The organism is Thalassospira sp. SM2505 (assembly GCF_054901115.1).
The window spans coordinates 4035410-4150752 of record NZ_CM142731.1 but is presented as its reverse complement, the minus strand read 5'-3'; the positions used below and the strand labels follow the sequence as shown (position 1 = coordinate 4150752).

The window sequence follows — 115343 nt, the reverse complement described above, 5'->3', positions numbered from 1 at the left end:
CAAACCGGATGTGCCGAATAGGTCCAGCCATGACCAATCGGACCCATCTGATCCGATCCCTGTTCCAGAACCTTCCAGACGCGTTCGCCGATGATCACGCCCGAAAGCGGCAGGTAGCCCGACGACACACCCTTGGCAATCGTGATCAGGTCCGGCTTCATGCCGTAATGCTGCGACCCGAAATAGGAACCGGTACGGCCAAACGCGGTGACAACTTCGTCAGCTACCAGAAGCACATCATATTTGTTCAGAACGGTCTGGATGGCATCCCAATAGCCTTCTGGCGGGGTGATGATGCCGCCCGTACCCATGACCGGTTCGCCAATGAAGGCGGCAACGGTTTCCGGACCTTCGCGCAGGATCATTTTTTCAAGATCATCGGCACAACGCTTGGCGAACCCGGCTTCGGTTTCGCCTGCTTCGGCATTCCAGTAATGGTGCGGGCAGGTGGTATGAAGAACGGGCGCGCGCGGAAGATCAAATGCATTGTGGAATGCGGCAAGGCCGGTCAGGCTGCCGGTCATGATGCCCGAACCATGATAGCCACGCCAGCGCGAGATGATCTTTTTCTTCTGCGGCAGACCGCGGATATTGTTGTAGTACCAGATCAGCTTGATATTTGTTTCATTCGCATCCGATCCCGACATTCCGTAATAGACACGCTGCATGCCTTCAGGCGCACTTTTGACGATACGGTCCGAGAGGCGAATGATCGGCTCGTTACTATGACCGACATAGGTGTGGTAATAGGCCAGTTCCTTTGCCTGGGCATAAATCGCATCGGCGACTTCGGTACGGCCATAGCCGATATTTACGCAATAAAGACCGGCAAAGGCATCAAGGGTTTGTTTGCCTTCGGTGTCGTGAATATAGATGCCCTTGCCACCGTTGATGATACGGTTCGGGGTTTCACCTGCGGCGTGCTGGCGCATGTGGGTCGACGGATGCATGAAATGCGCCCGATCCATTTCCTGCAGGTCGGCCGTGGTGTTTTTGATGACATTCATTTTGCTTCTCCCATGTGAATGCGGTGGTCAAAGAAGCGCGCATTACGCGTTGTAAGCGGCGCAGACATATTTGAGTTCAGTAAATTCTTCGAGGCCGTGGCGCGATCCTTCGCGGCCAAGACCGGACTGCTTGACGCCGCCAAACGGAATGGGGGCACCGGTGATCTTCACGCAATTAAGGGCAACCATGCCATATTCCAGAGCGTTGGATACGCGCGCGGCACGGTCGTAGTCCTTGGTCAGCAGATAGGCAGCAAGTCCGTATTCACTGTCATTGGCCTGTGCAATGACGTCGGCTTCGGTATCAAACGCCATGACCGGGGCAACCGGGCCGAATGTTTCTTCGCGATAGATTTGCATGTCGCTGGTGACATCGGCAAGAAGGGTCGGGGCATAAAACAGACCGCCCATCTTCTTGCCGCCAATCAGAACCCGCGCCCCCTTTGCACGCGCATCTTCGACATGTTCAACGCACTTGGCCACAGCACGATCGTGCATCAACGGGCCGATTTCGACATGTTCCTCAATCCCGTTGCCAACCCGAAGGCCTGCGATTGCCTTGGCATATTTATCAAGGAACGCGTCATAGATTCCACGCTGAACAAAAATGCGGTTCGCTGCAAGACAATCCTGACCACTGGTGGCGAACTTTGCATTGAGCGCATGCGAGACGGCTTCGTCGATATCGACATCATCAAACACGATGAAGGGTGCGTGGCCACCAAGTTCCATCGACATTTTCTTGATGGTTTGTGCGCCCTGCGACAGCAATAAACGGCCAACCTCGGTCGAACCGGTGAAGGACAATGCACGTACCAGCGGGTTGCCGCACAGCTCGCCGACGACCGGGTTCGGATCACCCGTGATGACGTTAAACACGCCTGCAGGAATACCTGCGCGTTCGGCCAGCTCGGCAAGGGCGGTGGCCGAGAACGGGGTCTCGGTTGCCGGACGCACAATCATGGTGCAGCCTGCTGCCAATGCGGCGGCGGCCTTGCGCGTGATCATTGCACAGGGGAAATTCCATGGCGTCACGGCGGCGGTAACGCCAATCGGTTCACGCTTGACCGTCATGTTGCGATTGGGCAGGTGCGATGTGATGTTTTCGACATTCACACGCTTTGCTTCTTCGGCATAGAAAGAGACAAAGCTTGCCGCGTAATCGATTTCACCACGGGCTTCATTGATCGGCTTGCCCTGTTCAAGGGTCATCAGCAAAGCCAGGTCTTCCCTGTTTTCGATCAGAAGATCATGCCAACGGCCAAGTGCCTCGGCGCGTTGTTGTGGCAACAAGCCTGCCCATGCCGGAAAGGCTGCGCGTGCAGCAGCAATTGCCTTGCGGGTTTCAAAGACACCCATGTTCGGAACGGTGCCGATAAAGCTTCCGTCGAACGGGTTGGTAACCTCGATAACCTGAAGATTGTCTGCCGAGCACCAGCGACCATCGATATAGGCGTATTCGCGCAGCAGCCGCAGATCGGCAAGCTGGCCTAACGACACGCAACGCTGTTCTTTTGATTGTGCCGTCATGCGGACCTCCTTGAAAACCGGTCGACACATCGGGTCGAGCCTGTTTGTTGAACTACAAGGAAGCTAACAGCAGTTTCTCAGAGGAGGTCTCCGAACTCTGTCTCAATTGATGCGGTTTTTTCCGCATCACATGGTCAAATCAGAATGTTTTTTCTGCGCATATGCGGAAAGGGCTGAAATGTCAGTCTGTTGGGGAATTCAGATATTTCTGCATTTCACGTTTCTGGCGACGCTTTTCCATGATGGTCCGAATAATGATCACGGCAAAAAACAGCACAACGATGCTGGTCGACATCGGAAAGGCAAAGGGAATTCCGACGACAAACAGCAACGCCCCCAGAATGCTGCCGCCAAGAATGGCAATAAACCCGCCAAGCATGACAATTGCGAGAATGGCAGCAAGCAGAATGGAGGCGACTTTATTCATATCAAAATTTTCGGACCCGCATATGACCGTTAATCGTTGTGCCGGCTGGTGAGCTGTCTGGTGGTTTGGTCAAGTCTTTCGGCCAGAACACGGATCAGCTGAACCGCTACCGCCTGATCCTGTCGAACCAGGCCGAGGAACTCGGTTTTATCGAGTTTAAGGACGGTCATGTCGTCGACCGCACGGATGGTTGCAGACCGCGGGGCGTCGACCAGAAGGGCAATTTCACCAATGACTTCCTTGGCGTGAACATCGCGCAATTTCAATGTCTGATGTTCTTCTGTGGTCAGCCAGATTTCACCGCGCCCCGATATGACGATAAAGGCGGCGTCGCCGGGATCGCCCTGTTTGACCAGAACCTCGCCATGTTTGAAGGTCAGGCGCGGGCTGGTAAAGGCCAGAAGTTTGATGACGCTCGGGTCCAGACCGGCAAACAGCGGAATGGTTCGAAGCAGTCTGACCTCCTGATCGATGTTGCCATCCATAAAGATGGCGGCATCATCTTCGGCTTCGGTGGTCTCGCTTGTTCCGTCTTCGCTGTGGCTGCGGCGTTTGACCAGCTTGCCATTCGACATATGCAGGAATGTGTCGAACTTTTCGTTGTCCTGATCATCACCATCGACCCAGATCAGGCTGGTATTGTCATTTTCACCGGTTAGATAATTGATAACACCTTCGCGGGTTTCACGATCAAGGGCAGAAAGTCCTTCGTCCACGACGAGAAGATCCGGGTTTTTTATAAGGGCACGGACGAGAGCGATTTTCTGGCGCAGGGTTTGTGACATGCGACTGCCGCCGACGCCAACCTGACTTTCAAGGCCGAGCGCGACCAGGCCTTCATAAAGGCGGCCTTCATGGGCAATTTCAAACAGTACCTCGCCAACACGTTCTTCCGAATGGGCTCGGCCATAGGCGAAGCGACCAAACAGAAGGTTGTCGATGATGGGGGCGGCGGGGGCATAGCCGTCTGCTTCGAAGAAGTCGATATGTTTGGACAGTTCTTCGGGCAGATTGGCCCGAATTTTCGGTCGGGCCTTAAGGACAAGATCACGGAATTCATCATCTATGACGCGCAAACGGTGACGTGCCGGTGTGATTTGCATGGCAACATCAATCAGGTGCAGACGGTCTTCGTTACGGATGTCATCAACCGCAACACCATCTGTGCGTTTGAGGATGTTTTTGACATCAGGAATCTCATCGGCCGAGACGAAGCTGTAGCGATCGAAAAATTCGTGTCCGGGGGGGAGGCCGGTAAACAGTTCGATCATAAGATCAAGCGTTTCGCGTCCCATATTGACCATCTTGTCATACAAGCCATTCTCGCGAAGGCTTTGCTGAATATAGGGATGGGACAGGAATTCAAAGCGCTTGAAATCGGTGCGTGACGGCGAACCGAACATCAGGTTCACGCCAACAGGGGCGTTGTCGTTGTACTTTTCGATGTCAAAGGGTTCGACAAGATCGGAAAGCTGACGTTCGGCAAGGATTGCCTTAAGGCGCGGGCGGACATCAAGAACCGCTTCAACAAGTTCGGGGCGGTCTTCGGCATTGATCCGGCGTGAAAGACCGATGCGATAAATGTCACGATCCAGTCCGACAACTTCAAGCAGACGCAGAAGTTCACTTTGCAATTCGTCGACGGATTTGTAGCCGGGCCCTACATAGTCAATCCACTCGGCTGACGGATCATAAGGGATGTTCCCCGACATCCTGATCTCGTCATACATTTCACGCGTCAGTTTCCACGGCAGTTCCGTGGGATCAGATAGTTCGACAGCCTCAACAAATTTCGGAAGCGGATATTTGAGGTCTGCATCGGCTTGTTGCGCGCTCTGTTCGAGCCTGGAAACCTCTTTGCCGGTTTTTTTCTTTTCTGCCTTCTGGTCAATGATGACCGGGCGATGTTTGAGGCCATAGAACAGGTTGTCAGCAATGCTGCCGTTAAACAGATAGGCATCAGCCCCGACATAGGCGAGGCGTTGACCAATGATCGAAGACGGGAGTGTCGTGGCGTCTAGGTCGCTGAACTGAATGCGTCCGGTTGTCGGATCAAGAATGCGTGCAAGCAAACGCGCGAGCTGTGACTTGCCGCTGTCTGAAGAACCGGTCAAAAGGGCATTGCCCGGCAATGCCATGTTAAAGGACACGTTTTCTACAACGCGGGTGCCATCATCATCAATCCAGGACAGGGCGCTGACATCCAGCGGGCCGGCAAGTGCCGGTGATTGCTTCACGCTCAGTTGATGTTCCGGGCCGAGATCGGGCAGTTCGAACTGTTCATGCAACTGGTCGTATTTGATGTTGGCATCGGCGAGGCGCTGATAATAGGCCAGAAGTTCTTTCCAGGGGGCGGACATGTCCTTGTAAGCGGCAAGGGCTGCAACCAGCGCACCGAAGCTGAGATCACCGATGATCACCAGATAACCGCCAATGGAATAGAAGAAGAACGGCGTGATCTGGGCAATAAAGTTATTGAGAAACTTGATAAAGAATTTGCGGTAATAGATTTCCTTGCGGATATCGAAAATCCGGCCAAGGCGCTGGGTGAAGTGGGTCAGTTCGAACCCGCGGGTATCGTTGGCGCGGATATCGGTGGCGCCACCTACTGCCTCGCCAATATGTTCCGACATCCGGCGCACATTTTGCACGCGTTGTTTGCCAAGCAGGTTTACCCGGCGTTGCAGTTTGGGAATCAGGTAGCCCTGCAGCGGATAAAAGGCGACCGCGGCAATTCCCATCAACGGGTCCTGAATAAAGATAAAGGCCGAAATCGTAATCAGAATGCCGCCCTGATAAAGCGGTAGAGAAAATGCCTCGCCAAAGAAGCCGCCCAGTGGTTCGGCCTCGGCGGTGATCATCGAAACGATTTCGCCCTGACTGGTTTTGCGAAAATGCGGTAAGGGAAAACGCAGAACCCGATCAAAAAGCTCATAGCGCATCCGGCGCAACATGCGCTCGGCCATGACGCCCTGATAGACATTGATGAAATATTTGAAGCCGCCATTGACGAAAACCAGCGACAGAAAGATCGCCGAAAGCGCAAACAGATATTCGATCTGGTTCAGGGGAGCGCCAAGAATGTCATAAGGTGCACCGGCCCCGCCAATCGCTTCGTTGACGATTTGTTTGGGCAGGTCGAGAGAGTAATACAGGAACGGAAACGAAAGCAGCGTCACCACTGTCAGGATGATCTGCTGAAGGCGACTATGGCGCCAGATATAGGCAAAGACCGATTTTGGCATTCGCACGTCCCGTATGTTGCATTGGAACTTTATCGTCCCTGTCGCTCGTTTTTATTGGGTAGTGTGCAGATTACGCGGAGCCGGTCCGATCAGCCAAGATCGAAACTCTGTCCCGGCTCAATAAATCCGCAAAATCCATCTGCCTTGGCATCCGGTTTGTCATATGCCTGATAATGATAAAGCCACATCTTTGCTTTCACCTCGGCGGGCAATGTGACCAGTTCGTCATAATGGGCATGCACACCGGAATGTCGTGGCCCCAATTCACAATCCTGAAAAATCATATCTGCTTTACGATACAGCGACATATGGGCGTCAGGATTGAAAATCGCATCTGTTGTCAGGAAAAAGGACTTCTTTTCTCCACGCCCGAACAGGGCATAGGAAAACATCGTGGATTCGTTGGTGACAATGTGTGGAACAGGGATGATATCAAAATGCAGCCCCTGCCAGTCAAAGCCGGTTTTGGCAACAAGCGGCAATACGTCGAAATAGGACGATAACTGGCTGTTGCCGTGATCACTGGTCTCAAGACCGCCACGAAGCGAATGTTCCCACAGGGGTTCAAGCAGTTCCTTGACCGCAAGCAGTTTGGCGCGGTGACCGTCAAAAATGAAATAGTTGGCGAGCGCCATCCATTCCAGACCACCGATATGGTCCGAATGCAGATGGCTGATATAGACCGCGTCAAAGTCATTTGGCATGTAGCCGAGATTGCGCAGCGAGTGGCGCGCATCTGAACCACAGTCAATCAAAAGACGATGCGGTTGTTCGTTACCCGACGGGGTCGTTTCCAGAACCATGTTGCTCTGAAAGTTTTCGGCGGCCATGCAAAAGGCCGAGCCTGTCCCCGCAAACGTAAGCTTCATTCCCCGTTCTCCCGATATTTTGTCGAAAGATTAGACGAGGTACGGGGCGTTTAACCACCCCCTTTTATGAGCAAAGTATCAATTTTTATCGATTGGCGGGCTCTGACCGTCTGTCTTTTAGCTGCTTGCAACTCAGTTTCTTGCGGAATCCTGTTGCGGATTTACCGCGTTTTGCGCGGAGGAAAGTTTGCTCATTTCCTGACGTAATGCGCGGAGTTCCTGCATGATTTCTCGATGATCAAGTTCGATCTCGTCACGGGTCTGCTTTTCCTCGACATCGACATGGGATGACATTGCATCAACCACGATGGCGATGAAGAGGTTCAGCACCGCAAAGGTCGTCACCAGAATGAATGGAACGAAAAACAGCCATGCCAGCGGATAAGACTCCATCACCGGGCGGACAATTCCCATCGACCAGCTTTCAAGCGTCATGATCTGGAACAGGGAATAAAGGGATGCACCGATATTGCCAAACCATTCCGGGAAGCCCTGACCAAACAGCTTGGTTGCCATGACCGCCGATACGTAAAAGACCAGTGACAGCAATGTCAGAACCGAAACCATGCCCGGGATGGCGCGCATCAAAGCTTCAACCACCTTGCGCATGGAGGGCACGGTCGAGATCAGGCGGAATGCACGCAGGATACGAAGGGCACGCAAGACCGACAGTCCCTGGCCTGCCGGAAGCAGGGTGATGGCGACGATGGTAAAGTCAAAAACATTCCAGGCCCGTTTGAAAAATGCCAGTCGATAGACGGCAAGCTTCATCAACAGTTCTATGACAAAGATCGCAACGGCAACCTGATCAAGAAAATGCAGGATCGTTCCGGCTTTTTCCATCACGGTCGACGAGGTTTCAAAGCCAAGGATCACCGCATTCAGGGCGATGACGGCTGTGATGAAGTTTTTAAAGCGGTTGGATTCTACGATCCGGCGAAGAATGTCCATCTAGGTCCTAGCCTCCCGACGAGGTCGGAAACAGGGCGCGTGGGCTGCCGGATGTCACCGACGGACACGTTGCGCCGGATAAAAGGAAAAAGGGCGCAGTTGCACCAGTGCACTGCGCCCTGAACAGGAAATCAGTTCAGGCCTTTGCGACCCATTTCAAGGAATTTGTCACGACGACGTGCCTTGAGAAGGCCGCCTTCGACGCCATCCATGCTTTCGAGTGCCTTGATGATTGCGTCACCAACGCGCTTGCACGCTTCCTTGGCGTTGCGCTGGGCGCCACCAAGCGGTTCAGCAACGATGTCATCAATTACACCAAGCTGTTGCAGGTCCTGTGCCGTGAGGCGAAGGGCCTCGGCTGCGGTTTTGGCTTCGTCACCCGAACGCCAAAGAATGGAGGCGCAGCCTTCTGGCGAGATCACCGAATAGATCGAGTTTTCCAGCATCAGAACCGTATTGGCAACGGCAAGGGCAATAGCACCACCCGAACCGCCTTCGCCGATAATGACCGAAATCAGCGGCACCTTGATATCAAGGCAGGCTTCAATCGAACGCGCGATGGCTTCGGACTGGCCACGTGCTTCTGCGTCGGCACCCGGGAAGGCACCAGCGGTGTCGACAAGTGTCACGACCGGAATGTTGAAACGTTCGGCCATGCGCATCAGACGGATCGCCTTGCGGTAGCCTTCCGGACGGGCCGAACCGAAATTGTGCTTTACGCGGGTTTCGGTATCGCGGCCCTTCTCATGACCAATAACCATGACGGTGCGTCCCTGAAGACGACCAAGTCCCCCGATGATTGCAGCGTCTTCGCCAAACTGGCGGTCGCCGGCAAGCGGGGTGAAATCGTCAAACAGGTTTGCGATATAGTCGGTGAAATGCGGACGGTCCGGATGGCGCGCGACTTGCGTCTTCTGCCAGGGCGTCAGCTTTCCGTAGGTGCTTTGCAACAACTTGGTCAGCTTGTCCTGCAAGCGTGAAACCTCGTCTGCGATGTTGACTTCGTCATTGCCCGTCAGGTGACGGAGCTCTTCGATCTTGCCTTCAAGCTCGGCGATCGGTTTTTCAAAATCGAGGAAGTTATGCATCAGGGCATCATATCCGACTGGGAAACAATGGGGCGGAACATAGTTGATCAACCCGCTACGTCAAGCGTTGACCGATAAGCGAACCATATTTTCCGTTTACGTAAGAATTATGGCGTAAGGTTCTCACTTCATGCAGTGATATTTTGCACACGGGTTGCCATGACGTCCAGTATCGAGATCACAGTTCCGCAAGTACCTGAAAACGTTCCGTTTGAACGCCTTGTTGAAATCCTTTTGGCCGCCTTTGCCTTTCAGGATGACATTGTCGACCCGCCAAGTTCTGCAAAATCGGTAACAGTGTCCGAATTACAATGGCGTTTTGCCCGGGACAGCCTGTTTCTGGCAATTGACCCAAGCGGTAAGGTTGTTGGCCAGATTTGGGTCGAGGATATTGGCAAGGATGCCTATCTATATAAATTGTCAGTCGATCCGGCGATCAAGGGCGGCGGAATTGGCAAGGCGCTTGTTGAGACAGCCTGCGATTTTGCTGCAAAGCGCGGCAAGGAAAAGATGCGTCTGCATGTCCGCGTGGAACTGGAAGATAACATCGCGTTCTTCCGGTCGCGCGGATTTGAAATTGCCGGCGAAGGGATCCACGATGGATATGATCGCCCCACATTCTGGAAAATGGCGCGTGATCTTATTGTGGACTAGGCGGTTTCAGCTTCCGGCAAGCGCGGTTTTGACAGGGCAAAATAGGGAACATGGGTTTCGCCCCACGCCTTGAGCGCCAGAATAATATCGCGCAATGTTTCACCCTTGGCTGTCAGGCTGTATTCGACGCGCGGCGGAACTTCGGCATAGACTTCGCGGTGAACAAGTCCGTCTGCTTCCAGTTCGCGCAACTGGCGGGTCAACATGCGTTGTGTAACGCCCGGCATCATGCGGCATAGCTCGTTGAAGCGTTTCTTACCGTCAAGAAGATGGAACAGCACAACACCTTTCCACTTGCCTCCAATGGCGTCAAGTGCGCCTTCAACAGGGCAGCCGGGGCTGCGATTTGGCGGGCAAAGTTCCATATAACTTCTCCATACAGGGTCTTCCGAGCAACGCAAAGGTCGCAAAAGTCCCGGAATTCTGCATTAGTATACAAAATGTCACTATATGCATAAATTGTGCGTACTTATGTTCATGGTCATTATGCGTTAGGTCTTTGACATTCACAAATCAAACCTTTGATGAAAAGGACTGCATAAGATGAAAGCCATTGGCGTTTATAAATCCGCCCCGGTCGAAACAGACGGGTTGTTTACCCAGATCGAAACCGATGCGCCGGTCGCCACGGGGCGCGATATTCTGGTTCGGGTAAAGGGAATTGCGGTCAATCCGGTTGATTTCAAGGTCCGCAAGGGCAAGCAGGATGATGGTGCCTTCAAGATCCTAGGTTGGGATGCCACCGGTATTGTCGAGGCAGTTGGTGAAGACGTGACCCTTTTCCGTCCGGGTGACGAAGTCTGGTATGCCGGTGATGTAACCCGGTCCGGTTCGAATACCCAGTTACAGCTGGTCGACGAGCGTATCGTTGCGCTTAAGCCAAAATCCCTTGGGTTTGCGGCCGCTGCGGCTTTGCCGCTGACGACAATCACCGCATGGGAGGCAATGTTTGATCGTTTGCTGATTGATCGTGCGGCAGTAGACGCCAACGCATCGAAGTCCATTCTGATTATTGGCGGGGCAGGTGGTGTTGGTTCGATCGCCATTCAGCTGGCGAAGCTTGCCGGTCTGAAAGTGATCACAACGGCGTCACGTCCCGAGACCATCGACTGGGTCAAAAAGCTGGGTGCTGACGCGGTTATCAACCATCGCAACCCGCTTGACGAAGAACTGGCGTCTCTGAGCATTGCGAATGTGGATTACATCTTCTGTACGTCGGAAACCGACCAGTATTTCGACGTGATGGCAAAGCTGATTGTACCGCAGGGCCGGATTGTGACCATCACCGAGGCCAAGGAAAATCACAATGTTGATCTTCTGAAGGCCAAGTCCGCCAGCTTCTCCTATGAATTCATGTTTACCCGTTCGATGTTCCAGACGGCAGATATGATTGAACAGCACAAGCTTCTGGCGACTGTGGCCCGGTTGGTCGATGACGGAACCATTACCAATACCGCCAATGAAAGCTTTGGCCCGCTGTCACCGGAAAGCCTGCAGAAAGCACATGCATTGCTCGAAAGTGGCAAGGCAATTGGCAAGATCACCTTTGACGGTATTGCGGACTGATCACCACGCCCGAGAATTTCGGGTGCCGTGAGTTCAAAGGCTTCAGGCCGATCTGCGTGAATGTCGCGGATCGGCCTTTTCCATGTGCAGGAAAGGCTGGTTAACCGGCGGCGGCATCTCCGATCAATGCCGTGATCTGATCCCGGATCCAGCGGTGCAGTGGATGGGTTGTGGTGCGGTCATGCCAGATCAGCGCCATGTCAAAGCCGGTGACGGGTAGTGGGGGATCAAATACCCGGATTTGGCCGGTGCGACCGCGGGCAACCCGCCTGGGCACAAGGGCAATCATATCGCTGCGTGCGACGATTTCGGGGACAACAAGAAACCCCGGTGCAGACAGGGCAACATTGCGTTTTCGTCCCAGTGCGGCAAGGGCATCATCCGCAGGCCCCTTGAAGCCGCCGCCTTCGGGGGAAACGACGACATGGTCAAGTGCGCAAAAGCTGTCAAGATCAAGAGGTTCGCTGATTGCCGGATGATCGCATCTGGCGATTGCGACATATTCCTCGTGATAGATTTTGCGCATACGAAGCGTTTCAGGCGCGGTTTCAGGCGTCGAGAGCGCAAGGCTGACATCACCGCGCGCCATCTGGGTATCAAGCATGGATGTGTTAATCGTGCGCCATGCGACCTTGATCCCGGGGGCGTCACGCCGCAAAACGTCAAGAAGCGGCATCAGGATCGCGTATTGCACATAGTCACTGGCGGCAATGGTGATGGTGGCGGTGATTGTCGATGGATCAAACGGACTGTTTTCAGCAACGACCCTGCGTACCCCTTCCAATGCCTGATGCAGCGGTTCCTGGAGTTCAAGTGCGCGTTCGGTCGGGATCATGCCACGCTGTGCCGGTAGCAATAACGGATCCCCCAGCAAGTCACGCAGGCGCGTCAGTCGTGTCGAAATCGCCGGTTGACTGAGATTCAGGCGCTTTGCTGCATGTGTGACATTGCGTTCGGCCAGCAAGGTGTCGAGCGTGACCAGCAGGTTCAAGTCAAGCTTGCTGATATCTGTCATATTTATACCAGATAAAAAATTATTGAATTTCAAAGATAGCAGAACATCAGGCCATGATCACGCATCGAATGTGACCCCCTTTGGAAGGACGACCCAATGTCGAATGTCTTGATTGTTCATGCCCATCCCGAACCTGCATCCCTGACCAGCGCATTAAAGAATGTCGCGGTTGAAAAGCTCCGCGCTGACGGACATGACGTGAAGGTTTCTGACCTTTATGCCATGGGATGGAAACCCCTTGCAGATGCACATGATTTTATCGAACGTCACGATCCTGATCGGCTGATCTATGTAGCAGAGTCCAAAAATGCGTATGCGTCGGGCTTGCAGACGGCAGACATCGTAGCCGAACAGGATAAGCTTTTATGGGCGGATGCGGTGTTGTTCAGCTTTCCGATGTGGTGGTTCGGAATGCCCGCCATCCTGAAAGGCTGGGTTGATCGTGTGTTCGCCTATGGCTTTGCGTATGGTGTTGGCGAGCATAGCGAGAAGCACTGGGGCGACCGCTATGGCGAGGGCACCCTTGCCGGACGGCGGGCGATGCTGATTGTACCGATTGGCGGACATTTGCCGCATTACAGTGAGCGTGGCGTCAATGGCAGCATCGATGATGTGTTGTGGCCGATCCAGCACGGCGTACTTTTCTATCCCGGTATGGACGTCATGCCGCCATTTCCGGTTTATAGTACCGATCGTATGGATGAGGACGGGTGGGCAGAAATCGAGACCGCGTTCAAGGAACGCCTCGCAGGTTTGTTCACTGATGAGCCAATTCCCTATCGCACACAAAATGGTGGCCATTATGATGGCAAGCAGCGTCTGAAACCGGGGCTGGGTGGCGGATCCGATGGCATCAGCATGCATCTGGTGCGTGAAGGCGATCCTGAAGAAGTTCTGCACGGGCAGGTCAGGCAATCGCGCCGACTGGCATCCTAGATAACACTGAAAAGGGCCGGGGAAAACTCCGGCCCTTTTGATGTGATCTTTATATGGAGCGTTTAACCCGCGTCGCGTGCGGCGATAGCTTCGGCCTGTTTGACCATGACTTCGGCCTGCTTGATCGAGGCAATGTCGATCAGGCGACCATCTAGGGCAACCGCACCAGCACCTTCTGTCTGCGCCTTTGCCATGGCTTCAAGGATGCGCCGGGCCTTGGTGACTTCGGCCTCTGACGGGGAATAGACGTCGTTGGCAAGGCCGATCTGGCTGGGATGTATCGCCCATTTGCCTTCGCAGCCCAGAACCATGGCGCGCGCGCCTTGCGCGCGATAGCCGTCAGGATCGGAAAAATCGCCAAACGGACCATCAATCGGACGCAAGCCGTTGGCGCGTGCGGCAACGACCATGCGTGCAATCGCATAATGCCACATGTCACCCCAGTGATAATCGCGTGGATTGTCGCCATCCTTGTCGGTCAGAACACCGTAATGCGGGTTCGGACCGCCGATGCCGGTCGTCATGGCCTTGGTGGATGCGGCGTAATCGGCGACACCGAAATGAAGGCTTTCATTGCGCGGGGAGGCGGCGGCAATTTCGTGAATGTTTTGCATGCCAAGTGCGGTTTCGATGATCAGCTCAAACCCGATGCGTTTCTTGCGCCCCTTTGCAGCTTCGATCTGGGTTGTCAGCATATCAAGCGCATAGACATCCGACGCTGTGCCGACCTTGGGGATCATGATCAGGTCAAGCCGGTCACCGGCCTGTTCAAGCACATCGACGACGTCACGATACATGTAATGCGTATCCAGACCATTGATGCGGACCGACAAGACCTTGTCACCCCAGTCAATGTCATTGATCGCTTCGATGATATTCTTGCGGGCCTGTTCCTTGTCACTGGGCGCAACCGCGTCTTCCAGATCAAGGAAAATGGCATCGGCCTTGGACCTGGCTGCTTTTTCAAACAGCTCGATCCGGCTTCCGGGAACGGCAAGCTCTGATCGGTTCAGGCGCGCGGGGGCCGGTGTCGGGGTGGTGAAGCTCATGATTACGTTTCTCCAGAACCTGTCATTTCAAGTGGGCATCGCAAGCAAAGCCATGCAATGTCCCTGGCGTATTTTGCGTCCCGTTTTCGGGATCGTACCGTGGCCGCCGTGACAGTTATGTGGCCCGCGATCATTGTGCGTCGCGGTAATCCTGATCCCAATTTATGGTGCATATGCGAATGCTGGCAAGCTTAAAAAGCCTGTGCCTCATTGTGCTTTCGACGCATGGAGGCAAAGTCAGGCGCTTAATTAAGAAAAAGTCGAGATAAGCCTGATAAAGCAATAGCCCCTTAACGGCTCTGCCGTTAGATTACCGCCGATATCCGGGGGCGGCTCCGCATTTGCCCCGATGGTCAAATCAGCAGGTAGAACAAACGACCCATGCGTCGCGCTTATTCCATCATTGTCTCGGCTGGTATGGCACCCGTTCTGATCATGGGGGCCTGTCTGGCTTTGGCGATATCGCCCGGTCTTGTGCCTGGCGAGCTGTCCGGACTTGTCCGGTATGGTCCGTTCTTACTGGCGATGCTTGGCGGTGCAATTGCATGGTGGTTTAACCGTGGGCGTGCGGTTTTTGTCATGTTGCTGTTGCTGATTTGCTATTGGCTTCTGGTGGGAAACGGGGCGGGTTTCTCGCCCGATGGTCTGGCATTTCTTCGCATTGCGACCCTTTATCTGATCCCGATCAATCTTTTGATTCTTGGCTTTACGGCAGAACGCGGGGTTCTGAACCCGCGCGGGATTGCCCGGATGCTGGTTCTGGGATTGCAGATCTTCGTCATGCTGATGCTTGCCGGTCAGCCCGATGTGGGATCGGCGCTTTATCATCTGCTCGATACGCGGTTCTTTGCCAGCACCGGTTTGATGGGCGCAATGCCGCATCCCGCGATGGTGGTTTCTTTCGTCGCCATTGTGTTGCTTTTGATCCGGCACAAGCCGCTGGAAACAAGTTTTGCTGCGGCGATTATTGCCATTGATGTGGCAACCGTGATGGGCACCGGCATTATCCAGTATGGATATCTGGCGGCCACCGGCGTTGTCCTGGCGGGATTGGCGCAAGAAGCATGGCGGATGGCATTTGTCGATGATCTGACCGGATTGCCGGGGCGTCGCGCCCTTGGTCATGCGATGGCGGAACTTGGCAATCAGTATGCAATTGCGATGCTTGACGTCGACCATTTCAAAAAGTTCAACGACACCTATGGGCATGATGTCGGTGACATCGTTCTGAAAAAGGTGGCCCGCGAACTGGCGCGAGTTGGCGGCGGTGGCAAGGCATTCCGGTATGGTGGCGAGGAATTCACCGTGGTCTTTGCCGGACGTGGCATCGAGAAGGCGCAGGGGCCGCTTGAAGCGCTGCGCAAACGCATTGCGGAAAACAAGATCGTCATCCCGGAAAAGAACAAGACCGTTTCCGTCACGATTTCGGTGGGCATTTCCGAACGTGATGAGGACGCAACCGGTCCGTGGGATGTTCTTAAACGTGCCGACCAAAAGCTTTATGAAGCAAAGCAGGCCGGGCGCAACCGGGTTGTTTTGTAATCAGGGAACCGGCACCCCGTTTGGGACACCGGTTCAAAGTTCCCGGATTTCAGAATTCAGAGTTCGTCAAACTTGAACAGCAACCGCATCGAGCCCGCCGTATTGGCAAGGGTTGCAAGGCAGTTGCTTGCGCGTTCGGCCGGGATGGCGACAGCAAAGCGTGTCGTGTAAATCCGGGCATCTTTTTCATCGGTTGCCGATGCCGCCATGCGGACAATATTGGCGTTATATTCGATGAAAATTTCCGAAAGACGCGCGATCAGTCCGGGCTGGTCAATGCCGGAACATTCGATCAGGTGAGTGGCACCGGGCGCACCGACCAGTTCCGGGGCAGCAGCGATTGCCTCGACCGAGATATTGGCATTTTCAAGTGACAGTTCGGCAAGGCCGGCTGCGCATTCTGACGGTGGGCAATCATCTGGCAATTCACAGCTGGTTTCAAACTTTGCGGTGTTGCCATCCAAACCGAATGATGTCGGGCCAAGATTTGCACCAATATCAAAAAGCAGTCCGGAAATATCAGAAACAAGACCGACGCGGTCGGTGCAAGAAATCGTTATTCTGGTATTGGCTTTCATGTCGGCACTCCTCGTACATCATCGTGGGGCTTGTCTTGGCCTTGGCCTTGGAAAAAGCATATCACCGGCAAGGCACGACGCCCATTTCTTTTAAAGCCGGTGGATATTCTCGCATGTTAGATATTTGAAAAAGCCCGATATTTCAGGCACTCTATCCCTTGGTATCAGATTGCTCCACCATTTGGCGGGGTAACATCTTCATCCCGCAGGATGCCTGGCTGGTCTTGGGGCACAAAGGCCGGGCTGCGGATGACAAGGGGGATCCATGAACAATCTCGCACTAGGCGCAAAGATCGCGTTGTTTTCTGCCATTGTGGTTGCACTGGCCCTGGTCATTGTCATTGCACAATCTTCCAGTCGCGCGTTTGATGCTGCACGTAATAGCGGTATTTCACAGATGCGAAGTGAAATACGGTCTGCAGCAAATGACATGTCGGGCGTGGTGGAAGCCGCACTGATCGCAAGTTCCGGTTTTGCCGATACCGCCGCAGCTGTTGCTGAAAACGGCAAGGCCGCAAGCAACAGCGATGGCCGCGAGGTTCTTAGTCAAACCCTTCGCCAGTCGCTTCTTGATCATCCTGCATGGTTTGGTACATGGACTTTGGCCCGCCCCAATGTTTTGGGCGGATCCGATGCGGACTGGGTCGGCAAATCTGGTGGTGATTCTGCGGGGATTTACACCCCTTACTGGGTGCGAGATGGCGAAAATGTCGTCATGGATACCGGGGCCGATTATGATGCGACCGGGGATTTCGGCGAAGATTTCTTTGCCGTTTCCGAAGCAAGCAAACTGCCTGCGGTTCTTGAACCCTATGTCGAGACCCTGAATGACAATTCCGAGGTGGTGATGACGTCGGCGACGACGCCGGTCATTGTCGATGGCAAGGTTATTGCGGTTTCTGGTGTCGATCTTGAACTCAGTGCCCTTCAGAAACGTGTGGCTGAGGAAAAGCCGTTCGGTGTCGGGCGTCTTTGGCTTGTGACCGATACCGGTTCGGTCGTGGCCCATCCTGATCCGGAGTTGCTGGCAGCGAGGCTCGAAGATACCGGTGTGAGCCCTGATCAGGTTGCTACCGCCCGTTCCGAGGGATTTGTGACCGCCGAGCTTGACGGGGTTGAAAGCTATCTGGTGGCGTTGCCTGTACAGTTCGGCAATGCGCCGCAAATCTGGACGATCATCGGGGCGGTTCCGAGTGATGCTGTTCTTGCCAGTGCCAATGCGGCTGCGCGTGAAGCGATCATTATCGGGTTGATTGTTCTGGCGGCGGCGATTGTTGCAGCCCTGATGGTTGGTAAACTTCAGGCACGCCCGATTTTGAACCTGGCGGCCGTGATGGGCAAAATGGCTGACGGTGACCTGGCAACCGAGATTCCCCATATCGGGCAAAGTAATGAAATGGGCAAGATGGCCGCTGCCCTTGAAAACTTCCGGGACAAATCCTTGCGGGCGAGGGAACTTGAAGAAGAGGCCGAAGCTGCCGAAAAACGCGCCGAGGAAACCCGCAAGCAGGCAATGATCAAGGTTGCCGATGATTTCGAAGCAAGTTCGGGCAAGGCGGTGGCATCGGTCAGTTCGGCTGCTGCGGCACTGGGTGAAATTACCGAACGGATGGGGCGTCTTGTCGAAACGGCGCGTTCCCGCATGTCGCATGCCACTGGTGGTGCGGATCAGGCCAGCGAGAATGTGCAGGTTGTTGCCTCTGCCGCAGAGGAACTTCTGGCCTCGATTGAAGAAATCGGACAGCAGGTCGCCATGGCCGCCGACGTTTCACGCGAAGCGGCACAGGAAGCCAGTGCTGCGACGACCAATATCAGCGATCTGGACGGCAAGGCGCGCCAGATTGGCGAAGTCGTGACGATCATTCAGGATATCGCAGCCCAGACCAATCTTCTGGCGCTGAATGCGACGATTGAGGCCGCCCGTGCCGGGGAGGCAGGCAAGGGCTTTGCGGTTGTTGCCAACGAGGTCAAGGGGCTGGCTAACCAGACATCCAAGGCAACTGATGAAATTTCCGAACAGATCAGCGTCATTCAGGGATCGGTAAGTGCGGCTGTCGAAACCATCGGACGTATTGACGAAGTTGTCGGCCGGGTCGAAGGGATTTCAACGGCAATTGCATCGGCTGTTGAAGAACAAAGTGCTGCAACCCGCGAGATCGCCAATAGCGCGGGCAAGGCTTCAGACGGTGTTCAGACCTTTGCCAGCAGCATCGGTGAACTTGCGCAGTCAATCGAGGAAGTTGGTGGTGTCTCGCAGGATGTGCACGGGGCTGCGGTCAATCTTCAGGATGATAGCAGCTCGCTCGAGGGATCGGTTTCGACCTTCCTTGGCGCAGTGCGCAAGTGATTCGTGAGCCGGGAAGCAAGACACTGCTTCCCGTGACTTTTACCGGAAAAGAACAAAGGCCCGACGGATAACGTCGGGCCTTTGACTGGCGCGCCCGGAAGGATTCGAACCTCCGGCCTTCTGATTCGTAGTCAGATGCTCTATCCAGCTGAGCTACGGGCGCTTTTTCAAGCTTACGTAAATGGTAAAGGCTCGACGCGGTAACGTCGAGCCTTTCAATGGCGCGCCCGGAAGGATTCGAACCTCCGGCCTTCTGATTCGTAGTCAGATGCTCTATCCAGCTGAGCTACGGGCGCTTTGCCTTAATTTCCGGCGGTTTGCTTGGGTGTGCTCCCCGTCGGCGGAGCGGAACTTATGCAAACGAGCAGGGCATTGCAAGCAGTAAATTTCAAAAAAAGGTATTTTTTCGTAAGGCGCGGTTTACGGGACTGCTACGCACTTGTTTTGCCCGGCTTTGTCCGGTTTGTCGGACTTATGGACAAGACTCGGCAAAAAAGGGGCAAATGCGTCTTGTTCCACAAGTGGTCGTGGACTAAGATGCATTCAATCCCGGGGGAACAGGGGCTTGTTTCACCACATAAAAAAGCAGGCCCAGGGAGATTCGCATATTTCTACTTAGGTAATAGATCGAAATGGCCGTTCGTAAAACCTACCTTGCCGTAATCGGCACCGCCCTGATGCTGGGGGGATGTTCTTTTTCTTCTGAGGCCCTTTGGCCAACACTTGCTGGTGAAGAAGATACGACCCAGGAAAACATGGTCGCATCCGAGCCGGTCGGTGCTAATGCCACCACCAGTTACGATGTTGCTGCAAGCACACAGCCGTTGACCGGTGTGTCTCAGACCGGAACCTTTGTCGGTTCCAAAGTCGAGAACATGCAGCAGGAGCTCAACCGTCTCAAGGCGGCTTTGAACCAACACAACAATGAACTGCAACAGCTTCGCGGACAGACTGTCTCGCATTCGCAGGCCTATCACGGCACTGTGGCTGCGATCAGCGCACGTTTGCAGGTTGGCACGACCCCGGGTAACCCGGTTCTTGTGCAGCAGTGGAACACCGCACAGTCCGAGCTGGACCTGGTGAATGACGATATTGCCGCACTGAACTCGCTGGCGAACAAGGTTGCTGCTGACAGCACGCTTTCGACTTTCCTGCTTGAGTCTGTTCGCTCCGCCTATCAGGTTTCCGGTGCTGTTGACGAAGACCATCGTCAGCTTGCCCTGCTTGAAGACGAAACCAACCGCACCACGGTGCTGATTGATCGTCTCCTGAACGAAATCAGCGAAAGCCTGTCGCGTCAGACATCCTATGTCAGCACCGAACGTGCGAACCTGAACGCTTTGGCACTGGCTGTTAAAAACGGTGAAATCTTCGGGGATTCGCTTTCCAAGCGGGTTTTCCAGTCACAGGCCGCTCCCGCGTCGGCTAGCCCGCGCATGGCAGCAGCCGGTGACCGCCCGCTGGTCGTCATCCGTTTCGACACTGCCAGCGTGAAATACGAGCAGGCGCTTTATAACGCGGTGAACCGCGTTCTGGAACGCCGCCCGCAGGCCAGCTTTGACGTTGTCGCGGTAACGCCGAATCGTGGTACCCCGGCGCAAGTCGCGCTGAATTCAAACAAATCCAAGCGTAATGCGCAGGCAGTTCTTCGGTCGCTGACCGATATGGGTATGCCAAGCTCGCGTGTTCATGCATCGGATGCCACCAGCGCATCTGTTTCGTCCAACGAGGTGCATGTTTTCGTGCGCTAAGTCCGGTCGGACATAAGGGATTTTAAGAACGGCTCTGACGGGTGCTTCGGGAAATCGAAGCACCCGTTTGTTTTTGATCGATCATGCATTGTGGTCTTTGCGATCGCGATGCCTTATCCACCCCGGGCAAGAAGAGAGTGATGGGCGATCTCGTCAATCTGCGTCAGGCACGCAAACGCAAGCAGCGCAATGAAAAGGCCAAAAAGGCGGACGAGAACCGGGCGATGCACGGGCGCACGCGGCATGAGCGCACACTTTCGGATGCGGAAAAGCAGGCAGCCCAAAAGCATCTTGATGCGCATCAGCGAACCGGGCCGGTTGGCGATGGTGACAGCACAGGTGATAAAGATGCTGATACGCCGGTGAACCCGCCAGTATCCGACAGTTCTGACAAGCCCAAATCACCGTCGGCTAAGCCGGAGAACGTTGTGTCGATCTTCTCACGCGATAAAAGCAGCAACGATCCGGCCTGACACTCGGCTGAAACGGCCATCAACAGAGAACCTGCATTCACGGGCGGTTTGCCAAACAGGCATCGTTCCGGATGTGACGGGACTCTTCATTTGCAGCACAGATAGACGGTGGCATCCAGGTTGTTTCGGCAGCAGATGGCCCGATGCCACAGACCCGCGAGCACATTATGCTTGCGCGTCAGGTTGGCGTTCCGGCACTGGTCGTGTCCATGAACAAGGTTGACCAGATTGATGACGAAGAGCTCCTTGAGCTCGTCGAACTGAAATCCGTTAATGGTCTTGCGGTTTCAGTGATCGTTGGCGAGCTTTGCCGGTTGCATGTGTTCCTATCCCATGGATGGGCAGATAGCGTGCCTCCAGGCGCTTTGAGAGAGGTCTGGTCGGCTTTGGATGGGGAGAGGGGGCAAGGTATCGCCACCCGTGTCAGAAGCGCAGTGACAAGGGCCTGATGCCAACACTGCAATACACGCGGGCAGAACTGAGCCGTCACATCGGGTATGCACGGCAGAACCGGCTTGTTGCCGGGTATTCAAATCACAGCACCAGGAGATCGTCTTTCATCTGGTGCCGGTCGCAAATCTTCAAATCACTTCACTGTCAAACGGGTCATCAGTTTAACAGTGTTTCGGCTTCACGCTTGCTTTGGTCAAGGGCCTCGTCCCATCCCATCAGCCAGTCTTCATGATCACGGGAATCAGACGGGTAGGGGTTTTCTGTCAGACGATGCGCATCCAGACCCGCCGAGAAACCAGAACCATAGGCCGAATTGGGCAGATGGCGTTCATGCACGACCGGTGCATAGGTCTCGTAGATCTGGTTGCGGAACGCCGGAAGAGAGCACAGCACACCATCATCAATACCAAGCGGATAGGCCATCATCATGGCCGTGCCAAGCGAGGTGATGGAAAGCTCGTCACCGGCCGTGATGCGGATCAGACCAGCCAGTCGCAGATTGGCGATGGCACTGTCGATGCGCCGCTGCAAATCCGGGCCGTCTTCAATGGCAATCTGATTGCCATCATCATCTGTGCAGAAAAGGGAAAGGACACGACGCAACAACATGTTGCGGTCAAGATTGGCCTCGGCACTGCGTAGCACCGTAAGCATCAAAGCGGGATCGCCAGGCGCGAAATCCATAGAACTGGACATTCAGGGGCCTCCGTTCAGATAGAACCGAATTCCCTCCCAAGCAGGCAGCCATTCTTTGTTGTCGGCGTTTGGGCCGAAACCGTGCTGCCTTTTATTATTATAGTTTGCAGATATGTTTCCAACTTGTGAAGACAAGATTGCGCTTTGGTAGAATTTTTTATGCAAAGAAGTGAATTTACGCAGACATCCAGGCTAATAGCTTGAAAATATGTGCTGATCTGAACGTCTGCCACAGGTTCAGTCGCGCTTAAAAAAATAGCGCTTTCAGGTCTTGATGACAGGCATAGGGCGTGGGGCATCTGTTGCGACGCGCATGCTTCTTGTCGAAGGAGCAGATTTAGCCGGATGATTTTGAGGTTGCGGACTTTGACGCCGGGGCCTTGCCATCCGGGTTTCGCCAGACGCGGACCCGGTTGCGTCCGCCTTCCTTGGCGGCATAAAGCGCCTGATCGGCTTTTTCGATGATCTGTTCGACGGTCCGGCTTTTGGTCATGGGAGCGGCACCGATAGAGGCTGTGACCGGCAGGATGGTGGTGTCGGAAATCGTGACAGGTGATGCCTCGATCACCCGGCGCAGACGTTCAAGCACGCGCGCGCATTGCTTCATGTCTGCATTGGGCAGACAGATCAGGAATTCCTCGCCGCCATAGCGATAGACTTTGTCAAACGGGCGGACATGCGATTGCAGGATACCGGCAACCGATTGCAACACAAGGTCACCAGCCTGATGGCCATAAGTGTCGTTAACCGATTTAAAGTGATCAAGGTCGACAAGGGCAATGGCCGTCGGGACACCGGTTCGAATCGACCGTTCGCGTTCGGCATTGAGATCGCCCAGCATCGTCTGACGATTATAGGTGCCGGTAAGCGGATCAACATCGGACCTTGCGGTGCGGAATGCGCGTTCAAGACGTCGTACTTGTGCAAAGAACGATTCGGCACGAAGCGCCATCATATCGAACTCGGCCGAATCGATTTCGCCATCGACCTCGCGCGCGCTCAAAAGCCGTCGTGCCGAATCGTGCAATTGTTGATGGGTTGTGGCCAGCGCATGCATTGCAGGCTGGTCTATCAGCCGATTATGCCGGTTAAGCGCATACCAGGCGCCAAAATCGCAATCATGATCATCCTCTTCATGTTCCGATGGACTCGGAGAATCAGGAAGCATCAGTTTGCGATTCCAGCGCAGAATGAGCGCGATATGTTCGCTCAGGGCCTTTTCGAGTTCGGCCAGAATGTCACGTTCAGCATCAGCCATCCCGCCATCGGCAACGCTTTCGGGCATTTTGTGGCCCGTGTCGTTGCCCCTGCGTATTGCGGGTTTGGGCGGTGCTGGTTGCGACGTATCACTCATTCAGTTGGCCCAGAAAAGACTTCACTAAACGTTTGTTTTAACAGGCGATCGAGCTCATCCATAGAAATATCGACACCAAGGTCGGCAAGGCTGGTGACGCCATGCTCGGAAATGCCGCAGGGCACGATGCCGCCGAAATGTGAAAGATCCGGTGCGACATTGATTGCAATCCCGTGAAAGGTCACCCAGCGGCGCACGCGCACGCCAATGGCGGAAATCTTGTCTTCCCGACCATCTTCACGCACGACCCAGATGCCAACGCGGCCATCGCGTCGTTCACCCTTGATGCCCAGCAAAGCCAGGGTGCGAATCACCCATTCTTCGAGATTATGAACATATGCCCGGACGTCGCGACCCCGATTCTTGAGGTCCAGCATCAGATAAACCGTCCGCTGACCCGGTCCGTGATAGGTATATTGCCCGCCGCGACCCGCGTCATAGACAGGAAAGCGATCCGGATCGACCAAATCTTCCTGATGGGCGCTGGTCCCGGCCGTATAAAGTGGCGGATGTTCAAGAAACCAAACAAGTTCATTGGCTTCGCCTGCATGGATCGCTTCGGCGCGGGCCTCCATTTCAGCAAGGGCTTCGGGGTAGGGAACCAACTCCGGGGTGGTGCGCCACTCGATGATTTGCGCGGTTGGGGCGATGGAATGCATTTTTCCTGACAAATAAATGAAATTAAGTGAAATGAGCCCTTGATCAGGGGTAATCAATTTGCTATCTCCCTTTCCGCGCCAAGGCAAGCCCACTTCTACACCTCACGGGCTTTGCTGCAGACAATATGCGGTCGTGGCGGAATTGGTAGACGCGCAGCGTTGAGGTCGCTGTGGGCTAACCCCCGTGGAAGTTCGAGTCTTCTCGACCGCACCAAAAACGCCTCCTCTTTTCAAGAGGAGGCTTTTTTGTTTCCGGGTTTTCGATTGCGGGTCAGGCAACCGGAGTTTCCCGATAAAAGAGCCCGCCAGAAACGGCGGGTTTTTTCGTTTGTGGACCTTCCCCATATATCCCCTACAATGTTTTTGTCAGCCAGCTCTGGGCGGGGCCGGTCGGGTTAACGCGGTTGCGATACAACTGATTGATTTATTGTGCGGTGCCGCGTTGAAAATTATGCAATGCAGCCCTTTGGCAGAACGTTGCACTGAGTGCTTCAATCACAGGGAAAACTCATTTAGTCTGGGTTTCCCACTAGAACGAATTATCAGGATTTAACCATTTTCTGGTTAATTAATGTAAATACCTGAAATTAAAAGGTATTATGATGGCAAATAGAAATGACAAGCTGCGTGAAGCAGCTTTGGACTATCACCGGTATCCCACCCCGGGGAAATTGTCCGTAACGGCGACGACGACACTTGCCAACCAGCGTGACCTTGCCCTGGCCTATTCGCCGGGTGTTGCGTTTGCATGTGAAGAAATCGTCAAAAACCCCGATACGGCGGCGGAATATACTGCGCGCGCCAATCTGGTCGGTGTGATTTCCAACGGTACGGCTGTTCTTGGTCTTGGCCCGATTGGCCCGCTGGCATCCAAGCCGGTGATGGAGGGCAAGGCAGTTCTGTTCAAGAAGTTCGCCAATATCGACGTGTTCGATCTTGAAGTCGCCGAAACCGACCCGCAAAAATTTATCGATATCGTCGCTGCACTCGAGCCGACTTTCGGGGGTGTTAACCTCGAAGACATTAAAGCGCCTGAATGCTTCATCATCGAGAAAGCATTGCGCGAACGTTGCAACATTCCGATTTTCCATGACGACCAGCACGGAACGGCGATTTGTGTCGCGGCTGCGGTTCTGAATGGATTGCGTGTCACGGGCAAGGATATCAACAAGGTCCGTCTGGTGACATCGGGGGCTGGTGCCGCCGCGCTTGCGTGTCTTAACCTTCTGGTGTCGATGGGACTGCCCAAGGACAACATCACGGTCACCGACCGGTTTGGTGTCGTTTACAAGGGCCGTCAGGAAGAAATGGATCCGTGGAAAGCGGATTATGCCATTGAAACCAATGCCCGCACATTAAGTGACGTGATCGAAGGGGCTGATATCTTCCTTGGTCTGTCTGCGCCCAATGTCATGGGCGAGGACGAACTGCGCAAGATGGGTGAACGCCCGATCATTATGGCGCTTGCCAACCCGACCCCGGAAGTATCGCCTGAACTGGTCAAGGAAATCCGCCCGGATGCCGTTATGGCGACGGGGCGTACCGATTATCCCAACCAGGTGAATAACGTTCTTTGCTTCCCGTTCCTGTTCCGTGGTGCGCTTGATGTCGGTGCGACCGAGATCAACGAGGAAATGAAAATTGCCGCGGTCGAGGCGATTGCCGATCTGGCAACCGCCGAGGTTTCGGACGTTGTTGCGACGGCTTATGGCGGTGAGGAACTTAAATTCGGTCCGGAATACCTTATTCCCAAACCGTTTGATCCGCGTCTGATGCTTGAAATTCCGCCGCGTGTGGCAAAGGCTGCGATGGATAGCGGTGTTGCCAAACGCCCGATCGAGGATTTCGATCATTACCGCCAGCAGCTTGAAGGCTTTGTCTTCCGGTCCGGTCTGGTGATGAAGCCGGTCTTTGACATGGCACGCGCACATAAAAAACGCGTGGTCTATCCCGAAGGCGAATCGCGCCGCGTTCTTCAGGCCTGTCAGGTGCTTGTCGATGACGGCGTCTGCGTTCCGGTGGTGATTGGTCGTCGCGAAGTGATCCTGGAACGCATCACCGAACTTGGCTTGCGTCTGATCCCTGATGAACAGATTGAAATCCATGATCCGGATGACAATCCGCATTTCGAACAGGACTGGCAGGACTTCCACAACATCATGGGACGTCGCGGGATCAACCCGGAATATGCCCGTTCCATCGTGCGTACCCGTCCAACCGTGATCGCAGCCCTTATGCTGCGTCGTGGTGAAGTGGATGCGATGCTGTGTGGCTGTCAGGGCGGTTTCCTGCGTCACCTGCGCTATGTCCGCAATCTTGTGGGCCTGCAGAAAGGCGTGACCGACTTCTCGACGGTCAATATGATGATCATGAAGCAGGGGACCTTCTTCCTGACCGATACCTATGTGTCGGTTGACCCGACCCCTGAGCATGTGGCTGAAACCACGATCATGGCAGCCGATGTGGTCAAGCGGTTTGGCATTACGCCAAAGGCCGCCTTGATTTCGCATTCGAACTTCGGCAGTCACGAAAACAAGTCGGCCTGCAAGATGCGCGACGCGCTTCAGCTGATCCGTACGCAGGCGCCTGACCTTGAGGTCGAAGGTGAAATGCATGCCGATGCGGCAATTTCACAGCCGATCCGTGATCGTATCTTCCCGCATTCGATGCTTAAGGGGGCTGCGAACCTTCTGGTGATGCCGACCCTTGATGCTGCCAACATCTCCTATAATCTGGTCAAGATGCTGGGTGATGGTTTGCCGGTTGGCCCGATTCTGGTCGGTGCTGCGAAATCGGCACATGTGGTCAGCCCGTCGATCACGGTGCGCGGTATCGTCAATATGACTGCAATCGCGGTTGTTGATGCGGTAACGCGTAGTCAGGAAGGCCAATAAAATATCTGTCGTTGCGCCCCTTGACCGGGGCCATGCGATAGCGCAGAAACAGCCGTGTCGGGATTTTGATCATCAACGTCCCGGCGCGGCGTTTTCATAAGACAGTTTCAATCTGGTGCAGGGCGCAAACAGCAGCACGTAACTCAGGGAGGGGCAGATGGCAGGTCAAGTTGATGAACTCGACCGTCCGGCGGATACATCCACCGGCGATGAATATGTCGATCTGACACCTGAATATGCGCGCGAAATCTTTGACGCCCTTGGCGAGGAAGACAGCAACACTGCTTCTGAACTGCTTGGCGAATTGCACTTTGCCGACATTGCAGATTTGCTGGGCTGGGCAAGCTCGAACCAGCGTGCGCAACTTGTCGAACTGATCCGCCCCGACTTTGACCCGGAATTCCTGACCGAACTTGACGATGACCTTCGTGAGGAAGTCATCAACCTGCTCGGCACAGATGTGGTGGCCGAGGCCATCACAGAGCTTGATTCAGATGACGTTGTCGAGGTCATCGAGGATTTTGATGCCGACGAACAGCGCGAACTTCTTGGCGCGCTTTCCGATATCGAACGTGCGCGTGTTGAAGAAGCACTTTCCTATCCGGAATATACCGCCGGTCGTATCATGCAGCGCGAGCTGGTGGCGATCCCGGATTACTGGTCGGTCGGCCAGACCATCGATTTCCTGCGGTCGGCCAAAAATCTGCCGGATGACTTTTACGACATCATCGTCGTTGATCCGCGTTACAGCCCGGTCGGCATTGTGCCTTTGTCGCGTGTGATCCGCACCAACCGTCCGGTGCTGGTGCGTGATGTGATGGGGTCCGATGAAATGCGCACGGTCCTTGTGACCGAGGAACAGGAAAACGTCGCCCATCTGTTCCGTCAGCGTGACCTTATTTCCGCACCGGTTGTGGATGATTCCGGTCGTCTTGTCGGTGTGATCACGGTCGATGACGTCGTTGACGTTATCGACGAGGAATACGAAGAAGACATGATGCGCCTTGCCGGTGTCGGCGAGGAGGATGACCTTTCAAGTGCGATCCTTGATACCACCCGGTCCCGCTTTACCTGGCTTCTGGTCAATCTGGGAACCGCGATCATGGCGTCGGTGGTCATCGGCCTGTTTGAAGGGACGATTGAAAAGCTGGTCGCACTGGCGATTCTGATGCCGATTGTGGCCTCGATGGGCGGGAATGCCGGTACGCAGACCCTGACTGTTGCGGTGCGTGCGATTGCCACGCGTGAGCTGACCAGCACCAACGCATGGCGTGTGATCCGCAAGGAGGTCGCTGTATGTGGTCTGAACGGGCTGGCATTTGCCATCTTGTCCGGAGCTGTAACCTGGCTTTGGTTTGATGATCTTTTGCTGGGCGGTGTGATTGGCGCTGCGATGATTATCAATCTGCTTTTTGCCGGGCTGTTTGGTGCCCTGATCCCGCTTGGTCTGGAACGTGCGGGTATTGATCCCGCTGTATCTTCATCGGTGTTCCTGACGACGATTACCGATGTTGTCGGTTTCTTTGCATTCCTTGGACTGGCAGCGATTTTCCTGCTTTAGGCCTCAATAATCCAGTCGGTATCTGGCAAGCGCAGTGTTTGAGGCTGCCGGATTTGCAAATTAAAAGCCCCGCAGATAATGCTGCGGGGCTTTTGGTTTTTAGGCTGCCGAATCAATGAGCAGGCAATTTGCGAAAGCTAGCCTGAATGTTCGTCTTCTGCCGGACTTGATGTTGCTTTCGGGCGCGCCGGGCTCTTTTGCCGGGGCAGAAGTTCGGCGGTGTCGATTGCATCAAGTGGTGCAGACAGCAAGAAGCCCTGCATCTCGTCACAATCCGCAGCCTGAAGCACGGCAAGCTGTTCTTCGGTTTCAACACCCACAGCAACCACCTTGCGATTAAGGCTTTTGCACAGCCGGATTGCCGGTTGCAGGATGCTGTTTTCGGGTTGCTCATCAAGGGCCAGATTGAACAGCGATTTTGACAGCTTGATCCGCTGAACCGGGAAGCGTTTCAGATAGCGTAGCGACGTATTGCCCGCTGCAAAGTGATCAAGCGTCAGGCCAATACCCGCCTCGGCAAAGCGATAGAACTGGCCAAGCGCGCGTTCAGGTTCACGCATGGCGATGTCTTCGGAAACCTCGATCTCGATCATGGCGGCATCAATTTCATGTTCAGCCGTAAGATCAATGATGTTCTTGATCAGGTCAGCCTGAATGAACTGGCGGCTTGAAACGTTCAATGCAATCGGAACCGGGACATAGCCCTGTTCACGCCATTGGGCGATCTGTTTGCACACGGTTTCAATGATCCATTGACCCAGTGGTGACAAAAGCCCCGTCCGGTCGGCAACCGCGATAAAGTCAGGCGGCAGGCGGCGCTTGCCACTGTCATCAATCCAGCGCAACAGCGCCTCAAACCCGGTCAGGGTGCGGTCGGATGTCCGATAGCGCGGCTGATATTCAAGGACAAAGCGCTTTTCATCAACCGCACGGCGCAATTGCGTTTCCATTGAAAGACGCGCATGCATCACGTTGTTCATCGTCTCGACAAAGAAGCAATAAGACGATTCCGCAGATTTCTGGGCGCGATACATTGCGGCATCCGCATTGGCCAGCAATTGCGACGGTGCGCGCGCATCGTTGGGATACAGGGCGACACCAACACTGACATGCAGACGGATTTCTTCGCCCGTCGTGGTCTGGATCGGCTGTGACATGGCTTCGACCACGCGTTCGGCAACCAGTGCCGCGCCTTCGGCCTCTGACAGGTCGGTTGCGATAATCGCAAACATGTCCCCCGAGAACCGGGCACAGGTGTCTTTTTCACGCACTGTCGCGCGCAGACGCCCGGATATGGTGCGCAATGTTTCGTCACCGATATCTGCGCCGAACCGGTCATTGATGGCGCGGAAATTGTCGATATCAACCACCAGAACCGACAGAAGCTTTTCATACCGTTTGGCATGGGCAACCGCCTGATTAAGGCGGTCTTCAAACAGTGCATGGTTCGGAAGCCCGGTAAGCGGGTCATGCGTTGCCAGATACCGCAACCGATTAACCGATGCGTTGGCCGCCGGATTGTGATGCAGGGTGATATCAACGCAATCAGGATTGCTGGCGGATGGCTTCATCGCCAGATTGCAGACGACATGAACGCCTTCGGCACTGCGGACAATCCATTCACGGCGTAATTCTTCCTCGCCGCGATTGATGGCAAGCAGCATCTTTTCCTGCGATCGGCGCGAAGCGGTTCCGTCGGACTGGAATTCCGGTGCCAGATTGTAAAAGCGGATAAATCCGTAATCTTCTTCGCGCAGATCAAAGAATTCGGCCGTTTCCGGCGACATTGATTTCAGATGACCATCAAGCTTGGTAATCGACAAAGCAAGGTCATTGATATCATCACCGGCATTGATGTGATGCAGATGGCGTCGGGATGATGTTTTCTGCCGGTTGGTCAGCATGAAGATCAGAACGGTAAACAACGCTGTTACCAGCGTCCCGAACAGTAAAATAAGTTCAGGATTGATGGTGTGCTGGCTTGCAAGTTTGGGGTCGGCAATGACATCGACCTGCCACTGACGCCCGACAATCTCGACCGGGACGGTGCGTTGCAACTGTTCGTCATCGCCTTCGCCACGGATTTCAAACAGAACAGTGTCACCTTCGCGCACACGCACGGTGTAATCTTCGACCTGTTCGGTATTGATGACCGAGGCCAGCATGGAACGGATGCGGAATGCCCCGTTGATGATGCCGATAATCTCGCCATCACGGCCCAGAACCGGGCTATAGGCCGCAAATCCGCGCCCGCCCTGAAGAAGTTCAAGTGTCGGGGTGATCTGGGTTCTGCGCTGATCAAGGGCGATATCCAGAACCGGGCCTGCCATCGGATGGCGTTTCAGATCGGCACCAATGGCCGGAACGTTCCCCTTGATCGGGGCTACATATAAAATGATGTAATTGGGCGAAATCCAGTTGATTGCCTGCAGCGCCGGAAAACGGCTTTGCAGCGGGGTGGCAATCGAGAGATATGCGCGTTCATCCTCGGGCGCGCCGTCTTGCCAGTTATCTGCAAAGCTTTCAAGAACGGCGAGGTTGCTTGTGACAATCTGGCTGACTTGCTGGGCTACAGACGTGGCTGTAATCTGGGCTGCGGACAGAAGAATGGTACGACGATTTTTTTCAAACGTTTGCCAGAAAAAGAAAGTCACAGAGCCAAGGAAAACTGCCGTCAGAAAACCTGCCAACAATGCCCGTTTCTTCAAACGGGACGTTTGCGTGGATGCATTTTCATCAGCTTGTTTGTTTTCTTCTTCCATCTCTCCCCCATACGTGACCCGCAAAACAGGTTCCCCAAACCCGGATATGCGCGCAAAAAAAACGCATTCGTCACGTCATTTGCAAAGGCATCATGCGTATGATGTCTTACAAACGGTTTTGTGTCACGCAGACGATAAGCAATTCGCTCTATGTTTAATGGTGCCATTATTACAGGATTTTAAGGGTTTAGTCGCGTTCATTTGCATATAATTTTTTGCGCAATAAGTTCGTTGCCGGGGCGTCTGCACCATTTTTACGGGCAGACGCAGGATTAAATCTTTGTTCGCCCCTGTTCGTGGCGCGCCAACTGGTGTATCTGAGGCTGGCTTCTGGCACCCGCGATAATTTGCCAGATAAAAGTGTGACGAAGATCACCCCCGAGAGAGAGTTTATGAAACATCATCACCGCAATCCCCGTGCCCGTGGGGGACGCAAGCGTCAACCGTCCCGGCGTGATCCGCTGATTGGTTTTGAAGCGCCCGTCACCATCGAACAGGTTGGTGCGCGTGGTGATGGCATTGCGCATATTCAGGCCCCGGATGGTAAAGCGGTTCTGGTCTATGTTGATTGCGTGTTGCCCGGGGATGAAGTGCGGGTTGCCCTGCGTCAGAAACGCGGTGACGGATATGGCGCCGAAGTCATCGAGGAAATTGCCCGCACCGGTGCGTTCAACCCGCCACGCTGTTCGCATTTCAAGGAATGCGGCGGCTGTGCGCTTCAGCATATGAGCGACGATGATTACCGGGCGTGGAAATATGACAAGGCCAAAACTGCTGTTTTGCGGGCGGGGATTGATCCCGAGGATGCAGATGATCTGATTGCCGATGTTGAAATTTCACCACCGGCAAGTCGCCGTCGCGCGGGTTTCTCCGTTCATGTCGGGGCGACCGGGGTGTTTGTCGGTTTCCATGGCCGGTTCAGTCATACGGTTTTGAATGTTCCTGACTGCGCTGTTTTGCGCCCGGAATTGATGGCGTTCCGTTCTGCCTTTGTCGATTTCCTGACATCCTGTCCGCCAGATTACGCGCGCGATATCAAGGAGGTCTTTGTTACCCTTGTCGATAACGGACTTGATGTTCTGATCCAGGCCAGTGCAGACCCCAATCTTGATATGCGTCAGGATCTGGCCGAATTCGCCGGGGCACAGAACCTTGCGCGTCTGAGCTGGCAGGTCGGGGATCGTCCGGATGAACCGGTTGCCGCCCGGCATACGCCGCTGGTGTCCTTTGAAAATGTCGAAGTGTCGATTGCGCCTGCCGGGTTCTTGCAGGCAACGCTTGATGGTCAGCAATCCCTTGTAAATGCGGTCAAGCAGACACTGGATGAAATTGCACCGAGACAGGTCGCCGATCTGTTCTGCGGGGTCGGCAGCTTTACATTCGCATTGGCCTTGCATGGCAAGCGCCGGTCGGTGACTGCTGTTGAAAGTGACCCGCGTGCGGTCGAACTTTTGCAATATGCCGTGGGTCAGTCAGGAAGTCCGATCAAGGTTGTCAAACGTGACCTGTTCCGTCAGCCGCTTACCGCAGCTGAGTTGGGGGCATTTGATCTGGTGCTGTTTGATCCGCCGCGTGCAGGCGCACTGGCCCAGTGCGAGCAACTGGCAACAGGCGGACCTGAATGGGTTCTTGCGGTTTCCTGTAATCCGGCGACCTTTACGCGCGACATGCGTGTGTTGCGCAATGGCGGCTATGAAATTCAAAAGGTCGTCCCGGTGGATCAGTTCCTGTGGTCGTCACATCTGGAACTGTTTGCTGTTCTGCGCCGTAAAGCGGTCTGATCCGGGCTGTTCGGGGCAGCCCGGATTGACGTTTGCAGGCGGACTTTACAGGCTGATTGCGCCCAGATTGGGTGGGGGTTTTTAAAATCGCGCCTTGATTGTGCGATTTGGCTTAATGTTTCATCGCTAATAATCTATACTAATGGCTGGTATTTCCGCCGGACACCAGGAAGGTCAGGTGGACAAAGTTTTGAATGATTTCAATTTCTTTGTCCGTGCAGCATGTAGTTGCCTCGCCGGCTTGTTTGTGCGGAAAAGCAATGGAACCAGTTGCGAGTCAGCTTACGATCTATACCAATACTGCGCGTGCGATTGCACCGCAGAACCGGTTGATCGCGTCTGATGGCAGCCAGTATCCCACGTCATCGGGCAGTTCTGAACGCAATACCGATTCGCTTCGTGGTGCGAGTTACACCACAGAAAAGCTTCGTGGATCGCTTGGCAGTGCCAGCAACCTTTTGACACAGGCATCAAGTGATTTGTCGCGCATCGGTGATGCGCTTGACGAAATTGAATCCCTGATCGAAATCGCAGAAGAAAGCCCGGACCTTTCGGCGCAGCAGCGTGCGCAACTTAATAGCCAGATCGAAGATTATCTGGGCGAAATTGACGATATTGCTGCAAACAGCAGCTTCGATGGCCGGAACCTTCTGGATGCGGATCAAACGATATCGGTACAGGTCGGTTCCGGAACGTCGTCAGATAACCGGATCAATGTCGAACTTTATGCATCGTCGACCGAGGATTTGGCGACGGGGCTTTCATCAATTGACCTGACGGATGGTTCGGGCGTTTCAAATGCACGTGCCCTGATTGATGAAGCGCAGCAGGCATTGCGTGATCGCGAGACTTCATTGTCGGCTGATCGCGGCAGTCTTGCCGTTGCGCAGGATCAAAACCGCGTTTCACAGGTTGCAGGCGACAATATTGTCCAGGCCCAACTGGCGGCGTCCGAAACATCCGGTGCCGAGGATATCAGGTCGCGTATTTCGGCAAATCTGCAGGCCTATCTTGGGGATATCGCCACCCAGCTTGCCAGTCAGACGGTCAGTATTGGCGGGTTCGGCTTGCCTGAACCACGACCTGATCCGTTCCTTGAACAGAATGACAGGCCGGTCTTTGACCCGAACGCCGATAAACGTGATCCGCTGGCACAGGAAACCTTTGGGCAATCGTCGGGTGCAAACACCAGACAATCCTATTCCACGCCGGTCTTTGGCGGGTATGACAGCGGTGGTCATGCGACATCAAACAGCGGTGGCGGGGCTGATCGTCCGCAAAACCGTATGTCTGTCGATGCCTGATATCTTCCGTAAAGCCGCAATTATTTAAAAGGCCCCGTGGATGTTCCGCGGGGCCTTTGGTTCGTTTGATCGAAAGGACGGGTGGTTTTCGGAAATCTATCCTGTCGTCTAGCCTTCTACGGTTTCATCTTCATACACGCCCCAGAAACCGTGACGCGGTGCCCATCCTTCGAAATCGCCAAAGCGCAGCTGGCACCAGTTCATATTGGCCGGGCAGTCTTCGATGCTTCCGATGACGCTGGCCGAGACCATAGCGATCTTGCGGGCATTTTCATCAGCCGCGGAATAAAGCGTGATACTGTCATCGGTGACGATCACATGTCGAGAGCCGACCAGAAGGCTTTGATGAACCCAGCCTTCACTGCCTTCCCAGTCGCGAACCTTACGCCATGTATCAAATTCAGACACGACTTCCATCGGCATATTGCGACGTTGATAAATCCAGACTTTCGGATATCGAAGCCCCGGCCCGGAACGCAAGAATACCTTGTCTGATCGCAGTGCGACAAATCGCGGAATGGGCAGACCGGATTCTTGGGCGCTGGCCACAATCGGGGTGGTCAGACTTGCCAGAACAGCCAAAGCCATGAAGCGATACATAAATGTGCGCAAAAACTGCGGCATCTTGTTGGTATTCCCTTGTTTCGGAGCTCTGACAGGGATCTGTCAGAAATCCTCTTCACGTAATAAAATTACAAAAAATGCGTCAAAATCCTTGCTTTTGTACCTTGCTGCATGGCATCACTGCATTGCGGCAGGGCACAAAAAATGTGACATGCCATATTTTGTCAGAAAAAGAGTTAAAAGACCGCATAGGATCGGCAGATGACCAAGAAAAAACCGCTTGTCGTCGTGACCCGGAAGCTGCCGGAAGCGATTGAAACCCGCATGATGGAACTGTTCGATGCGCGTCTGAATATCGATGACGCCGCAATGACCAAGGAACAACTCATCGAAGCTGTCAAAGTGGCAGATGTTCTTGTCCCTACTGTGACGGACAAGATTGATGCCGCCGTACTTGCCCATGCGGGGCCGAACCTTCGTCTGATTGCCAATTTCGGAACCGGGGTGGATCACGTTGATTTGCAGACCGCACGGTCGCGCGGCATCACGGTCACCAACACGCCCGACGTTCTCACCGAAGATACAGCAGACATGACAATGGCGCTGATCCTTTCGGTATCCCGTCGCCTTGCCGAGGGCGAACGCCTTATCCGCAAGGGCGAATGGGCCGGATGGGGCCCGACATTGATGCTGGGTCATCGCATCTGGGGCAAGCGTCTTGGCATTGTCGGTATGGGCCGTATCGGTCGTGCGCTGGCGCGCCGGGCAAAGGGGTTCGGGCTGTCGGTTCATTATCACAACCGCCGTCGCGTTCACCCGGAGATCGAAGAAGAACTTGATGCAACCTATTGGGAAAGCCTTGATCAGATGCTTGCCCATGTCGACGTTGTTTCTGTTAACTGCCCGCATACACCGGCAACCTATCATTTGCTTTCGGCAAGGCGTCTCAAGCTGATGCAACCCCATGCCATTCTGGTCAACACAGCACGTGGCGAGATCGTTGACGAACCGGCACTGACCCGGATGCTGGCCGATGGCGAGATTGCCGGTGCCGGTCTTGATGTGTTCGAGCATGAACCGGCCGTAAACCCCAAACTGCTTGATCTGCAAAACGCGGTTCTTTTGCCGCATATGGGGTCAGCCACCATCGAAGGGCGCGTGGATATGGGCGAAAAGGTCCTGATCAATATCAAGACCTTTGTCGATGGCCACACACCGCCAGACCGTGTGATCGAAGGGCTGCTCTAGACAGGTTTTCGACAACGATGTCAGGATTTAAATGCCGGGGATTTCCCCGGCATTTGTCATTTGGGCGTGGTTTTCGGGGCCGGGATTTTTTTATGCAATACAAATGCATGTACCAGTTGTCCCAAAATCAACGGGGTGATGCTGCCGCCAGCCACCAGCATCCAGCCCGTCGGACCGGGGCTTGAGATCATCAGAAGATCCGACAGGCTTGGTATCCACAAGGTTGCCCCGACCAGAACGCAGCACAATGCCAATGCCCCCCAGACAAACGGGTTGCGGCTTACATCATTGATCAATGCATTCGAACCGGAAGCGCGCATGTTAAATACGTGCAAAAGCTGGGCGGCGGCCAATGTCAGGAATGACACGGAAAGGGCTTCCTGTTCGCCCAGCGCAAAGACTGTGTGGGCCAGAATAAATGCACCAAGCGTTCCTGCCGTAATCAGCCCGCCATAGACGATCACCCGCATCCAGTGCAAAGCACCAAGGATCGGCTCTGCCGGGTCGCGTGGTGGTTGCTTCATGACACCCTTTGCGCCTTCACCAACACCAAGCGCGAAGGCCGGGAATACATCGGTAACAAGGTTCAGAAAAAGAATCTGCAATGGCAGTAAAGGAAGGGGAAGCCCGCTTAAAACAGCCAGACCGACGATCAGGATCTCGCTGAAGTTACAAGACATCAAATAAATCACGAATGTCCTGATATTGGCAAAAATCACCCGGCCCATATGCATGGCGGCAACGATGGATGGAAATGCATCATCGCGTAAAACCATGTCGGCGGCTTCGCGGGCAACTTCGGTGCCACGTTGACCCATGGCAATGCCGATATCGGCTTTCTTAAGGGCCGGTGCGTCATTCACACCATCCCCTGTCATCGCAACGATAGCGCCGCTTTCCTGATGAAGAGATACAAGATCAAGTTTGCTTTCCGGGCTGACGCGGGCAAGAACCGGGGTCGCGAGAATGGCCTCGCGTTTATGTTCAGCAGCGTTGCCAACATCCTGAAGGTCGCGGCCTTCCAAAACCGGGGCGTCCGATCTGCATAAGCCGACCTGACGGGCGATATTGTGGGCGGTTCCGGCATGGTCACCGGTGACCATAACAGTCCGAATACCGGCGTCGTGACAGGCCTTGATCGCACTTGCGACGTCGCTTCTTGGCGGATCAAGCAAGGCGATCAATCCAAGAAGCGTGAGATTTTCATAAGGAGCGGTGTCCTCCGACCTTGCCTCTTTCATTGCCAGGCCGAGAACCCTTAATCCTTCGCTGGTCATCTCCGTGGCAAATTCCGTCCATTGATGGCGCAGCTTGTCATCGAACGGCACCTTGCCATTGATCGTGAGAAGATCAGTACAACAGTCAATCACCGCTTCGGATGCGCCCTTTACCGCAACAAACAGGGCGTCATTGTCTGGTTGATGATGGTAGGTCGCCATCATCCGGGTCTGGGCGCTAAAGGCTTCCTTCGCAACCAGTGGAAAATCTTCGAGCAAGGTTTTCTGATCGTATCCCTGCCTTGTAACGGCTTCGAGCAACGCAGTTTCCATCGGATCGCCAATTGGCGCGGATGATATGTTCGTTTTTGTACCGGTTGCGGATGCTGGTGAAATGAGGATTGCATCGTTACACAACATCGCGGTTCGCAAGGCGATTTCTTGTGTCGGATCATTAGGTGTTTCAACCGGTCTGGTCGCCCCGGTTGTCCCGAATGCATTCGTCTCGTCAAGTATGACTGTACTTGTGCGCAGGCGGACAACTGTCATGCGATTTTCGGTAAGTGTACCGGTTTTGTCAGTCATGATGACGGTGGTGGCACCAAGCGTTTCAACGGCTGACAGATTTTTGATCAGGGCATTGCGCCGCGCCATCCGCGCCATACCACGTGCAAGGGCAACCGTTGCCACAATCGGCAAACCCTCGGGAACAGCGGCAATTGCCAGGGCAACACCGGTTTTGACCATCAGCAGGAAGTCCTTGCCGGCATAGATGCCACTTAGCGTTATAAAAAGGGTCAGCCCGAGTGTGACCCAGATCAACTGACCGGCAAGCTTATCAAGTCGCTTTTCAAGCGGGGTTGTTTCGGCATCTGCCGTTTCGGCCAGATCGGCAATATGACCAAGTTCGGTGGCCATCCCGGTTGCGGTAACAATCCCAAAGCCATCGCCGCGGGTAACTGCCGTTCCCTTGAAAACCATATTGAACCGGTCGCCAAGAACGATGTCATCACCAGAAAGAATATCGTTGGTTTTGGCGATTGGCAGGGATTCACCCGTCAGTGTGGATTCGTCACATTGCAGATTGTTGCAATCAACGATGCGTATATCGGCCGGAACAATGTCGCCCGCTTCAAGCAGAACAATATCACCGGGAACGATATCTTCTGCCGGGATGACGGTTGCGATGCAATCGCGTCGAACACGGGCTTTGACTTGCGAAAGTTTGCGCAGAGATTCCATTGACTGGACAGCGCGATATTCGGATGAAAATCCGATGGCAGCGTTCAGGACAAGGACAACTGCAATCGCGCTGCCTTCGGTCCAGTCACCGAGATAAAAGGAAAGCAGCATTGCCCCGGCCAGAAGATAGACAATCAGGCCGGTGAACTGATCAATCAGAATGTTCCAGACAGATCGTGACTTGCTTCGCCGAAGCACATTGCGGCCAAATCTCCTTCGGCGTTCAGCGATTTCCTTTTTGCCCAGACCGTTTTCCGGACGAACATTTTCAGTATCAAGAACCTGATGAGCCGTTTGGAGATAGGGAGAGCTTTTCATCGATACCCCTTGTGCAGACCATGGTCCGGGTGGTGGTCGTGCGGCATGGCTTTGCCAGTCTTTCAGTTTGCGTCTGACGTGGTCAAGTGATTTGGAATGGCGGCCATATGTCAGACAGCTGCCGTGATGATGGAAAACCAACCCGAATGCAGGAACAGAAATCCGTTTTGTGACCGGGTTTTACATCTCAGTCATTTTCTTTTGCGGGTAGCTTGGCTATCACTGTTATCAAACAGCGTTAGTTTCAAGGAGCCATCATGGGTTTGATTTTCCAGCCTGCCGAACCGACGACCATTCCGGTTCAGGATTCCGACGATCTTTTCCCGGTTAACCGCATTTTCTGCATCGGAAAAAACTATGCCGATCACGTTCGTGAAATGGGATCGGACCCGTCTGATACGCCGCCATGTGTGTTCATGAAACCGACCGGTTGTCTGGTGGTCGGTGATGGTGATCTGCCTTACCCGTCAGCAACCGAAGATCTGCATTATGAAGGTGAACTTGTCGTTGCCCTGTCAAAGGGGGGCAAAAATCTTGACCGTGCCGCGGTTGAGGATGCGATTTTCGGGTATGGGGCAGGTCTTGATATGACCCGCCGTGACGTTCAGGCAGGCCTCAAGGAACGCCGTCTGCCGTGGGATATGGCCAAGTCGTTTGACGGCTGTGCCGCAATCTCTGCGCTTAAGCCCAAAGCAGATGCAGGCAATCCGCATGCGACCAGTCTGAAACTGTCGGTCAATGGCAATGTCCGTCAGAACGACACCACGGCCAAGATGATCTGGCCGGTGATTGATGCGCTTGTTCATCTATCGACCCTGATCGAACTGAAACCCGGTGACTTGCTGTTTACCGGAACGCCCGAGGGCGTTGGTCAGGTGGTTCGCGGTGACCGCATGGATCTGGCGATTGAGGGTGTCGCTACACTGTCAGTGACGTTGAAATAGACGTCAGAACTTTTCGAAAATTTCCGGGGTCGTGGGGCAGGGGCCTTTCCCGAACAGGATTTGAACGGAGCCCGTTTTGAAAATTGTAAGTTGGAATATCAATTCCGTCCGCCTGCGCATCGAGCAGGTCATCAAATTTCTTGAAGATCAGCAACCCGATGCGCTGTGTCTTCAGGAACTGAAATGCCCGGATGAGCATTTCCCCCATGAGGCATTTGAGGCTGCTGGCTATGTTCATCGTCATAACCACGGTATGAAAAGCTATAACGGGGTGGCGATTGTTTCACGAATGCCTTTCGTCGAAACTGACATCAAGCATTTCTGTGGCAAGGAAGATCGCCGTCACTGCATGGCGAAATTCGAAAATGGGGTCGAGCTGCACAATTTCTATATCCCGGCGGGCGGTGATGAACCCGATCCGGCGATCAACGAGAAATTTGCCCACAAGCTGTCCTTTATCGACGAGATGACCACCTGGTGGACCGACCGTCGTGCTGCTGATCCGAACCGCAAGGCCGTTCTGGTTGGCGATTTCAACATTGCCCCGTCAGAGAACGACGTCTGGTCGCACAAGCAGCTTCTTCGGGTCGTCAGCCACACACCGATCGAGGTCGAAATTCTTGAGAAGTTCCGCCAGTCAGGCGACTTCATTGATTCAGTACGCGAAGTTGTTCCGGAACCCGAGAAGCTGTTTAGCTGGTGGAGCTATCGTTCTCGTGACTGGCGCGGCAGTAATAAGGGACGTCGTCTGGATCATGTCTGGATGACCCCGAATATGGCCGGGACGGTCCGAACAGCATCGGTCTATGACCTTGCACGTGACTGGGAAAAACCATCCGATCACGCACCGGTGGTTGTGGAATTCAACCTGTAACCAGATCGCGTTTCGATTGAGTGAAAACAGCGGGCCGGGGAAACCTAGTTCGCTGTTTTGTCATGTAAAATAACTTGGCAAAATAACTTGATTGTTGTGCTGATCGGCGCAACTCTTTTGCTTGAACGCAACCAAACATATACCCATGTGGTCAGTGTCGGATTGTTTTGGTGGCAAATTAAGCAGGATACGAGCAATGAAAAAGATACTGATTGGTTTGGCAGCGATCATCGTTCTGGTCGTGGGCGGACTTGTATATGTCTATGTCAATCTCGACGATATCGTCAAAACGACCATCGAAAAGGCCGGAACACGTGTGACCCTGGCGGAAGTGACCGTTGATGGTGTGACGATCGAACCCACACAAAATACGGCAGGCATCACGGGGCTGGTTGTTGGTAATCCCGACGGGTTCAAGACGGATTATGCCTTCTCGCTAGGCAATATTTCGGTGCGCCTTGACGGAACAACGCTGACCAGTGACACTATTCGTATTATCGAAGTCGTTGTCGATGCGCCAAGTGTTACCTATGAACTTGGCAATGGCAGCTCGAACATCGCAACCATTCAGCGCAATGTTGAAAGTTTTGTCCAGCGTGTTTCGGGACCGACCGGCGCAGGTGGTGCAGATGGGGCGACGGATACAGCTGCCAGCGAAGAAGCCGGTTCGAGCACCAAAATTATCATTGATGACGTATATGTTCGTAACGGCAATGTCGGTGTGTCAGCAGCTTTGCTGCAGGGTAAAAAGCTTTCAGCAAGCCTTCCGGAAATTCATCTTGAAGATGTTGGCAAGGACGATGGCGGCGCAACTCCGGCAGAAGTTGCTAGTGAAATTCTGACCGCAATCAACGCGTCAGTCTTCAAGGCCGTTTCGAGTTTGAATGTTGACGGTCTGCTGCAGGGCGTTGGCGATCTTGGCAAAGGTGTCGTTGGTGCTGTTGGGGGCGCTGCGAGCACAGGTGGCTCGTCGGTCAAGGATGGTGCCGAAGCACTTGGTGGAGCAGTCAAAGGGCTGTTTGGCGGATCATCTGATTGATCTGTCTGATCACCATTGAGCGTTGGAAATCCGGGGCCTGATCAGGTGGCAAGTCTGATCAGGCCTTTTTCGTGTTGGTCGCGCAGTGTTTTGTGGTTTTCCGGTCGATGATTGGGCCGTTAAACCGTTGCGGTGCGGGCACCTGCGCAGGGATTGGAACCGAAAAGATTATGAATTTTCTCTATCCCACTGCTTTTTTTCATGAAATTGACTTCTATATATTCTTGGATAGGGGTAATTATATCCCCCTCATATCGTTTTGGGGCATTGGGGCGTGAGTGCAAGTTACGTGTCAAAATTCGGGGTCAGGTCTGTGATCTGATCGACTGCAACAACGATATGGTGCAAGTGACAGGCAAAAAAATGACCTGTCTGGTGGTCGTCATAATCCATTGAAGTCCGGTTTGATGATAACCACCGAAACGAAATTGGGATTGGGATAAAGAATGTCGGTCAGACAAGGAGTAACACCGATGAAAGCTAAACTGCTCGCCGTTGTTTCCGCCGCAGCCTTTCTGAGCGCGTGCGCAAATATGAACATTCCAGGGGTGCGTGACATGGCTGACGAAGGGTCGGCATTTGATGCAGCTCTTCACCAGAATTACGCTGATCTCGCACAGGCCGAGTATGACGAAGCCGATTGGAGCGATGCACGTTACTTCACCAGCCGTTCGAAAATGGCTGCGATGAGCCAGGATACCGGCCCGCAGATGATTTCCGAACGTACCCTGCCAGCAGGCACCGAAGGCGAAGTGGAAGTTGCACGTAGCGACCTGATGGCAGCACTTGATGCCGGTGGTCGTGAAAAGGCTGCAACGGCCGCTGCGCGTGCACAGTCGAGCTTCGATTGCTGGTTGCAGGAACTTGAAGAAAACATTCAGCAGGAAGACATCGACAACTGCCGTTCTGCTTTCTATCAGGCACTCGCCATCGTTCAGGCTGAACTCGACACCGCACCGGCCCCGATGGCTGCAATGCCGATGCCGGTTCCGATGAATGTCTATTTCGGCTTTGACAGTGCTGCAATCGACACCAAAGGCATGTCGGTCATCGACGGTATTGTCGAAGCATATGGCAAATATGAACCGGCATCGATCAGCCTGGTTGCCTATGCCGACCGTGCAGGCGATGCGATGTATAACGACATCCTTGCAAAATCGCGTGTTGATGCCGTTGTGAAAGCACTTCGTGACGGCGGTGTGCCGGCAAGCAAGCTTGCGATTAGCATCAGCGGCGAAGCCAATGTTCCGGTTTCCACCGATGATGGTGTTGCCGAGCAGGGCAACCGTGTTGTCGTTGTCACCTTTAGCGACGGCATGTAAGCGCGTCCAAGCAACAAGGGGATCACATCCATGCGTCTTTTGATCGCACTTCTTCTGCCCTGGTTACTGTTCTTTACCATCGGGCGTCCTATTGCAGGCATTATCTGCCTCATCTTGCAGATAACTGTGGTTGGTTGGGTTCCGGCTGCGATCTGGGCGGTCTATTCTCTTAGCCAGTATAATACTGACAAGAAAATCAGCAGTGCCATGGGTGGCGGTCAGGAATAACTGACACTGTCTGTGCTGCGTGGCAGCCGGACATGAAATCCAGGTAAAAGGCAGGCCTTGGGGCCTGCCTTTTGCATTTTAGGGACTGAATTAACCTTAGCGCAGGTGACGGCGAACACCGCCCACAAAGCGCGCAATCAGCCGTGAAACGATAAAACGGGTCAATGTGAAGCTGATGGCACTGGCTATTGCGGGCCAATACCATGCGGCGACCTCGGGACGGGTGCTTTGTTCAACCAGCCCATAAACCACAACGGCAATTGCGGTTGCGGCAAAGAAAGCTGTTCTTCTGCGATAACGGGCAATAAAGGGACCAAGCATCCACATCAGTTAGTGCTGTCCGCCGCCAATGTCGCGCGCCAGCCGGGCCGCAAAATCATCTGTCATGCCCGACACATAATCAAGGATCACCAGATACAAATCATAAAGCGATGCACCAACCGGCATCGCGTCATTGCCAATCAGTTCGCGTACGCGCCCGGCACGATATGGAAGGTCCGCTTCGGAACTGGCATTGTGAACCTCAAGCGCGGTCTTGCAGAAGGTGTCAAGCAGGGTTTCCAGATGGGCAAAGGCCCCCACTTCAATCTGAACCTTGCGGCGGTTCAGAATGATCTGCTTTTCCGAGAATGACTTTGCTGTCGTGATCAGCTCGTTATAGGGACCACTTGCACAGGCCAGAAGGTCACCTTTCCACTCACCTGCCAGAAGGGCGTCCTCGTTGGCGACGAAGGCATCCACCAGCGCAGCAAGAATCCCGGTCATGATTTTGCCACGCAGGAACGAGATTTTGCGACTGGCATTGGGTTCGCGGTCATATTCCGCCGGAAGATCACCCGCGATACAGGGACGAAGCATTTCTTCAAGAACCCGGAAATCGACCAGTTCAAGTTCCACCCCGTCTTCGATATCGATCAGGGCATAGCAAGCATCGTCAGCGGCCTCGACCAGATAAACCAGCGGATGGCGGCAAAATGACTGATCACCGGTGCGGATCAGGCCCGTGGCGTCGGCGACTTCTTCAAGCAGGGAAAATTCCTTTTGGAAGGCGCCAAATTTCTTTTTCTGCGGGAAGGGGCTGCCCGATGCAGACCAGGGATACTTCAGGAAGCTTGCCAGTGTCGCATAGGTCAAACGCATCCCGCCATCATACAGACCAGTCCGTTTGTTGGTCAGAAGCCGGAAACCTTGAGCATTTCCTTCATAGGTGGTCAGATCGGCGAACTGTTCGGCGGTCAGACTGCGGGTAAAAGAAGGGTCGGCATCAATGAACCATTGGCGGATCGCATATTCTCCGGCATGACCAAAAGGCGGGTTGCCGATATCGTGACACAGTGCGGCGGCCTGAACGATCGCGGCCATATGGTCGGGATCAATCGTATCGGGAAGACTGCCTTTTTCATGTAAACGATGACCAATCATCAAGCCCAGCGAACGTCCGATGCATGAGACCTCAAGGCTATGGGTCAGGCGGGTATGGACATTGTCATTTTCCGGCAGCGGATGAACCTGCGTCTTGCGTTGCAGGCGGCGGAAAGCTGAAGAAAAGATGATGCGGTCATAATCCTTGTGAAAGTCGGATCGACCAAACGCCCCGACACTGGAATGACGGGTGCCAAGCCGGGCGGGTGACAACAGTTTTTGCCAGTTCATCATCGCGGTCATGGTGTATCGGGCCTTCCCGTTCGTTCACAGGTTCTTTCACATGTGGGGCCTTTATGCCCGTTGTTGGTAAATAAGCATTTTAAATTTTGCGATTTCCCAAAAGAAAACGGCGCATCTTTTGATGCGCCGTTGATAATGTCGGGTCGTCTATCAGGTGTCAGGCACCCAGACCTTTTTCCATGATCAGATCAAGGCGACGGGCAAAGCTGACCGGGTCGGGCAGGGCTTCGCCTTCAAGAATGCGGGCCTGATCCAGCAGAAGCAAAGCGGCGTCATTGAGGATCGGTGCCTTGGCATCCTTGATCGCAACGTCAGACAGCTTTTTGATCAGGCTGTGTTTCGGATTGATTTCAAGAATGCGCGGGCTGATTTCATCAACACGGTTGTGTTGTTTCATCAGGCGTTCCATGCGCAAATCCATACCGGTTTCATCGGCGATCAGGCAGCAGGCCGAACTGGTCAGACGATCAGATTCGCGAACATCCTTAACACCGGTGCCAAGGGCGATCTTGATTGATGCAATCAGGGCATCAAGTGATGCATCACTTGCCGCCTCGTCCTTTTTCGCATCCTTGCTGTCATCCTTGTCGTCTGATTTGACGTCATTAAGGTCTGCACCACCACGGGTTACCGATTTGAAGTCCTTTTCTTCAAACTGGCCAACCGATGGCATCCAGAATTCATCAACCGGATCAGTCAGAAGCAGAACTTCAATGCCTTTGGCTGCAAAGCCTTCAAGCTGCGGGCTGCGTTTAAGCGCATCAATGTCTTCGCCACTGATATAATAGATGGCCTTCTGGCCTTCTTTCATGCGTTCGACATATTCGGCCAACGTGGTCCAGCCATCACCCTTGGTCGAGCGGAATTTGGCGATCTTGAGGATGCGGTCACGGTTCGACTGATCTTCGTAGAGGCCTTCCTTGACGACGGCACCAAAGTTTTCCCAGAACTTTTCGAACCCTTCACTGTCTTTCTTGGCAGCGGTTTCAAGTTCGGACAGGACTTTCTTGGTCAGGCCGTTTTTGATCTTGGTCAGGACGGGATTGTGCTGAAGCATCTCGCGCGAGACGTTAAGCGGCAGGTCCTGACTGTCGACCACACCCGATACAAAGCGCAGCCACGGCGGAAGAAGTTCGTCTGCGCCCTCGGTAATAAAGACCTTGCGAACATACAGTTTCAGATGGCCTTTGCGCTGCGGATCATAAAGATCAAACGGTCGCATGGTCGGCAGATACAGAAGACCGGTATATTCAATCGCGCCTTCGGCCTGATAGTGGATGGTTTTCCAGGGATCGTCGAAGGCATGGGAATTGTGTTTATAGAATTCCTTGTATTGCTCGTCGGTGACATCTGATTTCGGGCGCGTCCAAAGGGCGGATGCCTCGTTCAGCGTTTCGTCCCCGTCGGCTTTCATCAGGACAACCGGGATGCCGATATGATCGGAATAGGTTTTGACGATGTGGCGCAGGCGATATTCTTCGGTAAATTCCTTGAATTCGTCAGTCAGATGCAGGGTGATCTGTGTGCCGCGGCCTTCCATCTCGGTTTCGGCGATGGTGTATTCGCCCTTGCCGTCCGATGACCATTTCCATGCCTGATCCTCGCCAGCCTTTCGACTTACGACATCGACCTGACTTGCCACCATGAAGGCGGAATAGAAACCGACACCAAACTGGCCAATCAGGTCAACATCCTTGGGATTGTCTGACTTTGATACGGCATCAAGGAACTTCGCGGTTCCCGAATTGGCAATGGTGCCAAGATTGTCAATCAGGTCTTCCTTGTTCATCCCGATCCCGTTATCGGCAATCGTCAGAACATTGCGAACATTATCCGTAAGCAGGCGGACCTTGAATTCAGCGTCGCCAGCGAGCAGTTCCGGTTTGGCAATTGCTTCGTAACGCAGCTTGTCGCACGCATCAGAAGCATTGGAGATCAGCTCGCGCAGGAAGATGTCCTTGTTCGAATAAAGGGAATGGACAACGATATCGAGCAGTCGACTGACCTCGGCCTCGAACCGCATTTTTTCTTCCGTCATGACCTCTTTTTTCTCCTGTAATTCAATGATCTGAGGACCTTCCCCTGATGAGGCAGAAGGCCAACCAACGCAATGGTCTGGTTTCGACCGAGCTTGATATGCGTCAACGCACCTTGCAGCGCAAGTCCTGTATCCTAAGTATAAATATAGACGGTTTTTATCAGGGGCGTACAAACCAGACAATAACGCCCCTAAAAATCCCGGAACGGTAAAAGTTTCGGGGGTGAACGGCAGGGTGCAACGCCCTGCTTTGCGTCCAAGGCTTTAAACAGGAGGCCGTATCATGAAGGTTCCCGTTCAAATCACCTACCGTGATGTTGATCAGTCTGATGCGCTTGACGAGCGTATCCGTTTCAAGGTGCAAAAACTGGAAGAAACCTTCGATCGCATGACAAGTTGTCATGTCGTGGTGGAACGACCCCATGCTTCCCATAACCATGGAAACCGCTTTGCCGTGCATTTCGGCATTAATGTGCCTGGCAAGGAAATCATGGTGAAGCGTGATAGCGCCGATCATGCGCATGAGGATGTCTATATTGCGCTGAAAAACAGTTTTCAGGCGGCGCGTCGGCAGCTCAAGGAATATGCCGACAAGATGCGTAATCACTAAGGTTCCTGTTCGATATGGAAAGGCAGGCGGGGCGACCGGATGGTCGCCCCGTTTTGCGTTTGGAAATCACTTTTGCACGGGTGGCGCAAAGGGTGGCGCAAAGGGAGGTGCAGGGAATGTATCAGCCCGAAACTGCTGCGGGGGAGGCGGGGGAGCTCAAACAGTTCCGGACTGATACAGCACGGTGAAGCGGCCGGGTTTTGCTGCTTCAAGAAGGGGGCGCACGCGGTTCATATGTTCGGCAAAGCGCGGGGAACTGGTCCAGTTGTCCAGATCGTCGCGGGATCGAAATCGCGACATAATGACAAAGGATTCTCCGTCTTCGGCGGCATAAAACCGTCCGCCAATAAGACCTTCGATTTCCGGGGCGACGCTTCGCTGGAATTGTGTCTGAATTTCAACAAAGCTGTCTTTCTGCCCGGCCTTTGGCGTCACCTTGCTAAGTGTGATGACTTCGTCACTTGGCGGGTTGGTTGGTGTCATGATGCCACGGCCTCCGTAAGTTGATGTTTGCTTTGCGGATAGCGGGCTTCGCGCAATGCGCCTGCCCACCATTTCAAGTCAGTTGTCATGTTATGGAGTGCTGCCTTGGCACCAACCGGTTCCAGGGGCTGTCCGTCTTCGTCAAAGCGGTCCCATGCATTGGCGAAACTCACGACGTCGCGCATTGTGACGGCCTGCAATTCGGCAAAGACCAGTCGCAGCTGTTCAACAGCACGCAGTCCGCCAGACATTCCACCATAGGAAACAAAGGCTACCGGTTTGCGTCTCCATTCCTGTTTGGCGGCATCAATCAGAAGCTTCAACTCGCCCGTGAAGCTGTGATTGTATTCCGGTGTGACGACGATAAAAGCATCGGCCTCTGCCAGTGTTACATGAAGATGCTGAACAGCGGGATGCTGTGCCCCGACATGGAAAGCTGGCAAGTTAAGGGTGGCCGGATCAATCGTATCAATTGAAATGTCATGATCGGTTTTGAGTGTCTCGATCGCCCACCGGGCAACAACGTCACAAAACCGGCCTTCACGTGCGCTGCCATAGATGATGGCGACATTGAATGTCTCTTTCATGGATTTGACTCCTTGATAATTTCTCTTCAATGCGTAAGGTTGTAAAACCTCAACCAATATTAAGGTCAAGGGTGAATTTTCATGTCGGTGACAAGGCACAATGCAGGAGGGGGAAAGTGACGGGTTGCGGCGTTTTACAGCGTTATCTGAGTGTCGGGGAAGTCGCCAGTCGCAGCGGAATTGCTGTATCGGCTGTGCATTTTTACGAGCGCAAGGGACTGATCAGTTCGATCCGTACGGACGGGAACCAGCGCCGGTTTCACCGTGGTGTGCTGCGTAAACTTGCCATCATCAAGGTCGCGCAGAAAACCGGGATTCCGCTTTCGGAAATTGGTGATGCATTTGACAAACTGCCACCCAATACCGTGCCAACGGCCAAGGACTGGGCAAAGCTGTCATCGCAGTGGCGCGATGACCTCAACGAGCGGATCGAACAGCTTACCCGGCTGCGTGATCAGCTTGGGCAATGTATCGGTTGCGGGTGTCTGTCGATCTCCGATTGTCCGTTGCGCAATCCGGCCGACGAGCTTGCCGTCGATGGGCCCGGTGCGCGGTTGCTTGAACTTGAAGAACATTAAGACCCCGGTTATCGCGTTGATCGCCCCGTGAACTGAACTGCCGAACCTGTGAAATCTTGCACAGTTCTGCAGTTTGCGCATGGCCGGGCACAGGCAGAATGCTTGACATCCCGCCGGTTCGCGTGTTGAAAGGCCCAAAGATTGCGACAGTCCGGATCATTGGGCTGTCGATTGGAAAAGTTTGATGCAGATTTCAACCCGAACCGGTCCCCGTATCCTTGCCATATTGGGGCCGACCAACACCGGCAAGACCCATTTGGCCATGGAACGGATGTTGGCGCACACGACCGGGATGATCGGGTTCCCGTTGCGATTGCTGGCACGTGAAAACTATGACCGTGCAGTGGAAAAGGTCGGCAAGGGGGCTGTGGCCCTGATTACCGGCGAAGAACGCATCCTTCCGAAAACGGCACGCTACTTCCTGTGTACCGTCGAAGCCATGCCAGTTGCCAAGCAGGTCGACTTTCTGGCGATTGACGAAATCCAGATGTGTGCTGATCCGGAACGCGGGCATGTCTTTACCGACCGTTTGTTGCATGCACGCGGACGTTCCGAAACCATGTTCATGGGGGCCGAAACCATTCGGCCGGTTATCCGGAAGCTGGTTGAGAATGTCGAATTTGATCGACGCGAACGCTTTTCGACACTGACCTATAACGGGTCCAAGAAAATTCAGCGTCTTCCGTCCCAGTCGGCGGTGGTGACTTTTTCTGCACAGGAAGTCTATGCCGTGGCCGAACTGGTGCGTCGCCAGAAGGGCGGGGCAGCCGTGGTTCTTGGCGCGCTCAGCCCGCGCACCCGCAATGCCCAGGTCGAGATGTTCCAGAATGGCGAAGTTGAACATCTGATTGCGACCGATGCCATCGGCATGGGGCTTAACCTTGATCTGAACCATGTGGCCTTTGCGGCGCTGACCAAGTTCGACGGCAAGTTCAATCGTGGTCTGACAGCGGCGGAAACCGCGCAGATTGCCGGTCGTGCTGGCCGTCACATGAATGACGGCACGTTTGGTGTTACCGGAAACCTGTCGGGGGTTGATCCCGATATTATCGAACAGATCGAAGCACATGAGTTCGAACCGCTTGCCAAAGTTTTCTGGCGCAATGCCCGACTTGATTTCCGGTCAGTCGATGCGTTGCAGAAGTCTCTGCGTCGCCGGTCCGATGATCCGACCCTTATTCTGGCACGTGAGCCGGTTGATGAAATCATGCTTGATCATCTTTCGCATAACGAAGATGTCGCACGGATCGCAACGGCGCCCGATCGGGTCCAGTTATTGTGGGAAGTCTGCCAGATTCCCGATTTCAGAAATATCCATACCGATGCCCATCCAAGACTGCTAACATCTATCTATCGCTATCTCGCGAAACCCGGAAGCAAGCTGCCCATCGACTGGTTGGGTGAACAAGTCTTGCGTCTGGATCGTTATGATGGTGATATCGATCAGTTGTCATCACGTTTGGCAGGTATTCGCGTCTGGACATATGTATCGCACAAACATCACTGGCTCGAAGATGCCAATCATTGGCAGGAACGCACGCGGGCCATTGAGGATAAGCTCTCAGATGTGCTACATGAACGCCTGACCCAAAGGTTCGTTGACAGACGGACCTCGGTTTTATTGAAAAGTCTCAAGGACAAGTCTGAACTCATGTCTACCATCACTGCGAATGGTGAAGTACAGGTCGAAGGTGAATTTGTCGGCCGTCTTGATGGATTCCGTTTCATCCCTGATGAAACCGATGCTGCTTTCGAAGGCAAGGCTATTGCCAGTGCCGCACGCCGCGCGTTGACTGGCGAAATCGCCCAGCGCGTCAAACAACTTGAAACCGACGAAGACGATAAATTCGCGGTGAATGGGCAGCTTGATGTCCTCTGGAACGGCGCGCAGGTTGGTGTGCTGAAAAAAGGTGACACTGTTCTGTCACCCGACGTTCAGGTGATCGACAGCGAGTTCTTTGACGGTCCTACACGCGAACGGGTTCGCACCCGTCTTCAGAATTTCGTCAATGCCCACATCGAAGCCCGCCTTAAAATGCTGACCCGTCTGCGGGATTGTCAGCTTTCGGGGCCGATTCGTGGTCTTCTGTTCCAGCTAAACGAAGGTCTGGGCTGCGTTCCGCGCTCGGAACTCGAAAGTCTGGTCAAGGATCTGTCGGACGAAGACCGCAAGGCGCTTGCCAAACTTGGCGTGCGTCTTGGTGTTGAAACTGTCCATGTGCTTGACGCGCTCAAACCTGATCCGGTTGAGCTGCGCGGTATTTTGTGGGCGGTTGCCCGCGAACTCGATGCGCTTCCGGAATTGCCGCCTGCGGGCCGGACCTCGGTTCCCAATGATCGTGCAAACTCCAAGGGCTTCTATCTTGCTGCCGGTTACATGCCGGTCGGCCCGCTTGCCGCACGTGTGGACATGCTTGAACGTTTCGCGGCCCTTCTGCGTCAGAAGGCACGTGAAAATGATGGCAAGGTTCGTCCGGACCCTGATCTGCTGTCGCTTCTGGGCTGCACCGTCGAACAGGCCGAGGGCGTCTTTACCGCACTTGGCTGGCGCGCCGAGGTAACCAAGGTCAAGAAGTCCGAACTTCTTGCCAAGGAAGCCGAGAAAAAGGCCGAAGAACCCGCCAAGGTGGAAGCAGAAGTCAAAGCCGAAGACGCACCAGCTGCTGAAAGCAGTGAAGCTGCACCAGCAGAGGCTACAGAGGCAGAAGCATCAGAAGCAGTACCGGCCAAGGCCGAAGACGCGACTGAAGCGACCGACGCTGTCGAAACCGACGCCGATGGTGATGAACTGGTGGAAGTCAAATTCTTCGTCCGTGTTGATCGTCGCAAACGTGGTGGTGCCGGTCGCGGTCAGCGCGGCCCGCGTCAGGAAACACGTGGCAAAGGCGGCCCCAAAGGCAAGGGCGGCAATAATCGTCCGAACCAGGGCGGCAAGGGTGGCCGCGGTGGCAAGCCGGGTGGACGTGGTCAGGCACCTGAAAAGAACAACCAGATCAACGAAGATTCGCCTTTTGCCAAGCTTAAGGAAATGCTGGCAGCCAAAGGCTGATTGCAGCAAATTTGATCTGTTGAACGGCGATCCTTGCGGGTCGCCGTTCTGCGTTCCAAATGTAAGTTAATCAGACAGTTATGAGATGCGAATGGCTGTGAAGGAACAGACTGAAAAGCTCAGGATTGATAAGTGGTTGTGGCATGCGCGGTTTTATAAAACCAGATCGCTTGCCAGCAAGGCCTGTCAGTCAGGGCATATTGTTCTGAACGGTCAGTTGGTTTCCAAGGCGAGTGTTTCAGTCGTTGCGGGCGACAGGCTTCAGTTCTTTCAGGGGCCGCATCTGCGAGTGGTCGAGGTTGTCGCACTTGGCGAACGCCGCGGCCCGGCCCCTGATGCACAGGCACTTTATGTGGATCACTCGCCGCCAAGAATGCCGAAAAAAGAAGTGGCGTCTGATATACGAACCGCACCGGTTGCCGAACGTGAAGCCGGTGCCGGACGGCCGACCAAAGCCGAGCGCAGGGCGCTCGACCGATTGCGTGGTGACGGGGATGTTGGATAGACCTTTATCAAGGTTATTCTGATGTGACCGGAAGCGATGTGATTCAAAGCCAGGATGGCGTGAATCTGAAAGTCATCAGGTTGTAAATTGTGCATGAATTTCTTGCGCCGGGTTTAGTGATCCGTTATGCATCCTATCTAATGGTATAATTCACCCTCTTTTGGATGGTGTTGATCTGTATGAGCTGGAGCATTCTCGTTTTATGACACGCCGGCCGGGATTGAATATCGGGACTTTGTCGCATTTGCGCGCAGGCCGTTTTTCGCTTTTGATTGCCGCTTTGGTAATCAACCTGCTGTCGCTTGCCCTGCCCATCACCCTGCTGCAGGTCTATGATCGTGTGTTGCCGCACAATTCGATCCCGACTTTGACGCTTCTTATTCTTGGCGTGCTTGGAGCCTTGCTGGTTGAGGCAATGCTGCGTCTTGGGCGCGCCTATATATCTTCCCTGTCCGCGGCAAAGTTCGAACATGAAAGTTCTCAAAGGGCGATTGGCCATCTGCTTTCAACAAGTTTGATCGACTATGACAAGACCGCGCCGGGTCTTCATCTGCAACGGCTTAACAGCTTGAACCTGTTGCGTGATTTCTATGCCGGGCAGGCAATCGGCGCGATTGTCGATTTACCTTTCATCATCCTGTTTCTTGCGCTGATTGCCATTATTGGCGGTGTTCTTGTCGCGGTGCCGCTGGGCATTCTTGTTGCATTTTTTGTCACGGCATCAATTCTTGGTCGGCAGTTGCGCAATGCGCTCGACAAGCGCAGCCAGTCTGACGAACGGCGCTATAATTTCATTATCGAAACGCTGACGGGTATTCACACCATCAAGTCGATGGCGATGGAAAACCTGATGGTGCGTCGTCATGAACAGCTTCAGGAACAATGTTCCGGTGATGACCAGCTTGCAGCTCGGTCAGCGCACGCCGCGGTAAATGCCAGTGCAACCTTTTCGATGCTGACCATGGTGCTGGTTGCGGCCATTGGCAGTGTGCTTGTGATTGAAGGTCAGCTTACCGTTGGTGGCCTTGCGGCCTGTACGATGTTGTCGGGACGATCCATTCAGCCGCTGCAACGGGCCATGAGCCTGTGGACCCAGTTCCAGAACATCCGTGTTGCCCGCCAGCGCGTCAGGGAACTGTTTGAAATTGACCCCGAAGACAAGCCCGGTGCGCCTGAAATGCCATTGCTGAATGGCAAGATCGAGTTGCGCAATCTTGGTTTCGCCCATGCGGATGGCAAAAAGATCTTCGACCGGCTTGATCTGGTGATTGAACCGGGTGATTCGATTGCCATTACCGGTGACAACGGCACCGGCAAGACCACCTTGCTGTGGCTTTTGATGGGGGCTTTGCACCCGGATGAGGGCGACATCTTGCTTGATGGGAAAAGGCCCAAGGATTACAGCGCCGAATCAACCCGTCGACAGATCGCCTATCTGCCGCAGCATGGTGTGATGTTCAAGGGAACCATCCTTGAAAATATCACCGGTTTCCGCAAGGAGATCGGGGTCGAACGGGTGATTGAAATCTCCCGGCGTCTTGGTCTTGATGACATCGTCATGCGCATGCCCGAGGGCTATGACACCGAAGTTGGCGGACAGGCATCCGAAACGCTTCCGCGTGGTGTCAAACAACGCATTGCCGTTGCACGTGCACTGATCGACTATCCCCGGATTGTCCTGTTTGATGAAGCCAACAGTTCACTCGATATGGCCGGTGACAACATCATGGCCAGCCTGATGCTTGAACTGAAAAAGCATTGCACATTGGTGATGGTGTCCCATCGCCCTTCCCTGATTGCCTTGGCGAACAAACAATACCGGATTGTTGATCATCATCTTGTCCCTGTTCTGAAACGCAGTAACGCACGGATCACCCGTGCGCAATCAGCGTTCGGCGCACCAGTCGAGACGGGGGCAGAATGAAAAAGCTTGAGAATATGAACTATGCGCAGGGCTACCGCATGGGGCTGGCCAGCACGGATGCCCAGTCGGACTTTGACGCATGTTTGTGGCCATTGCTGCAGGCGCTGGGATGGCGCGGCCTGCCCCGTCAGGTGGCCGAGGCCTTGCCGCATATGGATCAGGCGCTTGATCTGACCGACTTTCGTAACGTTCTGGCGCATCTGAATTATCAGTCGCGTGAAATCATTGCGACCCTTGATCAGATCGACGAACGCATGATGCCCTGCCTGTTTGTGCCGGATAACGGCACGGCACTGGTTGTTATTCGCCCCGAAGATAACGGCATTCGCGTCTTTGATGGCGGGACGGACCGTGAAATGGTGATCCGTTCATCGGCCCTGACGGGGAAGGTTTACCAGTTTACAACTGCTGATCGTCGAGCGCGCTATTTCGAAGATGACAAACGCGGATGGTTTGGCGGGATCGCTGACAGATTTTCGTCGCTTGGCTATCAGTTATTGTTGATGACGCTGGTGCTCAACATCATGGCATTGGCGACCCCGATCTTTGTCATGGGCATTTATGACCGGGTGATCGGGACGCGGTCGATTCCAATGCTGATCCAGTTTTCCATCGGTATTGGCATCGTCATTTTGCTCGGCTGGATATTACGCGCATTGCGCAGTCAGATCGTCAGCCATTTTGGGGCGCGACTTGATACGCTTGTCAGTGGCGCAATTTTCGAACGCCTTTTATCGCTTCCGCCTGCCTTTACCGAACGGGCCCCGGTCGGTGTGCAGATTTCGCGTATTCGCGATTTCGAAAGCGTGCGTGAATTCTTCACCGGGCCGATGGCACTGGTGATGCTTGAAATGCCGTTTGTGCCGATCTTCCTGATTGTCATGTTTTATCTTGGCGGGTGGCTGGCCCTCATACCGATCGCTCTGATCGGGGTCTTTTTGCTGATCGGGATTGTGACCTTTCCGGTGGTGTCGCGGCGGGTTGCGGAACTTGGCCGCCATGGTGCCAACCGACAGGAATTCCTTGTGGAAACTGTCGGCAAGATGTCGGTTCTGAAATACACCGCAGCGGAAAAACGCTGGCTGGCGCGGTTCCGTGATATTTCGGCTGATACGGCATATGCCGGTTTCCGGGTTTCGATGGTCAATAACGTGATCAATACATCCGCACAGATATTGATGATCACGTCCGGCGCGCTGGTTCTGGCATTTGGTGCAGATCGCGTGATGAATGCGCAGATGAGTGTCGGTGCGCTTGTCGCATCCATGATGCTGGCCTGGCGTGTTTTGGGGCCGATCAATCAGGCGTTTCTTGGCTTGCCGCGTCTGGCGCAGCTGCGCGGCAGTGTCCGGCAAATCAATCGTCTGATGAACCTTCAGCCCGAAGGCGATCTTGTGCCGCGCTCGGTCGAGCAACGCCGCTTTGATGGTGCGATCACGTTCTCGCGTGTCAGCTTCCGTTATACGGCGGATTCTGATCCGGCTCTTGTCGGTGTCAGTTTCGATATAAAACCCGGGCAGGTTGTTGCTGTTGTCGGTGCGAACGGGGCGGGGAAATCATCCCTGATCAAACTGATAGCCGGGATGTATCAGCCACAAGCCGGTGCCGTTCTGATTGACGGGGCGGATATTCGTCAGATGGACCCGCAAGCCTTGCGGCAGGCGATTTCCTATGTGCCGCAGGATATTGAATTCTTCCGTGGGTCGATTGCACAGAATTTGCGTCTGGCAAACCCCGTGGCATCGCAGGATGACCTTCGCATGGCCTGCATGTCAGCAGGTATCTTGCAGGAAGTGGAATCGCTGCCTGAGGGGTTCGATACGCGAATTGGCGATCAGCATTCATCGCGTTATTCGGCCAGTTTCCTGCAACGCCTTGCACTGGCGCGTGCCTTTGTCCGCGAAGCACCGATCATTCTGTTTGATGAACCGACCAATGGTCTGGACCAGCGCGCAGACCGCGCTTTCCAGCATACCGTCAACCGCCTGCGCGGCGGTTCGACGATATTCCTGATTACCCATCGGCCAAGTCACCTTGATCTGGCCGACCGCATTCTTGTTCTTGATGCAGGGCAGTTGCGCGGTGATGCGCCGCCCGCACGGATCAAGCAACAAGTGATAGACGGAGGCTACCTATGAGCAATGCAGCTGTACAGAATACTGCGATTGAACGGTTCCGCCGGTCCCGGCGCATGGCACGTTATCTTTCGCACGCGGTGTTGCTTGAAGAAGGCGGGATTTCGATCTTTGTCCGGGCGGCGATGGTGCTGCTATCGGTTGGTTTTCTGGCACTTGTGGCCTGGGCTGCCACCACCCAGATCAAGGAAACCGCCATCACCTTTGGTCAGGTGATGCCAACCGGTGCGGTGAACAAGATCCAGCATCTTGAAGGGGGCATCATCGAACAGATCATGGTGCGCGACGGTGACCTTGTTGAGCCGGGACAGGTTTTGATGCGCCTTAAGGCCGATGGTGCACAGGCCGAACTTTCGCAAACCGAAACCAAACTTGGAAATTTGCAGCTTGAATCCGAACGCTATCGCGCCTTGGCCGAAGGTCGCGAACCGGATTTTGCAACCCTGCTTGCGCAATATCCGGAACTGGCGCGCAACCAGCAGGAAATTTACAACATCCAGACCGAGCTTGATAATAACCAGTCCGAAATCCTTCAGGTCCAGATCAAGGAACGTAACGCCGAACTTGCACAATTGGCCGAACAGGAAGCCACCTTGCGCAAGTCGGTTGATCTGTTGAATCAGGAAGTGACCATGCGCCGTTCGCTCTATGAACAGGGGCTGAATTCCAAGGTGCTGTTCCTGAACATCCAGCGCGAACTGAACGAGGCACAGGGTAATCTTTCAGGGGTTGTTGCCGAACAGGCGCGCGCACGCGAAACCATCGCCGAGGCAAATTTGCGTTTGAATGAGCTTGAAAAAAGCCAGCGTGAAGAAGCCATCACCGAGCTTGGCCGTTTGGGAGGTGAAATTGCCCAAACCCGCGAGGCCCTTCGCAAACTGCGTGATCGTGTCGCACGTCTTGAAATTGTTGCGCCGACACGCGGTTATATCAAGGGACTGCAATTCACGACAATTGGCGGGGTGATAGCCCCGGCCCAGATCGTCATGGAGCTGGTGCCGGCAGATGACGATCTGATTGCTGAAACACGGATATCGACCGAGGATATCGGGCATGTGCATCTTGGCCAGCCGGTGACGGTCAAGGTCAGCGCATTTGACTTTATACGATATGGTGGTATTTCCGGCGAACTGGTATCGATTTCTGCATCTACTTTTGTTGATGAAGAGGGACGTCCATATTATAAAGGCAAGGTTGCCCTTGATTCTGACACGGTTGGAGAAGGGGCAGTTGCTCAGAAGATCATACCCGGCATGACTGTCCAGGCTGACATCCAGACCGGGGAGCGTACCCTTCTTCAGTATTTGCTGAAGCCGGTATATGTCTCGCTTGATCAAGCGTTTAAGGAACGATGAGCGTATTTTTGGTCCCGCTGGAAATGATCATGTCATTTCTACTGCCTGGCCGCACAATTCTCTGGTGTAAACTAGGGATTCTATACTAATGTATAGATGTGTGAGTTGGGCGAAACCCTTCTCGCACTTTACGGAGAATGGGTTTGATGGCGGACGATCCTCGCGATACGGAAAATTCACGCAGTGACGGTGATGGCGGCGACCTCAATCAGGGCGCTGCATCGGACGATTTGATGCGCGCGGACGAGCAGGACAGCGAAACGAACGAACTGGTCGAAACCCAGGGCGGTCAGAACGAATCTGGCACACCGCCCGAACAGGAAATCGGTTCGGTCCAGTACGGAAACCTGGCTTTCAACCCGCAGGGCGAAGCGCAGCAGGCCTTCCGCCGCCAGAATGCCGCATCCCAGCGTCAGGAACGTGTCGAGGCCGAAGAGGCGACCGAAAAGCAAACCATCGCCCAGAATGAAGCGGCCGAGATTCAGAACAATCTTGATACCGGTGCCGACACCATTGACACCAATATCGGTAATGATGGTGCCGATAACATCTCGCTGCAGTCCGATCCAAGCACAATCGAATTGCCTGAAATTCCGCTTTCGACGAACGATACCAATGCCTTGCGTGGTGATCGCGAAGATATCCGCGGGGACGGTCGTGATGATCATGGCCCGGACTTCATCCCGACCGAAGAACAGACGCCAGAAGCCGAAACCGAGATTCTGGAACTGATCGAAGAAGACGAAAGCATCGAAGAAACCGAGACGGTTGAAGAAACTGTCGAGGCGCCCAAGGTTGCCGATACGCCTGATTTGAAGGTCAGTAATGTAACAGGATCGGAAGACAGCGCGATTTCGCTTAATGTTTCCGCCGCACTCAATGATCTTGATGGTGGTAGTGAAACACTCTCGATCACGATCTCAGGTGTGCCCGATGGTGCGGTATTGTCTGCCGGAACCGATAATGGCGACGGCACCTGGACCGTATCTGCCGGGCAGCTATCGGGACTGACCCTGACGCCCCCGGATGACTATAGCGGCAGCTTCACCCTTTCGGTAACCGCGACCAGTCGCGAGGCCAATGGCAGCACAAGCACAACCTCATCAAGCTTTACGGTCGAGGTCGGGGGTGTTGCCGATGGTGCAACACTTGATGTGTCCGATGCATCGGGCCGCGAGGATAACGCGATTGCCCTTGATATCGACACCGAACTTCTTGATGGCAGCGAAAGCATCTCAGTCACCATCACCGGTGTTCCCGATGGTGCAGAACTGTCGGCGGGGACCAATAATGGCGATGGCACATGGACCCTTGATCCTTCCGAACTCGAAGGCCTGACCATCACCCCGCCTGAAGACTTCAGCGGTGAAATTGATCTGTCTGTACTTGTCTCCACCACGGATGGCGATGATACAGCCGTGGTGATGGAAGACATCAAGGTTGAAGTTGCAGGCGTCGCCGACACCCCGACGCTTGAAGTGTCGGATGCTTTGGGCAGCGAAGAAGGTGCAATTGCGCTTGATGTTGACGCTGGCCTGACCGATGCATCGGAAGTTCTTTCGATCACGATCTCCGGTGTTCCGGATGGAGCCGTGCTGTCTGCGGGGACCGATAATGGTGACGGCACCTGGACGCTGTCTGCCTCTGATCTTGAAGGGCTGACGATCACGCCTGCCGATGATTATTCAGGGTCGTTCGATCTGGGCGTCACCGTCACCTCGACCGATGGTGACGATACCGTAACCACTTCCGGCTCGATCACCGTTGATGTTGCCGGTGTTGCAGACACCCCGACGCTTGAAGTGTCGGATGCTTTGGGCAGCGAAGAAGGCGCGATTGCGCTCGATATTGACGCTGGCCTGAGTGATGCGTCGGAAGTTCTGTCGATCACCATTTCCGGTGTTCCGGATGGGGCAGAACTTTCGGCTGGTACGGACAACGGTGATGGCACCTGGACGTTGACGGCGGATGACCTTGAAGGCCTGACGATCACCCCTGCCGATGATTATTCCGGCTCGTTCGATCTGGGTGTTACGGTCACTTCGACCGATGGCGGTGATACCGCAGCCACTTCGGGTTCAATCACCGTTGATGTTGCGGGCGTTGCGGATACCCCAACCCTTGAAATGTCGGATGCTTCCGGCAGTGAAGAGGCTGCGATAGCGCTTGATATTGACGCTGGCCTGAGTGATGCCTCGGAAGTTCTGTCGATCACGATCTCCGGTGTTCCGGATGGCGCAGAGCTTTCTGCTGGCACCGACAATGGCGATGGCACATGGACGCTCTCTGCGGACGACCTCGAAGGTCTGACGATTACGCCCGCCGATGATTATTCCGGATCGTTTGATTTGGGTGTGACGGTGACTTCGACCGATGGTGAGGATACCGCAACCACTTCGGGTTCCATCACCGTTGATGTTACCGGTGTTGCGGATGCACCAACCCTTGAAGTCTCGGATGCTTCCGGCAGTGAAGAAGGCGCGATTGCGCTTGATATCGATGCTGGACTGAGTGATGCATCGGAAGTTCTGTCGATCACGATTTCTGGTGTGCCCGATGGTGCCGTGCTGTCTGCCGGGACTGATAATGGTGACGGCACATGGACACTCTCAGCCTCAGACCTCGAAGGTCTGACAATCACCCCGGCCGATGATTATTCAGGGTCGTTTGATCTGGGCGTCTCCGTTACCTCGACCGATGGCGAGGATACCGCGACTACCTCGGGCTCAATCACCGTTGATGTCGCGGGCGTTGCGGATACCCCAACCCTTGAAATGTCTGATGCATCTGGCAGTGAAGAGGGCGCGATTGCGCTTGATATTGACGCTGGCCTGACTGACGCAAGCGAAGTTCTTTCGATCACGATTTCTGGTGTGCCCGATGGAGCCGTGCTGTCGGCTGGTTCTGATAATGGCGATGGCACATGGACGCTCACAGCGGATGATCTCGAAGGTCTGACGATTACGCCCGCCGATGATTACTCTGGTTCGTTCGATCTGGGCGTCACCGTCACCTCGACTGATGGCGACGATACCGCAACCACTTCCGGTTCAATCACCGTTGATGTTGCCGGTGTTGCGGATGCGCCAACCCTTGAAATGTCTGATGCGTCTGGCAGTGAAGAGGGCGCGATTGCGCTCGATATAGACGCAGGCCTGACCGACGCGTCGGAAGTTCTGTCGATCACGATCTCTGGCGTGCCCGAGGGTGCCGTGCTGTCGGCTGGCTCTGATAATGGTGATGGCACATGGACGCTCACAGCGGACGATCTTGAAGGTCTGACGATCACGCCAGCCGATGATTATTCCGGCTCGTTCGATCTGGGTGTCACCGTCACCTCGACCGATGGTGATGACACCGCAACCACTTCCGGCTCGATCACCGTTGATGTCGCGGGCGTTGCGGATACCCCGACCCTTGAAGTCTCTGATGCTTCCGGCAGTGAAGAAGGCGCGATTGCGCTCGATATTGACGCTGGCCTGACCGACGCATCGGAAGTTCTGTTGATCACGATCTCTGGCGTGCCCGAGGGTGCTGTGCTGTCGGCTGGTTCTGATAATGGTGACGGTACCTGGACGCTCACAGCGGATAATCTCGAAGGCCTGACGATCACGCCTGCCGATGACTATTCAGGGTCGTTCGATCTGGGTGTCACCGTCACCTCGACTGATGGCGACGATACCGCAACTACATCGGGCTCAATCACCGTAGATGTTGAAGGTGTCGCCGACACCCCGACGCTTGAAGTCTCGGATGCGTCTGGCAGCGAAGAGGGCGCGATTGCGCTTGATATCGATGCGAGCCTGACCGACGCCTCGGAAGTTCTGTCGATCACCATTTCCGGTGTTCCGGATGGGGCAGAACTTTCGGCTGGTACGGACAACGGTGATGGCACCTGGACGTTGACGGCGGATGACCTCGAAGGCCTGACGATTACGCCCGCCGATGATTACTCCGGTTCGTTCGATCTGGGCGTCACCGTCACCTCGACCGATGGTGACGATACCGCAACCACTTCGGGTTCCATCACCGTTGATGTTACCGGTGTTGCGGATGCACCAACCCTTGAAGTCTCGGATGCTTCCGGCAGTGAAGAAGGTGCAATTGCGCTCGATATTGACGCTGGCCTGAGTGATGCATCGGAAGTTCTGTCGATCACGATCTCTGGTGTTCCGGATGGCGCAGAGCTTTCTGCCGGTACCGATAATGGTGACGGCACCTGGGCACTGTCGGCCTCAGACCTCGAAGGTTTGACGATCACGCCAGCCGATGATTACTCTGGTTCGTTCGATCTGGGCGTCACTGTCACATCGACTGATGGCGACGATACCGCAACCACTTCCGGTTCCATCACCGTTGATGTTGAAGGTGTCGCGGACACTCCGACGCTTGAAGTCGCCGACGCGTCGGGCAGCGAAGACAGTGCGATCACTCTCAATATCGACGCGGGGCTCGCGGATAGTTCAGAAACCCTGACAATAACGATTTCCGGTGTGCCGGAAGGTGCGACCTTGTCGGCAGGTACTCTGAATGATGACGGAACCTGGTCGCTGACGTCGGATGATCTTGACGGGCTGTCAATAACGCCTCCCGATGATTATAGCGGTAGTTTTGATCTCGAAATTACGGCGAGTACTCAGGACGGCGTAGATATCGCAAGTGTGACGGATACCGTCATGGTCAATGTGATTGGCGATGCAGATTTGCCAACCCTTGAAGTGTCTGATGCTTCGGGTAACGAAGAAGGTGCGATAGCGCTCGATATTGATGCGGGCCTGACGGATGCATCGGAAGTTCTGTCGATCACGATTTCTGGTGTTCCGGATGGCGCCGAGTTGTCAGCCGGGACCGATAATGGCGATGGTACCTGGACGCTCTCGGCCTCAGACCTCGAAGGTCTGACGATCACGCCTGCCGATGATTATTCCGGATCGTTTGATTTGGGTGTGACGGTGACTTCGACCGATGGTGATGACACCGCAACGGTCACTGACGCCATTACTGTCGATGTTGCCGGTGTCGCAGATGCCCCGACCCTTGAAGTGTCAGATGCTTCTGGCAGCGAAGAGGGCGCGATTGCGCTCGATATCGATGCGGGCCTGACTGACGTAAGCGAAGTCGTTTCTATAACCATCTCTGGTGTTCCTGATGGAGCCGTGTTGTCAGCCGGGACCGATAATGGCGATGGTACCTGGACGCTCTCGGCCTCAGACCTCGAAGGTCTGACGATCACGCCTGCCGATGATTATTCCGGATCGTTTGATTTGGGTGTGACGGTGACTTCGACCGATGGTGATGACACCGCAACGGTCACTGACGCCATTACTGTCGATGTTGCCGGTGTCGCAGATGCCCCGACCCTTGAAGTGTCAGATGCTTCTGGCAGCGAAGAAGGTTCAATTGCGCTCGATATCGATGCGGGCCTGAGTGATGCATCGGAAGTTCTTTCGATCACGATCTCCGGTGTTCCGGATGGCGCAGAGCTTTCTGCTGGCACCGACAATGGCGATGGCACATGGACACTCTCAGCCTCAGACCTCGAAGGTTTGACGATCACGCCAGCCGATGATTATTCAGGATCGTTTGATTTGGGTGTGACGGTGACTTCGACCGACGGTGATGACACCGCAACGGTCACTGACGCCATTACTGTCGATGTTGCCGGTGTCGCAGATGCGCCGACCCTTGAAGTGTCGGATGCTTCCGGCAGTGAAGAAGGCGAGATTGCGCTCGATATCAATGCTGGACTGGCCGATGCCTCGGAAGTTCTTTCGGTCACAATTTCTGGTGTGCCCGATGGTGCCGAGTTGTCAGCCGGGACCGATAATGGTGACGGCACCTGGACGCTCTCGGCCTCAGACCTCGAAGGTTTGACGATTACGCCCGCCGATGACTATTCCGGTTCCTTTGATCTGGGCGTCATCGTCACCTCGACCGATGGTGATGACACGGCAACGGTCACTGACGCCATTACTGTCGATGTTGCCGGTGTCGCAGATGCGCCGACCCTTGAAGTGTCGGATGCTTCCGGCAGCGAAGAAGGCGCAATTGCGCTCGATATTGACGCAGGCCTGACCGACGCCTCGGAAGTTCTGTCGATCACTATCTCTGGGGTGCCCGATGGAGCCGTGCTGTCGGCTGGTTCTGATAATGGTGATGGCACATGGACGCTCACAGCGGATGATCTTGAAGGTCTGACGATCACGCCTGCCGATGATTATTCCGGATCGTTCGATCTGGGTGTGACGGTGACTTCGACCGATGGTGATGACACCGCAACGGTCACTGACACCATTACTGTCGATGTTGCCGGTGTCGCAGATGCCCCGACCCTTGAAGTGTCGGATGCTTCCGGCAGTGAAGAAGGCGCGATTGCGCTCGATATTGACGCTGGCCTGACCGACGCATCGGAAGTTCTGTCGATCACGATCTCTGGGGTGCCCGATGGAGCCGTGCTGTCGGCTGGTTCTGATAATGGTGATGGCACATGGACGCTGACGGCGGATGATCTTGAAGGTTTGACGATTACGCCCGCCGATGATTACTCCGGTTCGTTCGATCTGGGTGTGACGGTGACTTCGACCGATGGTGATGATACCGCAACGGTCACTGACGCCATTACTGTCGATGTTGCCGGTGTTGCGGATACTCCGACGCTTGAAGTAACGGACGCGACCGGTGAGGAGGGTAGTAGTGTTGCCCTTGATATTGATGCCGCTGTAACCGACAGCAGTGAAACACTGACGGTGACCATTAGCGGTGTGCCCTCAGGGGCGAGCCTGTCGGCCGGTACCAATAACGGTGATGGCAGCTGGACGTTAAGTGCAGCCCAGTTGGCAGGCCTTACGATCACGACGGCAAGTGACTATTCCGGGACATTCGAGCTGACTGTTTCTGTGCAGTCCCAGGATGGAGAGGATACCGCCACGACCACAGCAATCCTTGAAGTAACGATCGAGGAAATGGCAGCGGGTGACGAAACCCTTTGGGGGACTGACGCGAGCGAAGTCTTCGAGACAGGGGCTGGTAACGACACTGTCGGCGCTGGTGGTGGCAATGATACGGTCTCGACCAATGCCGGTGACGATACGATCTGGGGCGGTAACGGTAATGATGTGATCTATGCCGGGGATGGTAACGACAGCATCACCGGTGATGGCGGCAATGACTATATTGATGGTGGTGCCGGTGACGACACCATTCATGGTGGCGAGGGAACCAACACCATCTATGGCGGCGCCGGGAACAACTACATTACCGGTGGCAGTGGCAATGACAGCATCTACGCCAGTGATGGTGACAACATCATCTATGCCAATGAGGGCAATAACCACATCGAAACCGGTGCTGGAAATGACAGCCTGTATGCCGGAAGCGGTGACGACACCATCATTGGCGGAGATGGCAATAATTATGTCAGTGCCGGTGAAGGTAAAAACTATGTCGAGACCGGGTCGGGCAATGACACGATCACGTCAGGCAGCAATGATGACAAAATCAATGCGGGTGATGGTGACAACCTGATTTCTGCTGGCGAGGGCAAAAACACCATCTGGGGTGGTTCGGGTGCGGACAGCATCAGTGTCGGTTCTGGCGATGACAGGATTTATGCCGGGGACGGTGACAATACCGTCAATGCGGGCGAGGGGCGGAACTATATCGAAACCGGCAGCGGCGATGACACCATCACGTCGGGCAGCGACAACGATACGGTTTCGTCGGGGGCTGGCGATGACAACATTGATGTCAGCGGCGGCAAGAACACTGTCTGGGGAGGCGATGGCAACGATTCTATTCATGGAGCCTGGGGCAACGACACTTTCTATGGCGGGGCTGGCAATGACATCCTGAATGCGGATGGGGGCGACAACTATTTCGATGGCGGTGCCGACAACGATACCCTGACCGGTGGTTGGGGCAAGGATACCTTCTATGGCGGATCGGGCGAAGACACGCTTGATGGCGGTGGCGGGGATGACAGGCTGTATGGAGAGGACGGGGATGACACCCTTTCTGGCGGTGCAGGCAAGGACACACTCAGTGGCGGAGATGGTAATGACCTTCTGCTGGGTGGGGATGACGACGATACGCTGATGGGCGGGATCGGGGACGACACGCTGTATGGCGATGGCGGATCGGATCTGTTCATCTTTAATATGGGCGAGGGCAATGACCATGTAGATGGTGGTGCCAATGGCTGGACGACCGATACCATCGAATTGCACGGTATTGGCGGCGGCAATCTCGACTCGAGTGACTGGACCCTGATCCTTGATGAGGGGACCATCACCGATTCGAAGAAACACTCGCTTGAACTTTCCACCGATTCGTCTGGAACGATCGTCTTTTCGGATGGTTCCGAGTTGACATTCTCCAATGTCGAACGTATCGAGTGGTGACGAATTCACATTTCGGGTGCCGTCGGGACGAAATCCCGGCGGCATTGCCGGTTTTCTGGGGGTGAACACCTTGTCTCGAGTTGACAGCCATGGTGTGAAGCCCTATACAGCGGACCTCGAATTTTATCGGATTACCTTATTTAGAACGGAGTAAGTGCAGTGAAGCGCACCTACCAGCCAAGCAAACTCGTACGGAAACGCCGCCACGGCTTCCGTTCCCGCAGCGCGACCGTCGGTGGCCGCCGTGTGCTGACCGCACGCCGCGCCAAGGGCCGCAAGCGTCTGTCGGCCTAATGTTGTGACCATTTCGGTGGAACGCCTTAAAAAGCGTGCGGAATTCCTCCGTGTTGCGGGCACCCGCCGAAAATGGGTTACACAGGGGTTGATCCTGCAGGGCGCACCACGCCCGGGGATCAAGCCGGATACAGAATACGCCGGTGAAGAACGACTCGCCCGAGTCGGTTTCACTGTCACCAAAAAGGTGGGAAAGGCCGTCGTCCGCAATCGCGTTCGGCGGCGTTTGCGTGCTGTGGCAGAGCAATTGATGAGCGAACTCGCATTGCCCGGATGGGATTATGTCGTGATCGGTCGCGCCCAAACCATTGATCGGCCTTTTGAAAAACTGATTGATGATTTGAAATTTGCTCTGCGTCGGGTTCCTGATGCCAAGCCGTCTGCGCCGGATTCGCGCCGTCCCCGCAAGGGACGCAGTGCCAGTTCGTCAGGTGGGACAGCAAAGGCAGGAGGTCCGTCAAAATGACCTCTTCGAATCCTGCACCCGGTTTCCTTGCCCGCCTTCTTCAAATCGCAGTTCGCGGTTATCAGCTGTTTTTGTCGCCTTATATCGGGTGGTCATGTCGCTATCAGCCGACCTGTTCGGCATACATGATGGAAGCATTGGCCCGGCACGGGGCAATAAAAGGCAGCTGGATGGGAATTAAACGGATAATGCGTTGCCATCCATGGGGTGGTCATGGTTATGATCCCGTGCCCGGATGTGGCTGCGAACAAAACAAAGCGTCGTCGGATGGTGAAAACCGGTCCCCGGCGCTTTCGTCATGTAAATAGAATAAGCGGTCGGCAAATGCTGGCTGAGCAAAGCGGAATGAGGCGATGAACGAACAACGTAACCTGTGGGTGGCAATTGCATCGGCAGTTGTGATTCTTATCGGGTGGCAATTCTTCTTTGCGCCGGAACCTGATACCCAGGTTCGCGAAGCGCAAGTTCGTGAACAGCTTGATGCAAACGGCAGCAACGCGCCGCAGGTATCAACCGGTGGGCCCAGTGTCCCGGGCGGTCAGCCAGCAGTGCCGACTGTCAAGCGTGAAGACGCGTTGGCGAAATCGCCGCGTATCACCATCGAAACCCCGCGTGTCGAAGGCTCGATTCGCCTTGTCGGCGGTGTGATTGACGATATTCAGCTTCAGGATTACCGCGAGACCGAAGAACCTGACAGCCCGCTGATCCATGTTCTGAACCCGACGGGCAGCAATGATGCCTATTTTGCGGAGTTCGGCTGGGTCGCTGGTGAAAAGGGAATCAGTCTTCCCAATAGTGATACCCGCTGGACCGCAAGCAGCGACAAGCTGACGCCCGATAGTCCGGTAACGCTGAGCTGGGATAACGGCGCAGGCCTTACCTTCAAGCGTCAGATCGCAATTGACGAGAACTATCTGTTCACCGTCAATCAGTCGGTCGTGAACAACAGCGGTGGCGCAGTCACCCTGTATCCGTACGGACTGATTTCGCGTAAGAACAAGCCGCTCACTGCCGGTTTCTATATTCTGCATGAAGGTCCGCTTGGTGTGATCGACGGTACGCTTACCGAGATCGACTATGACGATCTGGCCGACGATGGTGCCGTTGAAAAGAAAACCACCGGCGGATGGCTTGGCATAACAGACAAATACTGGCTGGTTGCTCTTGCGCCGTCTTCGGACGAAGCCCTGACCGCACGTTTCAGCCACCATGTGGCGGACAATTCCGACAAGTACCAGACGGATTATCTTGGTGCGCCGCGCACGATTGCTGATGGGGCAGAAGCCGCCGCCGAGACGCGTTTGTTTGCCGGTGCAAAAGAAGTCACATTGCTCGATAGTTATGCCGAGGAATACGGGATTACCAACTTTGATCTCGCGATTGACTTTGGCTGGTTCTACTTCCTGACCAAGCCGTTCTTCCTGTTCTTGCAGTACCTGTATCATCTGGTTGGCAACTTCGGTGTGTCGATCCTGATCATCACGGTCATCATCAAGGGGATCATGTTCCCGCTTGCAAACAAGTCGTACAAATCCATGAGTGCGATGAAAAAGTTGCAGCCGCAGATCACCAAGATGCGCGAACAGTTCAAGGATGACCGTCAGCGTCAACAGCAGGAAATGATGGCTCTGTACAAGCGCGAGAAGATCAACCCGGCTTCGGGTTGCCTTCCGATCATTGTCCAGATCCCGGTCTTCTTTGCGCTTTACAAGGTTCTGTTTGTCAGCATCGAAATGCGCCATGCGCCGTTCTTTGGCTGGATTCAGGATCTGTCGGCGCCGGACCCCACGTCGTTGTTCAACCTGTTTGGTCTGATTCCATGGGATCCGCCGCAGATGCTGATGATCGGTGTCTGGCCGTTGATCATGGGTATTACCATGTATCTGCAACAGAAACTCAACCCGGCTCCGGCTGATCCGACCCAGGCAAAGATCATGATGTTCCTTCCGCTGATCTTCACCTTCATGCTGGCAAGTTTCCCGGCGGGTCTTGTGATCTACTGGGCATGGAACAACACGCTGTCGATCATTCAGCAGCGCTACATCATGTACAAGATGGGGGTTTAACCCCCCCATCTACCCTTTACGGGTCCATCTTCCCTTCGGGGGAAAATCCCCGCAAAACCGGGGAAGGAATAACGATGACACAAGAAAATCTGCCGTCGGCAACTGCAATTCCGACGCATGAAGACTCAGTAATCGAAGCCGGGCGGAAGCTTTTTAGCCGCCCGGTTAACTTCGTTCTTGGTGTGGCGCAGCTCGAACAGCTGCCGCCCGAGGAAAAAACCGAAATCTGTTTTGCCGGACGCTCAAACGTCGGCAAATCCAGCCTGATCAATGCGATCACGGGGCGTAAGGACATTGCACGCACGTCCAATACGCCGGGTCGTACCCAGCAGCTGAACTATTTCGATCTTGATGGCGCATGCCATATTGTCGACTTGCCGGGCTATGGCTTTGCACAGGCCCCGAAGGATATTGTCGATACTTGGCATGCCCTGATCAAACAGTATCTGCGCGGGCGTGTTACGTTGCGTCGCGTGTTTGTTCTGATCGATTCCAGACATGGTTTCAAAAAGGCCGATCTGGACATGATGAAGCTGCTTGATGAGTCGGCTGTGCCATATCAGGTTGTACTGACCAAGTCGGACAAGCTAAAAAAGGGACAGCTTGAAAAACGCATCAAGGAAGTGGTCGATGCTCTGGTGAAACATCCGGCGGCCTTGCCACAGATTTTTGCGACATCAAGTGAAAAGAATACCGGACTTGCGGAATTGCGGGCAGAAATCTCGACGCTGCTCTGAGGCCGTCAGGTTCATCGCTTAAATATGGGGAAGTGAGATGAACGAAGAAATCCGTTCTGAAGAAGATCAATCGGAATCCAGCGCATACCGGACGTTGGCACGCGCCAAAGTCCTTTCCGAGGCTCTTCCCTATATGCGACGATTCAATGGCCAGACGATCGTGATCAAGTATGGCGGTCACGCCATGGGTGATCCGGAACTGGCGCGTCTGTTTGCGCAGGATATGGTGCTTCTCAAGCAGGTTGGCATGAACCCGATTGTCGTTCATGGCGGCGGCCCGCAGATTGGCCAGATGCTCAAGCAGCTCAATATCCAGTCGGAATTCGTTGACGGTCTTCGCGTAACCGATCAGCAAACCATCGACGTTGTCGAAATGGTTCTGGCGGGCAAGATCAACAAGGAAATCGTTTCCAATATCAATGCCGCAGGCGGCATCGGTGTTGGCCTGTGCGGCAAGGATGCGCATCTGATCACCGCGCGCAAGCTGACGCGTACCAAACGCGATCCGGAAAGCAATATCGAGAAGGTCCTTGATCTGGGCTTTGTTGGTGAGCCGGCAAAGGTCAATCCCCACGTTCTTGATTGCTTCATCAATACCGACATCATTCCGGTTATCTCACCGATCGGTGTTGGCGAAGACGGTCAGACATATAATATCAATGCTGATACTGCTGCCGGTGCAATTGCCAAGGCAGTTGGTGCGCGTCGTCTCTATATGCTGACGGATGTTAAGGGGATTCTTGATGGCGAGAAGAACCTTGTAAGGGATGCGGATATTGACCACATCAATGCAATGATTGCAGATGGTACCATTCAGGGAGGCATGATCCCGAAAACCGAAACCTGTATGGATGCGGTTAAAAACGGGGTCGAGGCAGCGGTTATTGTTGATGGCCGTGCGCCACACGCCGTCTTGCTGGAGCTTTTCACCGAGCGCGGTGCCGGGACAATGATCCGCGGAAACTGACCGTCAACAGAGAGCCAACACTTTAGTATAGTTTTGTGCGACGTATATCTGGTTCCGTGAATTGAATTAGGATATGTTGATGCGATAAATAACGCCGGTCAGGCGTAACGTATTGACTTAACTATGAAAACACGAGCTGGAGCAACCGTTGTGACCACGACGGAACAACAGATATCTCGCCACTGGGATTATGCGGAAGCGACTTTGAAGGCTCTGCGCGAGCGGGGCCTTCGTCCGACGCCTGAACTGTACCATGTGTGGTTCGTTTACTTTGCTGAAGAAAATCCTGAAATCCTGCGGGTTATCGATGCTGTTCAGGCCAGTGGTGACCAACTGGCCGAAGACACGCTGCTTCAGCTTTATTACCGCTATATTTTCGACCGGCAGGCGGCTGATTTCCTTCAGCGCGGCATGGAAGACTTTTCCGAACTGGTTGAAAACAGTGACGAATGCCTGACCACGGCAAAGTCGGGTCTTGGCAGTTATGGTGACTTGCTGAACAGGTCGCTCAAGACACTGGAAAAGCACAAGGAAGTCAGTCCGGTGCTGCGCGAAGTGATCAGCCATACTGACCAGATGAAAGAAACCATCGATAATCTTCACAAGCGTCTGGATAGCTATCTGAACAGTGTTGCGCTGTTGCAGCGCGAACTCGACGAGACCCGCGAGCGGTCCTATACCGATGGCCTGACCCGTGTTTCCAACCGCATGTATTTCGAAGAGCAACTGGCACTGCTTGCCGCTGAATATGATGCCTCGGCAAGCCCGGAGCCGTTCTGCGTGATGATGGTCGATCTTGATCAGTTCAAATCGGTCAATGACCGGTTCGGGCATCGGATTGGTGATGAAATTCTGGTCCTGATTGCCTCGATGCTGAAGGCCAATATCAAGGGGCGTGATATTGTGGCGCGCTATGGCGGGGATGAATTTGCCATCCTGTTGCCCCAGACACCATTGGCCGATGCCATGGCCCTGGCCGAAGATATGAGCAAGCGCATTGCCGCGCGCGAAATCAAATCAAAGTCCTCCGGGGCATCCTATGGTCATATGACGGTATCTGTCGGTGCTGCGCAATATGTCGCCAACGAGGGCGGCGCCAAACTGATTGATCGCGCGGATAGTGCGCTATATCGCGCCAAGAAGGATGGTCGGAACCGTAATTTCGCGGCCGAGTAACGAATTCTACCGTCGATAGGGGCTGCTGGCGTGGTTTTAAGCCTGCCATGCATGTGTGCCATGACGGTGGCGGACTTGCATTGAAGCGTTCAAAAGCGTATGTAACCAGCGCCCGGCACGGTCAGACGACTTTGCCGGGCGTTCCGCACTTGCTGCATCTGACTTGTTTGCGCAGGCGGAATGTTTCCCGGAATAAAGACAGATCACAGAAAGCCGAGCATGAAAGAGCCGCGCGTAGTTACATTTGGATGTCGTCTGAACACCTATGAGTCCGAGGTGATGCGCGATCATGCCAAAAATGCCGGCCTTGATGATGCGATCATCATCAATACCTGTGCTGTCACGACCGAGGCCGAACGCCAGGCGCGCCAGAGCATCCGTCGGCTGCGCCGGGAAAATCCCGATGCCAAGATTTTCGTGACCGGCTGCGCGGTACAGGTCAATCCGGACAAATTTGCCAAAATGACCGAGATCGACCGTATCTTTGGCAATGATGCCAAGATGAAGGCCGAAACGTTCCTGATGCCAGAACATGAACGTGTTGTCGTCAATGACATCATGTCGGTGGAAGAAACTGCAAGTCACCTTGTATCGGGTTTCGAGGGGCGTGCGCGTGCGTTCGTTCAGGTCCAGAACGGTTGCGATCACCGTTGTACGTTCTGCATCATTCCGTTTGGTCGCGGCAATTCGCGCAGTGTCCCGATGGGTGAGATCGTCACCCAGGTCCGGGAGCTGGTTGCCAATGGCTATGGCGAGGTTGTCCTGACCGGGGTCGATATCACGTCCTATGGTCATGATCTTCCGGGACAGCCGACCCTTGGGCAGATGTCGCGCCGTTTGCTGGCGCAGGTTCCTGAATTGCCGCGCTTGCGCATTTCATCAATTGATCCGGTCGAAGTTGACGAAGACCTGTTTCGACTGATCGAAACCGAACCGCGCCTGATGCCGCATATGCATATCAGTTTGCAGGCAGGTGATGACATGGTGCTTAAACGCATGAAGCGCCGCCATCTGCGTCAGGATGTTGTGGATTTCTGCAAAAAGGTCCGCGAATTGCGCCCCGACGTGACATTCGGTGCCGATATCATCGCAGGTTTCCCGACCGAAACCGACGAGATGGCTGAAAATACGCTGCGCCTTGTTGATGAATGCGGTCTGATTTACCTGCATGTCTTTCCCTATTCAGCGCGCCCGGGAACCCCGGCCGCACGGATGCCGCAGGTGCCAAAGGATCTTCGCAAGGAACGCGCAAGTGCGCTTCGCGACGCAGGCGACGTTCAGCTGAACAATTTCCTGAAATCACGCATCGGCATGATCGAGAATGTGTTGGTTGAAAAGGAAAATACCGGCCATACGGAGCATTTTGCTCCCGTTCTGCTTGATCGCGTGATAGAACCGGGCTCGATAGCAAAGGCCAAGGTTACCGGCCTTGAAGATGGAAAACTGATTGCGGAGCTTGTGGGATGACCGAAGAGGGGAAAAAGAGCTGGTTTAGCCGCCTGAAAGACGGGTTGAAACGCTCCTCCTCAAAGCTGACCACCGGGATTGCCGATATCTTCACCAAGCGTCGTCTTGATGACGACGCGCTTGAAGAATTTGAAGACCTTCTCATTACATCGGATCTGGGTGTCACAACCGCGGCCAAACTGAGCGCGGAGCTGGCGAAAACGCGTTTCGACAAGGAAGTCGATTCAAGCGAAATTCAGGAATTCATTGCCGACGAAGTCGCCAAAATCCTTGAACCTGTTGCCAAACCGCTGGTGATTGATCCGGGCAAGAAACCCCATGTGGTTCTGGTTGTCGGGGTGAACGGATCGGGCAAGACGACCACGATTGGCAAGCTTGCCAAAACCTACAAGGATCAGGGCCTTAAGGTCATGATGGCGGCGGGCGATACATTCCGTGCTGCTGCGGTTGAGCAGCTCAAGGTCTGGGGTGAGCGGACCGATTGTCCGGTGATAGCGCGTGATACCGGTGCCGATGCGGCCGGTCTTGCCTTTGATGCCATCGAGCAGGCCCAGCGCGAAGGCTATGATCTGTTGCTGATTGATACGGCCGGTCGCCTTCAGAACAAGGCGCATCTGATGGACGAGCTTAAAAAGATCGTCCGCGTGATCAAGAAGCGTGATGAAAGTGCCCCCCATGACACGCTTCTGGTGCTTGATGCCACGACCGGACAGAACGCCCATTCACAGGTCGAAACCTTTGGCGAGGCGACCAATGTTTCCGGCCTGATTGTGACCAAGCTTGACGGGACGGCAAAGGGTGGTGTTGTGGTTGCCCTGGCAGAGAAATTCGGCAAGCCGGTTCATGCGATTGGTGTTGGCGAAGCTGCCGAGGATTTGCGCCCGTTTGAGGCAAGGTCATTTGCACGCAGTCTGGCCGGGCTTGAAGACTGATTGCAGACAAAGCCGAAATGACGAAAGGCAGCCTGGTAGGCTGCCTTTTTCCGTTCTAGCGGGTCTTGATAAAGTTGTTAATCGAATTGCGAAACTGGCTGATTTCCCGATCAAGGGCGGCAACCGGATCGCGCAAATCTTCGGGCAGTTTTTCAATGACCAGTTCGTCAAGTTCTGCCGCCAATTGTGCGGCCCGCTGATCAAGGCCGATGGCCAGGCGCTGATCGGCATCGTTAAACAGCCAATCCATGATCCGGTCCCTTAACTCTTCAAGGCTTTGTAAATCCGGGTCTGGTGTTGCCGCAATAACGCCGAGCGGGCGCAAGGCCAGTTCGATCTGACGATAGATGTCGCGCAAGTTCCGGGTGCTGTCATGGCAAAGTGATTTCAGTTTGCTGTCGCGGACAACCGGAAAAATCGCCTCAAGCCGAAGTGCGAAATCAAGAGTATCGCGCAAGACATCATTGACCGCGTCTTGCTGAGGGATTGTGGTCGGGCTGTTTGCCTGATGCCTGTTTTCTTCCTCGACATAGCTGTTGGGGGCAAATACAGGAAGGGTGCTTGCGCGAAGGGTAAAGCGTGCCGGAAGTTCCCCGATGATTTCACCGTCGGCAAGAATTGGCGCGCCGTCGGCCCCTTCAATCGTGATTTCGTTGCATTCCATCGCCATGGCATAGCTGCTGTTATCGACCGAGCCAAACAGAAGCTCGGCTGCGATATCAAGACCGCTTAGCGTATCGACGCTGTCGCGGATGGCAAACATGTGCAAGAGCCCGTCCTCGGGGCTTTTGGTGTCGCTGGGACGCAGGCCGCCGCCAAAATACCGGCCATTGGTAATGGTGACCTGACGCAGTTTAAGGTTTTGCGGTTTTTTGTTGCCACAGGTGATCGACAGATCAAGCGGATCCATTTCATGCCAGCTTTGCCAGTTGGCAACGGCATAGCTGATTGCGCCCAACGTTCTTTTAAGGTCGGGATTGATCCGTTTGCGGGCATCAGCCGGGACACCGATACTGGCCGCATTGATAAAGCTGTGATCATTGACCCGGCCGACATCAAGCATTCTGATCTGGCCGTGAATGGTTGCACGTGCTGCATCAATCAGATCATCGGGTAGGCCAAGGGTGCGCGCAAAGTCGTTTGCGGTGCCAAGCGGCACAGGGATAAGAACCACCTTTGCCGCGATTACGGTATCGAGAACGGCATTGATCGTGCCATCACCACCCCCAACCGCGACAATATCGCCAGCACGGGTATTTGAGCGGATAAAGGCACAAATATCGTCCGGATTGTCACACAGGGTCAGCTCGGTCTGATAGCCGGCATCTTCAAATACGGCTCGCAATGGCTGTGCGCCGTTGCCACGCCAGTCTTCGGGAAGTTTTCCCTTTGTCAGAAGCAGACAAACCTTACCCGTCAGATCAGAATTTTTCACGACAACGGACTTTCACATGTGAATGGGGCGGGGGGCGAACCGGCATCAAATGTGCCGGTTCGCGTCAGTTATACAGATCAGGAAAGTGTTGCGCGCAGCATCCAGGCTGCTTCTTCATGCACGCCGATACGGTCGGTCAGAAGGTCGGCTGTTTTCACATCGTCAACTTCCTCGGCCGCAGCGACACCATCGCGGATCAGGCGCGCCATCTTTTCATGGTCATCGACAAGCTCGGTAACCATGTCATTGGTGGTCAGAAGTTTTTCCTGATCGGCAATGACCGAATTTTCCATCATTTCCTTGAGACCCGTCGGCGCTGCAAATCCGATGGCACGAATGCGTTCGGCCATGTCATCGATCGCCACATGAAGGTCTTCATATTGCTCCTCGGTCATTTTATGGAGCGAATAGAAAGCCGGACCCACGACGTTCCAGTGTACGCCGCGCATTTTGGCATAGAGTACGTGCGAAGAACCAACGATCTGGGTCAGCATCGTGGCCAGTTCGCGGCGATCCTTGCGATTCACGCCGGTTTCGACGGGAAATTCCTTTGCAACGGTCTGCATACTGCTATGTGCCATGGTTAAACTCCTTTTGGTTTTAGCGCGTCCCCGCGAAGCATCGGACTTGGGTGGTTGATGCTTTCCTTATTCGGCAGGGGCGCTTTGACCATACTAACGTCGGCATTTTTGAAAAGTTCCGCGAAATAAAATAACCACAATTGGAACATTCTTTTGTACCACCCGTTTGCCATTGTAAGCAGCGCGCAAGTAATTGTGCTGCCCTTAATGAATAAGGAGGTTGTGATGTTGAGCAAGAACATGCTGATGATTGGTACGGTACTTATGTCTGTGGGTGTTGCGGCACCGGCCTATGCCGGGTCGTCCTCGGCGACCGATACATCAGGAACGATGGCAACCGATGATGCGATGAAGTCGGACGCAAACAAACTGGGTGACAAGGTTGCCGCCCAGTATGAGAAAGCCAAGGACTTCACCTTTGAGCAGAAAGAAGATTTTCTGGCATGGGTCGGTGAAAAATCCGATCAGCTTGGTGACCAGTATGATGACGTATCTGCGCGTGTGAAAAGCGATAGCGAGGAAGCGGTCGATGAGCTGGCAGAAGCCTGGGACAGCGCCAGTGATGAGCTGAGCGATGCGATGGCATCGGCCAAGGACGCTTCGGCAGACACGTGGGAAGACGTCAAGAAGGACACGCTGAATGCACTTGAGAGTGCACAGAAAGCGATCTCGGGCAGCGGGTCTGCCGAATAGGACGTCACAACCTGAACTCGGCGGCCTGATAAACGTCCGAGGAAGACAGCCCGCCCGTTTTGGGCGGGCTGTTCTTGTTTGTGCAGTGAAGAAGGAATGATTGTGGACCAGAACCAGAAATCATTGGTGGCACGCCTGAAGGACTTTTCCAGAACGGCCCAGCGGTATCTGGCCGGTCTGGCTGCCGGTCGGAAGGGGCTTGCCGGAATTGCCGGGGCGTCGTTCCTTGAGACCACGATCATCCCGATCCCGATCGAACTGGTGATTGCGCCTGTCATGGCCGCGTCGCGGGCGCGCGGCTTTATTGTTGCAACGGTCACTCTGGCCGGAAGTGTTATTGGCGCTTTCGGACTTTATGTTCTTGCATGGGCATTGTTCGATGATCTGGCGCAGCCCCTGATTGATCTGACGGGCGGGCAGGCGCAGTTTGATGATCTTGAGGCCAAATTTGAAACAGGGGGCTTCTGGTTGGTCTTTTTGATCAGCATTGCGCCGGTTCCGATGCAGATTGCTGCTTTGGCGGCAGGTGCTGCCTCTTATCCCGTCTGGCTGTTTCTGATTGCCATCATTGTGTCGCGCGCTTTGCGGTATTACGGATTATGGCTTCTGGTTTTGGGATTCGGGGTTGGAATCGCCCGGATATTTGAAGGCAAGAAGCCAAAAATACACTCTGAATCGTCCCGATGAGGCATTGTTTCAGAGCGGAAAAGCAAAAAAGGCCCGGAAAATAGCCGGGCCTTTTTTGTGGAAAACTGATTTTTATTCCGACTCAACGCGGAAATCGGTCGTGCTTTTGCCTTCGGTATCGGGTTCTGCGACATCTTCGGCGATCAAGCCACGGCGGATCAATTCACGGATCGCAGCCGCGCGCGTTGGCATGCGATGCTCGAAACGCCAGTCATCAATGACTTTCAACTCCTCGTCATCGAGCATGATCTGGAGCTTTTCGGTTCTTTTCGACGTTGGCACGTGGGGTTTCCTGTCAAAGTCAGGGGCTATAAAAACCGCCTGAAGCCATTGAAAATCAATGCATTCAAAAATTTTGGAGTAACTTACGTTACCTCCGTTTCCTCCATAAGACAACCATCTTGCCTAAGTGCGGTAACTGCCTGTGATGCTGTAAGTAATGGAAAGTAATTATGTGAAGTAACCCATGTAGTATATTGAAGTTATCTACAATATGTCAGATATGTGTTTTGATGTTGTTGTATATATGCTGTATGTTCATTGTATTACCTTAGTTAACCATACGATTTTACTTTAAATATTATTTTCGTTTGTTACGGTTGGGGCATCCGAACAAGGAGGTTGTGATGTCTATGCAAGTGATGAACGAAATCGAAGACCATGTGCCTGCTTTGCGCCGTCATGCGTATCGCCTGACCGGCAGCATGGATATGGCCCAGGATCTGGTTCAGGACACTTTGTTGAAAGCCATCAGCAAAAAGGACCAGTTCGAAGAAGGTACGAGCCTTAAGGCCTGGTTGCACCGTATTCTGTTCAATACCTTTATTTCGGGAAAGCGCCGCGAAAAGACCCGTGGTCCGCAGGTGGACTGGGATGATCTTGGCGACATTTACGGTCATGGCAGCAATCAGATGGCGCGTTTGCAATTGCGTGATGCTGATCGCGTTCTTGAATCTCTGCCCGAGCAGGAGCGCGAGGCGATTATGCTGACAGCTGTCGAAGAGGTTTCCTATCAGGATGCAGCGGACCAGATGTCGGTCGAAATTGGCACGGTGAAATCAAGGGTCGGTCGCGCGCGCCGCAAGCTGCGTGCATCGGTTGGCCGAATCGAAGCCCGCGAACATGCGTCGCGTTATGTCGCAGAGGCAGCATGATATGAGCCCGGTTCTTGCGATATACGGCAAGGAGCACATTCTTGGCTATGTTCGCGGGACACTTGAGGACGACGAAGAACAACAGGATATCGAAAGTCTGGTCGAAAGTGATCCGCGCGCTGCCAGAGTAGTCTGTGACTTGCAATTGACCGATATAGGTGACTGTGAGGCATTTGATGAAGCCGCACGTCGCAGGCTTGGCAAGCTGCAAAGGATTGCAGGAAACGCGGGAATATTAGCGTGAGCTATGCATGCTGCGAATGAAAGGTCCGCGTTGATTGAAATTGACATTGCTGACCAATGGTCATATATATGCAGATATCAGGGTTGACCGTCTTTTCCCTCAACGTCTAAGGCACCTCCCTGAAATTGCCGAAACCGTCCCCCGGTTTCGGCACTTTTTTTATCCGGATTCCCAAATGGGCTGATTGAGCAATGACACGGAATGTCTGCGGGCCCGTCAGTTATGAGCCCCGCATCAAAACTGTCATTTGGAATTCTTGAAAATAAATCCGACATATAAGTCATAAGCTTCTGAAACCGACTGAAAATCGGGGGTATGTTGTATATCCCGGTTTGTTCATGAATGGATATTCGCCCGGTGATTGTGGATGGCGAAAAAAGTTTTCGGTTGTCAGAAGGCGGGCGAGCGGTGATAAATCTCTCGCTCCAAGGGCTTTTGTAATTGATCGGGCGTGATTTCGCGCACCTTGATCAGACAGAAGTTCCAAACAACAATAACAAAAAGGAGCATCCATTATGGTTTCTGGAGTCCACGGATCGGTACGCGATCTGTTTGAATTCACCGACGCTGACAAGGCAATTGCGCGCATCAAGGATATTTATGCGACCGGTGCCAGTGCCGTCCAGGAGGCCTTTGCCCGTTTTGGCCAAGGTCAGCAATCTTCCCCCGTCCGCGCCTATTACCCGTATCTTGGCATCGAAGTGCCGCCAGAAAAGCTGCATGTTGAAAGCACGCTGTCATTTGGTGCGCCGCGTGATCCCGGTGTATATGGCACGACGCTAACAAGGCCTGATCTGTTTGACGAATATTATCGCGAACAGATCGAACTTCTGTTGAAAAACCATGACGTGCCGGTTGTGGTTGGCGTTTCTGATCGGCCTATTCCGTTGCCGTTCCTTGTTGAATCCGCAACAGACAGCATCGGACCAACCGATATTCGCCCGATGCAGCTGATCTTTGATATGCCTGATCTTGCCCGCACCGATGACGATATTGCCAATGGTGTGCATTACGGTAATAGCGACGGCCCAAAACCATTGTCGCTGTTTTCAGGGGAACGCGTTGATTACTCGCTCGCACGGTTGCGCCACTATACTGCGACTGCGCCCGAACATTTTCAGAAGTTCGTCCTGTTCACCAACTATCAGCGCTATGTTGACGAGTTCATCGAGTTTGCCAAAACCCAACTCGAAGACCCCAAAAGCCCCTATGTGGCCTTTGTCGAACCGGGGCCGAAAGTCCATGTGCGCAAAAACGCCCCCAAGGGCTGGGTAGAATCCGGTGAACCTGTCAGGCAACTGCCGCAGATGCCGTCATATCACCTGATCCGTGAAGACGGTCTGGGCGTGACATTGGTCAATATCGGTGTTGGTCCGTCAAACGCCAAAACGGCGACGGATCATATTGCTGTTCTGCGCCCGCATTGCTGGTTGATGCTTGGTCACTGTGCCGGTCTGCGTCGCAGTCAGTTGCTTGGGGATTACGTTCTGGCCCACGGCTATGTCCGTGACGACCATGTCCTTGATTCTGACTTGCCGCTGTGGATTCCGGTGCCGCCGATTGCCGAGGTACAGGTTGCGCTGGCAAATTCAGTTGCCAAGATCACCGGCCTCAGAGGCCGCGAGATGAAGGCACGCATGCGCACAGGTACGGTTGCAACGACCGACAACCGGAACTGGGAATTGCGATACAGTGAACTGTTCGTGCGTTTGAACCAGTCACGCGCCATTGCGGTCGATATGGAAAGCGCAACCATTGCTGCCAACGGTTTCCGCTTCCGCGTTCCGTATGGCACGCTTTTGTGTGTGTCGGACAAACCGGTTCATGGTGAGTTGAAGCTGCCGGGTATGGCGAACAATTTCTATCGTCAGCGCATCGGACAGCATCTTCAGGTTGGTCTGGATACGATTGATACCCTGCGTCAGGAAGTCAATCAGCTTCACTCACGCAAGTTGCGATCCCTTGACGAGCCTGCTTTCCGCTAAGCCTGTCTGATCGTGCGAATTGCACATTCAAATCTGTTAGCCCCTGCTATCGCATAACCGTGTTGGCAGGGGTTTTGTTATGAAATGATGACGAATGGTCGGGGAGCTGCTTTTGGCTTTGCCATTGTCGGCCTGTTGCGTATGGTCAGGCGAAAATAAAACCGCCATCTGATCAGGGATCATAATCCGCAATGCCAAGTTCGAGCCCACATAGCGACCCGGCGCCTCAAAAAATAATGTCTGAACAGCAGGGAAGCATGCCGGTGGTCTCGGTCGGGTTGTGGCAGATTTTCCTGATTTTCCTGCGTCTTGGTTTGACCAGCTTTGGTGGGCCGGTTGCCCATATCAGCTATTTCCGCGAAGAGTTCGTTGCCCGTCGCAAATGGCTAGGCGATGCACGTTATGCCGATCTGGTTGCTCTTTGCCAGTTCGCCCCGGGACCGGCAAGTTCGCAAGTCGGGATGGGTATCGGTATGGCATTGGGCGGGGTGCCGGGATCGCTTGTCGCATGGCTTGGCTTTACCATGCCATCGGCAATTGTTCTGGCGACCCTTGGTATGGCCTTTGTCGGTTTTGATCTTGCCTCGGTCGAAGGTGTGTTGCGCGGATTGAAACTGGTTGCTGTCGGGGTGGTTGCCCATGCGCTGTTTGGGATGGCGCGCACACTTTGTCCTGATGTCCCGCGGGCCATACTTGCTGTGTTGGCGGCAATCATCATGATCGCAAGTGATACTGTCACAGCACAATTTGCCGTCATTCTTGGCGGCATGCTGGCCGGACTGATCCTTTTGCGGGGCAAGGCGGATGTGTCGGCAGCCGGTTTTGGCAAGCAGCATTCGGTCAAGGGTGCGGTTGTGGCGTTGTGTGCTTTCTTTGCCTTGCTGATCCTGTTGCCGGTTGCTGCGCGGATGGATCAAAGCGGACTGTTTGCCGTTATTGACGGATTTTATCGAAGTGGTGCACTGGTATTTGGTGGCGGGCATGTTGTTTTGCCGTTGCTGCAAAATGCGGTGGTGGCACCGGGCTGGGTCGATGGTGAAACCTTCCTTGCCGGATATGGTGCGACACAGGCAGTTCCCGGGCCGATCTTTACCTTTGCCGCGTATCTTGGTGCAGCTCTTCATTCTGGAGGCGGTATTTGGGTCAGTGCGCTTACATCACTTGTCGCCCTGATTGCGATCTTTTTGCCGGCGTGGTTGCTGGTGGTGGGGCTGTTACCGTTCTGGGACAGGGTCCGTCATATGCCGTTGATGCGGGCAGGATTGCTTGGCGTTAATGCCGCAGTTGTCGGCTTGCTGGCGGCGGTCCTGTATGATCCGATCTGGACCGATGCCATCCATGATCTGTTTGATATCGGATGTGTCGCGCTTGCCTTTGTGGTGCTGCAATGGCGGATCATTCCGGTCTGGGCTTTGGTCGGTGTGGGGGCGCTTGCCGGATATCTTGCGGAACTGGTGATCTGATGATCGCGATTGCCATCTGAGACTGGCAGCCCCGGCAAGATGCAATCAGTCGGTGCTTGAACCGGTATTATTCTGCGCGCTGTCGCCGTCTGGCATGTCGTCGGGAATTGCAGGCCTGTCGGGGAAGATATTGCTGATACCGGCAATAAAGTTCCGCAGGTTAAAGGCCCCGTGTTTGCGGGTGACGCCAAGGCGCACAATAACAAGTTCTTTGGACGGGATGACGGTAAGCGACTGTCCATCATGGCCGAGTGCAAAAAATGCGTCGCCGGGTAATTCTGGAACATCGCGACGCGGATTGCCATCCTCGTCCCGTCCGTCAGGTAGATCCAGCCACCAATGGGCACCATAGGTGCCGTTCGGATCGTCTTCTGCCGGGCGGGTTGAATAGCGGACCCAGCCTTCCGGCAACAGGCGTTGACCGTTCCAGACGCCATCTTGCAAATAAAGCTGGCCGATCTTTGCCCAGTCACGTGCCGTCGCACTCATGAAACTGGATGCGATGAAATAGCCGTCCGGGTCGGTTTCAATAACAGCACTTGCCATGCCAAGTGGACGGAACAAAAGATCGGTTGGTCTCGCCAGATAGCTTGTCCGAGATCCGCTCAGATTACGAACCGCAGCAGACAGGATGTTTGACGCCCCGGAATTATACGAAAATGTTGTTCCCGGCGTGTGTTCAAGCGGTTTGGAAACGGCAAACCCGGCTGCTGCGGGCTCGATGAATAGCATCTGGACCACATCGGAAAGCGGGTTCCAGTAGGTTTCGTCGAATTCGAGGCCGCTGCGCATTCGCAGCAGATCATCATAAGTGATTGTGGCGCGCGGGTCACTTACCTGTGCCTGCCATTCATTGATTAAAACCGGTTCATGAACATCAGGCATCATGCCTTCCTGACGCATGCGACCCAGAATGGTGTTCCAGACACTTTTGGTCATTGACCAGCCCGGTAACGGTGTTTGTGCGCTGATACCCTCGGCATAGCGTTCGGCGATGACTTTGCCCTGATACAGGATGACGACCGCGCGCGTGCGCCGTTCTGGGATGATGCCGGGTTCGTCCATCGCATCAAACAGGATATTGTTCAATGCCCGGCGATCTACATTGGCGGGCAGGCTGGCGGTCAGAAGCGGCTTGGGCGTAATCGGTGTGATGACCGGATATGAATTGCGCAGGCGGGCAATATGAGTTTGGTCTTCGGCCAGTGTGCAGCCCAGATTCGGGCGATAAATCGCAAAGCGCTTGCGAAAACCGAATGCATGGGCACTGATTGTCTGATTGCGCAGATCGACATTGGTGGTGATCAGCGACAAAAGTGCATTGTTATCGGCCAGTACATCCTCGGCACGGGCCCGGCTGGAGGACAAGCCATCGACAAAAATGGCCGAACACATAGTCTTGGCACTAAAGGCCGCACCAACCGGGGCAAGCCAAATGAAGAACCCGGCGACAAGCGACAGGCCAATCAATATCAGTCCGATAAAGATGGCCTTGATCAAATGCATTCCGCGTCCCTGCCCTGGTTTCATAGCCTCGCATTTTTGAGGATTTGGAGGGTCGCCTGCTTCGTCGGGTAGGTCAAGTCATCGTATCGTATAGGTCATGCAGCCGCCCGGCGCATTGGTGCGCGGATCGCTGAAATCAGGAAGCCGGTGAAATAGAACCCGGCAAGAATAGCCGCCGCACCGATCCAGCCATTCCGGTCAATCATTGCACCGGTAAGCGGGGGCACGATCACCACGAAAATCTCGGCAAACTGGGCCAGCATTCCCTGCAAGGCCGGCATCGAAAGCCCGCCCTTGGCAATACCGGGCAACAGGGCAAAACAGGTACCGGCAACCGCCCCCTGACCGATATTGAAAATGATCAGTGCGACAAGGCTCAGCATCATGTTGTCGCTGACAAAAAGGGTGCCAATGGCCGTTGCCATGACGGGCAAAAAGATAACCAGTATGGTGCGACCGGAAATGTCACGGCCAAGCGCCATGCCAGCACCGATGCTGCCGACAATATTTCCGGCAATTGCGGTGGTGCCGATGATGCCAGCGGCCAGTGCAATGCCGATATCAAGATTATCAACCATCATTGCGGGCATGAAGGCAAGGGCGGCGGATGTCGCACCGGCGAAGGCCGAAAATGTCAGCGCAACTTTAAGGGCAGAACGGGATTTCAGAACACCGATGACCCCGACACTCAGTGACTTCCGGGCTGTTGGTGTTGCGGGCTTTTCCATCATGGCAAGCAACGGCAACAGGATCAGGATGGGTAAGGTGCAGGCACCAACCGCCAGTCGCCAGTCAAGCCAGACAACCATGGCCGCGCTGACCCAGTTGCCAAGTGCAATGCCAACCGGAATGAAAGTGCCCCAGATGCTCATGGCCATGGCGACCAGCTTGGGATTGTTAAATCCGGCCATCCAGCTTGGAGCGCCAACAACGATCAGCAAATAACCGATACTGGTAACCAGTCGTCCGACATAAAGAAGGGTGGTGATATTGGCGGTGGCAAAAATTGCGGCACCGGTAATCATCATCACACAGCCCAGAACCAGCGATTTGCGCAATCCGGCCCGCGCGGCCCAGACGCCGGTTGGGATGGCGGTCAGGGCGCCCGCCGCCGTGATCAGGGAAGCCACCAGTCCGAATTCCGCCTGACTAAGGCCAAAACCGGCGCGCAGATCAGGCGCGATGGGGCCAATCAGGCCAACTTGCATTGAGGCCGTCAGTCCAAGTCCATAAAGAATGACAATGGCAAGGATCGGGGGCATGGGGCGTTTCCGTCGGATATTGTTCTGGTGGCACTGGGGCGATGAAGAATGCTGCTATCACTACCCGATATTGGTGTAACTTTGCCACGTATGAAATATGCGCGGGAACCGAATAGTGCCTAGATATGGGTGGGCGCGTCATCATATCCGGTGGTCAGACGTACAGCCGTTCCGTCAGACAAAAAGAACCGTTCCCACAGAATAAAGCTGTCAACAATGCGCATCGGTGCGCCGTCACGGCGGGATGTTTCAAAGGTCAGATGGTCGGTCTGGTCTTCGTGCCAGCCAAGATCATGCAGGCTTTTTTCAGCTGTCGCGATTTCCGGGGTGGCAAACCGCCAAAGCGACATGCCCAGAAGTTCGGAACAATCGCGTTGCCATTCATTGGCGCGCGCACCGGATGCGCACAGCAAACGATGCGATCTGTCTTCGATCAGATGAACGCGCTGACTGGAATGGGTCACCAGCCGCTTGATCGCGTGATCAAGCCGGAAGTTGCGTTTGCGCGTCATCATTTGGTGGATCAGCTCATGCTGCAACGGGGCAGGTCGCTGGGTGCCATTTTCCCAACGTGAAACGGTGGCCTGCGTTACACCAAGAATATCGGCCAGACGCGCTTGCTTGATGTCGCTTGTGCGGCGCCATTGGCGCAGCAGGCGTCCGAATTCCTTGTCTGGTGCAATCGGGGACAGGGCTTGCATCACAATCTACCGTTTCAAAACTGGCGAAAAGGTATCACAGATTGTTTTTGTTGGCAGCAGGTTGGTGCGAATGGCTGGTCTGCAACACGGGCCCAAAAAGGTGAGTGGTCATCGAATTCAGCCGGTCAGACGACCGATATCAATCTGGCAACGGCCATATTTACGCGAATCACAAAGCTCGAACCCGGCAAGGCCGATTTCGGGATCACGGGGATCACGTTCGGCAATGATCAGGGTATTGGCACCAATCCATCCGGCACTCGCAAGGGCGGTGATGCTGGGTTCCAGCAACTCCTTGCCATAGGGCGGATCAAGAAAGATCATGCTGGCCGGTTCAATGGCGCGCGGCGGCTTGGTCGCATCGGCGCGCTGTATCTTGGCCTTGTCATTGACCTTAAGTGTGTCGATGTTTTGTTCGACAATGGCGATTGCCTTGCGGTCGGTGTCAAAGAACACCGCTTTGGATGCACCGCGCGAAAGGGCTTCAAGTCCCAGTGCGCCGGACCCGGCATAGGCATCAAGTACCACACCGTCATAAAGCGGGTGGAAATCATCGTCATACCAGCGCGATGCATGCGAAAGGATGTTAAAAAGCGCCTCACGCACACGATCAAGGGTCGGGCGGGTGTCGCGCCCTTCAGGCGCGCTCAAGACCCGTCCACGATGACTTCCGCCGACAATCCGCATCTATGCTCAGTCCTTCTTGCCGCGCGGGCGATTGCCTGCGGGCTTGCGGCCCGGGGCGCTGGTGCCTGCATTGCCGCCTCTGCCCGACGGGCGACCACCGGATTTGCCAACCGGCTTGTTGCTGACATCGTTGAAGTTGCCACCGGAACGACCAGCACTGCCGCTGCGGCCACGACCGCCTGCATTGCCGCCAGCCTTGCGATCATCAGATGCGCTTGCCTTGCCGCCCGGCGTGTAACGGCCGCGACCCTTGTTGGTCGGGCGGCCCGAATTGCGATCACCCTGTTCGTTGCGGTCATCGCGTTCGGGGCGTGCATTCTGGGCGGCCGGTTTGCCACGTCCAAGCGGACGCGGAGCCGCGCCGATGCGCGGGCCCTTGCGTGCCGCACCTGAGCCCGGACGCGAACCGGTACGGGTGTCGCGCTGTTCTTCGGTCTCTGCGGTGTTCTGGGCATTACCCGCCGGACCACCCTGCGGGCGTTTGCGTTGTGCGGGCTGGCCAAAGACCGTGCGCGGTGCCTTGGGACGACCGGTGCCACCACGGGCAACGGATTTCTTTTCGGAAACCTTGCTGTAATCACCGCGGAAGAACGCAGCGAGCTGTTCTTTCATTACCTTGCCGGTGATTTCCTCGCACTCGCCCGGTGCCAGACTGCCGAGCTGGAACGGGCCATAGGAAACACGCATCAGGCGCGTTACCGGCCAGCCCAGATGTTCCATCACGCGGCGGATTTCGCGGTTCTTGCCTTCACGAAGGGTCACGGTCATCCAGGCATTGGTGCCTTTCTGAACGTCGACTTCGGCCTGAATGGAACCATAGTTCACACCGTCAACCGTGATGCCTTCTTCAAGCTGTTTCAGCTTTTCTTCCTCGATCCGGCCATGAACGCGCACGCGATAACGTCGCGCCCAGCCGGTTGCCGGCAGTTCAAGATAACGCGCAAGCTCGCCATCATTGGTCAGCAACAGCAAACCTTCGGAGTTAAGATCAAGACGGCCGACCGAAATCACACGCGGGACATAGCTTGGCAGATGTTCAAAGACCGTATCGCGGCCCTGTTCATCGCGGTGGCTGGTGACCAGTCCGCGCTTCTTAAACAGACGCCAAAGACGCGGTTTTTCCTTTTCCGGAAGCGGTTTGCCATCGACAATGATTTCGTCCTCGTCGGTGACGGTCACGGCCGGGCTGTCAAGCTTCTTGCCGTTCAGTCGCACCAGACCTTCGGCGATCATGCGTTCTGCATCGCGCCGGGAACAGACACCGGAACGGGCAATGCGTTTGGCAATGCGCTCGGGCTTGTTGTCGTTCTGGTTGTCGTCTTTTTCGCTCATTTGCGGGCCTCGGAAATCAGGGCGTCGAAAATCTTCGCATCGCCCGAACTGATATGAAATTCGGGATGCCACTGGACCCCGAGACAATAACGGTATTTCGGATGCTCAATCCCCTCGATGACCCCGTCGGGGGCATAGGAATTGATGATCACATCCGGGCCAACCCCATCAACCGCCTGATGGTGGGCGGAATTGACCGACAGTGTTTTTACATCGCCAACGATCCTGGCCAGCAGCGTATCGGCTTCGACAGTGACGTCGTGACCGGGCTCGTTGCGCGGGTTCGGTTGTTCGTGGGGCAGACAGTTTTCAACACTGTCAGGAATATGCTGGATCAGGGATCCGCCCAGAATAACGTTCAGCAATTGCTGTCCGCCACAAATGCCCAGAACCGGCATGTCACGTTTCAGCGCACCTTCGGCCATCGCCCATTCAAATTTGGTGCGCCGATCCTTGGTGACAACCGTGTCATGTTTTTCGGTCGCGCCAAAAAGGCCGGGATCAACGTCAAACGCGCCACCGGTGACGACCAGCCCGTCGATCAGATCAAGAAGATCCGGCACCAGATCAATTTCATGGGGCAGGGGCATCGGGATGCCACCTGCGGCGGTCACGGCACCGGCATAGTTTTCACGCAGCGCATACCACGGGAATTTCGAATAACCGCCCGGTTCTTCGGAATCGAGTGTGATGCCAATGATCGGCTTGCGCTTGGTCATGACGAACGGAACCTTGATGCTGGTAACGGGATGGCGAATTAAGTTTGGCGGAAACTACCTGTGTAAGTCGCTTTGGGCAACGGCAATTCACGCCGATAGTCTATGCGTTCTGCGCAGGCAGGCAAGGATTGTTCCCGGTGATGTGTTCCCGTGATCATGGCTTGACCGATCCGGTGCTCTGAGAGGACAATGATCTTTGCCGACTTACGGGCCAAGATATGAGCCAAGGGTCCTAAAATGAAGTAAAAGTACGGATCAGGCCACGACAGATCATACCATTTGTCGAAACAATAAGCGGGATGGAAAAGCATGAGCGCAGACAGCTATATGGACATGGCCCTTGAAGAAGCACGTGCAGCTGCGCGTCGCGGCGAAGTGCCCGTAGGTGCCGTTCTGGTCGATGCTGATAGCGGCGAGGTACTTGCACGCGCCGGGAACCTGACCGAAGAGCTCAATGATCCGACGGCCCATGCCGAAATTCTGGTGATCCGTGCTGCGGCCGGGGCCAAGGGCGAACCACGTCTTCCCAACTGTGATCTCTATGTCACGCTGGAACCCTGCCCGATGTGTGCAACCGCAATTTCCTTTGCCCGTCTGCGCCGGGTGTATTTCGGTGCCTATGATCCCAAAGGCGGCGGTGTCGATCACGGCCCGCGCGTTTTCGAAAGCACAAGCTGTCATCACCGGCCCGAAGTCTATGGCGGCATTGGCGAGGTCGAAGCCGCCAAGCTTTTGAAGGATTTCTTTGGCAGTCTGCGTTAAATCAGCTGTCCTGTGGGCCGGTATGATGCAGATCGTCCTGGGTTAGGCCCAATTCAGCCAGCCGTTTCTCAAAATCATCTGCCAGATCGGCCATGGTTACCGATGACAGGATGCCGATGAAGGTTTCCGATGCCTTTTGAAGGGCACGGGCTGTTGCCGCATTGGCGGCCTTCTCCATCAGGCACGGACTGCTTTCATTGCTGTATCCCAATGCAAAAAGGGTTGGCGCACCCAGCGCTTCATAGATTTCTGCCAGTGTGATCTGATCCAGTGTCTTTGCCAGTTGCCAGCCGCCGCCATGCCCCTTGATGGATGTCAGGATTCCCTGTTCACGCAGGCCTGCCATCGTGCGTCTCACGACGGCGGCATTGGTGTTGAGCATCCCGGCGAGTTGTTCGGATGTGGCCGGGTCTTTCATGTCGCTCAGATGCAAAAGCGCATGCAAAACACGGGGAAGACGGTTGTCCTGACGCATGAAATCGGTCCTGTATAGCGGTCAGTTTTCCAGTTGTTTCTATCACACGTAACAATCAAAGATACATGAAATTGACAGATGTCACGAATCATGTAACTTTTAATGTTACGTGATTCGTGATCACGGTTATCCCCCGATCTGATCAAGAGGCCTCCGATGAAATTTAATCCGAACATTGATACCGGTATGGATCCGAGAACCTTCTGGGAAGAAACCTATGAAAAGGCGTCACCTGTAACCAGTGGCAAACCATCAGCCGTCCTGGAACGGTTCGTCAAAGACAGGCCGGTTGGCCGTGCGCTTGAGCTTGGCTGTGGCAAGGGTGACGATGCTGTCTGGCTGGCAAAAAACGGCTGGGAGGTCACCGCCGTTGATATCTCCGAGACCGCACTGGGATATGCTCGATCAAATGCCAGTCGAAATGGGGTAAAGGACCGGATTGCGTTTGAAGCCCATGATCTGAACAACAGTTTGCCTGACGGCATGTTCGATCTTGTGACCGCGCAATTCCTGCAATCGCCTGTCAAATTCGCCCGCGAGAAGATTTTGAACCGTGCTTCACAACAACTATCCCTTGGTGGATTGTTGCTGATCACATCCCACGGATCACGACCATCCTGGTCGTGGGTGGCCGAAGGCACAGTATTTCCCACACCGCAGCAGGCACTTGATGCGCTGTTGCTCGATATGCGTGAATGGGATCCTGTGACGGTTGATAATTTTGAACGGATGGCAACCGGGCCCAAGGGTGAAAAGGGTAAGGTGACTGATACAGTCATAGCGCTTGAACGTCGCGCCTGACGGCATATTAAATACAACCGGCACCGCAAGACGGTGCCGGTTGGTGGGGCGGGCAGTTATGCCGGATCAAAAGGCCGAAGCCGTCGGGCGCACAATGACTTCGTTGACGTCAACATCTGCGGGTTGATCCAGCGCATAAAGAACCGCGCGGGCAATGGCGTCAGGTGTCAGCGCGATCTGGCGGAACTGGGTCAGCAATTCCTTGCTGGTCGGGTCGCTGATATCGTGGCCAAGTTCGGTTTCAACCACGCCGGGCGAAATGGTGGTGACGCGGACATTGTCACTTTCCTGACGCAGGCCTTCGGATATCGCCCAGACGGCATATTTGGTCGCGCAATAGACGACGCCGCTTGGCACAACAACATGGGCGCCGATTGAGGCGGTATTGATGACATGGCCGCTGCCTTGCGTCTTGAAAATCGGAAGGACGGCGGCAATGCCGTTCAGAACGCCCCGGATATTGACGTTAATCATGTTGTCCCATTCGTCGGTTTTGAGTTCCGACATCGGGGCAAGCGGCATGACACCGGCATTGTTAAAGATCGCATCCACACGACCAAACAGGTTATGCGCATTATACACCAGTGCTTCGACGCTATCGACACTGGTGACATCAACAGATCTGGCCATCGCGGTTCCGCCAGCAGCTTCGATTTCCGTGACAATCTGATCAAGGCGTTCGGTGCGACGTGCACCAAGAACAACTTTGGCCCCGCGTGATGCCAGAAGTCGGGCGGTGGCTTCCCCGATGCCGCTGCTGGCACCCGTGATGATGACGGTCTTGTTTTCGAGATAATTGATCGGGTTCGTCATGACATGCTCCTTGTGTTTGTGTCATGGCGCTTACTGTGTCGATCAATGACCGATTGATGAATACACAGAACTCGAATTGGATTGCCTAATCCTCCAAATGCAGAAAAGCGAGCTTTGTTCGGGTTATCCGACGTGTATATTACATCCTTGGAAATTGAAGGAACCTGGTCATGGATAGCTATCAACGGCTTTGTAATCTGATTGACAAATACTGCGAGTCAGATGGTTCTGTGCGAACCGCGATCGAGCCGGTCTGGATGTTTCGATCCACGGGGCCGACCCTTAAGGTGCCGACCATCTACAGGCCGTGTTTATGTCTGATTGCTTCGGGGGCCAAGGAGGTCACGTTGGGGCAGGAAGTCTATCGCTATGAACCCGGACAACTTCTGGCAGCATCGGTGGATTTACCGCTTGTCGGGCATGTCACGCTGGCCAGTGACCATCAACCCTATCGCAGTCTTTCGCTTGATCTTGATGCTCAGATACTCAGCGAACTTGTCACCAACATGGATCTTAAAATCGGGACAGAGGGTGAAAGTGCGCGCGGACTGTTTGTGGAACAAACGACCGAAAGTCTGATTGATGCCGTGCTTCGGGTGGTCGAGCTGCTCGAACGTCCAGATGATGTTGCGGTGATGTTGCCGCTTCTGATGCGCGAGGTGCATTACCGCCTGTTGCGCACCGGAAAGGGGGCCCTGATCGCGGGGCTTGCGATTGGTGGCAGCAACATGCAGCGGATATCTGCCGTCCTTCGACGGATGAAGGATAATTTCGACAAGCCGCTCAGGATTGAGGAACTGGCCGATTTCGCCAATATGAGCCCGTCATCCTTCCACCATCATTTCAAGCAGGTCACCGCGATGAGCCCGCTGCAATATCAAAAGCGGCTCCGCCTGACGACAGCACGTCAGATCATGCTGGCAGAAATGAAGGATGCGGCAAGTGCCGCCTATGAGGTCGGCTATGAAAGCGCATCACAATTCAGTCGCGAATATGCCCGGATGTTCGGGGCGCCTCCGATGCGTGATGTCATGGCGATCCTTGGCCAAAACGGGGATGCCCGAACCGGTGAAACTGTCACCTATTGATCGGGCATCCATCCGGGTTGCTAGAACACGGGATGATTGACCTCATCAGCCCTGATGCTGGTTGCCGACGGCGGGCAGGTGCTGATACATCCAGGTTTCACTGAGCGGAGCATCACCGCGTTTGAGATACATGCGCAGATCAACCGGATCGGTGCCAGCGGCCTTAAGGTCAAAGGCTGCGCGCCAGATGCGGGTATCCATGATCGGTTCGATCTTGGTGCGGGTGATTTCACCGCGTGATGTCGACACCACGATTTCCGGGAACTCGCCATAGGCAAGGGTTCCAAGAATATCGCCCTCGAACTCGACGGAAAACTTGATTTCGTCTTTTGGGCGATTGGTGCCCGGTTCACCGCCACGACCCATACGGGTTGCCGTTGCACGCGCCAGTTCCGCAACCGGGAACGGGTTATGCGCCTGCCAGTGCAGGCGGTATTTGAACGCATAGGAATTACCTGCCCTGGCCGGGCCATTGGGCACCCAGAACGCCGCGATGTTATCGTGAATCTCGTCATCCGTCGGAATTTCGATCAGCTGCACGGCACCATCATTCCAGTCACCTTTGGGTTCGACCCACAGGCTGGGGCGACGGTGATAGCGCACGCCATCGAGATAGTTCTTCACATCGCGGTCACGCTGCATCAGGCCAAAGCCGCGCGGATTATGATCGGCAAAGGCCGATGCGCGGATCGTTTCGGGATTGTTGAGCTGTCGCCAGATGCGTTCACCACTTCCTGTCCACAGTTCAAGACCATCGCTGTCATGGACTTCCGGGCGCCAGTCAAAGCGGAATGATTTGTTCTGTTCGGAATACCAGAACATGCTGGTCAGCGGGGCAATGCCAAGGCGTTCGATATCGCGGCGAACAAACAGATGCTTTTCCACATCCATGGTCACGCCCTGACCGCGATAGAGCAGGAATTTATACGCACCCGTGATGCTTGGCCCATCCAGAAGGGCATAGATCGTCACCGGGTCTTCGGCATTTTTTGCAGGTTCGATAAAGAACTGCCGGAAGTCCGGAAACTCTTCGGGCACCGAAGTTGCCGTATTCACGGCAATCCCGCGCGCAGACAGGCCATATTGTCCTTCATCACCGATTGCCCGGAAATAGGATGCGCCAAGGAATGCTGCCCAGTCCTGGGTTTTCCAGTCATCACGCGACTGGTTTTCATGCAGGCGGAAACCGGCAAAGCCGCTGTTTGGCGGTAACTGGCGGGCAATGCTGTCTTCGGGCATGTCAAAGTAATCGGGCTTATAGATAACTTCGCGTGCTACACCGTTTTCCAAAAGATACATATGGACCGGTTTGGCGAAATACATGCCCAGATGGAAAAAGGTCACCGGATAGGTGCCCGACCCGTCAGAAAACGGCGAATGATCGCGTTTGTAGTGAAGCTTGCCATGGGTGTCATAGTCAATCCGCCCGACAATTTCCGGGTTCGGGGCCACGGGGGGCTCATATGCGGCCTGCGCCATGGATTTGGCGCGCGCAATCAGATCGGCAAACTCGAACGGTTGGGGATTGCCAAGATCAAGCCCCGGAACTTCTGCCAATGCCGTTTGATAGATCGACAGCCCCGGCAGGATCAGCCCGGCTGCCGCGATGGATTTCAAAAAGCGTCTGCGTTCCACAGAAGTCGTCATTTGTATCATGTTCCAATGGTTTCACGTGTCGGGCAAGGATACCGGACAGTGTGGAGGTAATCGGGATGAAACATGGCAAATTCAAGGTCGTGTCGACTGCTTTTTATGCATGGACCCTTGCATAAATGCCACTGGTGATTGGCCAATTTCCTTGACCGGCATTTTGGTTTAATCTAACCGTCAGATGTCGGTATCCGGATATCGGATAAAGGGAATTCGACGTGACCTGTCAAACAGGTCATTAACCGAAGCTGCCCCCGCAACTGTAGGCGGTGAGTGTTTTTCTGACCAATGCCACTGGGAACCAACCCGGGAAGGCCAGGAAAAGCATGATGACCCGCGAGCCAGGAGACCTGCCGACATGAATGCGACGGACCGGGCGGGGTGCCCCGGAGAATGTCGGCTTATGTCCCGGTCTTCGGGAGCTCGCCAAGGTTTGACCTGAGCTCTGACCCCGACATCTTCCGCCATTTCCCGACACTTTTGCCAGTCCCTTGACAGTAGAAACGTGATCGTTATGTTATAACATAACATTTGTGGTGTGCTGTGTTTGGAGCAGGGAAACCTGATCCTGGCCAGTGCATCGGTGAAAGGAAGTCGAAGTGATCAATCACTATAAACGTGCGCTGGCGGTCGGGGTGTTTGCCGCTGGTTCTATGGCATCTGCCGCAAGTGTATCTGCAACCGAATATCCGCTTCAGATCCGCAATTGCGGGACCGTACTTCAGTTTGATTCTGCGCCGGACCGCGTCGTGTCCCTTGGGCAAAGCACAACAGAAATCCTTTATTCACTGGGACTTGCCGACAAGGTCAAAGGGACCGGTGTCTGGTTTGGCCCGGTTATGGATGAATTCAAGGATGTGAACGCAACCGTTCCGCGTCTGGCCGATAATGATCCGGGATTTGAAACCGTGGTTGCGCAAAAGCCGCAACTGGTTGCCACCCAGTATCAATGGCATGTCGGTCCCAAGGGGATTGTCGGAACCACCGAGCAGTTCAACGAACTTTCCATCCCGGTTTATACCGCACCGGCCGATTGCGTCGGCAAGGACAATACGGGTGGCGGCGACGGTGTCCGCCATGACGATTTTACCATGAACCTGATTTATCAGGAGATCACCGATCTTGCGCAGATCTTTGATGTCGAGGATCGCGGCGAAGCCCTGATAGCGAAACTACAGGCCCGAGAAGCCCGGTCGCTGGAACAGGTGAAGGAAAGCGGACATGATAATGTATCTGCCGTTTTCTGGTTTTCGAGTGCCGAGATCAAAAGCGATCCCTATGTGGCTGGTAAAAATGGCGCAGCGGGTTATATCGCAGGCAAACTTGGTGTGACCAACATCATCGATAGTCCGGAAGAATGGCCGACCGTTGGATGGGAAACCATTGCACGTGCCAATCCCGATATCATCGTGATCGGCAAGATGGGGCGTCGCCGTTTCCCGGCAGATGACTGGCAGGTCAAAATGGACTTCCTGAAAACCGACCCTGTCACAAGCCAGATGAAGGCGGTGAAAAACGGCAATATCGTTGTGATGGATGCCCAGTCGATGGATCCGACAATCCGCCTGATCGAGGGGATTGAAACACTGGCCGAGGCCGTCGAACGACTAAGTGCTTTGAACTGATCGCATAAGGCAAAGGCGTTCGATATGCCCGGAGAATTCAATGTTTGAAAAAACGCCAGTTCATCCGCCTGCACAAAGACGGGCGGGACGGGCATATCTTGTGCGAACCGGTGCGGTTTTTTTCGCACTGGTCTTGCTGATTGGTGTGATTGCGATTGCCGCCGCCAAGGGGGAAACGGAAATCCCCCTTGGCACGGTTCTTCACACCATTGCCAATCACATCTGGAATGCCGGTTTCGACGTTGATCCGATTGATGGGGGGATCATCTGGAATTACCGCATATCAAGGGCGCTTGTGGCCGCCGCTTGTGGTGCATCGCTGGCGTTGTCTGGTGCGGTTTTGCAGGCGCTGTTGCGCAACAGTCTGGCCGATCCCTATTTGCTGGGTATTTCGGCAGGTGCATCGACCGGTGCGGTCAGTGTTGCGATCCTTGGTTTTGGTGCGGGGATGGTATCCCTGTCCCTTGGGGCCTTTGTCGGTGCACTGGTGGCATTCGGATTTGTTGCGCTTTTGGCTATTCCGGCGGGACGGAGTGCCGGGGCAATTATTCTGGCCGGTGTTGCCGGATCCCAACTTTTTAACGCGCTGACATCATTCATCGTCACCAAGGCCGCGACCGCAGACGAGGCACGCGGCATCATGTTCTGGTTGCTCGGGAATCTAAGCGGGGTGCGTTGGCCCGATGTTTATCTTGCGCTTCCGGTCGCGGTGATCGGATTGCTGGTGTGTCTTTGGTATGCGCGTGCGCTTGATGCTTTTACCTTTGGTGTCGAGTCAGCTGCATCGCTTGGTGTGCCGGTGCGCCGGGTTTACGTGGTCCTGATTGCCGTTGCGGCATCCATGACCGCCGTGATGGTCAGTATCGTCGGTTCCATCGGGTTTGTTGGCTTGGTCATCCCGCATGCTGCGCGCTTTTTTGTCGGAACGCGCCACGGGCTGTTGTTGCCGGTATCCGCCCTGATCGGGGCAATGTTCCTGGTGGCGGCTGATATCGTGTCGCGCATCATTCTTGATGGTCAGGTATTGCCAATCGGGGTGATCACAGCCCTGATCGGGGCACCGGCCTTTGCGCTTATCCTTTGTCATGGAAGGGTTCTGCGATGACCCTTGAATTGCGCAATGTCGGCTGGAATGCCGGGTTCAAGAAAATCATCAGTGATGTGTCACTCAGCGTGGAGCGGGGTGAATTTCTGGGGCTGATCGGGCCGAACGGGTCGGGCAAAACCAGCCTGATGACGGTTCTTGCCGGTATTCGTGCGCCGTCAACAGGGCAGGCGTTGCTTGTTGGTCAGGCCATGAAAAAGATCGGGCGTCGCAATCTGGCGCAACAGATCGGTTTTGTTGAACAGCAGGCCGATACGATTGACCGCATCACGGTACGCGAAGCGGTTTCGCTTGGCAGAACGCCATATCTGAGTTTGCTCTCACCATGGTCTGAACGTGATGATGAAATCGTTGCGGATGCGCTTGGCAGTGTCGAAATGTCCCAGATGGCAGATCGTATGTGGCAGACCCTGTCGGGCGGGGAAAAGCAGCGGGTGCATATCGCACGTACCCTGGCCCAGCAGCCTGACTTTTTGTTGCTTGATGAACCAACCAACCATCTCGACATCCATCATCAGTTGGGATTGCTTGAACTGGTGCGCGCGCTTCCGGTGACGGTGGTGGCCGCCCTGCATGATCTGAACCATGCCGCGATGTTCTGTGACCGCATAGCGATGATGGATCGTGGCAAACTGATTGCGGTCGGAACACCGGAACAGATTTTAACAGCGCAAAATCTGCGCGATGTTTTCGGGGTTGCCGCCGATATCGAAATTGATGATCAGGGCCGCTGTCATATCCGCTATCACGTCGGAACATCGGGCCATGCGGGCATAAAAAAAGACCGGGTTGCGTAACCCGGTCTTTTGGAAATCCGATCTGGAACGGCTTATGCCTGTTCGCGGGCAACTGCGCGCCAGCCGATATCACGGCGGCAGAAACCACCTTCCCAATCAATTGCATCAACGGCCTCATAGGCGCGTTGCTGGGTCTCGGTAACGGTCGTGCCGCGTGCGGTTACGCCAAGAACGCGACCACCGGTCGCAACCAGCTTGTCGCCATCCATTTTGGTGCCAGCATGCAGAACCTTGACCTTGTCCATGGCATCCGCGGCCGCGACATTTTTGATCTCGGTGCCTTTTTCATAAGACCCCGGATAGCCCTTTGCTGCCATGACAACCACCATCGCGGTTTCGTCATGCCATTCCGGTTTGACTTTATCAAGCGTGCCGGTCGCCGCACCATCAAGGATATCAAGAACGTCTGATTTCAGACGGGTCATCAGGACCTGACATTCCGGATCACCGAAACGAATGTTGTATTCGATCAGCTTCGGGTTGCCTTCATCGTCAATCATCAGACCGGCAAACAGCACACCCTTGAACGGATGGCCTTCATTGGCCATGCCCTTGACGGTCGGGACGATGATCTGTTCCATGACCTTGGCTTCGACCGCATCGGTGAAAACCGGGGCCGGGGAATAGGCACCCATGCCGCCTGTATTCGGACCCGTATCGCCTTCGCCAACCGCCTTGTGGTCCTGGGCTGCGACCAGCGGAATAACGTTTTCGCCGTCACAAACCGCAAAAAATGAGGCTTCCTCACCTTTGAGGAATTCCTCAATCACGATTTCCGCGCCAGCATCGCCAAACTTGCCGCCAATCATGCATTCATCAATCGCGGCAAAGGCTTCGTCATTTGTCATACAAATGGTGACACCCTTGCCCGCTGCCAGACCGTCGGTTTTTACCACGATCGGCGCGCCATGCTTTTCGACAAATGCCTTGGCATCTGCCGGATTGGTGAAACGACCATAGGCCGCGGTCGGGACACCGAATTTTGCGACCATGTCCTTCATGAATCCCTTGGAGCCTTCAAGCTGGGCTGCTGCCCTGGAGCAACCAAACGACTTGATACCCGCCGCGTCGAGCGCATCCACAAGGCCAGCCACCAGCGGGGCCTCGGGGCCGACAACCACCAGATCAACTGCATTGTCCTTGGCGAAGGTTACCAGACCGTCGATATCGCCATCGGAAATCGCGACACATTCGGCGGAATCCGCGATCCCGGCATTGCCCGGTGCACACCACAGTTTGGAAATGCGCGGGCTGCGCGCAATGGCCCAGCACAATGCGTGTTCACGTCCGCCGCCGCCAACGACCAGAACCTTCATGACTTTATCCTTCGACTTGTCCGATTGCTTGATGGTCCATGCGCGATGAACTAGGCTAGACCCAAACGCCATCCCGCAAAATGATTCAATGTGCGGGCTTTTAGCATAAAGTACCCTTGATGACGCAAGATTTGTTCGACCCCTATGCCCCGGTACCGGAAACCCCTGTAAAATCGGGAAATACGCCCGAATTTTCGGTTTCGGATTTGTCCAATGCACTCAAACGCACGGTCGAGGATGCCTTTTCCTTTGTCCGGGTGCGCGGGGAAATTTCCGGCTTTAAACAGGCCAGCAGCGGCCACATGTATCTGGCACTCAAGGACGACAAGGCGGTTCTTGATGGCGTGTGCTGGCGCGGGCAGGCGACCAAACTTGGTCTGGTACCCGAAGACGGCATGGAAGTCATTGTTACCGGACGCCTGACGACATTCCCGGGCCGTTCGAAATATCAGATCGTCATTGAAAGCATGGAAGTGGCGGGCGAAGGCGCGCTGCTTAAATTGCTTGAAGAACGCAAAAAGAAACTTGCTGCCGAAGGCCTGTTTGATCCGGATCGTAAAAAGCCGATCCCGTTCCTGCCCGATGTGATCGGGATTGTCACATCGCCCACCGGGGCGGTGATCCGCGATATCATGCATCGTCTGCGGGAACGGTTCCCGCGCCGGGTTCTGTTGTGGCCGGTGCTGGTTCAGGGGCAGGGTGCTGCCGAACAGGTGGCCGAGGCCGTGCGGGGCTTTAATGATCTTTTACCCTATGGTCAAATCCCCCGTCCGGACGTCTTGATCGTCGCGCGTGGCGGCGGATCGCTTGAAGATTTGTGGTGCTTTAACGAGGAAGTCGTTGCCCGTGCCGTGGCGGACTCCGATATTCCGGTGATTTCGGCGGTCGGGCACGAAACCGACACCACGCTGATTGACTTCGTATCAGACCTGCGCGCACCAACGCCAACCGGGGCGGCCGAAAAGGCCGTGCCGGTCCGTATGGACCTGATCGGTCAGGTCGAGGAAGATGGTCTGCGACTGGCACAGGCGGTCCGTCGTTTGGGTCTTGAAAAGAAAACTGCACTTGAAAGTCTGGCGCGTGGTTTGGGTGATCCCAAAAGGATGCTCGAAGAACGCGCGCAGATACTCGATAACTGGGCGGATCGTTTGCCACGCGCAGCCGTAAACCTGACAGCGCAGGCACGTGCGCGTCTGAACGAGGCCAGTGCGCGTCTTGTCAGTCCGCGAGAACAGCTTTCTGAAAAACGCGGGCGTCTTGAAAATGCGGCATTGCGTCTGGATGGTGCAATGAAATCCGCCCTTCAGATGCAGCAATCGCGCCTTGATCGGGCATCTGCCGGGTTGCGTCCGACCGATGCCAAACGCGATATCCTGCGCGCAGACAAACAAATTGCTGATCTTGCTGGCCGAATGCAGGCGGCAGTGCGCAACACGCTTACGCGTGAGGCCGAAGGACTGGCGCGTTACGACCGGCTTCTGGAAAGCTATTCCTATCGCAATGTTCTTAAACGCGGCTTTGCGGTCGTGCGGGATGGTGCGGGCAACCTTGTTGGCAAGTCGGGCGATCTGGTGACCGGCCAGCCCTATGATCTTGAGATGGGCGACGGCATCACCCGTGTTACGGCGGGCGAGGGCGTTGCAACCCCGGATCCCGCGCCAGTGCAGCGCCAGGATGATAGTGCTAATATCGCTGATCCGAACCTTGCCACATCGGCGCCCGAAACATCCGCCAAACCGAAACCGTCAAAGAAGAAAAATCCGCGACCACAGGAAGATGACAGACAGGGGAGCCTTTTGTAATGCGCTTGGCATTTAAAACCATTATCGCAGCCGCCAGTCTGTTGGGCGCCAGCATCACGGTACAGGCGGCCGAGCCGACCTATAAAGGCCAGTTTGTTCAGGGCGGGATTGTCTTTGGCCAGACAGCGGCGGGCGATGCCATTTTTCTGGATGATGAAGCGATTGATACCATTGCACCCGACGGTCGTTTCATCATCGGCTTCCCGCGCGACTATGAAGGCCCGGCCAAGCTGACAATCCGGCATTCGGACGGCAGCACCGAAGAATTCGCCTATGACATTGGTGATCGCGCGTTTGACATTCAGCGGATTGATGGCCTGCCCAAAAAGATGGTCACCCCCGATCCCGAGGTCATGAACCGGATCAAGGATGATAACCGTCAAGCCCGCGAAGCACGTGTCGAACGCTTTACCGAGAACTTCCTTGAAAACGGGTTCATCTGGCCAGCGATTGGTCCGATCAGCGGTGTCTATGGATCGCAACGCATTTTAAATGGCGAACCGCGATCCCCACATTGGGGAGTAGATATTGCCGTTCCGACCGGAACGCCGGTTGTGGCACCGGCTGACGGGATCGTGACGCTGGCCCATCCCGATATGTATTTTTCCGGGGCGACGCTGTTTCTTGATCACGGACTGGGCATGGTGTCGGCCTTTTTGCATCTGGCTGAAATCGATGTCAAAGTTGGCGATGTGGTCAGGCAGGGGGATGTGATTGCCAAGGTGGGGGCATCGGGCCGGGCGACCGGGCCGCATCTGGATTGGCGGATCAATGTCGGGGCCGCACGGGTCGATGCCCAATTGCTGGTACCGCCGATGGAAGAAGCGCAAAAGGCGGTAAACGCCAACAACTGACGGGAAACGCAAACCATGAAAAAGCACGGGGCCGTCGCCGCAGGACATGATGTCACAGCACGTGCGGCTGCCCGTGTGCTTGAAGAAGGTGGTAATGCGTTTGACGCGGTGGTGGCTGCGATGTGGACGGCCTGTGTTGCCGAACCCGTATTGGCATCCCTTGGCGGTGGTGGCTTTGTCATGGCGCGTCCTGCGGGCAAACCGCCGCGCCTTTATGATTTCTTTGTCGAAACGCCACTTGAAAAACGATCCCGCGAAGATCTGGAATTCGAAAGTCGCCTTGCGACCTTTGCCGGTGGCGTAACCCAGGAATTTCATGGCGGATACGGTTCAGCTGCGACACCGGGTGTTGTGGCGGGTCTGTTTAAAATCCATGCCGATCTGGCCCGTTTGCCAATGGCGCAACTGGCTGAACCGGCCATGATCGCCGCACGAGATGGCGTGGTTCTCGATGACTTTCAGCGCTATGTGATGGGGATCGTTGAACCCTTGTTGGCGTTTGCCCCCGATAGCCGGACAATCTTTGGCAAACCGGGCCACACCGACGAGGCCGGGTTTGAACTGCTTGAGAGTGGCGCGCTTCACGTCCAAACCGACCTGGCTGATAGCATCGATTATCTGGTGCGAACCGGGGCAGACGGGTTTTATCGCGGTGATCTGGGGCATGCGCTGGTAAGGGAATGCAAGGAGTTCGGTGGGTATCTCGGTGCCGGGGATTTGGCTGCCTATCGTGTTCTGGTGCGTGATCCGCTGCTTGTCAGCGGGCGAAAGGGGCGCTTTATTCTGAACCCGCCACCGGCATCGGGCGGTGTTCTGGTCGGATTTGGACTTAAACTGGCGCGCGAGATGTCCTTGGGGAGTTTCGGATCGGCCCGTCATCTTGAAGCCATGTCACGGATTATTCATGCCACGGGGCTGGTGCGCGGGGATTATGGCGCAACCTCGGCCATTCTTGCCGACGAGCTTTGCGAACGGTATCGCCTGATGATCGGCGAACGCCCGTTGAGCCAGCAGGGAACAACCCATATTTCGGTCGTTGATGAAGACGGGAACCTTGCGGCTGCGACGATATCGAACGGATCGACATCGGGCCGGATCGTTCCGAAAACCGGGATCATGATGAATAACATGCTGGGCGAGGCTGATCTTTCACCCGACGGGTTCCATCTATGGCCGTGCGGCGTTCGGATGACATCGATGATGACGCCTGCGCTTTACCTTGGCGATGACGGGAATTCGGTGGCATTGGGGTCGGGCGGATCTAACCGCATCAGATCGACGATGCTTCAGGTCCTGTTGAATATCGATGCCTTTGACATGACCCTGCATGGGGCGGTTTCCGCACCGCGCATGCATGTTGAGGATGATCTTCTATCCGTTGAACCGGGATTTGATGACGCCTTGCTTGATCAACTGAGTCTTGAAAATCAAAGCCGTTGGGACAGCGAAGATATGTTCTTTGGCGGGGTGCATGCCGCCAAGGTCAGTGCGGATGGCATGACTTTTTCTGCCGTCGGCGATGCAAGACGCAACGGGCATCACATCAGCATTTCGAAAGACTGACTTATCAGGACAACCCGACCCGTTCCTTGACGGCCCGACGGCTGGAAGCAAGGATGCTTTCGGCTTGTTCATCATCAAAGGTTGCCCGTGCCATGGCAAGGGCCCCGGCCATTTCACTTGTCAGGGATTTTGCCAAAGATGCGGTATCGACGGATTTCGGTTCGATCTGTTCGAGATGTTCCGTGATGACCTGATGCATCATGGAAAGGCCGCGTCCAAAGGCCTGTTTTCCGGCGGCGTCCATACGGGCTACATCACCTGAAAGTGCTGCCATCGGGCATCCTGTTTCGGGGTGATCACGGTGGTCACGCCCCAGATAAAGATCGATGTAAAGACGCAAACCCTGAGATGGTGTACCGTTTGCCAATGTTCTGGTCAGATGAATAAGGGTTGTTTCAAACATCTCGGTGATGGTTTGTGCGACAAGGTCTTCCTTGGATTTGAAGTGGGCATAAAAGCCGCCATGGGTCAGACCGGCCTCTGACATCAGTTTGGCAACGCCAACGCCATCCGGCCCTTTGAGACGGATGGTCTGCGACGCACTGGCAAGAATGCGTTTGCGGGTTTCTTCCTTGTGGCTGGCATCATAACGCATGGCAAAATCCGGTTCATTGGTGGAGCAACCCTTCCCGAATGCGTAAATCGGGAAGGGTTGCTTAAAGCATGAAGAAACAGCGCTGTCACGCGGTGGTGACAAAGCTCGCCCGGCGAATGATTTTGTCGCCACCGCGCGCCTGCGCACCAAGGGACTGGATTTGATCATGGGGTGTGCCGCGCTCAAAGGCGCTTACCGACGTCAGTCTGTCAATTTGATCCTGTGTCAGATGAACATCAAGCGCACCAAGTGTCGCGTCAAGTTGGGACAGGGTACGGGGCCCGAGGATCGGAACCATGCCGGTCGACAGATTGCGGGATTGATCAAGCAGCCATGCAATGGCGACATTTGCAGGTGTTGTATCGGCCTCTGTCGCGATGCTGATCACGGTATCAAGAATTGCAGTTTTGCGACCTGATTGTTCAGAGTGAACAAGAATACCCCCCAGCCCCTGCAGGCGACCTTGTTCGTTGTTGCGGTATTTTCCGGTCAACATGCCACCTGCCAATGGTGACCAGGTGGTGATGCCAAGTCCAAGGGCATCGGCCATCGGGATCAGGTCGCGCTCAGCACTGCGTTCGACCAGATTATATTCGGTTTGAATAGCAACAAGCGGCGACCAGCCGCGAAGTTCGCCAATCATGTCCGCGCGTGCGATGCGCCATGCCGGGAAATTTGAAAGGCCCGCATAATGGATTTTCCCGGCCTGTACGAGGTCTTCAAAGCCCCGCATGATTTCTTCCATCGGGGTCGTCTCGTCGGTGAAATGTGCCCAATAGAGGTCGATATGGTCTGTTTTTAGCCGTTTGAGGCTTGCTTCGACCGAGCGGACCATGTTTTTTCGGCTGTTGCCCGACTTGCTGATGCTACCATCATTTTCGGCACCCATTGTATATTTGCTTGAAAGCACAAAATGGTCGCGGTCATTGGCAATCAGTTGACCAACGAATTCTTCGGATTGGCCAACCTGATAGGTATCAGCGGTATCAATGAAAAATCCGCCTGCCTCTGCATAGCGGTCAAAAATCTTTCTTGCCTCTGCAAAGTCGCTTCCATATCCCCAGCCCGTGCCGAAATTGCCGGTGCCAAGGGCCAGTTGGGACACGCGCAGCCCGGATTTGCGACTTAAAACCTGATTTCCGATGGTCATTTCTGTGATCCTTCTCAAGCGATGCCGACTGGCATGCCAAGTTAAATTATGGTCGTAATTTAATATAAAATTATGATCGTAATATAAAAAGGCAAGCAGAAACTTTCCACGGATGTGATCGGGGATCAGTTATCGCAGGGGTAATGTTGAAAAAGGTGTTCGGGAATAAGGTATTGGCCTGACAAGGTTCGGCAAATCAAATGCACCTCAGTCAGGCAGGTTCACCAGGAATTTTCCGTGTTTCCGGTTTTTAACCAAAGGACTCGGTGGCCATGTCTTTGTAATATGGTTTCCGAACCTCTTAACGCGGGACGTCGTCGACGGCCCGAACATCGAGCAACGGTGCCGCGTCGATGTTTTCGGCATTCATCATGGAAGCTACACGCTGCATGGATGAGAGAAGCTGGGTCTTTTCCCAGTCGGGCAAGCCTTCGAACTGCTTGATGAATTCTTCATGAAGCATGGTGGGTGCGGTGGCCAGAACGGCACGTCCGGCCTCGGTCAGGAAGGTATTTACCACACGTTTATCCGTCGAACTGCGGCGGCGTTCGGCAAGGTCGCGCTGTTCAAGGCGGTTCAGAATTGTCGTGACAGTCGCCTGACTGAGCGACACATGGTTGGAAATCCGTTTGACCGTGACATTCTGCAATTCGTCAATGGCGCGCAGAACCATCACCTGCGGGATGGTCAGGCCGCACACTTTCATCACGCGCTTTGAATGCAAATCCGTCGCCCGGATAATCTGGCGCAAGGCGACAAGAATATCCTGCCAATAGGTTTCGGTCATGGCGTTCCCTTTTGCTTTTAGGGGCGTGTGAAAGTCAGTGTTATCGGGTAACGGGCTTTGTGTTTTTGTTCAAGACCATTTGTCCTGCGACAAAGTGCGCCTGCAAATTCCAAATCTATCTGAAACGCTGGATCACGGCGAAGATCAGCGAGAAAATCGCAATCAGGATGATGGCAACGGTTGCAATCAAAAGGGCCTGTTTCGTGCGCAATTCATTGGCTTGTTTAAGCTCGATATAGGCGATCACATTGTGTCGAAGCTGATCCATTTCCGGTGCAACATCAAGTCCGCTTAGATAAAGTCTGGCCCCGGCACGTGCCAAAAGATCATTGGTCTTGTTCATTTGCTGGGTGAAAAGAGCGTACCGTTCCTCGGTATCGGCAAGGTCACCTGTCAGATCGTCTTCGTTATCGCCAGCGCGCGCAATCGTGATTGTGGTTTTGATCAGGCTGTTTGCATCGGCCTCGACGCATTCGGAAAGGGTGGCACGCGGCTGGTCATCCGAGCATTCCACTGCGCGATTGCCATATTCCTCAAGTGCCTTGCGCAAATGTTCCTTAAGCTGTTTGTCGAGTTCGGAGACCTGCAAGCGGATGTCGCGCGCTGTACTGCGGATTTCAGAAACGTCCTGATCAAGCGCCATGCTTGGCCAAACGGCAAACATCGATCCGGCAATCAATAAACAAACAATGACCAGGAAACGGCTCAAAAAGGGGGACTCCAGCCTTCGATCAGAACATCAAGCCGCAAGTCTGAGGCAATGGTGTTCCTATTGGGTTAATGCACCGGCCGGAATTTCAAGCAGATCAGTTCGGCCAGCGGCGATGAACCCAAAGCCATTGTTCCGGGCGTTCGCGTATCCAGGATTCCAGAACCGCGTTTACATCGGTCATGATCTTGGCGACATCAGCGTGGCGGTCGCCGGTTCTGGTGACTGGTAGTGCCGGATAGAACGTCATGCGAAAATGCGCACCTTGTAGTCGTTCAACCCGCACCGGGATGATCGGTGCGCCATATTTCAGGGAAAATTGCGCAAGTGCGGGGGCAGTCATCGCATCACGGCCAAAAAACGGGACCGGGATACCGTCACTCATTTTCTGATCGACCAGCATGCAGGCATGACCGCCCTGTTTCATAAAGCGTGTCAGTTTCCGAGCACCATCGGGGCCTTTTTGCACCAATTGCCCGCGGAAAGTCTTGCGTGCACGCATGAACAGATCATCTACCCATGGATTATCCGGTGCGCGATAGACACTCATCATGTCCATCTCAAGCACGGCTGCGATGCACATGCTGACTTCCCAGTTGCCGATATGCCCGGTAAAGAACAGACCGGGTTTGCCGTCATCTTTAAGTGCAAGCCCATTTTCCGCACCGACGATTTCAATGCGGGAACCACCGGGCCGCATTTTATGCAGATGCGGTATTTCGGCCGCAGACCGGCCAAGATTTTCCCACATATCGGCGATGATTTTTTCGATCTCGTCAGCGGACTTTTCAGGAAAGGCCTTGATCAGATTGTTTCGTGCCTTTTTGGATTGTCCGACTTTGGTGCCAATGGTGCGCAGTAACCAGCCGCCGAAATTTGACGCCATATCAACCGGCATGATCGCAAACAGCCAATAAAGAAGATACGCCCCGAACCCCTGAAGCGGGTGGGAGATGTATTTTTGGCGCATCCGGTAGAGATTGCTGTTCTTATCCATCGGCAAGTACTGTCTTCACAATCTGGGCAAGCTGATCGGGTGTCTCGAACACCAGTCGAATGTCGAGACTGTTTATGCCGACACGGCTTTCCAAAGGCAAGCGCATCAGATCTTTTTGCGTCGTAACCAGTGTTGCGTCCAGACGTGCTGCATTCATGCGCAGGGTCTTTAGCTCCTCGGTTGTAAACACATGATGATCATCAAAGTCGTTTGTTGCAATGATCCCGGCACCAATTGATTTCAGGGTGTCATAGAATTTTTGAGGGCGTCCTATGCCGGCAAAGGCCAGGACTTTCTTGCCTGCAAACTCTGATCCGTTGATCGGCTCGATCCGGGCACGCAACACAGGGACGGATGCCGGAAGGTTGGTAATAAAGGCGGGCGTTTCGTCCCCGATCAGGATGATGGCGCGGACTTTCTCCAAACCGCTGAGCAGCGTTTCACGCATTGGACCAGCAGGCATGACACGGCCATTGCCAATCCCGTACCGGCTGTCGATGACGGCAAAACTGCAATCCTTGATCACGGACGGGTTCTGTAAGCCATCATCAAGAATGATGGCATCCGCACCGGCGTTACGGGCCGTTTCGGCGCCCAGAAAACGCTCACGCGATACCCATGCAGGGCCATGCTGTGCGAGCAAAAGGGGCTCGTCCCCAACCCCGGATGCCGTGTCGTGAACGGGATCAACGCGATGGGGCCCGGCGACCGATCCCCCGTATCCGCGACTGACAAAATGCGGGGTGCGACCCAGTGCTGTCAGAATGTCATACAGCGCAACAGCGGTCGGGGTTTTGCCCGCACCACCAACCGTGAAATTGCCCACGCAAAATACGGGGCACCCCGGATGACGTGGGGTGGTGGATTTGTTGCGGATACAGGCACCTGCCTGCCAAAGCAGGGACAACGGACTTAAGATTTTCGGGACAAGGCCGTCTTGCTGCCAGAATGCCGGATCACGCATGATCCACCTCGTCGATTGCTTTTTGCGCCATTAACGGGCGCAAGGCATCAACGGTGCGCTCAAGGACTTCGGCCTTGGAATTGGCATATTGAAGGGCCGCGGCTGCAACCTTTCGTGCTGCGGCGTGATCACGCAACAAGGCACCAACCTGACGGCATAGATCATCGGCATCCGTTGCAAGGCGGCACGCCCCGACGGCGCGCATTTCTTCACTGATTGTGGTGAAGTTGCTCATATCCGGGCCGTGCAGAATGGCACAGTCAAGCCGGGCCGGTTCAAGCGGGTTCTGGCCGCCACTTGCACAGAGGGTTTTGCCCATAAAGCAGACCGGTGCGATACGATAAAACAGGCCGAGCTCGCCAATGGTATCGGCAAGATAAATATCTGTTCCCGGTGTGATCGCATGGCCGCGGCTTCGCCGTGCAACTTGCAATCCCTGTGCGATCAGGTCTTCCTCGATATCCTCGGCGCGGTCGGGATGACGTGGCACAATGATGGTCAGAAGTCCGACCTGTTCATGGGCGAGCTTTTTGTGGATATCACCGGCAACGTGCTCTTCCCCGGCAAAGGTACTTGATGCCAGCCAGACCGGGCGTTGGCCGATCTGTTCTTGCAGATTGGCAAGTTCGGTTGCGTCCGCCGGAAGCGGCGGGGCCGCAAATTTCAGGTTGCCGACCGTTTTCACATTGCTTGCGCCCAGACTTTCAAAGCGTCGACTTTCTTCATCGCTTTGGGTCAGAACAAGGTCAAAGGCGGCAATGACCGGACGAATAAAGGACGGGAAGCGGGAATATCCCTTGAAGCTTTTTTCCGAGATACGGCCATTAAGCAGTGCAAGTTTTACCCCGGCCTTATGCGCCTTGGTCAGCATATTCGGCCAAAGGTCACTTTCAAGCCAAAGGGCAATGTCGGGTTTCCAGTGATGGAGAAAACGCGCGACACAGACCTGGCGATCAATCGGAACAAACTGGTGAATGACCCCCTTGGGCAGGCGGGCATGCATCAACTCAGCCGATGTTACGGTTCCCGTCGTGACCAGAACGGACAAACCGGGGTAACGACGTCGAATTTCGTCAATGACGGGAAGAGCCGAAAGGGATTCTCCGACACTTGCGCCGTGGATCCACACAAGATGCCCCTTGGGGCGCATGGCACTTGGATGACCGAACCGCTCACCGATGCGACCCGGATCTTCCTTGCCGCGTTTCTTGCGTCGGTTCAGATAGAAATGGAGTGCCGGTCCGAGCAGGCGGGTTGCTGCGCGATATGCATAAAACAGGCTCATTGCCCGGTTTCCCCTGCTGCCATCGCAGAACGTTTCTGTTTTGGCACTTCGTCTGGCCCGGCAGGCGGAATGGCGTTAAGGCCAAGGGCGACGTCCGTGCTTTGTGTTAGCGCAGTCAGGGCATTTTCAAGTTCCAGCCGCTTGGCTTCCAGTCCGGCATCGTCAAGTTTGCGATCGACAAAGATCGGCTCACCCCAATGAAAGACCCCCCGAGAGAACGGTAATGGCAGGATGAACCGGTCCCAGCTGCCAATCACCTTGCGATTGGAGGCGGAATAGGTCAGCGGGAAAATAGGCACATTTGCCATGCGAGCGGCCTGAATGATCCCGTCGGATGCGCGCATACGCGGGCCTCGCGGGCCATCGGGCGTCATGCCAACGACTTCGCCCGCTTTCAATACTTTCAGGATCTGGCGAAGGGCAGCGGCACCGCCTTTGCCCTTGCCGGTCGATCCGGCAATTGTCTTGATGTCAAATTGCGCAATGGTTCGCGAGATGATTTCACCATCACGATGAGACGAAATCAGCATGTTGAACGGGCGATCACCTGCGACCGAACGCCAGGTATAGGGCATCATCAAAAGACGCTGATGCCAGAACGCCACAATGAAGGGTTTGCCCTCTGTCAGATAATGCGCGGGATGATCGCCGCCTTTGGTTTCCCAGCGTCCGGTTCGACGAATGAAACGGACATAGGTTGCCGCAAGCCAGCACAAAGTGCTGCGCATCGTGTCGCTTTTGATGATCCGCTTATGCCACTGCACGCCTGATTATCCTGAAATTACCCGGATCAGTTTCCGTTTTCCTCAGAGAATTGCAAGTTATAGAGGTTCGCATAAGCGCCTCCCAGTGCAAGCAATTCTTCATGTTTACCTTGCTCGATGACGCGACCATTATTGATCACACAGATTTTGTCGGCATCAACGATGGTCGACAAACGGTGCGCAATCACAAGTGTCGTACGGCCTTTCATCAATTCGGCAAGCGCACCCTGAATGTGACGCTCTGATTCTGTATCAAGGGCCGAGGTGGCCTCGTCCAGCAACAGGATCGGTGCGTTTTTCAGCATGGCGCGCGCAATGGCGATACGCTGACGCTGGCCACCCGAAAGCTTCACACCATGCTCGCCGACAATGGTGTCATAGCCATTTTCAAGTTGCAGGATGAAATCATGGGCGGCGGCGTGACGGGCTGCTTCTTCAATCTCGGCATCGCTTGCACCCGCACGACCATAGGCGATGTTGGCGCGCACTGTATCATCAAACAGGGTGATTTCCTGACTGACCAATGCCGTTGCCTTGCGAAGGCTTTCAAGCGTGATGCCGCGAATGTCCTGACCATCAATGCTGATCGCACCGTTATCGATGTCATAAAAGCGCGGGATCAGGTTCAGAATGGTCGATTTGCCGGCCCCGGACGGCCCGACAAGGGCAACGGTTTCACCAGCCTTGATATCAAGATCAATATCGCGAAGCGCGGTGATTTCCGGGTTATAGGAAAACGCGACATTTCTGAAATTGATATTGCCGCCTGAAACTTTCAGTTCCCTGGCATCCGGAGCGTCCTTGATCCCGGGTTCGATATCAAGAACTGTGAAAACGCGCTGCGATGCTGCAAGACCCTGTTGCAAGGTGATGTTGATGTTTGCCAGACGCTTTACCGGCTCATAGGCCAGCAAGAGTGCTGTGATAAAGGCAAAGAAGCTGCCCGGATCGCTCGATCCGTCAATTACGCGGCTGCCGCCATAAATGATGATCGCAGTGATCGCAGCACCACCGAGTGTTTCCATGATGGGCGACGAACGTGCACTGACAGTTTGCGCCTTGAAGCTGAGATTGAAGACAATTTCAACAAGTCTGCCCATACGCGAACATTCATAAGGCTCCATGCCATAGGCTTTGACGTGGCGAATGCCCTGGAAAGTCTGTTCAAGCAGTGTCGCGAATTCGCCGATCTGCTGTTGGGTATTGGCCGACACTTTACGCATCCGGCGTCCCAGACGCGCAATTGGATAAATTGCTGCGGGAAAGACCGTGAACGCAATAATGGCAAGCAGCCAGTCTTTGTAGAACATCACGCTGATCAGAACGATTGCCGTCAGCAAGTCCTTGCCAAAGCCGGTCAGCGAGTTCGAGACAGCCGCGCGCATTGCCGTGATGTCATTGGTAAAGCGGGTTATCAGCTTGCCGGTATTGGTGCTGTGGAAAAAGCCGATATCAAGACGAATGACATGCTCGTAAAGACGGTTCTGGATATCTGCCAGAATACGCCCGCCGACATAGCTCATCAAAACGGTCTGGCCGTAATTTGCAAAGCCTTTAAGAGCAAACGACCCCAGCACTGCTGCGCCAACAGGGACCAGCATTGCCTCTTTTTTATTGATGAAGACATCATTGATGATCGGATCCATCAACAGGGCATAAAGTCCCGTTGCGCCTGCCATCAGAGCCATACACAGAAGGGCAAGGAAAATCTTGCCGAAATAGGGGGCAACGGCATCCTTGACGATGCGCTTGACCAGAGGCCAGGTTCCCCAATGTTCTGTAGTATGGTCCATGGAGTTTTCGGGCAATTGCTTCTTCCTGGTCGCTTCCGCCATTTCCACATTGTATCGGATTGATACTAACGATATGGATAGGGCTTCAAAATAACATTAAATACACGCGCTGTTGCTAACATGCCGGGAGTTGGGCGGCAAGCCGCAGGACGCGCGCGACGGGCACAAAATTACTCTGCTGTTTAGCAGGGTACGAAGAGCGACATATAAGACAAAATAATGAACGAGCAACTACACGCACTTGTAGAGCACACAATTGCTCAAGGTGTTGGCGCACGGGTTTTTCCGCTGAGCTGGAATGGCAGGCGTATCTGGGTCAAGCAAGCGGTGCCGGCAAAGCAGAAAGTCTGGCATCGGTTGCAGCGCTTTTGGGCCAATATCACCGGCATTCCCCTGTTGCGCCCAACGGTGTCGCCGGGCGGAAAAGCCGGTCTCGATAGCGAGGCCGCGACGCTTCGCAACCTTGCTGCCAGGGGCATTTTGGTGCCGGACCTGATTGACGAAGGTACCAGCTGGATTGCGATTGGCGATAATGGCGGGATACTGAAATCCTTCATCGAAGATGAAGTGCGCGCCGGACATGATGATAAGGTCAAATCATACATAGCGGCCGCCGCCAAAGCCTTGGCCCGATTGCATATGGCAGGGGTCTCGCATGGGGCGCCGTTGCTTCGAAACATGACGATCCGCGAAGATGGCGAGATCGGCTTTATTGATTTTGAAGAAGATCCCAATGCCCGAATGCCGGTCGCAGATGCACAGGCGCGTGACGTTTTGCTGTTTGTTTTTTCCATTCAGCGCGAATTCAAAAAACGTCCGGAACTGTTGCGTGCGGGATGGAGTGCATATGTCACAGCGGCGGGCAAGGATGCTGCGCAGCTTGTGCCACTGCGCAAGGTAATCCGTCTTTTGCGTCCGGTTTACCTGATCCTGCGTCCGTTCCGCAGATGGCTTGGCACCGATGCGCTTAACGGGCTTCTGGCCTATCGCACATTGCGCAAAAGTCTTTATCGCAATTAATCGTCCCGACTGGCCCCGCTTATTGCGCGGGTTGCCCAATCGGGACGGTACCGGTTTCATGGCTGTCCGGTTCGGACGGGGTGTCCATGCTGCCTGTTCGTGCCGCATCATCAAGGGAAATGCGGATGGCCTCGATCCCGTCAAACCCGCCGGAAAAGGGTGCAAGATTGTGCAGGAACTGATTGGCGGAATTTTGCCAGCTATATTGTTCGGCCAGCGCACGGGCATCTTCTGATTTAAGGTCAAGGGCGGCGAGTGCCGCCTCGCGAAGATCGGCATCAATCGCGCCTGCCTTGGTGCCGCGCACGATATCGGCGGGCCCCTGAACCGGGAAGACGGCAACAGGGGTTCCCGATGCAAGTGCTTCAAGGATCACAAGGCCAAACGTGTCGGTCTTGCTTGGAAACACAAACACATCCGCAGAGGCAAAAGCCTTGGCCAGATCTTCGCCAACCTTTTTGCCAAGGAACTGAGCATTGGGATACTTGCCCTTAAGCTCATTGAGCTGCGGGCCATCGCCGACCACGAACTTGGTGCCGGGCAAGTCAAGATCAAGAAAATGACCAATATTCTTTTCAACCGCGACCCGGCCAACGAACAGCCAATGCGGTTTGGGAAAATCGCCAAAGCTTGCATCCGGGCGTGGCCGAAACAGATCAAGATCAACCCCGCGCGACCAGATATGCAGATTATCAAAACCCCAGTCGGAAAGTTCCTGGCGCAGGCTTTCGGTTGCCACCATCACTGAACGGGACTTCGAATGGAACTTTCGCATGCCGCGATAGGTGATCGAAAGCGGTAACCGCCAGCGCGCATGAATATATTCGGGAAAACGCGTGTGATAGGCGGTTGAGAACGGCAGGCCGTGTTTGAGGCAATAGGACCGTGCCGCCTGCCCAAGCGGTCCTTCGGTAGAGATGTGAATTGCAACCGGGTGCAGGGCCTCGATCATTTTTGCCATCTTGCGTTTGGCAAACAGGGCAAGGCGGATTTCCGGGTAGGTCGGGCATGGAATGGTTTTGAACTGATCGGGCGAGATGACGTGAACGTCATGCCCCATCTCGCCCAACTCGCCGCGTACGGTTTCAAGGGTACGGACAACACCGTTTACCTGTGGGTACCAGGCATCGGTTACGATCAGTATTTTCATGCAGTCTTTCCAATTGGTGCATCATTGCGTTTTTTTGATGCACCTGATGTGGAGCTGCCCGTGCTATGGGCGATGCGGAACATGGAAATCAGTTTGCCAAGACCCAGT

At 54.6% G+C, this 115343-nt stretch carries 96 protein-coding genes, 3 tRNA genes, 1 pseudogene and 1 riboswitch (2 of these 101 running past the window's edge); of the genes and pseudogenes, 52 read left to right on the top strand and 48 right to left on the bottom strand.

Annotated features, from left to right (window positions below):
- The 7 genes from ACTU44_RS19440 to ACTU44_RS19410 all read right to left on the bottom strand — a co-directional run.
- Window positions 1–1007, bottom strand: the 5' portion of a protein-coding gene (locus ACTU44_RS19440; protein ID WP_114098216.1) for an aspartate aminotransferase family protein. The gene continues 394 nt to the left of window position 1, outside the view; 1007 of the gene's 1401 nt are visible here — the first part of the coding sequence; the start codon lies at window positions 1005–1007; the stop codon falls past the left edge of the window.
- A gap of 42 nt (window positions 1008–1049) precedes the next feature.
- Window positions 1050–2537 carry an NAD-dependent succinate-semialdehyde dehydrogenase gene (locus tag ACTU44_RS19435; protein ID WP_462096151.1) on the bottom strand — a complete coding sequence of 496 codons (1488 nt, stop codon included), beginning with the start codon at window positions 2535–2537 and terminating at the stop codon, window positions 1050–1052.
- Between the two features lie 181 nt (window positions 2538–2718).
- Entirely contained in the window at window positions 2719–2964 is a 246-nt protein-coding gene (locus tag ACTU44_RS19430) for a hypothetical protein (protein WP_114098217.1), read from the bottom strand.
- A gap of 29 nt (window positions 2965–2993) precedes the next feature.
- Window positions 2994–6209: an ABC transporter transmembrane domain-containing protein gene (locus ACTU44_RS19425; protein ID WP_462096150.1), complete on the bottom strand. Its 3216-nt coding sequence runs from the start codon at window positions 6207–6209 to the stop codon at window positions 2994–2996.
- 89 nt (window positions 6210–6298) lie between these two features.
- A complete protein-coding gene (locus tag ACTU44_RS19420) occupies window positions 6299–7078 on the bottom strand; it encodes an MBL fold metallo-hydrolase (protein WP_462096149.1) in 780 nt (259 codons plus the stop codon).
- Window positions 7079–7210: 132 nt separating this feature from the next.
- Entirely contained in the window at window positions 7211–8029 is an 819-nt protein-coding gene (locus tag ACTU44_RS19415; RefSeq protein ID WP_114098219.1) for an ion transporter, read from the bottom strand.
- Window positions 8030–8160: 131 nt separating this feature from the next.
- Window positions 8161–9117, bottom strand: a complete 957-nt coding sequence (locus tag ACTU44_RS19410) for an acetyl-CoA carboxylase carboxyltransferase subunit alpha (RefSeq protein WP_114098273.1) — start codon at window positions 9115–9117, stop codon at window positions 8161–8163.
- A gap of 159 nt (window positions 9118–9276) precedes the next feature.
- On the opposite strand from ACTU44_RS19410, the gene ACTU44_RS19405 reads away from it, so the two are divergent.
- On the top strand, window positions 9277–9771 hold the full coding sequence (locus tag ACTU44_RS19405) for a GNAT family N-acetyltransferase (protein ID WP_114098220.1): 495 nt from the start codon (window positions 9277–9279) through the stop codon (window positions 9769–9771).
- On the opposite strand, the gene ACTU44_RS19400 is transcribed toward ACTU44_RS19405, so the two are convergent.
- The gene (locus tag ACTU44_RS19400; protein ID WP_462096148.1) at window positions 9768–10136 is read right to left on the bottom strand and encodes a winged helix-turn-helix transcriptional regulator; all 369 of its coding nucleotides are present in this window, start codon (window positions 10134–10136) and stop codon (window positions 9768–9770) included. The two genes, ACTU44_RS19405 and ACTU44_RS19400, sit on opposite strands and share 4 nt — an antisense overlap.
- 178 nt (window positions 10137–10314) lie before the next feature.
- Here ACTU44_RS19400 and ACTU44_RS19395 point away from each other — a divergent pair, with 178 nt between their 5' ends.
- Entirely contained in the window at window positions 10315–11337 is a 1023-nt protein-coding gene (locus tag ACTU44_RS19395; protein WP_462096147.1) for a zinc-binding alcohol dehydrogenase family protein, read from the top strand.
- Window positions 11338–11437: 100 nt separating this feature from the next.
- Here ACTU44_RS19395 and ACTU44_RS19390 read toward each other — a convergent pair whose 3' ends face one another.
- Complete coding sequence (locus ACTU44_RS19390) at window positions 11438–12352, bottom strand: LysR family transcriptional regulator (RefSeq protein ID WP_462096146.1); 915 nt, start codon at window positions 12350–12352, stop codon at window positions 11438–11440.
- A gap of 96 nt (window positions 12353–12448) precedes the next feature.
- Between ACTU44_RS19390 and ACTU44_RS19385 the strand changes: the two genes are divergently transcribed.
- Entirely contained in the window at window positions 12449–13288 is an 840-nt protein-coding gene (locus tag ACTU44_RS19385) for an NAD(P)H-dependent oxidoreductase (protein ID WP_114098224.1), read from the top strand.
- Window positions 13289–13350: 62 nt separating this feature from the next.
- Here ACTU44_RS19385 and ACTU44_RS19380 read toward each other — a convergent pair whose 3' ends face one another.
- A complete protein-coding gene (locus ACTU44_RS19380) occupies window positions 13351–14337 on the bottom strand; it encodes an HpcH/HpaI aldolase/citrate lyase family protein (RefSeq protein ID WP_462096145.1) in 987 nt (328 codons plus the stop codon).
- Between the two features lie 381 nt (window positions 14338–14718).
- Between ACTU44_RS19380 and ACTU44_RS19375 the strand changes: the two genes are divergently transcribed.
- On the top strand, window positions 14719–15879 hold the full coding sequence (locus ACTU44_RS19375) for a GGDEF domain-containing protein (protein ID WP_462096144.1): 1161 nt from the start codon (window positions 14719–14721) through the stop codon (window positions 15877–15879).
- Between the two features lie 56 nt (window positions 15880–15935).
- On the opposite strand, the gene ACTU44_RS19370 is transcribed toward ACTU44_RS19375, so the two are convergent.
- Complete coding sequence (locus ACTU44_RS19370) at window positions 15936–16457, bottom strand: glycine cleavage system transcriptional repressor (RefSeq protein ID WP_462096143.1); 522 nt, start codon at window positions 16455–16457, stop codon at window positions 15936–15938.
- A gap of 691 nt (window positions 16458–17148) precedes the next feature.
- On the opposite strand from ACTU44_RS19370, the gene ACTU44_RS19365 reads away from it, so the two are divergent.
- On the top strand, window positions 17149–18804 hold the full coding sequence (locus ACTU44_RS19365) for a methyl-accepting chemotaxis protein (protein ID WP_462096142.1): 1656 nt from the start codon (window positions 17149–17151) through the stop codon (window positions 18802–18804).
- An 86-nt stretch (window positions 18805–18890) separates the two neighbouring features.
- On the opposite strand, the gene ACTU44_RS19360 is transcribed toward ACTU44_RS19365, so the two are convergent.
- Both ACTU44_RS19360 and ACTU44_RS19355 read right to left on the bottom strand, forming a co-directional pair.
- Window positions 18891–18967 (bottom strand) — tRNA-Arg (locus tag ACTU44_RS19360).
- A gap of 56 nt (window positions 18968–19023) precedes the next feature.
- Window positions 19024–19100, bottom strand: a tRNA-Arg gene (locus tag ACTU44_RS19355).
- 336 nt (window positions 19101–19436) lie between these two features.
- Between ACTU44_RS19355 and ACTU44_RS19350 the strand changes: the two genes are divergently transcribed.
- The 3 genes and pseudogenes from ACTU44_RS19350 to ACTU44_RS19340 form a co-directional block, all read left to right on the top strand.
- A complete protein-coding gene (locus ACTU44_RS19350) occupies window positions 19437–20555 on the top strand; it encodes a hypothetical protein (RefSeq protein ID WP_114098229.1) in 1119 nt (372 codons plus the stop codon).
- A gap of 140 nt (window positions 20556–20695) precedes the next feature.
- Complete coding sequence (locus ACTU44_RS19345) at window positions 20696–21028, top strand: DUF4169 family protein (RefSeq protein ID WP_462096141.1); 333 nt, start codon at window positions 20696–20698, stop codon at window positions 21026–21028.
- A gap of 92 nt (window positions 21029–21120) precedes the next feature.
- Window positions 21121–21294 (top strand): annotated as a pseudogene (locus ACTU44_RS19340) (GTP-binding protein); the annotation flags it as partial.
- A 343-nt stretch (window positions 21295–21637) separates the two neighbouring features.
- Here the strand turns inward: ACTU44_RS19340 and ACTU44_RS19335 are convergent.
- From ACTU44_RS19335 to lipB, 3 genes are all read right to left on the bottom strand, one after another.
- Complete coding sequence (locus tag ACTU44_RS19335) at window positions 21638–22177, bottom strand: hypothetical protein (RefSeq protein WP_258548693.1); 540 nt, start codon at window positions 22175–22177, stop codon at window positions 21638–21640.
- Window positions 22178–22514: 337 nt separating this feature from the next.
- Entirely contained in the window at window positions 22515–23462 is a 948-nt protein-coding gene (locus tag ACTU44_RS19330) for a diguanylate cyclase (RefSeq protein WP_336083783.1), read from the bottom strand.
- A 65-nt stretch (window positions 23463–23527) separates the two neighbouring features.
- Window positions 23528–24190 carry a lipoyl(octanoyl) transferase LipB gene (gene lipB / locus ACTU44_RS19325; protein WP_114098233.1) on the bottom strand — a complete coding sequence of 221 codons (663 nt, stop codon included), beginning with the start codon at window positions 24188–24190 and terminating at the stop codon, window positions 23528–23530.
- Window positions 24191–24317: 127 nt separating this feature from the next.
- Here lipB and ACTU44_RS19320 point away from each other — a divergent pair.
- The 3 genes from ACTU44_RS19320 (at window position 24318) to mgtE (ending at window position 28645) form a co-directional block, all read left to right on the top strand.
- Window positions 24318–24404: transfer RNA gene (locus ACTU44_RS19320), tRNA-Leu, on the top strand.
- A 388-nt stretch (window positions 24405–24792) separates the two neighbouring features.
- Window positions 24793–27084, top strand: coding sequence for an NADP-dependent malic enzyme (locus tag ACTU44_RS19315; protein ID WP_114098274.1), 2292 nt, complete (start codon window positions 24793–24795; stop codon window positions 27082–27084).
- 157 nt (window positions 27085–27241) lie between these two features.
- The gene (gene mgtE, locus ACTU44_RS19310) at window positions 27242–28645 is read left to right on the top strand and encodes a magnesium transporter (protein ID WP_114098234.1); all 1404 of its coding nucleotides are present in this window, start codon (window positions 27242–27244) and stop codon (window positions 28643–28645) included.
- A gap of 137 nt (window positions 28646–28782) precedes the next feature.
- On the opposite strand, the gene ACTU44_RS19305 is transcribed toward mgtE, so the two are convergent.
- On the bottom strand, window positions 28783–31407 hold the full coding sequence (locus ACTU44_RS19305; protein WP_462096140.1) for a bifunctional diguanylate cyclase/phosphodiesterase: 2625 nt from the start codon (window positions 31405–31407) through the stop codon (window positions 28783–28785).
- A gap of 392 nt (window positions 31408–31799) precedes the next feature.
- Between ACTU44_RS19305 and ACTU44_RS19300 the strand changes: the two genes are divergently transcribed.
- On the top strand, window positions 31800–33188 hold the full coding sequence (locus ACTU44_RS19300) for a class I SAM-dependent RNA methyltransferase (RefSeq protein ID WP_462096139.1): 1389 nt from the start codon (window positions 31800–31802) through the stop codon (window positions 33186–33188).
- A gap of 260 nt (window positions 33189–33448) precedes the next feature.
- Entirely contained in the window at window positions 33449–34492 is a 1044-nt protein-coding gene (locus ACTU44_RS19295; RefSeq protein ID WP_462096138.1) for a flagellin N-terminal helical domain-containing protein, read from the top strand.
- Between the two features lie 108 nt (window positions 34493–34600).
- Here the strand turns inward: ACTU44_RS19295 and ACTU44_RS19290 are convergent, their stop codons facing one another.
- Window positions 34601–35116 (bottom strand): SH3 domain-containing protein, encoded by a 516-nt coding sequence (locus tag ACTU44_RS19290; RefSeq protein ID WP_336083773.1) that lies wholly within the window; start codon window positions 35114–35116, stop codon window positions 34601–34603.
- 201 nt (window positions 35117–35317) lie between these two features.
- Here ACTU44_RS19290 and ACTU44_RS19285 point away from each other — a divergent pair, with 201 nt between their 5' ends.
- A complete protein-coding gene (locus tag ACTU44_RS19285; RefSeq protein ID WP_114098239.1) occupies window positions 35318–36304 on the top strand; it encodes a 2-hydroxyacid dehydrogenase in 987 nt (328 codons plus the stop codon).
- A 56-nt stretch (window positions 36305–36360) separates the two neighbouring features.
- Here ACTU44_RS19285 and ACTU44_RS19280 read toward each other — a convergent pair whose 3' ends face one another.
- Entirely contained in the window at window positions 36361–39081 is a 2721-nt protein-coding gene (locus ACTU44_RS19280) for a cation-translocating P-type ATPase (protein ID WP_462096137.1), read from the bottom strand.
- A gap of 257 nt (window positions 39082–39338) precedes the next feature.
- On the opposite strand from ACTU44_RS19280, the gene ACTU44_RS19275 reads away from it, so the two are divergent.
- From ACTU44_RS19275 to ACTU44_RS19255, 5 genes are all read left to right on the top strand, one after another.
- Window positions 39339–40025 (top strand): fumarylacetoacetate hydrolase family protein, encoded by a 687-nt coding sequence (locus tag ACTU44_RS19275; RefSeq protein ID WP_114098241.1) that lies wholly within the window; start codon window positions 39339–39341, stop codon window positions 40023–40025.
- 76 nt (window positions 40026–40101) lie between these two features.
- Window positions 40102–40899 (top strand): exodeoxyribonuclease III, encoded by a 798-nt coding sequence (gene xth, locus ACTU44_RS19270; protein ID WP_114098242.1) that lies wholly within the window; start codon window positions 40102–40104, stop codon window positions 40897–40899.
- 196 nt (window positions 40900–41095) lie between these two features.
- Window positions 41096–41938 (top strand): AsmA family protein, encoded by an 843-nt coding sequence (locus ACTU44_RS19265; RefSeq protein ID WP_462096136.1) that lies wholly within the window; start codon window positions 41096–41098, stop codon window positions 41936–41938.
- Between the two features lie 473 nt (window positions 41939–42411).
- The gene (locus tag ACTU44_RS19260; RefSeq protein ID WP_114098244.1) at window positions 42412–43260 is read left to right on the top strand and encodes an OmpA family protein; all 849 of its coding nucleotides are present in this window, start codon (window positions 42412–42414) and stop codon (window positions 43258–43260) included.
- A 30-nt stretch (window positions 43261–43290) separates the two neighbouring features.
- On the top strand, window positions 43291–43488 hold the full coding sequence (locus ACTU44_RS19255) for a YqaE/Pmp3 family membrane protein (protein WP_114098245.1): 198 nt from the start codon (window positions 43291–43293) through the stop codon (window positions 43486–43488).
- Between the two features lie 96 nt (window positions 43489–43584).
- On the opposite strand, the gene ACTU44_RS19250 is transcribed toward ACTU44_RS19255, so the two are convergent.
- The 3 genes from ACTU44_RS19250 to htpG form a co-directional block, all read right to left on the bottom strand.
- Window positions 43585–43815, bottom strand: coding sequence for a hypothetical protein (locus tag ACTU44_RS19250; protein WP_462096135.1), 231 nt, complete (start codon window positions 43813–43815; stop codon window positions 43585–43587).
- 3 nt (window positions 43816–43818) lie between these two features.
- Window positions 43819–45153, bottom strand: coding sequence for a deoxyguanosinetriphosphate triphosphohydrolase (locus ACTU44_RS19245; protein ID WP_462096134.1), 1335 nt, complete (start codon window positions 45151–45153; stop codon window positions 43819–43821).
- A 157-nt stretch (window positions 45154–45310) separates the two neighbouring features.
- Window positions 45311–47191 (bottom strand): molecular chaperone HtpG, encoded by a 1881-nt coding sequence (gene htpG / locus ACTU44_RS19240; protein ID WP_462096133.1) that lies wholly within the window; start codon window positions 47189–47191, stop codon window positions 45311–45313.
- A gap of 283 nt (window positions 47192–47474) precedes the next feature.
- Between htpG and ACTU44_RS19235 the strand changes: the two genes are divergently transcribed.
- Window positions 47475–47801, top strand: coding sequence for an HPF/RaiA family ribosome-associated protein (locus ACTU44_RS19235; RefSeq protein WP_033067024.1), 327 nt, complete (start codon window positions 47475–47477; stop codon window positions 47799–47801).
- A gap of 156 nt (window positions 47802–47957) precedes the next feature.
- On the opposite strand, the gene ACTU44_RS19230 is transcribed toward ACTU44_RS19235, so the two are convergent.
- Window positions 47958–48284 carry a putative quinol monooxygenase gene (locus ACTU44_RS19230; protein WP_462096132.1) on the bottom strand — a complete coding sequence of 109 codons (327 nt, stop codon included), beginning with the start codon at window positions 48282–48284 and terminating at the stop codon, window positions 47958–47960.
- Window positions 48281–48871: an NADPH-dependent FMN reductase gene (locus tag ACTU44_RS19225; protein ID WP_336083755.1), complete on the bottom strand. Its 591-nt coding sequence runs from the start codon at window positions 48869–48871 to the stop codon at window positions 48281–48283. Before ACTU44_RS19225 ends, ACTU44_RS19230 begins: the two co-directional genes overlap by 4 nt.
- Before the next feature lie 116 nt (window positions 48872–48987).
- Here ACTU44_RS19225 and soxR point away from each other — a divergent pair, with 116 nt between their 5' ends.
- The 16 genes from soxR to ftsY all read left to right on the top strand — a co-directional run bounded on the left by soxR (window position 48988) and on the right by ftsY (window position 74921).
- On the top strand, window positions 48988–49449 hold the full coding sequence (soxR, locus tag ACTU44_RS19220) for a redox-sensitive transcriptional activator SoxR (protein WP_114098250.1): 462 nt from the start codon (window positions 48988–48990) through the stop codon (window positions 49447–49449).
- 184 nt (window positions 49450–49633) lie between these two features.
- On the top strand, window positions 49634–52498 hold the full coding sequence (locus tag ACTU44_RS19215; RefSeq protein WP_462096131.1) for a helicase-related protein: 2865 nt from the start codon (window positions 49634–49636) through the stop codon (window positions 52496–52498).
- Between the two features lie 91 nt (window positions 52499–52589).
- Window positions 52590–53003: an RNA-binding S4 domain-containing protein gene (locus ACTU44_RS19210; protein ID WP_462096130.1), complete on the top strand. Its 414-nt coding sequence runs from the start codon at window positions 52590–52592 to the stop codon at window positions 53001–53003.
- Between the two features lie 202 nt (window positions 53004–53205).
- Entirely contained in the window at window positions 53206–54927 is a 1722-nt protein-coding gene (locus ACTU44_RS19205; RefSeq protein ID WP_462096129.1) for a peptidase domain-containing ABC transporter, read from the top strand.
- The gene (locus tag ACTU44_RS19200; protein ID WP_462096128.1) at window positions 54924–57065 is read left to right on the top strand and encodes a peptidase domain-containing ABC transporter; all 2142 of its coding nucleotides are present in this window, start codon (window positions 54924–54926) and stop codon (window positions 57063–57065) included. The genes ACTU44_RS19205 and ACTU44_RS19200 overlap by 4 nt, the downstream gene beginning before the upstream one ends.
- Window positions 57062–58417, top strand: coding sequence for an HlyD family type I secretion periplasmic adaptor subunit (locus tag ACTU44_RS19195; protein ID WP_336083745.1), 1356 nt, complete (start codon window positions 57062–57064; stop codon window positions 58415–58417). The genes ACTU44_RS19200 and ACTU44_RS19195 overlap by 4 nt, the downstream gene beginning before the upstream one ends.
- Before the next feature lie 146 nt (window positions 58418–58563).
- On the top strand, window positions 58564–66816 hold the full coding sequence (locus ACTU44_RS19190; protein WP_462096127.1) for a hypothetical protein: 8253 nt from the start codon (window positions 58564–58566) through the stop codon (window positions 66814–66816).
- A gap of 159 nt (window positions 66817–66975) precedes the next feature.
- Complete coding sequence (gene rpmH, locus ACTU44_RS19185) at window positions 66976–67110, top strand: 50S ribosomal protein L34 (RefSeq protein WP_007091264.1); 135 nt, start codon at window positions 66976–66978, stop codon at window positions 67108–67110.
- A gap of 4 nt (window positions 67111–67114) precedes the next feature.
- On the top strand, window positions 67115–67576 hold the full coding sequence (rnpA, locus tag ACTU44_RS19180) for a ribonuclease P protein component (protein WP_336082390.1): 462 nt from the start codon (window positions 67115–67117) through the stop codon (window positions 67574–67576).
- Window positions 67573–67884, top strand: a complete 312-nt coding sequence (yidD, locus tag ACTU44_RS19175) for a membrane protein insertion efficiency factor YidD (protein WP_114098892.1) — start codon at window positions 67573–67575, stop codon at window positions 67882–67884. The genes rnpA and yidD overlap by 4 nt, the downstream gene beginning before the upstream one ends.
- Before the next feature lie 45 nt (window positions 67885–67929).
- The gene (yidC, locus tag ACTU44_RS19170) at window positions 67930–69642 is read left to right on the top strand and encodes a membrane protein insertase YidC (RefSeq protein ID WP_114098893.1); all 1713 of its coding nucleotides are present in this window, start codon (window positions 67930–67932) and stop codon (window positions 69640–69642) included.
- Between the two features lie 74 nt (window positions 69643–69716).
- Window positions 69717–70379, top strand: coding sequence for a ribosome biogenesis GTP-binding protein YihA/YsxC (gene yihA / locus ACTU44_RS19165; protein WP_114098894.1), 663 nt, complete (start codon window positions 69717–69719; stop codon window positions 70377–70379).
- A gap of 37 nt (window positions 70380–70416) precedes the next feature.
- Window positions 70417–71346, top strand: a complete 930-nt coding sequence (gene argB, locus ACTU44_RS19160; protein WP_336082385.1) for an acetylglutamate kinase — start codon at window positions 70417–70419, stop codon at window positions 71344–71346.
- A gap of 150 nt (window positions 71347–71496) precedes the next feature.
- A complete protein-coding gene (locus tag ACTU44_RS19155; protein ID WP_336082382.1) occupies window positions 71497–72522 on the top strand; it encodes a GGDEF domain-containing protein in 1026 nt (341 codons plus the stop codon).
- A gap of 219 nt (window positions 72523–72741) precedes the next feature.
- On the top strand, window positions 72742–73989 hold the full coding sequence (gene mtaB / locus ACTU44_RS19150; protein WP_462096126.1) for a tRNA (N(6)-L-threonylcarbamoyladenosine(37)-C(2))-methylthiotransferase MtaB: 1248 nt from the start codon (window positions 72742–72744) through the stop codon (window positions 73987–73989).
- Complete coding sequence (gene ftsY / locus ACTU44_RS19145; RefSeq protein ID WP_336082378.1) at window positions 73986–74921, top strand: signal recognition particle-docking protein FtsY; 936 nt, start codon at window positions 73986–73988, stop codon at window positions 74919–74921. The genes mtaB and ftsY overlap by 4 nt, the downstream gene beginning before the upstream one ends.
- A 55-nt stretch (window positions 74922–74976) precedes the next feature.
- Here ftsY and ACTU44_RS19140 read toward each other — a convergent pair whose 3' ends face one another.
- Both ACTU44_RS19140 and ACTU44_RS19135 read right to left on the bottom strand, forming a co-directional pair.
- Complete coding sequence (locus tag ACTU44_RS19140) at window positions 74977–76356, bottom strand: YegS/Rv2252/BmrU family lipid kinase (RefSeq protein ID WP_462096125.1); 1380 nt, start codon at window positions 76354–76356, stop codon at window positions 74977–74979.
- A 77-nt stretch (window positions 76357–76433) separates the two neighbouring features.
- Window positions 76434–76937 carry a Dps family protein gene (locus ACTU44_RS19135; RefSeq protein WP_114098899.1) on the bottom strand — a complete coding sequence of 168 codons (504 nt, stop codon included), beginning with the start codon at window positions 76935–76937 and terminating at the stop codon, window positions 76434–76436.
- A 225-nt stretch (window positions 76938–77162) separates the two neighbouring features.
- Here ACTU44_RS19135 and ACTU44_RS19130 point away from each other — a divergent pair, with 225 nt between their 5' ends.
- Window positions 77163–77630: a hypothetical protein gene (locus ACTU44_RS19130; RefSeq protein ID WP_114099037.1), complete on the top strand. Its 468-nt coding sequence runs from the start codon at window positions 77163–77165 to the stop codon at window positions 77628–77630.
- 96 nt (window positions 77631–77726) lie between these two features.
- Window positions 77727–78317 carry a YqaA family protein gene (locus tag ACTU44_RS19125; protein WP_462096124.1) on the top strand — a complete coding sequence of 197 codons (591 nt, stop codon included), beginning with the start codon at window positions 77727–77729 and terminating at the stop codon, window positions 78315–78317.
- Between the two features lie 72 nt (window positions 78318–78389).
- Here ACTU44_RS19125 and ACTU44_RS19120 read toward each other — a convergent pair whose 3' ends face one another.
- Complete coding sequence (locus tag ACTU44_RS19120; protein WP_147252016.1) at window positions 78390–78599, bottom strand: hypothetical protein; 210 nt, start codon at window positions 78597–78599, stop codon at window positions 78390–78392.
- A gap of 344 nt (window positions 78600–78943) precedes the next feature.
- Here ACTU44_RS19120 and ACTU44_RS19115 point away from each other — a divergent pair, with 344 nt between their 5' ends.
- The 4 genes from ACTU44_RS19115 (at window position 78944) to chrA (ending at window position 83163) form a co-directional block, all read left to right on the top strand.
- The gene (locus tag ACTU44_RS19115; RefSeq protein ID WP_114099038.1) at window positions 78944–79471 is read left to right on the top strand and encodes an RNA polymerase sigma factor; all 528 of its coding nucleotides are present in this window, start codon (window positions 78944–78946) and stop codon (window positions 79469–79471) included.
- Between the two features lies 1 nt (window position 79472).
- Complete coding sequence (locus tag ACTU44_RS19110; protein ID WP_114098902.1) at window positions 79473–79715, top strand: hypothetical protein; 243 nt, start codon at window positions 79473–79475, stop codon at window positions 79713–79715.
- 515 nt (window positions 79716–80230) lie between these two features.
- Window positions 80231–81700, top strand: coding sequence for an AMP nucleosidase (locus ACTU44_RS19105; protein ID WP_114098903.1), 1470 nt, complete (start codon window positions 80231–80233; stop codon window positions 81698–81700).
- Window positions 81701–81936: 236 nt separating this feature from the next.
- Window positions 81937–83163, top strand: a complete 1227-nt coding sequence (chrA, locus tag ACTU44_RS19100; RefSeq protein WP_462096123.1) for a chromate efflux transporter — start codon at window positions 81937–81939, stop codon at window positions 83161–83163.
- Window positions 83164–83208: 45 nt separating this feature from the next.
- On the opposite strand, the gene ACTU44_RS19095 is transcribed toward chrA, so the two are convergent.
- From ACTU44_RS19095 to ACTU44_RS19070, 6 genes are all read right to left on the bottom strand, one after another.
- On the bottom strand, window positions 83209–84669 hold the full coding sequence (locus tag ACTU44_RS19095) for a serine hydrolase domain-containing protein (RefSeq protein ID WP_462096122.1): 1461 nt from the start codon (window positions 84667–84669) through the stop codon (window positions 83209–83211).
- Window positions 84670–84764: 95 nt separating this feature from the next.
- Window positions 84765–85931, bottom strand: a complete 1167-nt coding sequence (locus ACTU44_RS19090; RefSeq protein ID WP_462096121.1) for an MFS transporter — start codon at window positions 85929–85931, stop codon at window positions 84765–84767.
- 119 nt (window positions 85932–86050) lie between these two features.
- The gene (locus ACTU44_RS19085; protein ID WP_462096120.1) at window positions 86051–86632 is read right to left on the bottom strand and encodes a helix-turn-helix domain-containing protein; all 582 of its coding nucleotides are present in this window, start codon (window positions 86630–86632) and stop codon (window positions 86051–86053) included.
- 117 nt (window positions 86633–86749) lie between these two features.
- Window positions 86750–87319: a 16S rRNA (guanine(966)-N(2))-methyltransferase RsmD gene (rsmD, locus tag ACTU44_RS19080; protein ID WP_462096119.1), complete on the bottom strand. Its 570-nt coding sequence runs from the start codon at window positions 87317–87319 to the stop codon at window positions 86750–86752.
- A 6-nt stretch (window positions 87320–87325) separates the two neighbouring features.
- Entirely contained in the window at window positions 87326–88651 is a 1326-nt protein-coding gene (locus tag ACTU44_RS19075; RefSeq protein ID WP_220150329.1) for a pseudouridine synthase, read from the bottom strand.
- Window positions 88648–89370 carry a gamma-glutamyl-gamma-aminobutyrate hydrolase family protein gene (locus tag ACTU44_RS19070; protein WP_114098910.1) on the bottom strand — a complete coding sequence of 241 codons (723 nt, stop codon included), beginning with the start codon at window positions 89368–89370 and terminating at the stop codon, window positions 88648–88650. Before ACTU44_RS19070 ends, ACTU44_RS19075 begins: the two co-directional genes overlap by 4 nt.
- Before the next feature lie 309 nt (window positions 89371–89679).
- Between ACTU44_RS19070 and ACTU44_RS19065 the strand changes: the two genes are divergently transcribed.
- Window positions 89680–90132, top strand: coding sequence for a nucleoside deaminase (locus tag ACTU44_RS19065; RefSeq protein WP_114098911.1), 453 nt, complete (start codon window positions 89680–89682; stop codon window positions 90130–90132).
- 1 nt (window position 90133) lies between these two features.
- Here ACTU44_RS19065 and ACTU44_RS19060 read toward each other — a convergent pair whose 3' ends face one another.
- Window positions 90134–90607, bottom strand: a complete 474-nt coding sequence (locus tag ACTU44_RS19060) for an RrF2 family transcriptional regulator (RefSeq protein ID WP_114098912.1) — start codon at window positions 90605–90607, stop codon at window positions 90134–90136.
- Window positions 90608–90763: 156 nt separating this feature from the next.
- On the opposite strand from ACTU44_RS19060, the gene ACTU44_RS19055 reads away from it, so the two are divergent.
- On the top strand, window positions 90764–91408 hold the full coding sequence (locus ACTU44_RS19055; protein ID WP_462096118.1) for a class I SAM-dependent methyltransferase: 645 nt from the start codon (window positions 90764–90766) through the stop codon (window positions 91406–91408).
- Window positions 91409–91474: 66 nt separating this feature from the next.
- On the opposite strand, the gene ACTU44_RS19050 is transcribed toward ACTU44_RS19055, so the two are convergent.
- Complete coding sequence (locus ACTU44_RS19050; RefSeq protein ID WP_220150330.1) at window positions 91475–92221, bottom strand: SDR family oxidoreductase; 747 nt, start codon at window positions 92219–92221, stop codon at window positions 91475–91477.
- A 170-nt stretch (window positions 92222–92391) separates the two neighbouring features.
- Here ACTU44_RS19050 and ACTU44_RS19045 point away from each other — a divergent pair, with 170 nt between their 5' ends.
- On the top strand, window positions 92392–93309 hold the full coding sequence (locus ACTU44_RS19045; protein WP_114098914.1) for an AraC family transcriptional regulator: 918 nt from the start codon (window positions 92392–92394) through the stop codon (window positions 93307–93309).
- Window positions 93310–93354: 45 nt separating this feature from the next.
- Here the strand turns inward: ACTU44_RS19045 and ACTU44_RS19040 are convergent, their stop codons facing one another.
- The gene (locus tag ACTU44_RS19040; protein WP_462096117.1) at window positions 93355–94956 is read right to left on the bottom strand and encodes an OpgD/OpgG family glucan biosynthesis protein; all 1602 of its coding nucleotides are present in this window, start codon (window positions 94954–94956) and stop codon (window positions 93355–93357) included.
- A 171-nt stretch (window positions 94957–95127) separates the two neighbouring features.
- Window positions 95128–95331: riboswitch (cobalamin riboswitch) on the top strand.
- A gap of 227 nt (window positions 95332–95558) precedes the next feature.
- On the opposite strand from ACTU44_RS19040, the gene ACTU44_RS19035 reads away from it, so the two are divergent.
- From ACTU44_RS19035 to ACTU44_RS19025, 3 genes are read left to right on the top strand one after another with little or no spacing between them, the layout of a single operon-like run.
- Complete coding sequence (locus ACTU44_RS19035) at window positions 95559–96584, top strand: ABC transporter substrate-binding protein (RefSeq protein ID WP_462096116.1); 1026 nt, start codon at window positions 95559–95561, stop codon at window positions 96582–96584.
- Window positions 96585–96624: 40 nt separating this feature from the next.
- Window positions 96625–97689: a FecCD family ABC transporter permease gene (locus ACTU44_RS19030; protein ID WP_336082341.1), complete on the top strand. Its 1065-nt coding sequence runs from the start codon at window positions 96625–96627 to the stop codon at window positions 97687–97689.
- Window positions 97686–98486 carry an ABC transporter ATP-binding protein gene (locus ACTU44_RS19025; RefSeq protein WP_114098917.1) on the top strand — a complete coding sequence of 267 codons (801 nt, stop codon included), beginning with the start codon at window positions 97686–97688 and terminating at the stop codon, window positions 98484–98486. The genes ACTU44_RS19030 and ACTU44_RS19025 overlap by 4 nt, the downstream gene beginning before the upstream one ends.
- A 32-nt stretch (window positions 98487–98518) precedes the next feature.
- Here ACTU44_RS19025 and purD read toward each other — a convergent pair whose 3' ends face one another.
- A complete protein-coding gene (gene purD, locus ACTU44_RS19020) occupies window positions 98519–99802 on the bottom strand; it encodes a phosphoribosylamine--glycine ligase (protein ID WP_462096115.1) in 1284 nt (427 codons plus the stop codon).
- Window positions 99803–99921: 119 nt separating this feature from the next.
- Here purD and xseA point away from each other — a divergent pair, with 119 nt between their 5' ends.
- Genes xseA through ACTU44_RS19005 form a run of 3 tightly spaced genes read left to right on the top strand, consistent with a single transcriptional unit; the run spans window position 99922 to window position 104021 of the window.
- Window positions 99922–101604, top strand: a complete 1683-nt coding sequence (xseA, locus tag ACTU44_RS19015) for an exodeoxyribonuclease VII large subunit (RefSeq protein ID WP_462096114.1) — start codon at window positions 99922–99924, stop codon at window positions 101602–101604.
- Window positions 101604–102458 (top strand): M23 family metallopeptidase, encoded by an 855-nt coding sequence (locus ACTU44_RS19010; protein WP_462096113.1) that lies wholly within the window; start codon window positions 101604–101606, stop codon window positions 102456–102458. Before xseA ends, ACTU44_RS19010 begins: the two co-directional genes overlap by 1 nt.
- A 15-nt stretch (window positions 102459–102473) precedes the next feature.
- Window positions 102474–104021: a gamma-glutamyltransferase gene (locus tag ACTU44_RS19005; RefSeq protein ID WP_462096112.1), complete on the top strand. Its 1548-nt coding sequence runs from the start codon at window positions 102474–102476 to the stop codon at window positions 104019–104021.
- 4 nt (window positions 104022–104025) lie between these two features.
- Here the strand turns inward: ACTU44_RS19005 and ACTU44_RS19000 are convergent, their stop codons facing one another.
- From ACTU44_RS19000 to ACTU44_RS18960, 9 genes are all read right to left on the bottom strand, one after another.
- Window positions 104026–104616 (bottom strand): TetR/AcrR family transcriptional regulator, encoded by a 591-nt coding sequence (locus ACTU44_RS19000; protein ID WP_181850316.1) that lies wholly within the window; start codon window positions 104614–104616, stop codon window positions 104026–104028.
- 85 nt (window positions 104617–104701) lie between these two features.
- Window positions 104702–105766 carry an aldo/keto reductase gene (locus ACTU44_RS18995; protein WP_114098923.1) on the bottom strand — a complete coding sequence of 355 codons (1065 nt, stop codon included), beginning with the start codon at window positions 105764–105766 and terminating at the stop codon, window positions 104702–104704.
- Between the two features lie 301 nt (window positions 105767–106067).
- On the bottom strand, window positions 106068–106553 hold the full coding sequence (locus tag ACTU44_RS18990) for a MarR family winged helix-turn-helix transcriptional regulator (RefSeq protein WP_114098924.1): 486 nt from the start codon (window positions 106551–106553) through the stop codon (window positions 106068–106070).
- A 115-nt stretch (window positions 106554–106668) separates the two neighbouring features.
- Window positions 106669–107262, bottom strand: a complete 594-nt coding sequence (locus ACTU44_RS18985) for a hypothetical protein (protein WP_336082325.1) — start codon at window positions 107260–107262, stop codon at window positions 106669–106671.
- Between the two features lie 97 nt (window positions 107263–107359).
- Window positions 107360–108259 (bottom strand): LpxL/LpxP family acyltransferase, encoded by a 900-nt coding sequence (locus ACTU44_RS18980; RefSeq protein WP_462096111.1) that lies wholly within the window; start codon window positions 108257–108259, stop codon window positions 107360–107362.
- Window positions 108252–109223, bottom strand: coding sequence for a tetraacyldisaccharide 4'-kinase (lpxK, locus tag ACTU44_RS18975; RefSeq protein WP_462096110.1), 972 nt, complete (start codon window positions 109221–109223; stop codon window positions 108252–108254). The genes ACTU44_RS18980 and lpxK overlap by 8 nt, the downstream gene beginning before the upstream one ends.
- Complete coding sequence (locus tag ACTU44_RS18970) at window positions 109216–110508, bottom strand: 3-deoxy-D-manno-octulosonic acid transferase (protein ID WP_336082318.1); 1293 nt, start codon at window positions 110506–110508, stop codon at window positions 109216–109218. Before ACTU44_RS18970 ends, lpxK begins: the two co-directional genes overlap by 8 nt.
- Window positions 110505–111272 carry a lysophospholipid acyltransferase family protein gene (locus ACTU44_RS18965; protein WP_336082316.1) on the bottom strand — a complete coding sequence of 256 codons (768 nt, stop codon included), beginning with the start codon at window positions 111270–111272 and terminating at the stop codon, window positions 110505–110507. Before ACTU44_RS18965 ends, ACTU44_RS18970 begins: the two co-directional genes overlap by 4 nt.
- 26 nt (window positions 111273–111298) lie before the next feature.
- Window positions 111299–113065, bottom strand: a complete 1767-nt coding sequence (locus tag ACTU44_RS18960; RefSeq protein WP_462096109.1) for an ABC transporter ATP-binding protein — start codon at window positions 113063–113065, stop codon at window positions 111299–111301.
- Window positions 113066–113284: 219 nt separating this feature from the next.
- Between ACTU44_RS18960 and ACTU44_RS18955 the strand changes: the two genes are divergently transcribed.
- Entirely contained in the window at window positions 113285–114085 is an 801-nt protein-coding gene (locus ACTU44_RS18955; RefSeq protein ID WP_462096108.1) for a BUD32 family EKC/KEOPS complex subunit, read from the top strand.
- Window positions 114086–114104: 19 nt separating this feature from the next.
- Here ACTU44_RS18955 and ACTU44_RS18950 read toward each other — a convergent pair whose 3' ends face one another.
- Together ACTU44_RS18950 and ACTU44_RS18945 are read right to left on the bottom strand one after the other, a co-directional pair.
- Window positions 114105–115235, bottom strand: a complete 1131-nt coding sequence (locus ACTU44_RS18950) for a glycosyltransferase family 4 protein (RefSeq protein WP_114098931.1) — start codon at window positions 115233–115235, stop codon at window positions 114105–114107.
- Window positions 115232–115343, bottom strand: partial view of a UDP-2,3-diacylglucosamine diphosphatase gene (locus tag ACTU44_RS18945; RefSeq protein ID WP_336082309.1) — the final stretch only. The gene runs 806 nt beyond the window's last position; 112 of the gene's 918 nt are visible here — the last part of the coding sequence; the start codon falls outside the window, past its right edge; it ends in the stop codon at window positions 115232–115234. The genes ACTU44_RS18950 and ACTU44_RS18945 overlap by 4 nt, the downstream gene beginning before the upstream one ends.

Bases quoted from the DNA above. Each gene is read 5' to 3' on its own strand.
- ACTU44_RS19435 (WP_462096151.1), bottom strand. From the start codon at position 2,537: ATGACGGCACAATCAAAAGAACAGCGTTGCGTGTCGTTAGGCCAGCTT.
- ACTU44_RS19430 (WP_114098217.1), bottom strand. From the start codon at position 2,964: ATGAATAAAGTCGCCTCCATTCTGCTTGCTGCCATTCTCGCAATTGTC.
- ACTU44_RS19425 (WP_462096150.1), bottom strand. From the start codon at position 6,209: ATGCCAAAATCGGTCTTTGCCTATATCTGGCGCCATAGTCGCCTTCAG.
- ACTU44_RS19420 (WP_462096149.1), bottom strand. From the start codon at position 7,078: ATGAAGCTTACGTTTGCGGGGACAGGCTCGGCCTTTTGCATGGCCGCC.
- ACTU44_RS19415 (WP_114098219.1), bottom strand. From the start codon at position 8,029: ATGGACATTCTTCGCCGGATCGTAGAATCCAACCGCTTTAAAAACTTC.
- ACTU44_RS19410 (WP_114098273.1), bottom strand. From the start codon at position 9,117: ATGCATAACTTCCTCGATTTTGAAAAACCGATCGCCGAGCTTGAAGGC.
- ACTU44_RS19405 (WP_114098220.1), top strand. From the start codon at position 9,277: ATGACGTCCAGTATCGAGATCACAGTTCCGCAAGTACCTGAAAACGTT.
- ACTU44_RS19400 (WP_462096148.1), bottom strand. From the start codon at position 10,136: ATGGAACTTTGCCCGCCAAATCGCAGCCCCGGCTGCCCTGTTGAAGGC.
- ACTU44_RS19395 (WP_462096147.1), top strand. From the start codon at position 10,315: ATGAAAGCCATTGGCGTTTATAAATCCGCCCCGGTCGAAACAGACGGG.
- ACTU44_RS19390 (WP_462096146.1), bottom strand. From the start codon at position 12,352: ATGACAGATATCAGCAAGCTTGACTTGAACCTGCTGGTCACGCTCGAC.
- ACTU44_RS19385 (WP_114098224.1), top strand. From the start codon at position 12,449: ATGTCGAATGTCTTGATTGTTCATGCCCATCCCGAACCTGCATCCCTG.
- ACTU44_RS19380 (WP_462096145.1), bottom strand. From the start codon at position 14,337: ATGAGCTTCACCACCCCGACACCGGCCCCCGCGCGCCTGAACCGATCA.
- ACTU44_RS19375 (WP_462096144.1), top strand. From the start codon at position 14,719: ATGCGTCGCGCTTATTCCATCATTGTCTCGGCTGGTATGGCACCCGTT.
- ACTU44_RS19370 (WP_462096143.1), bottom strand. From the start codon at position 16,457: ATGAAAGCCAATACCAGAATAACGATTTCTTGCACCGACCGCGTCGGT.
- ACTU44_RS19350 (WP_114098229.1), top strand. From the start codon at position 19,437: ATGGCCGTTCGTAAAACCTACCTTGCCGTAATCGGCACCGCCCTGATG.
- ACTU44_RS19345 (WP_462096141.1), top strand. From the start codon at position 20,696: ATGGGCGATCTCGTCAATCTGCGTCAGGCACGCAAACGCAAGCAGCGC.
- ACTU44_RS19335 (WP_258548693.1), bottom strand. From the start codon at position 22,177: ATGTCCAGTTCTATGGATTTCGCGCCTGGCGATCCCGCTTTGATGCTT.
- ACTU44_RS19330 (WP_336083783.1), bottom strand. From the start codon at position 23,462: ATGCCCGAAAGCGTTGCCGATGGCGGGATGGCTGATGCTGAACGTGAC.
- lipB (WP_114098233.1), bottom strand. From the start codon at position 24,190: ATGCATTCCATCGCCCCAACCGCGCAAATCATCGAGTGGCGCACCACC.
- ACTU44_RS19315 (WP_114098274.1), top strand. From the start codon at position 24,793: ATGGCAAATAGAAATGACAAGCTGCGTGAAGCAGCTTTGGACTATCAC.
- mgtE (WP_114098234.1), top strand. From the start codon at position 27,242: ATGGCAGGTCAAGTTGATGAACTCGACCGTCCGGCGGATACATCCACC.
- ACTU44_RS19305 (WP_462096140.1), bottom strand. From the start codon at position 31,407: ATGGAAGAAGAAAACAAACAAGCTGATGAAAATGCATCCACGCAAACG.
- ACTU44_RS19300 (WP_462096139.1), top strand. From the start codon at position 31,800: ATGAAACATCATCACCGCAATCCCCGTGCCCGTGGGGGACGCAAGCGT.
- ACTU44_RS19295 (WP_462096138.1), top strand. From the start codon at position 33,449: ATGGAACCAGTTGCGAGTCAGCTTACGATCTATACCAATACTGCGCGT.
- ACTU44_RS19290 (WP_336083773.1), bottom strand. From the start codon at position 35,116: ATGCCGCAGTTTTTGCGCACATTTATGTATCGCTTCATGGCTTTGGCT.
- ACTU44_RS19285 (WP_114098239.1), top strand. From the start codon at position 35,318: ATGACCAAGAAAAAACCGCTTGTCGTCGTGACCCGGAAGCTGCCGGAA.
- ACTU44_RS19280 (WP_462096137.1), bottom strand. From the start codon at position 39,081: ATGAAAAGCTCTCCCTATCTCCAAACGGCTCATCAGGTTCTTGATACT.
- ACTU44_RS19275 (WP_114098241.1), top strand. From the start codon at position 39,339: ATGGGTTTGATTTTCCAGCCTGCCGAACCGACGACCATTCCGGTTCAG.
- ACTU44_RS19265 (WP_462096136.1), top strand. From the start codon at position 41,096: ATGAAAAAGATACTGATTGGTTTGGCAGCGATCATCGTTCTGGTCGTG.
- ACTU44_RS19260 (WP_114098244.1), top strand. From the start codon at position 42,412: ATGAAAGCTAAACTGCTCGCCGTTGTTTCCGCCGCAGCCTTTCTGAGC.
- ACTU44_RS19255 (WP_114098245.1), top strand. From the start codon at position 43,291: ATGCGTCTTTTGATCGCACTTCTTCTGCCCTGGTTACTGTTCTTTACC.
- ACTU44_RS19250 (WP_462096135.1), bottom strand. From the start codon at position 43,815: ATGTGGATGCTTGGTCCCTTTATTGCCCGTTATCGCAGAAGAACAGCT.
- ACTU44_RS19245 (WP_462096134.1), bottom strand. From the start codon at position 45,153: ATGACCGCGATGATGAACTGGCAAAAACTGTTGTCACCCGCCCGGCTT.
- htpG (WP_462096133.1), bottom strand. From the start codon at position 47,191: ATGACGGAAGAAAAAATGCGGTTCGAGGCCGAGGTCAGTCGACTGCTC.
- ACTU44_RS19235 (WP_033067024.1), top strand. From the start codon at position 47,475: ATGAAGGTTCCCGTTCAAATCACCTACCGTGATGTTGATCAGTCTGAT.
- ACTU44_RS19230 (WP_462096132.1), bottom strand. From the start codon at position 48,284: ATGACACCAACCAACCCGCCAAGTGACGAAGTCATCACACTTAGCAAG.
- ACTU44_RS19225 (WP_336083755.1), bottom strand. From the start codon at position 48,871: ATGAAAGAGACATTCAATGTCGCCATCATCTATGGCAGCGCACGTGAA.
- ACTU44_RS19215 (WP_462096131.1), top strand. From the start codon at position 49,634: ATGCAGATTTCAACCCGAACCGGTCCCCGTATCCTTGCCATATTGGGG.
- ACTU44_RS19210 (WP_462096130.1), top strand. From the start codon at position 52,590: ATGGCTGTGAAGGAACAGACTGAAAAGCTCAGGATTGATAAGTGGTTG.
- ACTU44_RS19205 (WP_462096129.1), top strand. From the start codon at position 53,206: ATGACACGCCGGCCGGGATTGAATATCGGGACTTTGTCGCATTTGCGC.
- ACTU44_RS19200 (WP_462096128.1), top strand. From the start codon at position 54,924: ATGAAAAAGCTTGAGAATATGAACTATGCGCAGGGCTACCGCATGGGG.
- ACTU44_RS19195 (WP_336083745.1), top strand. From the start codon at position 57,062: ATGAGCAATGCAGCTGTACAGAATACTGCGATTGAACGGTTCCGCCGG.
- ACTU44_RS19190 (WP_462096127.1), top strand. From the start codon at position 58,564: ATGGCGGACGATCCTCGCGATACGGAAAATTCACGCAGTGACGGTGAT.
- yidD (WP_114098892.1), top strand. From the start codon at position 67,573: ATGACCTCTTCGAATCCTGCACCCGGTTTCCTTGCCCGCCTTCTTCAA.
- yidC (WP_114098893.1), top strand. From the start codon at position 67,930: ATGAACGAACAACGTAACCTGTGGGTGGCAATTGCATCGGCAGTTGTG.
- yihA (WP_114098894.1), top strand. From the start codon at position 69,717: ATGACACAAGAAAATCTGCCGTCGGCAACTGCAATTCCGACGCATGAA.
- argB (WP_336082385.1), top strand. From the start codon at position 70,417: ATGAACGAAGAAATCCGTTCTGAAGAAGATCAATCGGAATCCAGCGCA.
- mtaB (WP_462096126.1), top strand. From the start codon at position 72,742: ATGAAAGAGCCGCGCGTAGTTACATTTGGATGTCGTCTGAACACCTAT.
- ftsY (WP_336082378.1), top strand. From the start codon at position 73,986: ATGACCGAAGAGGGGAAAAAGAGCTGGTTTAGCCGCCTGAAAGACGGG.
- ACTU44_RS19135 (WP_114098899.1), bottom strand. From the start codon at position 76,937: ATGGCACATAGCAGTATGCAGACCGTTGCAAAGGAATTTCCCGTCGAA.
- ACTU44_RS19130 (WP_114099037.1), top strand. From the start codon at position 77,163: ATGTTGAGCAAGAACATGCTGATGATTGGTACGGTACTTATGTCTGTG.
- ACTU44_RS19125 (WP_462096124.1), top strand. From the start codon at position 77,727: ATGATTGTGGACCAGAACCAGAAATCATTGGTGGCACGCCTGAAGGAC.
- ACTU44_RS19115 (WP_114099038.1), top strand. From the start codon at position 78,944: ATGTCTATGCAAGTGATGAACGAAATCGAAGACCATGTGCCTGCTTTG.
- ACTU44_RS19110 (WP_114098902.1), top strand. From the start codon at position 79,473: ATGAGCCCGGTTCTTGCGATATACGGCAAGGAGCACATTCTTGGCTAT.
- ACTU44_RS19105 (WP_114098903.1), top strand. From the start codon at position 80,231: ATGGTTTCTGGAGTCCACGGATCGGTACGCGATCTGTTTGAATTCACC.
- chrA (WP_462096123.1), top strand. From the start codon at position 81,937: ATGTCTGAACAGCAGGGAAGCATGCCGGTGGTCTCGGTCGGGTTGTGG.
- ACTU44_RS19095 (WP_462096122.1), bottom strand. From the start codon at position 84,669: ATGCATTTGATCAAGGCCATCTTTATCGGACTGATATTGATTGGCCTG.
- ACTU44_RS19090 (WP_462096121.1), bottom strand. From the start codon at position 85,931: ATGCCCCCGATCCTTGCCATTGTCATTCTTTATGGACTTGGACTGACG.
- ACTU44_RS19085 (WP_462096120.1), bottom strand. From the start codon at position 86,632: ATGCAAGCCCTGTCCCCGATTGCACCAGACAAGGAATTCGGACGCCTG.
- rsmD (WP_462096119.1), bottom strand. From the start codon at position 87,319: ATGCGGATTGTCGGCGGAAGTCATCGTGGACGGGTCTTGAGCGCGCCT.
- ACTU44_RS19075 (WP_220150329.1), bottom strand. From the start codon at position 88,651: ATGAGCGAAAAAGACGACAACCAGAACGACAACAAGCCCGAGCGCATT.
- ACTU44_RS19070 (WP_114098910.1), bottom strand. From the start codon at position 89,370: ATGACCAAGCGCAAGCCGATCATTGGCATCACACTCGATTCCGAAGAA.
- ACTU44_RS19065 (WP_114098911.1), top strand. From the start codon at position 89,680: ATGAGCGCAGACAGCTATATGGACATGGCCCTTGAAGAAGCACGTGCA.
- ACTU44_RS19060 (WP_114098912.1), bottom strand. From the start codon at position 90,607: ATGCGTCAGGACAACCGTCTTCCCCGTGTTTTGCATGCGCTTTTGCAT.
- ACTU44_RS19055 (WP_462096118.1), top strand. From the start codon at position 90,764: ATGAAATTTAATCCGAACATTGATACCGGTATGGATCCGAGAACCTTC.
- ACTU44_RS19050 (WP_220150330.1), bottom strand. From the start codon at position 92,221: ATGACGAACCCGATCAATTATCTCGAAAACAAGACCGTCATCATCACG.
- ACTU44_RS19045 (WP_114098914.1), top strand. From the start codon at position 92,392: ATGGATAGCTATCAACGGCTTTGTAATCTGATTGACAAATACTGCGAG.
- ACTU44_RS19040 (WP_462096117.1), bottom strand. From the start codon at position 94,956: ATGACGACTTCTGTGGAACGCAGACGCTTTTTGAAATCCATCGCGGCA.
- ACTU44_RS19030 (WP_336082341.1), top strand. From the start codon at position 96,625: ATGTTTGAAAAAACGCCAGTTCATCCGCCTGCACAAAGACGGGCGGGA.
- ACTU44_RS19025 (WP_114098917.1), top strand. From the start codon at position 97,686: ATGACCCTTGAATTGCGCAATGTCGGCTGGAATGCCGGGTTCAAGAAA.
- purD (WP_462096115.1), bottom strand. From the start codon at position 99,802: ATGAAGGTTCTGGTCGTTGGCGGCGGCGGACGTGAACACGCATTGTGC.
- xseA (WP_462096114.1), top strand. From the start codon at position 99,922: ATGACGCAAGATTTGTTCGACCCCTATGCCCCGGTACCGGAAACCCCT.
- ACTU44_RS19010 (WP_462096113.1), top strand. From the start codon at position 101,604: ATGCGCTTGGCATTTAAAACCATTATCGCAGCCGCCAGTCTGTTGGGC.
- ACTU44_RS19005 (WP_462096112.1), top strand. From the start codon at position 102,474: ATGAAAAAGCACGGGGCCGTCGCCGCAGGACATGATGTCACAGCACGT.
- ACTU44_RS19000 (WP_181850316.1), bottom strand. From the start codon at position 104,616: ATGCGTTATGATGCCAGCCACAAGGAAGAAACCCGCAAACGCATTCTT.
- ACTU44_RS18995 (WP_114098923.1), bottom strand. From the start codon at position 105,766: ATGACCATCGGAAATCAGGTTTTAAGTCGCAAATCCGGGCTGCGCGTG.
- ACTU44_RS18990 (WP_114098924.1), bottom strand. From the start codon at position 106,553: ATGACCGAAACCTATTGGCAGGATATTCTTGTCGCCTTGCGCCAGATT.
- ACTU44_RS18980 (WP_462096111.1), bottom strand. From the start codon at position 108,259: ATGGATAAGAACAGCAATCTCTACCGGATGCGCCAAAAATACATCTCC.
- lpxK (WP_462096110.1), bottom strand. From the start codon at position 109,223: ATGCGTGATCCGGCATTCTGGCAGCAAGACGGCCTTGTCCCGAAAATC.
- ACTU44_RS18970 (WP_336082318.1), bottom strand. From the start codon at position 110,508: ATGAGCCTGTTTTATGCATATCGCGCAGCAACCCGCCTGCTCGGACCG.
- ACTU44_RS18960 (WP_462096109.1), bottom strand. From the start codon at position 113,065: ATGGACCATACTACAGAACATTGGGGAACCTGGCCTCTGGTCAAGCGC.
- ACTU44_RS18955 (WP_462096108.1), top strand. From the start codon at position 113,285: ATGAACGAGCAACTACACGCACTTGTAGAGCACACAATTGCTCAAGGT.
- ACTU44_RS18950 (WP_114098931.1), bottom strand. From the start codon at position 115,235: ATGAAAATACTGATCGTAACCGATGCCTGGTACCCACAGGTAAACGGT.